This is a genomic window from Woeseia sp. D3-10 (genome assembly GCF_055809415.1).
The window spans coordinates 1,671,598-1,786,940 of the sequence record NZ_JBVVTW010000007.1; the positions used below are offsets into that span (position 1 = coordinate 1,671,598).

A 115,343-nucleotide genomic window follows, 5' to 3' on the forward strand; every position below is an offset into this window, starting at 1 on the left:
TCATCAATGAGCACGCCGACGGCTCAGAGGCTGGCATCTGGGAATCCACGCCGGGAACCTGGACTCGTCAGGTGATGGACGCAGAGATCGCTACATTTCTCAGCGGCCACGCCCTGTTCCACCCGGAAGCGGGCGAGACCATCGACATCAAGGCAGGCGATGCCGTGTATTTCGATAAGAACAGTAAAGGCACGTGGGAAATCCTGGAGACCACCCGCAAGACCTACCTGACGTTCAAACGTGAGTAGCTGATTCTGACTGGCGGCGATTCAATCGGCACCAACCGTTTCGCCCTTCAGTGTTTCGATGTCACTCAGCAGATGATTCACGGACGTCGTGCTCAGACCGTTGTAGATGCCCCTGATATGCCGTTCCCGGTCGATCAGCAAGAGGTTTTCGGTGTGCAGAAAGTCACTCGACTTGTCTGCATTGCCCAGGTCCTCGTTGGCGAAGTAGGCGCCCTTCGCAAGCGCGTAGATCGACTCTTTATCCCCGGTTAGCAAATGCCATTTGCCGCTTTCAACGCCGTACGTTGCCGCGTAGGCTTGCAGAATTTCCATCGTGTCTGTCGTAGGGCGGATAGAGTGCGACAGTATGTAGACGGAGTCGTCATCGGCGAACGCCTCCTGCACCTTGACGAGTCGTGAACGAACCGTAGGACAAATCCCCGGGCAAGTCGTGAAGAAAAAATTGGCAACGTAGATTTTATTCTCGACGTCGCGCTCGCTGATCACCCGGCCATCCTGATTGGTGAAACTGAACTCGGGAATTCGATGAAAATCTCGCAGCTCCGGGCTGCCCCGTTCTATCCAGTGGGGAGTGAAGTCGGCGGTATTGTAATAGGGCAACGCTTCCTCAGCCTCTGCAACAGCAAACATCAGCGAAAAAAATATCACGCCGAACGCAGGCAATACTTTTGCGAAGCCGGTATGCAAACTCATGTGCTTAGTCAAAAACAAAACTTTCGTCCTCGAGTTCGACACAGAGATTCGCGTTCCGCAGCCCGTAGGTTCTTCCATTTCTGTACTCAAAATTGCTGAATAGCTTGCCATTGGTTCTCCATCCCTGCTGCAGGCCAACGGGTTCGCCTGCAACGTAGTTGTATCGTTTGAATTTTTCCCCACCGCGGTACCACGACCACGCAACCCCGTTCGGTTTGTCGTCAAGGTACTCAGTCCGGGTACGCATATTGCCGTTGCTCCACCAGCTTGTTGTTGAACCTTCGCGCCGACCTGCTCTGTAGTTCGATTCGAACGCTGGCTGACTGTTCTCGTGCCACATCCTCAGGTAGCCGTGACGACGACCAGCAACGTACTGCTCAGCGCGCTCCAGCTTGCCATCCGCAAAGTAGCTCCGTGCTTCTCCGGTGAAAGGCTTGTTGTCGTACTCGCGGTCGCCAGTACGGCTGTTGATTGTGAGCCCGGAAATATCCACAACCATCGCAACCTGCGAGATAGCTGAGACGCTGTAGCGTTCCGGGGTCAGCAGGAACAGTATGCAAACCATGGTCAGGGCGAAGCCCGCTGTGATGCTGACTTTATTCATGGTGACCCGGCGCCCTTTAGTTGCTGATTGAACTTGGCGTGCCCTGATAATCCTCAGGAAACAGCAGGTAATAAGCGCCGAGGTAGAACTCGTTCATGATGTGATAGTGATACTCCGCCTCGCCTTGCGAATGCTGAGTAATACTGGTGTGACCACCGGAAGCATCGAGGTCTGTCGGGTAGGTGCCGGGTGTTGAGTAGCACTGCCTGCCGTACAGGAAGAAGCCGTCGGCAATCACACCGACCAACGCCTCGTCGTCGTTACTGATGGCTTTTGGTTCGAGGTGATAGTGGTACGTCTGCGGTCCGGTGTGGGCGCCGTTATTGTCGAACCCTTGAATCACACCGATCTCGAGATTGATATTCGGGCCTTCCTGGTCATTGAAGATGGGTGCTCCACTGACCGCAATGCCGACCGGCCCAAGACTGGTAGCGGACGAACTCGTCGCTCGACTCGGACTGGCTGGCGCTCTGAGGGTGAACAGATTGTTGTACTCCTCGATATAGCCAGGGGACATGTGCGACTCGGTCGTTACGTTTGGATCCGGCGCCACGTACAGGCCGCTGGCATTGTTGGGGTTCCAGTACGGCGAGGTGTGATCTGGACGGCCGGTGGCTTCTATAACGACCGTGTTGCCATCGAGTGCAACGGTGACGTTGGCGCCGAACCACTGATAGGCACCGTGCAGCGTGCCGGACACCTCGTCGGTATCCGTATCGCTCTCGTCAGTCGCCATATCGGTGTCCGTGGAACTGCCGGACCCGCAAGCGCTCAAGGCGAGGCTGCCGACTGCAACCAGGGTAAGCCAGGTGCGCGGAGAGACATGGGCCGGTACTTGAGTCCGGCGAGTGTAAGGTTGCTTCATGACCTTGGGTCCTTGTGATTTGCTGTAGCGGCTTCGGTGCTCACGCTTTCAGGTCGGTCTATTGGCTACGCGGCTTCATGTCCGGCCGGCCACCTTCCACGCGACAGGCCAGCGGCTTGTCGTCCGGTGCATCGCAGCTACCTTCCAGGGTTTCACCATTGCGGCCTTCAAAACTGCAAGGGTCGCCCTGCACGGCTGTCGAACAGGCTTCCAGCGCTACTTTGGGGGGACCGCGACGCTCACGTTCAGAGTTGTCGTTCTCGGCATGGGCGCAGCTCGCGAGCAACAGCGAGGCTAGTACCAGAGCAGTACGTTGTTTCATTTTCAGGCTCCCGGAGGGTTTCCGTATGGGTGAGCCTGCAGTCTGGAAGGCAACTGCGCAGAGACTGCGGAGGAATTGTGCAGAATTAGCGGAGATTGCTGCTCTTATTCGAGCTTGTAACCCACCCCGTAGATCGAGCGAATGATGTCCTCAGACCCGGCGGCGCGATGCACTTTCTGACGCAGATTTTTTATGTGCGAATCGATAGTGCGATCGCTCACGATGCGACCGTCATCGTAGATGTTGTTCATCAGCTGGTCGCGGGAGAAGACCCGGCCAGGTTGGCCAGCCAGCATCGTCAGCAGGCGAAATTCAACGGGTGTCAAATCAACAATCTGGCCGTTGACTGTTGCGCAGAATTTTTCCTTATCAATATGCAGCCTGCCCGTAACCGTCGGCTGCATCGGCACAACCTGCGCCCGTCGCAGTAACGCTTTTACCCGGGCAACAACCTCTCGCGGACTGAACGGTTTGCAGACGTAGTCATCCGCTCCCAACTCCAGACCCAACAAGCGATCGATCTCGTCGACGCGGGCCGTAATCATGATGACCGGCACTGGCGTAAACTCGCGCAGCTCCCGGCAAACGGCCAGGCCGTCTTTGCCGGGCAGCATCAGGTCAAGAAGAATGATATCCGGAGTGTGATTACGCACCCAATCAGCAACCGTATCGCCGCGGTCGAGACAGTGCACGCCGTAGTTGGCTTGCTGCAAATAATCGCGCAGCAGCGCGGCGATCTTCGGTTCATCCTCGACGACAAGGACAGTAGCTTCAACGGTCACGAGACGGCTCCGGAATCAGCAGGACCAACCACAGGCAATTGAATTCGCACCGTCAGACCTCCCTGCGTGGAGTGCAGCGCATCAATGCGTCCTCCATGCGCATCGACTATGGCTTTGCCGATTGACAAGCCCAGACCGGAACCGCCGGTCGCCCGGCTACGTGACGAATCCACGCGAAACAGGCGATCAAACAATCGTGGCAGCGCGGATTCCGGGACGCCCGGAGCAGAATCAGCAAACTCGATACTGACGAATTCCCGATTCAGCGTGCAACTTACTGTCAGCGTGCCCGGCGTATCGGTGTAGCGCAGCGTGTTTTCGATCAGGTTGGAAAACAACTGTTCGAGCTTCATCGCGTCCGCGGAGACGGTGATGCGCTTCGTCGGTATGTTCTGCGTTAGTTGAATACCGTTGTCGAGCAGCCGCGCATGCGCACTGTTCAGCATGCCGCGCAGCACAGCGACAATGTCAGTGACTTCGTGCTGATCATCCAGCCCTCGCTCGTCAAGCATCGACAGATTATGCAGCTGTCCCACCAAGCGGATCAGTCGGGACACCTCAGCTTTCAGTGACTCCTGAGTGGCAGGATCGAAGGTTCTCACGCCGTCTTCAATCGCACTTAGTTCACCGTGCAACACCGACAACGGTGTACGTAGCTCGTGCGCGATATCCGCCACCCATTGCTGCCGGCTTGTGCGATCGCGCTCCAGATACTCTGCAAGTTGATTGAAGTCCCGGGCCAGATCGCCGAGTTCGTCATCTCGTTGTACGGCGATTCGCGTTTCGTACTCCCCTGCCGCCACAGCATTGGTACCTTTGGCCAGCGCACGAACGGGCCGCGTCAGTTGCTGCGCGAGTAATGCCGCCATAATCGCAGCCACAATCAGGCCCGCGCCGGCAATGACCAGAATCGAACGCCCCTGTTCACGAGCGAAGCGTTCGTCAAGATCATCCATAAGAGCCACGCCCGGCGTGAGGACCACATACCCGACTGCAACTCCGTCGACCGTGATGGCAGTGGAGGTCGTGTTACCCGTGCTTGGCGGCTCTCCGACAATAGGTACGCCGGCGGTGTCGGTAAGTGCGATGCGCCGCCCCAGCTCAAGCGGGTCGCGTGGCGGTCCCGGTCGACCAGGTCCCGGCCCAGGTCGCGCGCCAGGCCTCAAGCCGGGACCGCGCTCCCCGCCCGCTGACCGCCCGGAGTTCTGGCGTAGCAAATCGTTCCACCGGCGCTGATCGCCGATCAGTGATTCCAGACTTCCCTCAACGCGATAGAGCTCTTCAAGCTCGGCTGCCACGCTCCTGATTGTGGCTCCTTCCTGCTCGCCCACGTACTCAAGAAAGCCTTGCTCAAATGTCCAGCGGGTCGCGATAGCGCTCGACGCAAGGATCACAAACGTGACCAGCGTAAGAGCAAGAAAAATTCGCGTGGCGATAGTGATGCGCATACGCCAAGAGTAACAAGCCGGGCGGGAAATCGGCGAGACTCCACAATTTCTTCACAGTTTCAGGGGCATCGCAGACACGCTTGCAAGCGATACGAGATGTCGAACCCCGGTAGAGTACGCTCTTCTGCCAACCCCGCTCTTTCAGCCGCGGATTCATGCATGCGATAAATCTCGAGAACCTCTGGCGTGGCAGAAACCACGGGGTTTCAGAAACGCGAAGAGTGCATCGCAGGTAATCGGGCGGCTGCCGTAGCACGCTGCTTAGAGCCCTATTGCAGGTTCAATGTGTGTTCAGACCTGGGTGAATACAGCAGCAAGCACAGCCTCTAGCGGTCTGTGCCTGCCGCATTACAAGGATAGACTGAGGCTATCGCTCAGTTGCCGTCCTGAAACAGGCTGACAAAACGACGGATGCGAGCCGCATTGGCGCCGACGTCACTGCGACCGACACGCGACTTGGAGCGAATGTCCAGGCGACTGCCATTGCCGCTTGCTTCGATACGAATCACTACATCGTCTTTGAAACCGAACCAGAACGTCGTGGCGGTCGCTTCAATACGGCCCTCGTTGGCTACTGCAGCGACGACTTCAAGACCCATATCTTCAACCGCAGCAAGCGCCCGCTGATAGGTTTCGGCAGGTGACGCAGCCACCTCGAGCGTTTTGATATCCGGATAGCTTTCGCGCTGTTGTTTGGCAATCTCCTCGCCTACATACTCAGGCGGATTGCGTGCATCAGCGCGCAGCGGAATGATCGCAACGAACGGCGGCGGATTGACCATGTCAGTTGTAATGTCATGTATGGCCGGCACCGATCGCGCAGTTCGGTACTGACTGTAGGGCATCCAGGCCACACCCAGACCAATCAACAATGCAATGGCCAGCGCCCCGGCGCCGCCCGCACGTGTCTTCGGAATAAGCAGTAAAACTACCGACACAACGGCGACCGCCAGGCCGGTAAACAGCGCAATGCGCAGCAACAAGAAGCCGGTGCCGAATGACCACAAACCGAAACGGGCCCCGGGTCCTGCAACGAGCAGAGTTAATGCCGCAATTATCGCGATGACCAAAGCTGTTTTTGAGAGTTTCATGTGCGCACCCTGAATTCCTGTTGTGTGCGCAGCATATTCTTTTGTTGTTTGAAGTTCGACTTATCCTGCGGCGCTGGCCACCGCAGCCGGCATCGCAACAGCCGTTTTGCGGTATCGATGCAGTGTTATTAGTGCGGAAACATCAAGGCAGCAGCGTTGGCCCAGTCTGCAGAGTGATGCTCTCTATGGTCAGATCAAACTCGGAGGCCGTGTCATCACCGTCTACAGAGACCCACAAGCCCAGTGCTTCCACCGGCTCAGCAAACGTCTTGGACAGGAGAAACGGCCCCGGCCTGGCGAGATGCACTACCCGCTCTTCATAGAGCAAATCGCTCAACGGATGTACGCGCTCACTGCCCAGCAAGGCCTGTTGCTGGGTCGTGGACAGAAAACTGATGCGCTCCACCCCACCGCTTTTCGGCGCCAGCTTGAATAGCTGTTTGATCCAGTCGGCAGCGATACTGCGCTGAAACCAGTTCAGGCGACGGTCACCCGCTTCAACAATACCCAGCTTCAGAACAAAATCGTCAGCACCTTCCTCACCCTGAACAGCACCAGCCGGAATCCGCAGTTCGCCACTCCAGCTGGCTGCTACGCTAATACCAGCCAGACTGACTGGCTCATCGAAATGGAATATCAGTGGGCTTGCCGAGTTTCGAACGCGAATCTGCAGCTTGCCATCAACAACGCTTACCTCGTTCGCCGTGATCTTGCTGAACGACAGCACGGTCCATCGATCAAGTTCGTCAACTGGCACAGTCTGCGCGGCAATCATGGATGACCACGACAACAGACCCATCAGAATCAATCTCCGCATTTTCGTGCCTCTTTTGACTCGCAGTGCCAAACAGGACCGGTTCAGGCCGGTAAATATCACAGTGATCGCAGGTATAGCCTGCAAGTTGATTGCGTTCTGTAACATATGCGCGCCTGATCCGGTCTATCGATGTCGAAGCCTGCCACGAAAACAGACACACTCATTTGAGGAAGTTACCTGCGATGTACCACCGCCGTACGCCCGCCCCGTCCGTAACAAGAACAGCTGTAACTCTATGTTTGCTGTTTCTATCGTCCCTCGCCGCCGCATCGAATGTCGACGTAGCTGTGCTGAGCGGTGACGGCAGCCCGGCAACCGGCGCCAGCGTGATACTGAAGAATTCACTAACCGGTTACGAAACCACCAGCATCAGCAACTCAAGCGGGCGCGCGCGGTTTTCAGCCGTACCGGCTGGCCCCGGTTACTCGGTGTTGGTCGAAAACATAGAACTCGCGGCAGACATCCGCTTGCGCAGCAATGAATCGCGTGCGGTTTCAGTTCGCATGATCGAGAACATCACGGTTACCGGGCGAGCAGGAAGTATTGCGATTAACTCGCTTGATGCGGAGGTCAGTGCAAGCCTGAACCGGCGCGAGCTTGAAGCGCTGCCGGTCGAGGCGCGCGATTTGTCGCGCGCGCTCATTCGCCTGCCCAACGTGGTCCCTGCGACCGGGTTTTTCCCGGAATCGCCGTCGGTGTCGATTAACGGCGCTAACGGTTTGTTCACGCAGTACCTGATAGACGGCATGGACAACAACGAGAACTTTCTGGGTGGTCCGAAGTTTCCGATTTCGACCGGTGCCGCCTCGGACGTCACTGTGCTGGCGTCATCGTATTCGGTTGAATACGGCCGCACCGGCAATGGCGTGGTCAACGTCACCTCGCGCTCCGGCAGCAATGAGTGGTACAGCGAACTCTTCTATCTGGTACGTCCCGGCGCTTCGGTTGATGCGTCATCGCCGTATGCCGGCCGTGACCTGTCAGGTAACGCCGTACGTGACGGCTTCCGGCGGGACCAGTACGGTTTCGCCCTTGGTGGACCCATCGCTGAAGATCGCACGTTTTTCTTTGCCAACGTCGAATACACCCGCGACGACAAAGACAACGCGCTCGTTTCACCTGCCCTCGGCATTGCCGATACGGTCCCCGGCCGAAACGAATCGCTGCTGGCATCGTTGAAAATCGACCATCGCCTCAACGACAACTGGCAATTGTCGTTCCGCGCCAACGTCGGCGACATCGACATTGAACGCCAGGGCGGCGGTCTGGACGGCGGCGTGACCTTTCCATCGGCAGGCTCGGTGCAACAACGGGAGTCTTTGCTTACGGCCGTCTCCGCCATTTACGACACAGGCGATTTCACGTCCGAAACCCGCCTGTTGTACAGCGCGTTTGACTGGGGCTACGCCACGCCATACGCCAGCAGCGCTCCGCAGGTTGTCGTTGAATCCCCGGCCGGTCTGACGGCCGCCATCCTTGGACACCCCGGTTTCGCGTTCGACGAAAGCGAGGATTCACTGCAGCTGCGCCAAAACTTCACGTGGTACAGGGATTCACATGCCTTCAAGTTTGGCATTGACGTGCTGCGCTCGGACTTCAGCCTCGGCGGTGGCAGCAATCCACAGGGCAATTACCGGGTACGTTTGACACCGGCAGAACTCGCCGAAGTGCAGGCATTGAACCGAGGCGCCGCACTGAACGTCAACGATATCCCGGCAAGCGCCGAAGTGATCGACTATGCGGTCGAGCTGCGTCCTGCGCGTTTCGGCGATGAGCAAAATCAGGTATCGCTATACTTCGAGGATCAGGTCAGTTTATCGCAGGACCTGACCCTGACCGCCGGTCTGCGCTGGGACTACGACAGTGTAACGAAAGCCGGCTCTGGCTCCGCTGATCAGAATAACTTTGCGCCGCGGCTCGCGCTGAATTACCGCGCCAGCGAACGTTTATCGTTTCGGGGTGGCGCCGGCCTGTTCTACGAACGTATTCCTTACACGATTCTGTCGGACGCGTTGCAGCAGAACACGAGTTCGGCCGCCTTTCGCGAGCAGTTGAATGAGCTGGCCGCCGCAGGACGGTTGCCCGCCGACACAGATCCGCTGGCCATCACCTTTGATGGCAATCTCACCGTCAACCCCGCCTGCCCGGATGGCTATCTGCAATGCCCGACACCGGCTGATGTAGCAGACTTGCGTGACACGGCCATCTCCAACGAGCGGCGTGTATTCAGTCCCGACGGCCTCGACAGCCCTTACACCGTGCAGCTTTCTGCCGGTGTGCAATGGCATTTCAATGATCGCTGGCTGGGCTACGCTGATCTGCTGTACTACCGCGGACACAATCAGCTGCGTTTGCGTGACCTGAACGCGGCGACGCCGTTCTCGGCGAATATCGCGAACCTGACCGATGCCAATATCGCGACGCTGCGCGCATTGCCGAGCGATGCTGAACGGCGCGTACTGGCCGAGTCGTTGGGATTGATTCGCAGTCAGGCTGCCGCTGATGCAACACGTCCCGTCGCGCCGGTTGCCGGTGGCGCCCGGCAGATTGTCGTGACCGAAACCGCGGGCGCATCACGCTACAAAGCCCTGAACCTGACCCTCGAGCGACCGGGCGATGGTGACCTGTGGGGCTTCCTGATGACCTATACTTTGTCCGAACTCACGAACAACACGGACGACATCAATTTCCGTTCTGCCAATTCCAACAGCTTCGATGACGAATGGGGCCCGTCGGTCAACGACCGGCGTCACGTGATCTCCTCGGTCGTCTACTGGTACCCGCTCGATTCGGTTACCGTGTCCGTCGCTGGCCAGTTCGAGTCCGGCCAGCCGATTAACCTGATACCCGACACCGGCATCTACGGCACCACCGACCTGAACGGCGATGGCGCCTCCTTCACCGATGCATACCTTGGCAATTCAGACCGGGCGCCAGGCGTTTCCCGCAATGCAGACCGTCTGCCATGGTCGGCGACTATAGACCTCGGCCTGCGTTATGCACCGCAACTTGGTGACGGTCGACTGGAATTGTCTGCTGACGTATTCAATCTGCTGAACCGGGAGAACCTGTCCGGTTTCGCTAACTCGGCAACGCAATCGAATCAGATACAGATATACGGGCAACCGTTTGTACGTCGTAACGCTGGTGCGCCGCGACAGTTCCAGTTCGGCGTGCGCTACCTGTTCTGATGCATCGCCGCTGCCGTGCATGGGGATGGGTTGCGCTGCTGACCGCGATACTGTGGATGCCGCTGAGCCATGCAGAAGACTGGGATGCGATTGTCGCAGAAGCGGCAGGGCAAACCGTTTACTTCAATGCCTGGGGCGGTGATCTCGCGATCAATCGCTATATCGAATGGGCCGCGGAACAAGTACGCGAAGAATACTCCGTCGAACTGAAACACGTTCGTGTGACGGACATTGCCGAATCGGTAACACGGATCATGGCCGAGCGCAGTGCGGGGCGAAACTTTGGCGGCTCCGTCGATTTGTTGTGGATCAACGGTGAGAATTTTGCAGCGCTGAAACGCGCGGGACTGCTGTACGGCCCGTGGGCCACACAAGTGCCGAGCGCCACGAGCATCGACTGGCTGAACAACCCAACCACCCTGACTGACGGCTCGCTGGCAACGGATGGCTTTGAACTCCCGTGGGGCACAGCGGCGCTCACGTTTTTCTTCGATAAGGAACGAGTGCACACGCCACCGCTCACACCGGCCGCGTTGCTGGCCTGGATAGAGGAGCACCCCGGGCGCTTTAGCTATCCGCAACCGCCATCATTCATTGGCAGCGCGTTTCTGAAACAGATGCTGCTGGCGCTGAGCGACAATCCGGAACGGCTGAGTTCGCCTGTGGGTAGTGACTTCGATGAACTAACCGCGCCATTGTGGCACTGGCTTGACCGTGCCCACGCCAGCATGTGGCGCAGCGGTCGCCTGTTTCCGCAAAGCGGCCCAGCACAACGCGATCTGCTCGCGGTTGGCGAACTGGACTGGATGCTGTCGTACAACCCGGCTGAAGCGAGTCGCGCAATTCGCCAAGGCGAAATGCACGCGAACATTGGTGCGCTGTACCTTGAGGCGGGGGCGCTGGCGAACAGTCATTTCCTTGCTATCCCCTATAACTCCGCTGCGTCTGCTGGCGCACGCGTTGTTGCAAACTTTCTGACGACAGCGGCAGCGCAGGCACGCAAAGCCGATGAACGTTACTGGGGCGACCCGACGATTCTGGACCTGAACGCACTGGCAGCTTACGAGCGCGCGTTCTTCGACCACCTTGATACCGGGCCGGCGACACCGCCAGCCGCCGGACGGTATTTACTGGAACCGCATCCCGAATGGGCAACCCGCATCGAGCAGGCATGGCTCGAACGATACGTGCGCTGAACAATGCCGCGTTCGCTCATCGCCCACCCTGCTGTAGCACTGCTACTTGCGATATCTCTCGTACCAACGTCGGCGGGTCTCGGTGCTGCACTGTTGCTCGGGCTGGATACCGAAGCATTGGCACGCGTGTTCGCCACACCGGGTGTCGGTCTGTCGATCGCGTCCTCTGTATGGACGGGCGGCATTGCAACCGCAATAGCACTGTTGCTCGCGCACGTTGCCGTTGCACTGGCGGCAAGTGGCAACTGGCGAAATCGGTTGACGACGCTGGTGCTGCCGCTGCTCGCTATGCCACACCTTGCGATCGGCATTGGCCTTGCCCTGGTGCTCGCCCCATCCGGTGTATTGCTACGTATATTTTCGCCATGGGCTACCGGCTTCGAACTGCCGCCTGACTGGTTGATCGTCAATGACCCGGCCGGTATTTCGTTGATCATCGGCCTCGTGCTCAAAGAGACCTGCTTCCTCATTATGGCGCTCGGCGCCGCGCTCGGGCAGGTGCCGTCGACGCGTTTGCAGGCACAGGCCGCAACCCTCGGTTACGGACCCATGAAGAGCTGGTTGACGACCGTAGCGCCCGCTTTGCAGCAGCAAATCCGTTTGCCGCTTGCGGCAGTACTCGTGTTTGGCGTCAGTAACGTTGAGATGGCGATCCCGGTAGGACCGGCCTTGCCACCGACATTCCCGGTCTTGTTATGGCGCTGGTTCACAGACCCTGACCCGGCGATACACGCTCAGGCCTATGCGGGCACGCTGGTATTGCTGGCAGTCAGCATCGCGGTTATTGCGGGGGCACACCTGCTGGGTCGCTATGCCCGAGCCGCACTGATTCGTTCGGCAAGCAACGGCCAACGCCGTAGCCGTGAAGCCGGAATACGGAAAAGTTTCGCCGGCGTTTTGGCCATCGGCTGGGCACTGGGCTTTTTCGCAATCATTGCCATCGGCCTGCGTGCCGTGTCCGGACCGTGGCGTTTCCCTGCGCTGATTCCGACGAACGTCTCACTCTCCACACTGCAGGACCTGGTCTCATTAACAAGCGGCGTCGGCATGACGACGCTCGCGCTGGCAGCCGCAACTGCCGTCATCGGTATCGCATTGGTGCTGCCAGCGGCGGAACGCTGCCGACGGTCGGCCACAACGCGACGCCAGTTAAGCTCGCTGTTGTTTCTGCCCTTGCTGTTGCCGCAAATGACCTTTCTATTCGGCGTGCAGGTTCTGCTGGTGCGACTCAATATCGACGGCACCTTTATCGCGGTGCTGTGGAGCCACCTGGTGCTTGCATTGCCGTACGTGTGGGGAATACTCGCGCCAGCCCGCGCTGCGATTGATCCTCGTTACGAGCAAGTAGCGGCAACGCTGGGCGTGTCTGCAACACGAAGCTGGCTGACGGTCACCGCCCCATTGCTCACGCGCGCCTCACTGATCGCACTGGCGCTCGCATTCTCGGTTAGTGTCGCACTGTATTTGCCAACCTTGTTTGCCGGTGCGGGTCGTATTGCAACGGCTACGACAGAGGCTGCTGCCGCCGCAGGTTCCGGGAATCTGCGGCTGGCGACAGCGCATGCGATACTGCTCGCCGTGATTCCGCTGACTGCATTTGCTCTCGCCTACCTCGGTGCCGCCCTGTTGTTTCGGCAACGTCGTGGCGTGCCGCGATGAATACGCTGGTGCTCGATGAAGTACGGTTGCGCATCGCTGGCCGGGAATTGTTTCCGCCTCTGAACGCGCGCGTAGAACCGGGTACAGTTACCTCGATTGTCGGCGCCAGCGGTTCAGGCAAATCCAGTTTGTTGAAGTTTCTCTGTGGCATATTGCCCGCCGAGATCGAAGGCAACGGCAGCGTCCGTCTGAACGACAACGATATTTCAAGCTTGTCGCCACAAGCTCGGCGACTGGGTCTGCTGTTTCAGGAGCCGTTGCTGTTTCCGCACCTCGACGTTGCCGGCAATGTTCTGTTTGGGCTAAGAACACGCGGCACAAGCAAAGAACGGCAGCAACAGGTGAGCGAGGCACTCGCCTCGGTCGGGCTTGCCGGACTGGATAAGCGCGATCCCGCAACGTTGTCCGGCGGTCAACAGGCACGAGTGGCCTTGTTGCGCGTGCTGCTTGCTGATCCCCGCGCGCTGTTGCTGGATGAACCCTTTCGGTCGCTCGATGAAGACAATCGCGTCCAGGTCCGCGAACTGGTTTTTAGCGAAGCACGACGGCGTGGTTTACCCACGCTGCTGGTTACGCACGATGAGAGCGACGTTGTTGCCGCCGGCGGGCCTGTAGTGCGACTTCAGGGCACTCCGCATGCTTGATACAGTGGTGCGCCCACTGATTAATCAACCGCTGGATTTCGCCGGTCGGGCACTTGCCGAGCGCGGTGTAAGCGCCAACAGCGTCACATTTGCCGGCCTGCTTGTTGGCCTGCTGGCCGCGGTGGCTATCTCCGTCAGCTTACTCAAACTCGGTTTCGTGCTTATTGTTTGCAACCGGATGCTGGATGGGCTTGATGGAGCTGTCGCTCGGGCAAGCCGCACCACCGACAGCGGCGGCTATCTCGATATTGTGGTTGATTATGTTTTCTACGGCAGTGTACCGCTGGCGTTCGCTATCGCCGATCCGACACAAAATGCTGTTCCGGCCGCCGCGTTGCTCGCCTCTTTTTGTTTAACGGCATCGAGTTTTCTCGCACTCGCGACGATTGCGGCCAAGCGCGGCATCGAAACGGCGGCGCACGGCAGAAAGTCGTTCTTCTATTCCACTGGCATTGTGGAAGGCACTGAGACCATCGCCTGCTTCTTGCTAATGGCCGCGATACCGGCGTGGTTTGAGTTACTCGCGTGGGGATTCAGCGTACTGTGCGTCTTGACAGCCATTCAGCGGACTGCATTGGTTTTCAAACTGTTCGGCGATGACACGACCGATCAATGACACACCGGCCTGACGAAGGCGAGGGTAATATTTGCCCGGCTCCCCCGGTCCATTGAAGCACAGCATTCGAACATCACGTAACGGAGCACCTTGTGTCACGAAATCTTGGCAGACTATTTCTTGTAGTGGTCATCGCGGCCGTTATTGGTGCTTACTTCGCTTTTGATTTGCAGCAGTACCTGTCACTGACAGAACTGAAACAACAACGCGATGCACTTGCTGAGTACGCCGCGTCCCGCCCGTTACTTTCCATCGGCGGATTTTTCCTCGTCTATGTTGTAGTCGCTGCACTTTCCTTACCGGGTGCCGCCATCCTGACCATTGCGGGCGGCGCGGTATTCGGGCTGGGCACTGGTACTCTCGTTGTTTCGTTCGCCAGCAGCATAGGCGCGACACTGGCTTTCTTCGCGGCGCGCTTTCTTCTGCAGGACACGGTACGCAGTAAGTTCAAGGAACGCCTGAAACGCATCGACGAAGGTATCGAAAAGGACGGCGGGTTTTATTTGTTTTCCATGCGGCTCGTACCGGTGTTTCCCTTTTTTGTAATCAATCTTGTCGCCGGGCTCACTGCACTGAAACCGTGGACATTCTATTGGGTTAGTCAGCTTGGCATGTTGCCCGGTACGCTGGTATTCGTGAATGCAGGCACTCAGCTCGGGCAGATCTCTTCTGCCGGTGACATCCTGTCGCCATCGTTACTCGGCGCGTTCGTGTTGCTGGCTCTTTTGCCGTTCATCGGGCGCGGCGTTCTGGCCTGGGTTAAGGAGAGCCGTGTGCGGAAGAAGTTCAATCGACCAAAAAACTTCGATTACAACCTGATTGTCATTGGCGGCGGATCGGCGGGTCTCGTGACCTCCTACATCGCGGCGACCATCAATGCCAAAGTTGCGTTGATTGAGCGCGACAAGATGGGCGGCGAATGCCTCAATACCGGTTGTGTGCCGAGTAAGGCATTGCTGAAGAGTGCCGGTCTGCTGGCGGCTGCACGCGACAGCAAGAAACTCGGTATCAACAAAATGGAAGCAGACTTTGATTTCGCAGACGTCATGCAGCGGGTACACGATGTGATTGGAGAGATTGCGCCGCATGACTCGGTTGAGCGTTATACCAAACTGGGCGTTGATTGCATCGCCGGCGAGGCGAAGGTGATTTCGCCGTGGGAAGTGGAAGTGGGAGACCGTCGACTATCGGCCCGTTCTATTGTTGTTGCGACCGGTTCGCGACCGGTTGTGCCGCCTATTGACGGCTTCGACAAGATCGATTTTGTCACCAGCGACACGTTATGGGATATCCGGAAACAACCTCGCAAGATGGTGGTACTCGGCGGCGGCCCGATTGGCTGCGAATTGACTCAGGCGTTCCAGCGACTGGGTACCGACGTCACTCTGGTGGAAATGGCGGCGCAATTGCTGGGACGGGAGGATGGCGACGCCGCGAGCGCCGTGCTGGAATCTCTGCGTGATCATGACGGCGTCAACGTGGCATTGTCCACGAAGGCAGTACGGGCTGAAGGCGAAGGTGCGAGCGGCACCCTTGTGTGTGAACAGGATGGCAAAGAAGTGCGATTCGAGTTTGACTTGCTTCTTTTGGCTCTCGGCCGAAAGGCAAACGCCAATACCGCCGGGATTGCCGACATTGGCGTCGAGATTGCAAAAAATGGCACGGTCGCTACGGACCCGTTCCTGCGCACGAATTACCCCAGCATCTCCGTGTGCGGCGATGTTGCCGGACCCTATCAATTCACCCACGTAGCCGCTCATCAAGCCTGGTTTGCCGCAGTGAACTCGCTTATTCGCCCGCTGTGGTCTTTCCGCGCGGATTACAGCGTCATACCGTGGTCGACATTTACGAGCCCGGAAGTCGCGCGGGTCGGCCTGAACGAAACCGAGGCCAGTGAACAGGGTATCGAAGTTGAAGTGACGCGCTACGGGATCGACGATCTTGATCGTGCAATTACTGAGAGCGAAGCGCACGGTTTCGTCAAGGTACTCACAGCTCCCGGCAGCGACAAGATTCTGGGTGCAACGATTGTCGGTGCGCATGCCGGCGAGCTGATCGCTGAGTTTGTACTGGCGATGAAACACGGACTTGGACTCAACAAGATCTTGGGCACTATCCATATTTACCCAACGCTGATGGAAGCGAATAAGTACGTGGCTGGCGAATGGAAGCGGGCGAACAAACCTGAAAAGCTGCTGCGTTACGTCGGACGCTATTTTGCATGGCGACGCGGACGTGCGGGCAACAGCGAGGACGTTGATCAGTGAGCGAGTGGCTGCTGGGCAATGAACCGCAAGTCCGGCTCGTCGTGTTTCTCTCAGTGTTCGCGCTGCTGCTGGCAGCACAACACTGGGCGCCGCGCCGGGACATGCACCTGGGCTGGCGCCGCCTCCTCAGCAATATTTCGCTGGTCGTAGCAGGCACGTTGTTGTTGCGGATTGCCTTTCCGGTGCTTGCGGTTGGTCTCGCGTTACGTTTGGAGGCCGACGGCGGTGGCCTGGCAACCTTATTCCCGTACTGGCTCGCGATTATGGTTGGCGTTGTACTGCTGGATTGCGCCATCTACTGGCAACACCGTTTGCTGCATAAAATTCCGCTGCTGTGGCGACTGCACCGGGTCCATCACGCAGATGTGGGCTTTGACGTCACAACGGCCCTGCGCTTCCACCCGATTGAGTTTGCTTTGTCGATGGCAATCAAACTCGGCTTGATTGCATTGTTCGGCATTCCTGCGCTTGCCGTCCTTATATTTGAGATACTTCTGAACGCTGGCGCGCTCTTCACTCACGCCAATATTAGGCTGCCAGCAATGTTCGAGCGGCGACTACGCTGGCTATTGGTTACGCCGGAAATGCATCGCATTCATCATTCGGTGCACAAGGATGAAACCAACAGCAACTTCAGTTTTCACCTGTCGTTGTGGGATCGCCTGTTTGGCAGCTACCGGGATCAACCCCGCGATGGTCAGACATCGATGAAGATTGGCCTGCATGAATTTCGCGAGTCTCGTGAACAGACGATCTGGGCATTGATCCTCAATCCGTTTCGGAAGAATTGACGGCCCCGGCCAACACTGACGGTAGGCCAACAGGCTGCTGTTAACGCCACGCTAGCAGATTCCAGCTAAACCGCCGACCAGCCGTTCTCTGGTCCACCGATTTTTTGTGACTCCGCCAGCGATACCCGCTCAGAGCGGCAGATCCCGCTGCCAGTCTGAATTCTCTCATCTGAAAGCTTTGACTTGACCGTTAATACAAATGAGAATCGTTCGCAAATAGTAACGCGGTAGCGGGAATACCTTGCTCATGAAGCTTCGACCCATACTCTTCTGGTCACATCTTGCGGTCGGCATCACCGCCGGTTTCGTCATTCTGATGATGTCCGTCACCGGCGTCCTGCTGACCTACGAACGGCAGTTCATCGAATGGGCCGATCAACAGTATGCGACGTCGCCGGTAACCGGCGTGTCCGCATTAAGTGCCGATGAGTTGCTGAACATCGGTCGCGCGGCAGAGCCCGGTGCGGACAGCTTCGAACTGAAATTCGTCAACAAGCCTGGCTCACCGGTCACGGTTACGGCTGACCGGGAGCGGACACTGCTCGTCGACCCATACAGCGGGGATATTCTTCGCGACGGCCGCGGTACTACAGCAGAATTCTTTCGCGTCGTTACCCGTGTACATCGATGGTTTGCGGCGTCCGACGAGAACTTCGACTTGGCAAGAGCGACGACGGCCTACAGCAATCTGCTTTTTGTTTTTCTGATTGTGTCCGGTGTCTACCTGTGGCTGCCGCGGGTCTGGCATTGGTCAATACTCAAAACCAAACTGTTCTTCAATCCCAGGACGACCAACTCGAAAGCGCGCGACTACAACTGGCATCACGTGTTCAGCGTGTGGGCTCTCGTGCCACTGTTTCTGATCGCAAGCTCCGGCTCGGTCTTTTACTTTTCGTGGGCCAGCTCTGCAATTTATGCGGCTTTTGGCGAAGAGCCGCCGGTTCGTGGTCGCGGAAGTGAGTCGGCTGTTGGCGAGGCATTACCTGTGGAGACAATGCCGCAGCAAGGACTGTTGAATGCAGCACAACAGCATGCGCTTGCCAATGAAGCTGCGGACTGGCACTCGATCAAGCTACGGACAAGCGCCGTACCGAAGCCGTCGACAACCTTTGTCATCGATCGCAGCATCGGTCGACGTCCGGATTTCGCCTACGAGCTAAAGCTGGACAGTAGCAACGCTTCGGTAATTGAGGTCAAACGCAACGACGACAAGACACCGGGAGCCAAGGCGAGAACTTTCGTACGCTTCTTGCACACCGGCGAAGTGTTCGGCTTTCTTGGCCAAACGCTCGCCGGGCTTGCCTCTTTGGCGGCCTGCTTACTCGCCTACACGGGAATGGCACTGGCATGGCGGCGATTGATTTCACCGTTGTTCAGGAGAACCGCCTGAACGACGGCATTACCGCGACAATTCACGGCGAACAATACATGGCCATTTGACTATCCATGTGGGTCCACCGATAGATCCCAGTAGGGGGTCGTGGAAATTTTGCCCGCCATGAAATCAACGAAGGCGCGGACTTTTGGCAGCAGGTGGCGCCTCTCCGGGTAAACCAGATAAATGGAAACCTCGAGTGTTGAGTAGTTCGTCAGCAGCGGTATCAATCTACCGTCCTGTATATCCTTGCCGACGATAAACGTCGGCGCGCGCATTATTCCGCTCCCCGCGAGCACCGCCTCACGCAACGCCAGGCTGTTGTTCATTTGCAGTGCGCCGCTGACCGACACGGATACTGGTTTGTTGTCCGAGGCAAGAAAATGCCAGACTCGGGCAGAGGCTTGGTAGCTGAACGAAAACACATTGTGCTTGGTGAGATCAGCAGGAGTTCGCGGAGTCCCGTGATTGTCCAGGTAAGACTGAGTAGCGACGATCGCGTGACGGCACGGCGCCATGCGGCGCGCAATCAACGACGAGTCCGGCATGTCCGCAATGCGGACTGACACATCGAAACCCTCTTCGATAAGATCGACCTTGCGATCATCAAGTTTCATGTCCACGGTCAGCTCAGGGTAGCGTTGCAGAAACTCCGGCAATGACGGGGCGATATGCAAAATGCCAAACGACATCGGCGAGTTTATTCGCAGCACGCCGCTCGGAGTTTCCCGCAGCCGCGAAATCTCGGCTTCCGCATCTTCGATATCGCGTAAGCCGCGTTGGCTGCGTTCGTGAAAAATTCGACCGGCTTCAGTCAGACTCAGCCGCCGGGTTGTACGGTTCAACAGCCGCACACCGAGCCGCTCCTCCAGCCGTGTAACGTACTTGCTGACCACCGGCCGCGACAATTTCAGCCGCTCAGCCGCTTTCGTGAAGCTGCCCTCGTCCACAACGGCCACGAATACCGCGATGTCGGTCAGTGAATCCATGATCGCTCTGATTAGGTCATATTTGTGAATAGTGTAGTGAATTTTTGCGGGATTATTATCTAACGGTAACGCTTTAGTGTTCAAGACCTACCCGGACACGGCAGTTGCCCATCATGCGCCCCCTGAAATCAAATTCGACCGAACTCAATGCGCATGCGGGCCTGGTCGTTGCCGCCCTGATCGTGGGCCTCTCTTTTCCCGCCGTCGGTTTGATCAGCGAAGGCCTGCCGCCGTTGCTGCTGACGGCCATCCGTTTTGCGATTGCAGCACTGGTCGTCTGGCCGTTGACGCGGAGGCACGGGAGCCACTGGCCGAGCGTGGCAGGACTCGCGTTGTACTGCCTGCTCGGAACGGCGTTGGCGGCGTTCTTCGGCACGATGTTCTGGGCTGCGCATCACGACAGTGCCGTTTCGATGGCGACGATCTATGTCAGCGTTCCACTAACGGCTTACGCCCTCGGCCGCGCGTTCAGTGTTGAACAAGCATCGGCGAGATTGCTGGTAATACTGGCGATAGGCGCGAGCGGCGCACTCGCGCTGATCTGGGCGCATACGGCAGCACAAACCGGCAGGTTCTCGTTTGGCATTGGCGAAACAGCGTTTCTCGCCGCCAGCATTGGCCCTGCACTGCACCCGGTGCTGACGAAGCTCGGCCTGCAACAAGGATGGCTCTCGCCGCACGCTGAACAACGAACATTTTGGAATTTGCTGGCTGGCAGCTTCGTTACCGCAGTCACCGCATTGCTCGTGGAATCACCGGCGGACCTCGCGACCGCTGTGACTCGCGACGCGGCCATCGTCATCTATCTCGCTGTTTTTTCGAGTGCCGTGACGTTCTGGTTGTCGCAGCGCGCCGCCGCCGTACTTAGCCCCGGCACGGTTACGGCTTACAGCTACACGACTCCGTTCGTCGCCATGTTGTTGCTGTTCATAAGCGAACCACAAACGATCGGCTGGCGCTGGCTACCCGGCACCTTGCTCGTGATCACCGCGATTGCGTTACTCATTCGCGAAGCCGAGCCGAAGGATCAGGCAGGCGACCCCGAACTCTAGAACAACTGAAACAGGAGACAGTGCGATGACTATTCTTAAACTCACGAAGCAGCTGGTTGCTATCGCGTTGGTGCTGGCCTTGGTGTCGGTGACATTTGCCAGCAATCGGGCTGTGGGTGTAAGCCCCTGGGGGGCGGACGATGAAATCGGTCGGCTAAATCTGATGAACGATCAATCACGTCATGCCATTCTCGCGCAGATCAGTGGCGGAAAAACCTACGACTTGTCGGTCGAATATTTCATCGGCATGCCGAGCTGGCAGGCGGCGGGCGATCCTCACTACCGGCTGTGGATGACACACACACCGCAGGGCACAGTGATCGATGATCCGCTCGGCCTCGGCAAAGAGATGAATGAGCACGTCAGTTACACGGGTGCGGCAATCTCGATGTACACGCACATGGGCACTCATATTGACGGCCTGAGTCACTTCGGTCTGGACGGCAAAATCTGGAACGGTTTCAGCGCCCGCGAACACCTGGGCGACCGCGGCTGGCAGGTCGGCGGCGTGGAGAACCTGCCGCCGATCGTCGCGCGCGGCGTCATGATTGACGTAGCGGCTGCAAAGAAGGTGGCCATGCTGCCGGACGGGTATCGAATTACCCGGTCCGACCTCGTGCACGCACTGCACACCCAGAGCGTTGAACTCCGCAAGGGCGACGTCGTGTTGGTGCGAACCGGTCGCATGCAGTCCTATGCAGACACGGCGGCCTACATGGCCAACCCGCCCGGACTTGGTTTGGCAGCAGCACGTTTCCTTGTTGAAGAATCAGGCGCAATGATTGTCGGCGCGGACAATCTGAGCTTCGAAACTTTCCCGTCGGAACTGGAAGATGACTACGTCCCGTTGCACACCTACCTGCTGGCGGAACAAGGCACCCCGATCATCGAACTCGCGTGGCTTGAAGACCTGTCGCGCGACAAGGTGTACGAGTTCGCGTTCATCGCTGGCTCGTTGAAACTGCGTGGCGCTGACGCCGCACCGCTACGACCTATCGCAATCCCGGTGAAGTAACGGCAACCCCTGCGCTCGCCGAGGATATGCAGTAGGCTGCGGCAACACTTGAAAGAAGGTCGTCCGATGATTCCCCGAGTTCTGCTAGGCACTGCATTGATTCCTGACACTGACAAGGAACTGCAGCTTTATCAATCGGGCGACCTGTTCTCGATCAAGATTCCCGGTCGGGGCGATCTGATGAACAGCCGCGTACACGGCTCGGAGAAAGCGTTAGCCGACCTTGCCATCGAGCAACTTGGCGCCAACAAGACACCACGTCTCCTCGTTGGCGGCCTTGGTATGGGCTTTACGCTGGCCGCCGCTCTCCAGGCTGTTGGCCCTGACGCAGAAGTTGTTGTTGCCGAATTGGTGCCGGAAGTCGTGACATGGAACGAGACGTTGATGGGTGAGCCCGCCGGGCACCCGTTGGCCGACCCACGCAGTCGCGTCTACGTCGGTGACGTTGCCGACCTGATTCGGCAGGAGCCTGCCGGGTTTGATGCCATCCTGATGGACGTCGACAATGGACCCGAAGCACTCGTACGCCGCGAGAATGACTGGCTTTACAGCCCTGCCGGTCTGCGCGCGACTCGCAGCGCGTTGCGGCCGAAAGGAGTGCTGGCCGTCTGGTCTTCCAGCCCGGACCGGGCATTCAGCAAACGCCTGCAACAAGCGAATTTCAAGGTGCGCGAGCACGTCGTCAGGCCGCACCGCGTCGGCAAAGGTCCACGGCATCACATTTGGGTCGCGACCTGAACCCACCCTGCCCGGCCCATCTATACAAAGGCATTGGCGACTGATTAAATCGGCGCGTTCACCCTGGGGTAGCGCCCGTCCATGTCTCTGTATTCCGAGTTCAGCAAAAGGAACGTGTTCCGGGTCGGCGCGGCCTACCTGGTCGCCGCGTGGCTGTTTACGCAGGTAGCCGAAACGCTGTTTCCCCTATTCGGTTTTGGCGATACGCCCGCACGCATTGTCGTGATCATGCTGGCCATCGGTTTCATTCCTGCACTGATTTTGGCCTGGGCCTTCCGGATGACCCCGGACGGCATGCGCAAAGAATCCGAGCTGGACATCGCGCTGTCGCCGCAGGCCAGCCGGCGGCTCGACCGCATGATCATGGTGGCACTGACCATTGCCCTGTGCGTCATGGCATTGGATCGCTTTGTATTTTCGGCGATGCGGGAAACTGCCCGGCAGGCGTCAATCGCCAGCCAGCTTGCGGAAGCCCGGCAACAGGCGAAGAACGAAGCGCTGCAGACGACCTCCAGTGATAAATCTATCGTTGTCCTGCCCTTCGTCAATATGAGCGACGATGCGCAGAACGAATTCTTCTCTGATGGAATCTCCGAGGAATTGCTGAACCTGCTGGCAAAGATCCCCGATCTGCGGGTGATCTCCCGCACCTCGGCGTTTTCTTACAAAGGTAAGAACGTGACAATGGCGCAGGTCGTCGGTGATTTGAACGTCAGTCACGTCCTCGAAGGTTCCGTGCGTAAAGCAGGTGACCGGGTACGCATAACCGCTCAGTTGATCGATGCGCATAGCGATACACACGTCTGGTCAGAAACGTTTGATCGCCAGCTTGGAGACATATTCGCCATTCAGGAGGAGATAGCGGCGACCGTTTCTGATCGTCTTACCCTGAGCTTGCTCGGCGATACACCGCGACCCCGCAGCACCAACCCGCAAGCCTACGCGTTGTATTTGCAGGCACGGTTCCTCGGAATTCAGGGCAGTGCGGACGGCTACGCCCAGGCAGTGACGTTGTTGCAGCAGGTGCTTGCCATAGATCCTGATTACGCCAATGCCTGGGATGCGCTGGCGGGAAACTATTTGAATCAGGCTGGTAAAGGGTTGCGGCCGTGGAACGAGGGATTCGAGTTGGCACGCGATGCGGCGGAACGTGCACTGACGATCGATCCGCTGTACGCGCCGGCCTATGCCCGGCTCGGCTGGGTTGCGTTATTGCGCGACAACAATCTTGAGTCGGCAGCACATCACTATCAACGCGCGCTGGAACTCGGGCCAACCAATGTACGCACTATCGGTGATGCCGCCTCCGTGCTTAAGAGTCTCGGACGCATCGACGAATGCATCGCGCTGGATGAATTCGTGGTCGAGCGCGACCCGGTGAATGCAATCGGTCACTTCAATCTGGGCGGCAGCTATTTGTACGCCGGGCGCTATGCGGATGCGATTGCTACTTTGCGTACCGCCTTACAACTCAGCCCGAACCGCATCGGCGGCTACTACCAGCTCGGTATCGCGCAACTGCTTGCTGGCAACGCGGCCGACTCGATGGCGTCCATGCAACACGAACCGCTCGAGGTGCTGCAACTGCTTGGCAAAGTTATGGCCAGCCATGCACTCGGCGAGTTTGAAATCGCGAATCAACTGCAAACTGAGTTGATAGATCAGCACGAGCAGGAAGCCGCCTACAACATCGCCTACGTGCTGGCTTACCGCGGCCAGACCGATTCAGCGTTCGAGTTCCTGGCGCAGGCCGTGAACAACGAAGACCCGGGACTCACGGATATCGTTGCAGAGCCTCTGTTTGCAAATCTGCACGCGGACCCGCGCTGGTTACCTTTCCTGAAGTCCATCGGAAAAGCACCGGCGCAGCTGGAAACCATAGTTTTTAAGATTCCACTGCCGCTGTCCTAAAACGTAAGCAGCCGACCTGAAGATTGTCGCCGCAAGTCGCACGAAACCAGACGATGGTTGCCGTTCAACGCTGAGGCAGGAAATTTTGTTTCCCTGGAATCAATAGGACACGGCTGCCAACCGGAAACGTGACTTCCTGTTTACCAATCGCAAACTTTTGTGTCAGACGATAGTTGCTCGTTCAAACGGCAATAGGATAGCCATTGAGCATTTCCTTGAGGAGCAACCGATGGATCTTGTCAACAAATACCTGCCGCTGTTTCAGGAGGGTGCCGTGACCTACGGTTTGCTGTTCTTGAAAGCGCTGGCCATTTTCGTTGTTGGTCGCTGGATAGCAAAGGTTATCGTCAAGATTGTGCACGGGGTACTGCGACGCGGCGGTATGGATGACATGCTCGTCAAGTTCATCAAGAACATCGTCTATGCGCTATTGTTGACGTTCGTCGTCATCGCCGCAATCAGCGCACTTGGTATTCAAACTGCATCATTGGTCGCAGTCATCGGTGCTGCCGGGCTCGCTATTGGCCTGGCATTGCAAGGCTCACTTGCGAACTTCGCAGCTGGGGTTCTCATGATTATTTTCCGGCCTTACAAGCTTGGTGATCTGGTTTCGGTAGCGGGCTCCGAAGGCTTCGTTGAAGAGGTTGATGTCTTCACGACAACGCTCCGAACTCCTGACAAGACACAGATCATTATCCCGAATGGCCAGATCATGGAAGGCCAGATCACTAATTTCACCGACGCCGAAAAGCGCAGGCTCGACCTGCTTGTCGGCATCGGTTACGGCGACGACATTGATAAAGCACGAAACGTGCTGCTCGATGCAATAAAGGCCAGCGATTTTGTGCTTGAGGATCCTGAGCCTGCAGTCACTGTTGCAGAACTCGGCGATAGCTCTGTGAACCTGGCGGTTCGTCCATGGGTGTATTCGGCAACCTACGCGCCAGCTTCGCACGAGGTTACTGAACGCATTAAAAAAGCACTTGATGCGGCTGGGATCAGTATTCCGTTCCCACAGCGCGACGTGCATATGTATGAGCACAAGAACTAAGATACAAATCCAGCCCGCTTGCTACAAAAGCCGGGCAGGCATGGTGTTATCAGCCTGCTCGGCAAGTGCGTAGGCAACAATCGGTTTAACAGTCGATCTGACAGGGTGTCGCACCCGGCCCCAGCGACCATCTGGCCGTATCAACCGCCTCAAGTTTCAGCACTTTGATACCTTGCCCTCAAAGCACGAAGCCTGCACGTGGCTATTGATAGCCACCGCTTGGTCTGGCCGCGGTATTACTGCTTACATACCGATCAATCCCACTGCGGAGCGATTTCTGGATTGGCAATCCGTTCATTGCGATCAAGCGCATCGATCCGCGCAATCTCGTCGGCTGAAAGGACCAGTGATGCGCCCTTTAGGTTGGCTTCCAGGTTCTGTCGCTTAGTGGAGGAAGGAATAGTTGCCATGCCATGGGCAAGCACCCAGGCGACGACGACTTCCGCGCTGCTGACGCCATGCGCTTCGGCAATTCTCACAATCACAGGGTCGTTGAGCACCTTGCCCACCGCAAACGGCATGTAGGCTGTGATATGTATGTCGTGCGAATCGCAGAATGATCGCAACTTCGTGTTGGTCAGGTACGGATGAACTTCAACCTGATTGGTGAATAATCGCCCATCGGGCATCAGCGCCATAGCTTCTTTCAGCAGCGCAATGTTGAAATTGGAAACTCCTGCCTGTCGGGTCAGACCCTGCTCTTGAGCTTCCAACAACTCCCCAATGTACTCGCTCACCGGTTCGTTGTTGGCTGGCGCAGGCCAGTGAATAAGCAGCAGGTCGACGTAGTCCAGCTGGAGCCGTTTCAGGCTTTCCTCGACACCGTTTCGAAAAGCCGTCTCGTTCAAGGTATTGTTCCAGGCCTTGGTGGTCACGAACAATTCTTCACGCTTGAGACCGAAGTCCCTGATAGCTCTGCCTACTTCTTCTTCGTTGGCATAGATCTGAGCAGTGTCAATGTGGCGGTAACCAAGTTCCAATCCCATCGTTACTGAGTCATACGCTACCGCTCCTTTCAGGCGGAAGGTCCCCAAGCCGAGCTGTGGCATGCTGTTTTTAGCCAATTCCATTGCTTTTCCTGTATTCGTTTTGTCGGAATATTCGCATCCGTTTGCCAGCATCATGACAAACAGACAAGCCGACCCGCAGGCGCCGACCGGCTTCGTGTCGGCCTGTGTGCCCACAGCCGTGCGGAACTGCATTCATTTCAGGATTGCCCGTGTCGGGAGTTCGCCTTGTCGATGGCGACCGCTGCAAGTATGACCAGGCCTTTAACGACCTGCTGCCAGAAGGGTGACACATTGAGCAGGAACAAGCCGTTGTTGAGTACACCAATAATCAGGCAACCAAGCACAGTACCCATGATCGAACCACGGCCGCCCGACAACGAGGTACCACCGATGACCACAGCCGCGATGGAGTCGAGTTCGTAGCCAAGACCTGCGTTCGGCTGTGCAGAGTCGAGGCGTGCAGTCAGAAGCAGACTTGCGACTCCGGCCAGAGCACCGCCCAAGGCGTAGACCCAGACCTTCACCCGGTTCACCCGCAGGCCTGTAAGGAGTGCAGCCCTTTCATTGCCACCTACCGCATACAAGTAACGACCGAAGCGGGTCTTGCGGGTGAGCATCACAAATATCGCGACCAGTGAAGCACAAATCCAGACCGGCATTGGGACACCGAGAAACAACCCGGTACCCAGAAAGCCAAAGCTGTCGCCGAGCCCTGTAACCGGAAAGCCACCGGTCCAGAGCATAGTCAGTCCGCGTGCAATGCTGAACATGCCAAGTGTCGCTACAAACGGCGGTATTTTGAATCGGGTGATAACCATGCCGTTGAACCAGCCCAACAACAAGCCAACCAGCACCGCGGTTACGATAGCTCCCGGTACCGTGACCTGAATTAGGATATCGAGCGCTGGAATCGCGATACCGTTCCTGAGTACACCAGCCGCTACGGCTCCCGACAACGCCAGTATTGCCCCGACAGAAAGGTCAATTCCGCCGGAAAGTATGATCATGGTCATGCCAATAGACAGGCAGAGATTCACCGAGATCTGCCGCAAAATATTCCAGCCATTGTCAGGCGTGAGGAAGGAATCAGACATCAGCGACATCCCGATCACCATCAAGAGGAGCGCGATCATGGGTTGGGATTTTGACAACAGATCCCTGGCAAACGCCTGATTCGTTTTCATCAAACCGATACCGCCAACGGCAAAGCTGCCTTCATCATGATTTCCTCAGTTGCTTCCGAACGACTGAATTCCGCAGTCTTGCGGCCCTCGCACATCACCATGATGCGGTCGGCCAGCGAGAGAATTTCCGGTAGCTCCGATGAAACGACGATGACGGCGAGACCGGCCTTGCTGAGCTCGTGGATGAGCGTGTAAATTTCCTCTTTTGCATTTACATCTATGCCGCGAGTAGGCTCATCCAGCAGTAACACAAGAGGATTTGTTGCCAGCCACTTGGCGAGAATCACCTTCTGCTGATTGCCACCGCTTAAGTTGCGAATTAGCTGCTTTACCGAAGGTGTCTTTACCCGAAACTGAGCAATGGACTCCTCGACCATTCTGAGTTCTGCTGTTTCGTTCAGGACGCCTGCCCGTTCGAATTTCGACAAGCAAGCCAGGCTGGTATTGTCGAGGACCGACATGCTCATCACGAGGCCTTCACTTTTGCGATCTTCCGGAGCAAGTGCCAAGCCCTGCGCGATAGCCTCAACCGGTGAATCGATACTTGCCGGCTCACCGTTGACAAAGATTGCAGCGGTCGAGTCTCGGGAGTGCAGACCAAAGAGGGTCTCCAGTAGTTCGGTACGCCCGGCGCCCATGAGCCCGAAGATTCCCAGTACCTCACCGCGATAGGCTGTGAGGCTTACCTTGCGCAACAAGAAATCACCGGGTCGGTCCGGGTGACGCAATGACAGGTCTTCAACACGCAACGCCTCACTTCCCACCGTCGGCTCCGCCCGAACCACTTTGCCGGTTCGTTCGCGGCCGACCATCATCTGCACAATGGCATCACGGCTCATATCCTGCAGGGGTGCGGCATGAATCAGCTTGCCGTCGCGCATTACCACCGCATCGTCGCCAATTCGGCTCAGTTCTTCGAGCTTGTGAGTGATGTAGGCAATAGCCACGCCCTGCTTTTTCAACTGCTTAATGATGCCGAACAGCACTTCAATTTCGTGCTCGGTAATCGCGGATGTTGGCTCATCCATAATCAGCACGCGAGCGCTGCTTGAAATTGCCTTGGCAATTTCAACAAGCTGCTGCTGCCCCACCCGCAATCGGCCCAGCGGTGTGGACGGTTTGACGTCAAGGTCAAGCTGCTCGAGCAAAGTGGTCGCTTCCCGATTCATGGCTTCACCGTCGATGAAGCCGAACCTGTTCAGTGGTTCGCGGCCCAGAAAAATGTTCTCGGCAACAGTCAGGTTGGAAACCAGATTTAGCTCCTGAAAGATCATGGAGATACCGGCAGCGCGGGCAGCGCGTGGGTTTCTAAAACTGACTGACTCTCCTGCCAGACGCACCTCGCCTTTATCAGGCAACAACACGCCGGCGATGATATTCATCAACGTGGACTTGCCAGCCCCGTTCTCACCAAGCAGTGCAGTCAATCGGCCACTTCGGAGAGTGAAACTGACATCATCAAGCGCGAGTACGCCAGGGAAGGATTTGGTGATCCCTGTGGCCTCGAGAACAATCTCGCCGGGCGTCATCATGGAAAGCTGACTTCTACCGGGACCAGAAGCAGTTCGGCCGGTGCTTCGTTCGAGTCAGCCACCTGAACTCCGCCGACGAAACGTACTACTTTGCCTACCTCTGCATTGGATACCAGATTCGGTAGGACCTGAGTTTCCACCCTGCGGTTGATCTCCGCAGAAAGTGCGTTGAACTCCTGTGAGTTGCCGAACTCGCTGACATCAAAAACTCCGGATCCATCACGGATTGCGTTGCCGAACACCGGACCTGTATCGATGACTAGTGAAACGCTTTCGTCCGTTTGCAACGCGATCGTAATTGAATCGCTGTCAATGACCGTAATCCGACCTTGTCCAGACACCATGAAGTAGGAACTGCCGCTGAGCCCGAGCCGGTGACCGTAGCTCGCCGCTGTAGCGGTGAAATCGGTGCGTAGACCGGCCAGCAATTCCCCCGCGTCCACCGCACTACGAATAGCGTCCGGCAACTGGAGTCGCCAGAACTCCTCGGCGCGAGTGGCTGCATTGAACTTGCCTTGAGCAGTCTGTTGCCGCGTTACTTCAAGCGGTACAACGTGCAACAAGGGAACGAAATACAGAAACACGCTTGCAACGGCGATGCCGAAGACCCAGCGGAAGAGACCAGCCATACGCTTCGTCGCCGCGCGAGCCAATCGATCAGTCCTGTTTGCGGCCGTAGTCGCCAAACGAGTCAACCGTCTCGCTGGTAACAAGCTCCACGGCTACCGGAATTTTCTGCGGGAAGTTTCGTTCCCCATTGATGTAGCTGTGGGCACTATCGGCAGCAGTGCGCGCCATAACTTTTGGGAACTGCATGCCTGTTGCCACTATCTTGCCTTCCGCGATCAGTTTGACCACATCGTCAGCGCCATCGAAGCCAAATACTTTGACTTGATCAGCCTTACCGGCGGCGAGCAGTGCCTGGTACGCGCCCATTGCCATAGGATCGTTTCCCGCGAAGACAGCATCGATGTCCGGATTGGCCTGCAGCATAGCCTCCATGACTTCCATGCCTTTAGCCCGATCGAAGTCTGCACTCAACTGGGCGACCATCTGCAATTCGGGATAGCGATCCACAACGCTGTGAAACCCCTTCGATCGATTCCACGTGTTGTTGTCACCGACCAGACCAAGTAACTCTACGTATTTTCCGGGCCGCGGGACCTGTTTCACAAAAGTCTGGGCGATCTCGACCGCTCCCGCGTAGTTGTCCGAAATGATTTGAGAAACAGCGGCGTCGGTCGCGTTGATTTCGCGGTCTATGCAAAACACGGGAATACCGGCTGACTTCGCCTTGCGCACGTTGGCTATGGATCCATCAGCATCCGTTGGATTGAACAGGATAGCCTGATACCCAGAAGCGACAATGTTGTCATAGTGCTCCGACTCTTTTGCCGGATCGTTCTGTGAGTCGAAAATTGTTGCCTCATAACCTAATTCGACTGCCCGATCACGGGCAGTTTCGGCTAACACGACGAACCACGGGTTGTTCAAAGTTGAAACAACAACGGCTATGCGATTGTCAGACGATTGCGGCGTTGCATCGGAGCCGGTCTGCGAACAGCCCAAGAGGATAGTCAGTACAAAGAGTACTAATGCAGGAAGATTCAAATATCGTTTGAACATCATTTCTTGGGCCCCGCAGCAGCGTTTGGCTGCCCGACGCCAGCCAACACCTGTTTTACGGCTCGATGCCAGCCGGAATTAAGCACATCGACATCCCCGGCGGCCATCATTGGTGTAAAGGTCTCGCCATTACCACCAGTTGCCGCGATTGCTTCGAGCGAGGAGTGTACGCCGGTGCCAAGCAACCCCATCAGCGCCGCACCCATCGCGGAACAATCCGGTGTCGTCGCAACGGTAATTTCAGTTTGGGTAATGTCGGCCGTGAATTGCATTAATAGCTGATTTGCAGTTGGCCCCCCGTCGGCCTTCAGTGCTTTCAAGGCCACGCCGCTTTCCTCCTGCATTGCGTCCAGTGCATCACGCAACTGGAAGGCCATTGACTCCAGTGCTGCCCGCGCAACGTGGCGGCGATCACTGTGTCCCGACAGGCCTACAATTGCCGCCCGCGCCTCAGGCGCCCAATACGGCAATCCCAAACCGGCGAAAGCGGGAACAAGGTAGACGCCGCCCGAGTCTGGCAATTCGCTGGCCAGACTCTCAAACTCGGCCACATTGCGCACCAGTTCGAGTTGGTTCTGTATCCAGTTCAGGGTTGCCGCCGAGTTGATGATTATGCCTTCGAAAGCATAGACCGGGTCTCCCCTACGCACCCAAGCGAGTGCAGTAACTACACCATTCTCGGACAGCCTGAAGTCGGGTCCGATATTCAGTAGTACCGAGGAGCCTGTGCCGAAAGTCACTTTGGCGGAGCCTGGTTTGAAACAGTGCTGTGCAAACAACGATGCTTGCGAATCACCCATCACGCCTACAATTGGGCAAGGTTGTTCCAACGCGCCGCACAATGTCGTGTCGCCGAAGTGGGCATCACTTTCTCGCACTTCCGGCAGTGCGTTCACCGGGACCTGCCATAGATCGCAAAGATCCGGATCCCAGCACAGCTCGCTAATGTTGTATAGCAATGTTCGACTGGCATTGGTGGCGTCAGTGGCGTACACCTTACCTTTGGTAAGACGGTAGATCAGGTAGGTATCGATCGTCCCAAAGAGCGCCTCGCCACTAGCGAGCTTCGCAGCCAATCCGGGACGTTCCTGAATCAGCCACTGCAGCTTGGACGCCGAAAAGTAGGCATCGACGCGTAATCCCGTTCGTTCGTGAATGATCTTGTCGTCACCGGCCTCATTGCGGGCCGCACACAGCGCATCGCTACGCCGGCATTGCCAGACGATGGCCGGGTACAGAGGCTTGCCAGTTTCTTTATCAAAGACAACTACTGTTTCTCTCTGATTGGTAATACTGATGCACGCCAGGTCCGTCATGCGTTGCGCATTTCTGGCAATAAGGGTACTGGTGACTTCAAGGACGTTGCACCAGATTTCCTCGGCGTCGTGCTCTACCCAACCAGGTTGCGGGTAGTACTGCCGATGTTCTTTCGAATAGCGATCCAGGCAATGACCGGATTCGTCGAATAACAGCGATTTCGTCGCCGAAGTACTCTGGTCAATAGCAAGCACTATGGGCATGGCAGTTAGTCGGTCAACAACGTTTGCATGATGGCAGCCAATCCTTCCATGGACAGGCCATAGTGACGAAAAATATCTGCCTGGCTGCCGGTCACGGTGTACTCATCCGAAATTCCGACTACTCTGAAACGCGGGTGTATACCGGATTGCAGGAACAACGCGGCACATGCTTCGCCAAGACCGCCATTTATCATGTGTTCCTCGACTGTAACAACAGCATCGCACTCATTGGCTATAGCAAGGATGGCGTCTGTATCGAATGGCTTTATCGTCGGCACGCTTACGACCCGGCATTGTAGTCCTGACGTTTCTTCAAGATGCGCTGCGGCTAACAATGCATGAATGACTGTTTCGCCGGTCGCGATGAATGCTGCGTCATCGCCGCTTCTAATTTCACGGACCGCACCGGGTTCGAATGCTTGCTTCGTAGGCAGGTCGTATAGCGCTGCCTTGCCGAAACGCAGATAGACGGGTGCCGGCATCAGCGCCGCCGCTCTAACTGCTTCGCGTGCTTCGTAGTTGTCAGCTGGCACAATAATTGTAATGTTGTTTATCGCCCGCAGCGCCGCAAGATCGTGCAACGAATGATGAGTCGTTCCGAGAGCGCCGTAACTTACACCGGCGCTGATCCCAACCAATGTCACAGGATTATCGGAATAGGCAACATCGTTTTTGATCTGCTCCAACGAACGCGCAGTAAGGAAACACGCAGGTGAAACTGCGAAAGCCGTCTTGCCAACTGAGGCAAGACCAGCTGCGATACCCACCAGGTTTTGCTCCGCGATACCAACCTCTATGATCTGCTCAGGCAATTCCTGACCGTAGGGGCCAAGCTTGCCGGACCCTCGCGAATCGCTGGTGATCGTGACAACATTACGATCTTCCTTGGCCATCTCAAGGAGGGTATTGGCGAATACTTCAAGATTCGGCCGTCCAAACGTCAGACCGAGTTGTGATGCCATAGCCTTTGCTGCATCGGAATACATGGAAGGGGCCGGCGCGCTCATGCCGCTGTTTCCGGAATAGCAGCTAGTGCTGAGTCCAGTTCTTTAATTGCCTTTACGTATTCGGCATCAGTAGGCACGCCATGGTGCCACTTGCCGACGTCTTCCATGAAGCTGACGCCCTTGCCTTTGGTCGTGTTCGCAATGATCACACCAGGTTTTCCAGTTTCGAGTGGCGCTTCCAGCGCTTCCGTAAGTTCAGCGTAGTCATGACCGTTCACAGTTCGCACCGCCCAGCCGAAGGCGGCAAACTTCTCGGCAAGCGGCTCACTCGACATGACATCGCGTGTTCGACCGGTGATCTGCAGGGTATTGCAGTCGATAATTGCAGTCAGGTTGTCGAGTTTGTAGTGAGCTGCCGCCATCGCTGCTTCCCAGTTTGATCCTTCGGCTAATTCGCCATCACCAAGTAAGGTAAATACACGGTAGTCCGCTGCATCCATCTTGCCGCCAATGGCCATACCAACACAGATAGGCAGGCCATGCCCCAAAGCACCGGTATTTTGCTCGATGCCCGGCACTTTACGGGTTGGGTGGCCTACGAAATGGGATTGATAACCGCAAAGCGTGGCCAGTCTTGAGGCTGGATAGAAACCCTGGTCCGCCAGCACCACGAACAAGGCCTCCACCGAATGGCCCTTGCTTTGAACATAACGATCCCGGCTCGCTGAGGAAAATGTCTGCGGGGAGACACGCAGGATGCGGTTGTACAGGACATTGAGAATGTCGGTGCACGAAAGACTGCCGCCGGTGTGGCCGGCGCCAGCGTGTTTGATCCAGCGCAGAGTATCGCGACGGTATTGCAGTGATTTACGCGCAAGCTGTTGGTCGGTGAGCATGGTGATATCGGCTGAGGGCGAAGCCTTTTGACTTCAACATGCTTCGTTTATTACCGCAAAAAGGAATAATTCGCAAGTTTATAGATTTCGTTTTTTTGCGTTTTCGCATAAAACAGGCCTTTTCAGTCACTATCCCGACAATAGGTAAGGGGCGGCCAGCATGGGTCTCCCGCGAAGCTGAGCAGGACCCATGACAGTTCGGAGCAACGTCCGGCCTTACCCAGCGGCCAGTGTTACGCGACACATAGCGCTGACCGTTTACCCGCAGCACCCGCACGGCGCCTTTCCCACAGTCTGGCGGCAAAATGTCTCTTGCCCCCCCCACATGGCGAAAAGATCCGCAGGCCTGGTATTTCCATTGCTGGGGCCGATTCGATGGGCCTCGACGTCCGTGCTCAAGGAGTTTGTTGCCCTCGTTGCCAGCAGGACGAGATACAGGCCGTGCTTCCTGGCCGCCGCAACCAACCCTGTAGAACAGATCAGAAAATGGCAAAGCGAGGCCAGCATCTTTTGCTTCATGCACGTGTCCTTGTGCAATCCAGTCTTGATTCAGCCCGCGCGCGAATCTCCGAAGCAGTGATCGAGTAGGCGAATGGCAGTCATCGCGAATTCCGTGATCGACCGGTCCTGCCGCGCTCATCACCGCTGCTACTCAATTTCCGAGTATTGCGCGCTCCAGCGAACGCTCACAGATATCGCAAGTAATCGACTTTCGTTTTTTTCTGCTTTAGGCTTCCGGTAGACTTCGCGGACTTAAAGCTATGGCGGGAGATACAGCAGGATGGTGAGAACCGATACAAACAACCGCAAGTCGAGCAAACGGCTACTGGGCGAGACACGCCGAAGTCGGATTCTGGAATGGCTGCGCGAAGAAGGCAGTGCTCGGGTCAGCGTGTTGGCCGAGGCGTTCGCTGTTTCCGAGGTCACCGTTCGCCAGGATCTCGAAAAGCTGGAAGCGGAAGGTCAGGTGGTACGCGAACACGGCGGCGCTTTTCTCAAGTCAGTGCCGCAGCAAGTTCGCGCAATGGCGTTGCACCACCAGGAAAACAGCGAGCGGAAACAACTGATTGGCCGGGCTGCAGCGAAATTAGTGAATGATGGCGAAACCATCATCATTGACTGCGGCTCGACGACAACCGAGGTTGCAGCCAATCTGTTTGGCCGTCATGACATGACGGTCATCACCAATGGCCTGAATATCGCCCTGATGCTCGGAGCAGAGCCGGGTTTCGACGTCCATATGACCGGCGGTCACTTCAAAGCGCCGACCCTTTCCCTGAGCGGCGAAAAATCGGCGGACTACTTTAATGGCCTATACGCACAGAAATTGTTTCTGGCTACGGCGGCCGTCGATATGGAAAACGGTCTGACTTATCCGGCGTTATCCGACATTGCTGTAAAACGCGCAATGATCAATTCGGCCGAGAGCGTCTACCTCGTCGCTGACTCCACAAAAATCGGTACGCGCTCATTTTGCGTACTTGGCGGGATAGAACAAGTAAACGTACTGATCACCGACGAAGGCATTAGCGACGCGCAACGCAAGGGCTTCGAGGCGGCCGGCGTGAAAGTTGTCATTGCCAACTAGCTAGTGGCTCCGGCGACGACCAACAAACAATCACAACAAATCAAAGACACTACAGCCCTTACAGGAATACCCACATTATGAGCGGCAAGCAAAAGTTCGGAGCAGGCATTTGGCACTTTGCGACATACGTTGATCGATACGCCACGGACGGCTACGGTCCACCGCGCAGCTTGGTCGAAATGATCGATCTGGCAGGACAGGTCGATGATCTCACCGTTGTCGATATCAATTACCCGTTTGCTGATCCGGAGCTCTCGCTCGATACCGTCGAAGCCGCATTGCAGCGCAATAATTTATCGGTGATCGGCATTACACCGGAAATCTACACGAGACAATTTGCAAAAGGCGCATTCACCAACCCCGACCCGGGTATTCGCCGGCTCGCCAACGAAATGATCAATGATGCGGCCAACGTGGTCAGACGATTTGGCGCCAGCTATGTCAAGCTCTGGCCGGGCCAGGATGGCTGGGATTACCCTTTCCAGGTTGACCACGGTGCGCTCTGGAAAGCCAGCATGGACGGTGTCGGTGAACTCGCAAGCGAGAACCCAGACCTCAAGTTCGTCATCGAGTACAAACCGCGTGAACCGCGGGCGCATATGAGCTATGACAGTGTCGCCCGCACCTTGCTTGGGATAGAAAAGATCGGCTTGCCGAACGTCGGTATCCTGCTCGACTTTGGGCATTCACTCTATGGCGGCGAATCCCCAGCGGACGCCGCACAACTTGCCATCGACTACGGTCGCTTGTTCGGCATGGACGTGAACGACAATTTCCGCGGCTGGGACGACGATCTGATGGCGGGCTCGGTACACCCGATAGAACTCTTCGAGTTCTTCTACACCCTCAGGAAAAACAACTGGGAAGGTGTATGGCAGCTCGACCAATTCCCATTCCGCGAAGATTCGGTCGCCGTTGCCAACGGTGCCATTAGTTTTCTCAAGACTATAGAACGCGCGCTCGACAAACTGGATTTCGCAGCGATGCAGGCCGCCCAGGATCGACACGATGCGGTAACTGCACTGAAATTGGCGCAAGAGGCACTCTACACATCGTATTGAGTTCAGATTACAGCCGTCAAAGTCGACCAGCATCTGCAAGGACAACAACGGTCAGTCGGACCCAAGACGACTGTCGGCACGTTCCTGATTTGTTCGTTACTTCCGGCGTCAGCTCTCCTTGCTGATGAAGATGAAGTCGCAAACGGGTTTGTCGATCTGCCGCGTGACTAACAGCCGCTAGCATACTGACAATGGATAAACCGCAACGTAGCCGAAACCGGTACACGTCGTGATCTTGAATGAATACACCGCATCGGCATGGGCGGTGTGTTCATACTCGATTTTGCATTCGGCTTGCCGCCAATCCCGCAATACATAACGGAACTCGTCGAGTACCGAACTGCCTCCTGGCTAAGCGCAGTTCGGGTCGACGCTGAAACTTCGCACAATCTCGTTCGGAACTTCGATACACAATCGAGTGACGGCTGAATCCGCAGACGGGCCGCGGGCACTGAGAAACAGTCTTGCAACAACCGCCACTACTACTTTGCTGGACACGTTTATAGAATTGAGTCCATTTAATGTGCAGGGCAATTTATCTCAGATCAGGCCCTGTGTTCCTGCCCAGGACAGGAACAAGTCCGGCCATGCTCCGACTGGCTTATCGAAAATCTGACGAAGACCGAAACCATGACCGCCGTCCGCAAACAAATGAGTTTCCACCGGTATGCCGCGTGCCTCGAGCGCCGCGCGATACTCGAGTGTATTCGCAACGGGCACAACGAAATCGTCCTCAGCGTGAATAAGAAAATGCGGTGGCGCATCGTCGGGTATGTTGTATTGCGGCGAGTGCGTTTGCTCCAGCAGTGGATCGGCGTTGGCGCCTATTAGTAATTCGCGCGAACCGGCGTGTGCGACCGGTGCGGTCATGGAGATTACGGGATAGATCGGCGCAGCGACGGTCGGTCGTGCTGACAACGTATCCGCTGCATCGATAGCCGAGTATGTGTTGACGGCAAATCGCGTGGCCAGGTCGGCACACAAGTGCCCGCCCGCTGAGAACCCCATAGCGGCGACACGCGCGGCATCGATACCGTATTCACTGGCCGTGGAACGAATGAGACGCATCGCGCGCTGCGCGTCTGAGAGGCAGACATTGGGTCCGGCAGCCCAACCGTCTCCGGGCAAGCGATAGAAAAGTACGAAAACCGTTATACCGCGGGCCGAAAACCAATGACCCAATTCGTATCCTTCTTTGTCGATCATCATCCGCCGATAACCTCCACCGGGCGCAATCAGCATCGCTGCGCCATTGGGCGTTCGGGGTCTTAAAACCACCAGGCGCGGTTGCGAAACACCGTCCACCGCGCGGTCCGTTAATGCGACGTCGGTACTGAGTTCAGTAACGGTCTCCTGCGGTACCTTCGCTGGCATTCCCGGCGCGCCGTCGGGCCAAAGGTCAATTGTCTCTACTGGTTGTGGCAACCCGACTGGCAGGAAACCGCCGTCGACCGGCGGCGGTGTTTGGGCACGATCAGGTTGGCCCGGTCGAGATGCCATGGCACCCTGCAATACTCTACGTCTATTCATGAATGTTTCCGGTTGTCGTGAATCGTGAGCTTCGCACCCTCAGGCTCTTGGTTGCAGGTACAGGACTGATTCAAATAGCTTGCGACCGGCGCCGCGCGGAGCAACCTCAAATTGCAGCATACCCGTAGCTTTTTGTTCCATGGAGTTACCTGCTTTCGTGCTGTCTGCACGCGGCTGACCGCATGCTGTTGCCATGATAGGGCAGGCGATCCTGTTCGGGACCATCAATATTAACGAAGTAACAAGAACTCTCGAAATCGCCACTATTGTGATGTTCGAAAACATCATATCGCACTGCCCTTCCCTGCCCCGAACGCTCGAGCGCCAGACCCGCAAACTAGCGCACGAAGGAGAAACTTGCTCAGTCCCGCCTTTTGCTCAGAAGCTCGCGATAACACCAATACTCATCGTGCGTTCGGCGCCGTACAGACGCTGGCCGACCGGAATATCGGAACCGCCGGCACGATTAATACCCACGAGGTGATCCTGATAGGTTTCGTTTAGCAAGTTATCCATTCGCGCCTCGAAACGCAGCGACTCGCTCGGCTCCCAGAAAAACGCGAGGTTGACGATCTCATAACCGGGCGTGGCTTGTTCACTGTTGTAGAGTGAAACGCGATCCTGCTTCGCGTAGATCACAACCTCCGGCTTCACACGCCAGGAATCGGTGGTATAGCTAAGCCCGATACTGCCATTCAGTGGTGCGAGGCGGTACAGCTTGTCGTTGAGATCCGTGCGTTCGCCGCGCACGTAGCTGACGATTCCGTCGAGCGACCAACGCTCAGCGAGCGAGTACTGCCAGGCCATATCACCACCCCATAACTTCGCATCCACATTGGCGAACATCAGCGGCACGCTGCCACTCATCATCGTGGAAACCATGTTGGCCTGCATATTCGTGGACGGAACGCCCTGGATGTAGTTGCTCACGTCTCGGTAGAACAGTTGCGGTGAAACACTAAAACGTCCGGCATCGTGACTGAACCCGACCACAGCTTCGTTAGCGCGTTCAGGAACCAGATTGATATCACCAATGTAGTTTCGCCCATCCGCGAGACCTCCTGTTGCTTCCAGAGGGAGCCACAGGTACAGCTCCTGGTAGGAAGGCGCGCGGGTCTTGGAACCCGCCTCGAATGTCCATTCGGTGCGCTCCGAACTACGGTAGCGATACTTGAACACGGCATCCATGCGGCCGTAGTCCTGCGACCTGTCCGAACTGTTGAAACTGTCGGCGAGCGCCGTGACGTTGGTCAGCATGGGTTCCGGCATACCCATCGCGCCAACTGTTCCGGCATTCAACGAAATCGATTTGTAGCTAAGACCGAACTCCAGCTCCGAGTTACTGCGCTGAGCACTGACTTCGACGTAGGCGCCGAGCACGTCACGTTCGACTGCATTGAAATTGCTAACCCGAAACATCGCCATATTCGGGTTCGTGATAACCGCATCGTGATCAGCCAATACACCATCAACGCCAACCCGGAGATCGAAGAGGTTCAGCTTGTACAATAAGGCGACGCTAAACTGCGTGCCTTTGCCTTCGGCGAGATTTTGCCGCTGCTGCATCGCCGGCGGCGCCTGACGCAGACCGAAATTGTCCATCAGATGCTCTACATCGTTGTAGGCGAATCGCGTCTCCAACGACATCGTCTCGCTTAGCGAGCGTGACCATTGCAAGCCAAAGAGGTCTGTCTTGATGTAACGGATATCCATTGGCAATGCCGGGGTGCCGGCGTCTTCGGTATCCAGTCGACCCGCATACAGCAGAAACTCAGAATCTGTTGACGAATAGCCGTAGCTGAGATCGTAGCGTTCCCGCTGCAACTCGCTCGGACGCATCTCGCCCTCTGGCGTATCAATGGAATTGCCATTATCGAATTCGGCCAACAGAGATACGCGATGACTCGCGTTCGCAAAAGTCAGTCGTCCAACCGAGGTGCTGACATCGCCGTTATTCGAATATCGGGTGCCCAAAGTACCAGCGATCCCAAACTCGTTCTCGGCAAAATCGCCACGGGCCAACCGCGTGCCGATATAGCCACCGATAGATTCCGGCGCTCGGGACACGCTCGCGATCCCACGATCGACGACCAGCTCCTCGGTCAGCATGGGTGACAAATACGACAAAGGTGTATCCATCGCATTTGGTCCACCGCTGACAATGCCGGACTCGTCAATATCGACGGCGATACGGTCGCCGTACATCCCCCGGTATTGGGCGATGCCGGTAATCAACCCGTTAGAGTTCAGGTTGGCGCCGGGAATGTCCTTAAGAACGCGCGCGGTATCAACCAGCATTTCCCGGTCTACCTCCACGCGTGTGGATGTAGTCGTTACGGCCCGGCCCAGCACAACGATTTCTTCGGCAGTGGCCGGGTCGTCGGCGGATATGTTCTGTGCCGCGGATATCGCCGGCAATAGGGTGCATGCAGCAGCGGCTGCAAGGTGCAGTGTTTTCAATGTCTTGCTCCTGAAACGGAATCACACCGCCGCGAACAAGTCGCAGCAGTAAGGGAAGTTAAAGCTGATTCGTTTCAGGCAGGGGGCGCGCGGCTTTGGTACTGCGGTTGATAGGATAAGCGCAGCGATTTGGCGCTGGGCAGAAAGTACAGTAGCGGCGTAAGGTTAAGAGTGGCATCGCTGTTCTGATCAATCGCTGCAGCAGAGGACAGCAAGTGTCCGAACGGACACTCGTGCTCATCATGAGCGCTGTGACTCTGCGGATCGAGGAGCTCCAGGTGTTCCGCGTGCCCCACATGGCTGGAAGGTTCCTCAGCAGCACCGTTCAGTGCCGTCAAGAATCCAGCGGGGACGTGTTCGGGACAAAGCTCGAACCACAGGCCGCTTCCACCGGCTGCCGGCATATAGCCCGTTGGGATAACAACGCGCAGCAACACCGATGTACACAACAACAGTGTAAAAAGCAGCCGGGTTGCAGGTGATCGCGTCATGAGAGCCAATCAGTATAGTGGAAGTGCGCGTGGCTTCACACGTGTGAAAATGTTGCTGTCAGGTTTATTTGTCAGCGGCACTGAATAATAAACCTGACGCCCATTCCGAGTGATTAACGCAGGCCATGCTCAATCATGGCATCAGCCACACGACGAAAACCTGCGATGTTTGCGCCCGCGACAAGATTGCCCGGCATGCCAAACTCCACTGCGGTATCACGCGATTGCAGATAAATACCGGCCATCACTTCGCGTAAGCGGTCTTCAACTTTCGCTTTGCTCCATTGGGTCAGGCCCGCGTTCTGCTGCATTTCCAGTTGGCTGGTTGCCACACCGCCGGCATTGGCAGCTTTACCGGGACCGAAGGCAACACCGGCCTCGATAAAGTATTTCACGGCATCGGTTGTAGAGGGCATGTTCGCACCCTCGCTGACACATTGAATGCCATTCGCAACCAGTGCTTGTGCGTCGGCCAGGGTCAGTTCGTTCTGTGTGGCGCACGGAAAAGCAGCTTCGCCCGGGTAGCGCCAGACGGCATGACCACCGCCGGGGTAATCCTCGCGTGCGGTGAATTCGGCGTCTTTGTGTACATCCGCATAGGCACGCAACGATTTTCGGTCCTGCTCTTTTAGTTTTTTCAGCGTCTCAAGGTCGATACCGGACGCGTGGTAGATTGAACCCGTCGAGTCCGAACAGGACACGGGAATTGCGCCAAGCTGAATCAGTTTCTCAATGGTGTAGATCGCGACATTGCCGGCACCGGAGACGATGCAGGTTGTACCCTGCAGGCTGGTGCCCAGATCGTTCAGCATGTGCTCCGCAAAGTAGACGCAACCGTAGCCGGTCGCTTCCTTGCGCCCCAGCGAACCACCCCAGTTCATTCCCTTCCCTGTCAATGCGCCTTCATAGCGCCCGGCCAAGCGCTGGTACTGACCGTAGAGATAACCGATCTCGCGCGCACCCACACCAATATCGCCGGCGGGCACATCGACAGCCGGCCCTATGTGGCGATGCAACTCGGTCATGAATGCCTGGCAGAAGCGCATCACCTCCGTATCGCTACGGCCCTTGGGGTCAAAGTCGGATCCGCCTTTCGCGCCACCGATAGCGAGGCCCGTCAGCGCATTCTTGAATATTTGCTCGAAGCCGAGAAACTTGATCACTCCGGCATTGACGCTCGGATGGAAACGCAATCCACCTTTGTACGGACCCAGTGCGGAATTGAACTGCACCCGGTAGCCTTTGTTGACATGCACTTTGCCGCTGTCATCCATCCAGGTAACGCGAAACAATATTTGGCGTTCGGGTTCGACCATGCGCTCGACGATACTTTGGTCGACATATCGTGGATCGGAATCAAGCAAAAGCTGCAGCGACGAAAACACTTCTTCCGCAGCCTGATAAAACTCACTTTGCGCAGGACTGCTGCGTCGCAGGTTCGTAAGAACATCATCGAGATAGTGCATAGTTTCCTTGGGTCTGGTACTGACTTATCGGTGGCCTGGTCGCGGCCTGCAATAGTCCGGACTCCGACTTTACTCGGCGCCCAGGCAGGCGTGAATGAATTCCCGGTTCACGAGCGTACAAATCGCTACCAGGTAACGAAGCCCGATTCTTGTTAGTCGAGGCAGTGTGTATGTCCTCACACCTGCGCGAATAGCAAAGGCAACAGCCAAGGTCGGGCAAAAAACCTTGCTCGTTACAGAGTTCGCAGAACCTCTGCGAGCCGGCGCACGCCTTCCGCGAGGCGCTCGGGACTGTTGAGCGTAAAGTTCACACGAATCGCACGCCGGTATTCGAGCTCCGGATCGAAAACGCTGCTCGGTGAGACGGTGACGCCCGCCTTTAACGCTATCTCGGACAGCCGGTCGGTATCGAGCTCTGGATCGCGGCTAACCGCCCAGACGAACATACCACCTACCGGTACTTCCCATTCGAACCACTCGGAGAGGTGTTCGGCCATGGCCGCGCACAGCGCATCGCGGCGTTCACGGTACAAAGCCAGGATCGTCGGTCGCGAACGCTCGATAATGCCTTGTCGCATCGTGGCCAGTGCAATGTGCTGAGTTACACCGCTTGTGCACATATCGCTGCCTTGCTTGGCGATCGTCATGGCCTCGATCACCTCGGGGGCCGCGATCACCCAGCCAACGCGCAGTCCGGGAGCAATTTCTTTTGAGAGTGTGCCGAGATAGATCACCGGCCCGTCGTAGATACTGCTTGCGGGGTCCGTTGCTGACAGTTCGAGCAAACTCGGCAATGGTTCATCATCGTAGTACAGAGAACCGTAAGGGTCGTCTTCGACCAGCCAGGTGCCGGTTTGCTCGGCCGCTGCAACCAGAGCCTTACGCATCTGCAATCCAACCAGCTTGCCGCTCGGGTTTGAAAAGTTGGGAACCGTGTAAGCAAACTGCGCACCGGCGAGCCCGGCTACCGGATCGAAATCAACGTCATTGAACATCAGCCTGCGGTATACCGGTTCCCGCGGCCGCCAGGCGTCGATGGCGCCTAGGTAAGTTGGGAACTGCCCGGCCACGAGATCGCCGCGTTCCAGCAGGATCTTGCCGACCAAATCCAACCCCTGCATTCCCGAGGTAGTCACCAGTACGTTTTCGCGCGACAACCGTAGCGACGGCGTGCTGAAACGCCGCGCCAGTTCGTCACGGAACGCAGGCAGACCATCAATCGGCCCGTAACCGAGCGTTTCTGCAGGAAACTCTGTCACCACGCGTTTCGCGATCTCGGCTACTTCGCCGGCCGGAAAAGTCTCGGGGGCAGGCAAACCGCCCGCCAAGTTAATGAGCCCCGGGATCGAACCGGCCGCAAGGAAGCCACGGGTTATTTCATTGGTGGACTCGAGCCAGTGTGCAAATTCCGGTCGCGTACCGGCGGTATCACACTGCGTAGTGCTGGCAACGTTCTTGAGGATTGGTTTTTCCATGGTGTAGCTGCTTATCCGTTCGAACCAGTAATAGTTAACATGGGCCTGATACTACAACACCGAACAGCAGGCCAACGTCGGTGTTTGTTTTGCGTTCGCTACTGACAACGTGACATGCACTATTTCACTACGCTGCGGCAGCCGTCGTTTCCTCTCGTGGTCGCTTCAGTTGGGGCCGGCGCTCTTCTCCACCGCCTCCAGCACATCCGTCGGCGGCACCTTTGATACCGGCGCACCGGCGACGATGCGATCTCTCCCGGCCAACAGGCCAGCAACGCCTTGTACCAGCGTCGCGACAAGCAACAAACCGATCGAGGCATGCCACCCGCCGGTCAGGTCATACAGGGCACCAACGAGAATCGGGCCCAGCGTTGCCAGCAGGTAGCCACCAGTCTGGGCCATGCTCGATAGCTGCGCGGCCTGCTGCCCATCGCGGCTACGCAATACAATCAGGACCATCGAGACACTGAATGCCGAGCCGATACCAATGCCGATCATCGAGGTCCACAGCAATGTCGCTGTCCCTGGCGCGACAAGTAGCCCGGCAATGCCCGCTGCCGTAAGCAGAGACACGCCGAGAGCGAGCAAGCGCTGGTTCGGCATGCGCATCGCCAAAACCGGCACCAGCAAGGCGGTGGGAATACCCAGCAGAGTGAGTACCGATAATTGACCGCCTGCAGCGGCGCGGCTCAAGCCTGCATCGACCAGCACGGTTGGTAGCCATGCGGTCATTGAGTAGAAGCCCACGGACTGCAGCCCCATGAACACCGTCACTTGCCAGGCGAGCGGGTTTCGCCACAAGGTGCCGTACGGCGTGACCGGCGCTTGTTGCCCGCGCCCGCGACGCAGGTGCATCGACCAGGCAACGGCGCCGAGCAGCGCTGGCAATGCCCACATCATTGCCGGTACCCGCCAACTGTCCGTGGCAATCGTCAGCGGCACAGCAACCACGGCGGCGAGCGTTGCACCGCCAGCCATGGCAACCAGGTAGAGCCCGGTCATCAGGCCGATCTTTTCCGGAAAATGCCGTTTGACGAATGCCGGCAGCAGCACATTGGCGACGGCGATGCCGCAGCCGAGCGCTACAGTACCGAGCATCAGCGCCGGCAGGGCAGGCACAACGCGCAGTAATGTGCCAATACCAATCAGCAACGCACAGACGAGCAACACGGGCTCGGAGTGGAAGCGCTGGCTAAAGCGAGGCGCGATCGGCGCTAACAACGCGAAGCACAGTACGGGCACCGCGATCAGCAAGGACGCACGTGACGCAGACAGTCCGAATTCCGCCTGGATATCGCTGACCAATGGTGCGATCACCACCAGCACTGAACGCATGCAGAAGGCGAGCAATAACATCGCCAGCGCGAGCCATACCGATCGCGCCGGGTTTGAAGCGGGAACTTGCATGTAATTTCTATCCGGAAAAGTGCGCGGCTACTCGTAGCCCGTATGCTGCCCACAGTGCCGTGGCAACACTGGCGCGAACCGCGCAGTTTGATCGTTTTGCCGCCGAAAATCGAATTATTCCCAGAGAATCCCGCTTTTCCTGAAAGGTGTCAGTTTTTTTGCCCGAAATGAACCCGACACCTTTTGGAAACTGGCTCAATGAATACGCCGGTTGCTAAACTGACGATCCCAATAATAAGAAACGGGGAATACTCATGGTTCGGATCATCAAGTCTGCGCTCGCCGCATTTGTTGCACTGTTTTGCCTGATGTACGCCCTGCAGAACATCGTCAACCTGAATGCCGCCTACGGCTTCGTTGCTGCTGTGTTAACGATGAGCGATCACGCTGTGTACTCCTCGCACTTCGGACCGGCGATTACTTCTCCCGCTTTGATCTGGGCCGCGTTGATCGTAATCATCGCTCTCGAAATTATCGCCGGGCTCCTTGCGGCCAAAGGCGCTCTGGACTTGTGGCTGGCCCGCCGCAGTGATGCAGCGGCGTTCAACGGCGCCAAGACCTTCGCCATCGCCGGTTGCGGCGTTGCACTGATTGTCTGGTTTGGATTGTTTAACGTCGTCGGCGGCGCCTATTTTCAGATGTGGCAAACGCAACTCGGTGCAGCATCTTTAGCTGGCGCTTTTCAGTACTCGGTATTGAACGGTCTTGTGCTGCTAATTATTCAATCAGCCGACGAGTAGGTGGCCGCCATACTTTTCGCAAGACATCCGCGATAGCCCAGCCGACCTATCCGGTACCTTCTTTGTTTTCGCTTTAGCAGGACACCCACGATAGTAACTCGCAGAGATGCTAAGGCCATCAACTTGCAACTCTTGCGGTTCTGAATCGAGTTGCAGTGAAGTTTGTTCGAAAAAGCGGAGATGGTGGGCGATTTAGTGATTAGAAAGGCACCGCACAACAGTGCAACTGATCAACCAGCGAGTCCTTTCAGCCGCTGCTGTCCAAGATGATCACGGAAGTGCATTAGCGAGCTACGCTTGCCAATTGCCCGAAAGTACCGTCGCGTCAGGTGCCGCATATCCTGCAACCAGCCATGGCTGACCTGACCGGCCAGGCGCTCAATGATCGGCGGCAAGGCCGCGTCAATCGCACCTTGCTTGTTGTCACGCAGGGCACGGCCGGTCCAGTCGACCACCGACAGGTATTCCGGCAGCGTCAGCGGCAGGTGAAAACCGCTTGCCGGTTGATGGCGCATGGGGGCCAATGCGCCTGGACGATCCTCTATACGAGCCTGCGCCGAGGTGTGGATGGAGTCCTCAGGGGTTTCGGCCATCTGCGCCCGCACCGGGTTCAGATCGACATAGGCTGGTTACTTTAACAGGACACCCACGATAGTAACTCGCAGAAATTCTAAGGCCATCAACCTGCAGATCTTGCGGTTCTGAATTGAGTTGCAGAGAAGTTCGTTCGAAAAAGCGGAGATGGTGGGCGATTTATCGGTTCGAAAGACACCACACAGCAACGCAATTGATCAACCAGCGAGTCCTTTCAGCCGCTGCTGTCCAAGATGATCACGGAAGTGCATTAGCGAGCTACGCTTGCCAATTGCCCGAAAGTACCGTCGCGTGAGGTGTCGCATATCCTGCAACCAGCCATGGCTCGCCTGACCGGCCAGGCGCTCAATGATCGGCGGCAAGGCCGCGTCAATCGCACCTCGCTTGTTGTCACGCAGGGCACGGCCGGTCCAGTCGACCACCGACAGGTATTCCGGCAGCGTCAGTGGCAGGCGAAAACCGCTTGCCGGTTGATGGCGCATGGGGGCCAATGCGCCTGGACGATCCTCTATACGAGCCTGCACCGAGGTGTGGATGGAGTCCTCAGGGGTTTCGGCCATCTGCGCCCGCACCGGGTTCAGATCGACATAGGCCATGCACTTGATGACCGCTTCTTCGTCCAGCAATGCCTGCGAGCGGAACCGTCCTTCCCAGAATCGGCCCTTGCAGCCATCCTCCTTGTTGGCCAGCCGGGCCAGCGGCTCGTTGATGCACTTCATGAACCAACTGATGCTGCCAAGGCGCTCGCGCCAGAGCTCTACCGTCGAAGCGACCCGGAACTCATCAGCCGTTGGCAGCCACTCCGGCAACCGATGCAGGTGTGACCAACGCTCAATGACGTCTTCCCTGCTCCAGCTACGCTGCTTTTCGTTCAAGTGCAGGACCACGTGGAAGTGGTTGCTCATGACGGCGTACGCGCAAAGATCCAGCGCGAAAATATCAGCCAGTTCGTGCAGGCGGCTTTCGATCCAGGCCCGCCGGTGCTCGAAGTCATAGCCGGTTAGCGGATCGTGGCCGCAAAGAAACGCGCGGCGCACGCAGCGACTGACGCAGTGGTAATACGGCGTGCAGTTGGTATCGATCAGGACTCGGCGGGGCAGCGTCATGGCGACAGGGTAAGTGCCGCTGTGCCAGATCAGCTAGCGATGAATCTCACCATTTTGCGAGGTTATTGTGGGTGTCCCAGTAGTCGGCCAGTAGTCGCTGAATAGCAATCAGGGGCAGAACTCTGTCAGTCCAATAGCAACGAATATGCCGCCACGTAATTCTTCCAGAAACCGGGGAAATACGCGATCCTGTTGATAGGATCGTAGCCAAGATCGGCGGCGCTGATTTCCTGCTCCCGGCCATCAAGTAGCAATGTTGTGTCGCCGTTGCGCGTGACGTAGTACACGGTACCCTGCCAGCAGGACACCAGCCAGGCATCGTCATTCACGCGCTCGACGCCATCGACCCGCCCTTCCATTCCGGTAGCAATAGTTTGGAACGCGCCTGCATCATTGGCCACGTGCAGCCCACCATCCGCAACGAACAAGAGTTCACCCTGACTATGGAGCACACCATTCAACGCGGTCAATCCATCAAGCAGCAGCGTAAACTCGCCGCCCACATACGAAAAAATGCGACCGAACTTCGAATCCGTAATATAGATAGTGCCGTCGTCAGCAACGCTCAGATCGTTAATCGTACCTTCACTCGGCACAACCACACGATCGACAATGGCAGCTTTGTTGATATCAATCGTGACGATATCGTCGATATCTGTAACGTACAGATAAGTGCCATCACTGCCCATACCCTTCGGACCGTTCAAACCGCCGACCCACTCTGCGTCGACGATGCTGCCATCCAGTGCAACCTTTGCGATGGAGCCCTGACCATCATTGGCCCACGGCTCAGTACCGTCAATATTGGACACGTAAAGTACGCTGCGTGTGGAATCGTAGAGGACAGACTCTGGCACCTTCAGCGTGGCGTCCGTTTGCCACAACTTCTCCAGCCGGGCTTCGCCAGCCATTGTCGAGCCCGACAGGATGATTGCAAAAGCAGCAGTAGCGAATCTGTTCATGTTGCGTTGCCTTCAGTCACGGTGCGCAGGGACGAGTACGGGAAACGGTATCCAATTTTGGCGTAAGGTGCCAGCGCCGTTCGTCGGCTACGACGTCAATGAGGCATACCAAGGGCCGGGTCTGTGAGGCCGTTAGTTCAGCGGGGTGATGCAGCTTTCCAGATAGCGCTCGAAATTGGCTTCCGGTATTCGCCCGTAGACCGTTTCGAAATCCCGGTCCGCTTCAATGTCGGTGATCATGCCCGACACAACGGCGGAAGGTTCCTGCTTGACGATATTGGTCGCTATACAGTTACAGGCCTGCGTCGGACCCTCTTTGGAAAAGGCGAACGCCATCGTGAGGATGCTGGATTCACACACCGATGCGATCTGTCGAATCTTGCCATCCTCCAGGCCTTTAGCCGCGCCCAACAGTATTCTGGCGGCAATTTCAGCATTGCTCATGGTCTTGCTGTTGGAGCTATTACTGGTGCTCGGCGCGCTCGCAGAGGGTGTTGCTGACGTCGCGGGCCACGGCATCAGCAAGTCCGAACCGCGGGCAGTCAGGTTGTAGGTCGGCCAGTTGCCGTTCGCGATCACGCCGAACGACATCTTGAACTCCGCGAAGCCATCCTCGCAGGGCGGTGAGTAGCGATCGACCATAACGCCGTGGGTATTGTCATCGTCCAGCCGGTCGTTGGTTGGCACACACAGGACAGCAGGCGCCCACTCCGTGCTCCCTATCCGGGTCGCATCTTCGAGTACGTAGACCGGGTTGCCACGCACGCCTCTGTCGTTAATCTGTAAGAAACCGAGAGCGATGGTCTCGTAGTCCGAGAACGCAACGTCTTCACAGTCACCCGGCTCAACCTTGTGCCAGGCTGAAATTTTTGCCGTGTAGCCACCGAAGAACGAGTTGTTCGTGCCGAATGCGACGTAGTGCAGGTCGATATCACCCTTGTTGCAAACGTCCACCGAGCTGCCGTGGTCGAAATCCTGCGCAAATCCGGGGATTGGGGCGGCGGCGGCAAGCAACACCAGAATTAATAATTGTACGGCCCTATTCGGCATGCGGCGTTTCCTTATCCGTCGTTGTTTCGTTCAATTGATCGTCAATGACCGGGCGCTCCTCCAGCCGCCGCTTCTTCTTCGCCGCGTTCTTTATTTCGGAGTTGTAGCTGCGATGATCCATGGATCGATGTCCAAGTTTTCCACCACTGCCGGCCTCGGTCGGTCCTTTGTGTTTGCTCATTATTATTCACTCAGGAAGTTCAGGCAGTATCGCGGAACGAATGTGAAAGCTACCTGAACAGCAAGCCGAATCCGACAATGATCAGCCATTTTTCCGACCATCAGACGAAATCTACCCCGAAAACCGCATTTGCAGCGCGCCGCGACGCGGGTCTCCCGGCGAACAATGTACGGATAGCGTCGGACGCAATCGTCAGAAAATCTCTATGACTATGCGCCGCGCGCAAGCACCTCAAGGAAGTGTTCGATCAGACTAATCATTTCCTGTTTCATGAGTTTGTCATTGAACACCTCACTGACGACCACTTCAATCGAGTCATCCAGCTGTTCAAGATCGATCAATGCGTTGTCGAGCAAGCCGACCAGTTCACAACGGCCCAGCGTGTCGGCCTGCTTGAGCACATCCTCGGGATGAAAGCTGAACGCCTCAATTCGACAACATTCCGGTACACAGTGCTGCAGACCGTGAAAGAACGGTTTCAGCGGCCGCAGAATCTCATCGATATTTTTTGACTTACGCCCATTGTGGTCAACGTTGCGAGGAATCCACTGCGTCTTGCTGACCGGGATACCAATTACGGAATGCTGGACGCGCCATGAGAACTGTTTGTAAGTCGGGTTGGATCTGATCTTCGACTTCAGCGCCTCGAACCACTCGGCCACGGTGGCGCTGGACCACAAACTCCGGTCGGTGGTGACGAAGCCTTCCCAGGAATCAGTGACCAATGACTCTGATAGCGCATCGTATTCTTGCTCCGATATCTGAAACGGCTCCCAGCTGTACGATTTTCCCGCCTGGCCACAGCTGAACAACTCGTTCAGCAGATGGCGGGGTGGGATCACCCCAAACTGACCGATGGCATTACTCAGCGTCTCGATAATCGACGACCCGACGAATTCGTTCAGTGGCTGAGACGTGACGGTGACATTGGGTGTCTCCAACGTCCCGTCGTAGCTGTACCAGCTGGAACAGGTAACCGTTACCGATCGCATCGGCCATCTCCGTCGGCGAACCCTACTGCCCGGGCTAGTTCTTGTGCCACCCGGCCAGCCGCCAGCAACCCATGTCGTCTGTTATTCATCGTACTCTGCCATTAGCATTCCAGTTCAAACACACTGATTCGATCGGGCGAACAAGAAACCAGCAGCTTGCTCGAGTCGTGCGAAAACCGGATCAGCCCGAGGTCATCAGCATCGCGCTCGCCGCCGTCCACTACTACTGTATCAGTCAGACAACCCCGGACCAGATCCGTGATGTGCACCTCGCCAGAGCGCACACAAAGACTGGCCAGATAGCGTGAATCAGGAGAAACGGCAATATGATCAACGCCGCATTCGTGCACCTGCAGTGAGCTGCCCGCATGAGATTGCGATCTAAACAGCTCGCGACCGTCAGTCGCATCGAGGCAACGAACAAACGGTTCGCGCAGGGTATTCCGCTCGGTCACCACCAGTATCCGGGTGCCGTCGGCCGTTACTGCTGGCAGAAGGGCTGAGCGACTGTCCGTTTCCAGCGCGAACAGAGGTTCGCCCGTCTCGAAATCCCAGACCAGGCCGTTGCACGTATCGTTTGCCACTCCCCAACTCTCTTGCTTGCTGGCGGTGAGCAGACGCGGCGACTGCCCCGGCAAGAAGAGCGCAGAACTTATCGCGTCCTGATGACCGACCAGCGTCCGGGCCGCAGAGTATTCGAGGCGCGACTTTCGACTTTGATCGGCCACATCCCACACTGAAACTTCGTTGGCACGGAAAGGGACTTCAACGTTGTGCTCTCGCCACGCTTGCCACGATGCTGCATGCCGCGCGTCCGGCGACAAGCAAAACCGGGCATGCCCGTGTGGCAGGAAATCCAGCGGGTACAGATATCCCTCGTTGAGATCGTACAAGTGGCTATGACCCGACTGCTCAATGTCCGCAATATCAATGCCAGTCGGAACGGTGTTTGTTTGAGCCTTGATCAATACCCCTGGCACGTCACAGAACCAGCAAAGCCCATAATTCACGGTCAACAGCTGGTGATTGCTCAGATCAAAAACACGACTGAAAACACCCCGATGATCAGTCGCTGGCAATAACGCCAGGTAGTAGCGACCGCAAGCGGACAATGTACCGCGCGCCCTTGCCCTGTCCCATTGCCAAGCCGGCGAGACATAGCCGCTGCTCTCCGGATTCAGCCACGGGTTGATATGGGCTTCTTCGAATCCCTTGTAGATGTCCCGACGCCGTGCAATCAGATCGTCATGAACCGTCCACACTGAATTTCCGTCTGCACAGAAACTCGCAGACTGCATTGGGCTCACAAGGCGGTGGTTGAGAATAGTCGTCGTGATCATTTTTATTATTCGACGAGAACCCGCGGCGCGTTCAACGTCGGTCTGACTTTACAGAGTGCACTGTACTCTATACACGATCGCGGTTGAAATTCGCCCGAATCATCTGCCAGGAAGTGTGCCGAGCGAAATTAGACGCTGCTCATACCGCTGCCCGGAACGCCGCTATGCATTGCAATGCGACATCACGCTGGAAGCCCCAGTCTAGTCAGCCCGTTCGCTTACGGCGTTTTCTTCTGCGATCGCGAGCATTGCGTGATCTTCTCGCAAGCCCTTGAACAGACCGGCACACATCAACAACAGCACAACGCAAAATGGCAGGCCTATCGAAACCGTCAAAGCTTGCAGCGACGCCATGCCGCCACCAACCAGCAACGCGATCGCTACCAGCCCCGCCAACAGGCACCAGAACACCCGTTGCTGGACCGGCGCATCGAGCTTGCCGCCGGCCGTGATCGTATCCATAACCAGCGATCCGGAATCCGCAGAGGTAACGAAGAAAATCGTAATCAGAAAGACGCTGAGTGTCGAAACGATCTGCGGAAACGGCAGCCCCTCCAACATCTTGAACAGCGCAAGTTCGGGCACCGCATTCGCAACGCCGGTATAGCCATCGGCAAAATACTGATGCAGTGCCGTGCCACCAAACGTCGACATCCATACGATCCCGATGATAGTTGGAATAATCAGCACCCAGGTGATGAACTCGCGCACGGTACGGCCGCGGCTGACGCGGGCGATGAACATACCGACGAACGGTGACCACGAAATCCACCACGCCCAATAAAACGTCGTCCAGCCGTGCAGGAAGGCATCATCTTCTCGGCCGACCCAGTTACTGAGCCCCGGCAAATATTTCAGGTAATCGACAACCGAACTGCCGATCGTTGCAAAGATGACGGCAGTAGGACCGGCAATCATCACGAATAACAACAGCAGGCCGGCAAGCCCCATGTTGATCTCACTGAGTCGTTTCACGCCTTTGTCGAGACCGGCAACTACCGAAACCAGCGCGATGCTGATGATGATGAGAATCAACACAATTTTCGTCGTCGTTCCCGCAGGCACGTCGAACAAGTAGTTCAGACCTGCCGTGATTTGTTCCGCACCGTAGCCCAGCGATACGGACAGACCGAACAAGGTCGCGAGGACCGCGACGATATCAATGAAATGCCCCAGCCGACCCCACACTGCCTCGCCGAAAAGGGGAAAGAACGCCGATCGCAGGGTCAGCGGCATACCCCGGTTAAAACAGAAAAACGCGAGTGACAAACCGACGATCGCGTAGATTGCCCAAGCATGCAGCCCCCAGTGCAGGATCGCTGCGGACATACCGATGGCGCGTGCAGTCTCCGTGTCCGCGGGGTCAACGCCGAGCGGCGGATTGAGCGTATGTGTAACCGGCTCCAGTACGCCAAAGAACATCAGACCGATGCCCACGCCAGCGGCAAACAGCATGGCCAGCCAACCGGAGTAGCCATACTCCGGGGTCGCATCCGGACCACCGAGACGAATTCGACCGAGCGGAGACGCCGTAATCAGAACGCAGAACAGCACAAACACGTTGGCACTGATAATAAAGAACCAGTCGAATGTGGACGTTACCCAAACGCGCAGATCGGCGAAGACGGCCGTCGCTTGTTCCGTGAACGTCAGAGTGAGGACAACCAGCAACACCGCAAGCGCCGCTGAAATCACGAACACCGGGTTGTGAATATCGAGTCCCATGACCTCGATATTGTGTTCGCCGATTTCGTGGCCGATATCTATGTCATCTGGGTCGTTCACTGTGAATACTGCCTTGTTAGTATGTTGTAGTCGCTGGCTTGTTGCCCGGTCGGTGCAATACGTCTCATTACTTATGCCACGCCGTAACGACCACGGACTGCGGGACCCAAAGCATCTTTCAACGGGTCGAGCCAGGGCTCGTAGTTGCGCCAGTACGCAAGGCCCGACTGGAAAATCGGCTGCCTTACCTGCTCGGAGCTCGGCGTTCTGACCGAACGCGTGTTGCGGTGAAAGTCCACGCAATCCGACTCGAAGTCGAGACCGCAGTAGTCAAGAATTCGCCGCACCTGGGTCTCCAGATCAGCGACAACGTCTTCGTAGTTGACCCGCAAGACCTTGTCGGGAAGTACCGCATCCCAGTGGTCCATGAGTTCAACATAGTCGCGGTAGTACTGGCCCATGTCTGCGAGGTCGTAGGTAAATTCCTGACCTTCCGCAAACAGTTGCTTGTAGCCACTGAAACAACAAGCCATCGGCTCGCGACGCGCATCGATGATTCGCGCATTGGGCAGGATCAGGTGGATTAGCCCAATGTGCCGAAAGTTGTTTGGCATTTTATCGATGAAGAATGGCGCAGACTGCCGATGAATACGGGTGTCTTCGATGTACTGCTGTCCAAATTTCGCGAACTCTTCCGCTGGTAATTCAGTTAGCAGACCCGGATAGCCCGATACGGAACCCTCCCGCCCTCGCCGGCGCAGCGATTGCGACAATGACAGGATGTTCGGTAACTCAAGCGTACCGTCTACTTTCGAGTGTGAAGCGAGAATCTGTTCGAGGAGCGTCGAGCCTGCGCGGGGCAAACCCAGTATGAAAATTGGATCGGGCGCATCATGGCCGCTTATCGGCTGTTGGTCGAAGAACTCTCGAGTGCATACCGCTCGCTGCGCTGCCAGATCTTCGCTCATACGATCAGCGTCGTAGCGGCTCTGGGCCTTCTTAAGCCGATTGCCCTGCGCGTAATGGCGAAAAGACGCTTCGAAGTCGCCCTTGTCTTCGCTCGCCTTGCCGAGGGCGAAGTTCAGGTGAACTCGATCCATATGCCCGAGGTTGGCGCTCGCTTCCTGCTCACGCATGGCAGCGATCTCGTCTTCGGCAAACTCGTAAACCTTGAGATTTGCCAGTGAGTAGTAAGCCTCACCGTGTTGCGGCGCCGCACTGATTGCCGCGCGATAAGACGCCACCGCTGCAGCGTATTCGCCGCGAGTCTTGTACGCATGCCCTTTTGAGGTCAGCGTGATCGGGTCGTTGGGTATCGCGTCCAGCACTTTGTCGAAAAGCTGTAGTGCTTCGTCGTAGTTGCCGGTCTGCATGCACTCAATGGCGTAGATCGATTGAAACTGCGGATTGTCGGGTGACGACGCAAGCAGCTCTCTGGCCTCACTGAGCGCTTGTTCGAATTTTTGCCGTTTACGCAGGGCCTGGATGTAGTCGATGCGTATCCGCAGATTATCCGGTGCCAGCTTGCAGGCGCTTGCCAGCAAGAACTCGGCGTCGTCGAGTACGCCAAGTCGTAGTCCGATGTCGGCCAGCAAACGCATAGCCTCGGTGTCATGCGGAATTTTCCGGAGGTACTGACGACAAAGGCTCTCAGCCTTCAGCAAAGCACCCTGTGCAATCAGATCGATTACGCCGATCAGCGGTCGAGCCAGCCCTTCAATATAATTCAGCTGTACCGCAACCTGTTGCGCGTCGGTCTCACGACCGCTCGCGCTCAGAATTCGATGCTGCTGTTTCCAGCTTGCGGTTAACGCGGGGTTGAAACGGGTCGCACGGCGATAAGCCGTCAACGCATCAGCGTCATTACCCATGTCCCGTAAGGTATGTCCCTCCTCCTGATGCCCCCGACCGTGCTCAGGCGCGGCGGCCCTGAGGTGGCGAAGCGTCGCAAGCGCATCGTCGTAGCGGCGTGACAAACGCTGGCAAACGACTCGCAGGTAAAGGAGTTCAGGATCGTCTCCGAGCGTGATTGACAGACTATCCAGGTCGACCAGTGCGTCGTCGTACTGCCTGGCGACGATTTTGTTCTGCACTGATTGAAGAGACGGAGTGGAAGCCGCTGCTTGCATGCTCTTTACCTGGGGTGGAACACGGCGCCCTGCAGGGCGCCGTTTCTCATTTGGCTTTTGACCGCCGCATTCAGAAATGGAAGTTCGCCCGTATGCCTATGGTCCGAGGTTGCACGTAAGTAACCTGAGTCCGATCGAAGACAAAGTTCCTTGCCACCTCTGCACGCTCGTCGGTCAGATTACTGATGAACAGCTCCGCACCCCAGGACTCGTTCCGTACTCCGGCGGACACTGATGCCATCGCCCAGCTATCAATCTCATCGCGATTGATCGTGACGATATCGCTGTACGATCGCGACGACATACTGATGCTCGGCATGACATGCGCCGTCAGTGTTGAGCCCACGGGCCACTCATAACGCGCCCGCAGTGTGCCCTGGAATTTCGGTGCAAAGGCGAGCTCATCGCCTTTGACCACATCGTTCGTCGGTGTGAGCACTTCCGTAATCTCGGTATCGAGCAACGAGAACGCCGCCGTCACCGTCAAACGATCCGAGAATTCCGGCAACCAGACAACATCGCCTTCAATGCCCAGCACTTCTGCATTCGCGGCATTGTCCGAGAAAAACAGGTTGGTAATACTCGGGTCGAAGATCGTTGTCTGCAGTCGTTCGATATCGACAAAAAACGCCGCCGCGTTTAACTGCAGGGTTCCATCAAGGAAGGTCGATTTGGCGCCAATCTCAAAGTTGGTCACGTCATCGGTGTCGAGCGCATATGGCACGGTAAACGTGCCGGCTGAGTTCTGCGCTCCGCCCGGTCGGTTAAGCAAACCAGCGCGGAAGCCTTCAGAGATCGTTCCGTAGAGCATGTGATCGTTATTCGGCCGCCAGGTGCCCGTCAACTTGAAGATCGTGCCATCAGTCGCTGCTTTGTCGGGTGCGCCTACCGTATTGTTCGGCGCGAACTGAGCCGAGATATTGGTACCGAATGCCTGTGCATCCTCGGTCGCACCAAAGTTAAAGAACGACGAATTGGCACTGCCCTCGAGATCCACCTCTATGTCGTAGAAACGCGCACCAAGGGTAACCGAAAACTGCTCGGTAAAGTCATAGGTCATCTCACCGAAGATGCCCATTTGCTTGTCGGTTCTGAGGACATCGTTGCGGAAGATCACACCGGCGGGAAAGGGACCCGCATCGGAGTAGTAGCCCGGTGACGCATTGCCAACTTCGCCGGTCACCGTGGTATTGGTCAGCGGATAATTCGGACCGAAGCCGGTTGTGACGCCGTCAAACGAAATCGCATTGACCGAATTCAGGTAGGTGAAATCGTTCAGCTCGGTCAGTTCCATGTCCTGATAGAAGCCACCGACCGTGAATCGAAGCGCTTTCGACTGGTCAGTCGTTAAGCGCAGTTCGTGGGTAATCGACTCGACCCTGGTCTGACTGTCAACGAGCAGGTTTGGTGCCTGACAGGTTCCCGTCGGACCGCCGGCACCCGGATAGCTAACGCTACCGTCGCAGATGTAATACGGAAGGTACTGGCCGACAAAGAGGTAGTCGGTGTAGTCGACGACCTGATCGGTATCGCGGTCAGTGAATGCACCGGTATACAGAACCTCAAGCTCGCCGAACAACGCGGTTGCTGTCCATGCCGTGTTCGTAAAAGAATCGTCGATGGTATCCGGGCTGAAGCGTTCGACTTCCAGATCGCCGAGGCCGGGATCAGAAAAGAACACCCCATCGGAGTCAAGATCCTGCGAGGTGTGCGCAAGATCGAAACGCCAGCGATCATTGGGCGCCCAGCGCAAGCTGATCCGACCGCCGGTGTAGGTGGATTCGTTAAAATCCTCTTCAACGAGGTTGTCATTGTTTGCATCAAGAAACGTGACATTGCTGAGATCAGCAGTCGACTGAAATCCGGCGCGATCCGCTGAGACAGTCTCGCCATTTGCGCGCACCGTACCGGCAGGCCTGAAGCGCGCGCTGTCGGCGGCCGTTCGGGTACCGGCAACATTGTCGATCCAGCCACCCTTCGAATCCGTGTAGAACACACCGCGAACTGCGACGGTGTCGCTGAGCGGCAGGTTGAGCATCGCCTCGATGTTGCTCGAATCACCGCCGTCCTGAATGAAGCCGGCACCAACTGAAATGCTGCCGTAGGTATCACCGAATTCCGGCTTGTTAGTAATGAGGCGCACGTTGCCGGCCTGCGAACTGCCACCAAACAGCGTGCCTTGCGGTCCGGACAATACTTCAATGCGTTGCAGATCCGCCGCGTACACGTCGAGGTTGCGGCCAGGCTGTGCGAGCGGCTGCTCATCAAGGTAAAAGGCGACATTCGGTGACAGCCCGGCAACTCCGGCGGTCGTCAGGTTCGGCGTGGTCGATGCGACGCCCCGAATGTAGATGGTGTTTTGGCCGGGACCACTGCCGCCAGCCGTAACGCTGGGCAGTTGCATGACATAGTCTGAAAAGTTGGTGATGCCCAGCTGCTGAAGGTCCTCACCGCCCAGTGCGGAGACCGCAATTGGCACGTCCTGCAACGACTCTTCGACCTTGGTCGCGGTTACTGTGATCTCTTCAATTTTCCGTTTGGGTTTCTGATCTTGCGCTACCGCCGGGGCGGTGCTGAGTGCGGCTGCGATGGCAACTGACACCAATGTACGTCTTGGGTCTAAGCCTAAAGGCATGCGGTGGGCCCTCTCATTGGGGTGTATTCGTGGTCGGTAAGGGCGACAGACCATAACACATCGAGAAATGTTGTTGCCCACGCACCACAAATTTCGCGGAAGATGGGGCCTCAACAAGCCTAAACAGGGCCCTATGTGGCTTGAGTGCCACAAATTATTGGGGGATTACCCAATACTGGCTGTCGCCCGTCATTTCAGGCGATCGCCGGGATAAATCACGGGTTCCGCCTGGCGCCGGCTGCCAGACGCCAGCCGGGGTGTCTGCGGAGGCCACAAGGTCCTGCGCTAGCAGCCCTCAACGCCGGTGGCTTATGCACGGGGACACAGCAAGCTCCGGGACGACATCACCCCACTGGGTAAGCAGCGAGGTGATGCCTTTGCCCGTGGGCAGCCTATGCTCAGTGCTTGCGACGACTGTCGAGAGACAGTGAGTCATCGTCCTGAAATGCCTGCAAGACCAGCGCTGCGGCGAGAACAATCAATGACGGATAGAACAGAACGTTGGTGCCCTCGAGAAACCAGCCCCAGGGATCAATGATCGACTTCCAGACGCCCAGCGCAGTAGCGGCCGCAATGAAGGTTTGTGCGGGATAAGCTATCCGCCGGAACAAACCAATGATCAACAGCACACCCAGCAATACCTGCAGCCCACCGAACACTGTCTGTACTGTCGCATTCGCGCCAATACCCAGATAGAACGCCTCGGACACACGCACACCGTGCTCGACGTTGACCAGTTTATCGATGCCCCAGAGCACCTGTAACCAGCCCATCGAGACGCGCAGAAAAAGAACGGATATTGCTTTCATAATCACTCCATCGGATCGTTTGAGCTGAATCGCACCGTGTCGACAGGAAGATGCCGGCGCAGGATGACCGTCATGAGATCCGTTTCAGCAGTACGCGAGATTAATCAGACCCGACACCTCACGACATTATTACGCAACAAGGGCGTCCGATACGCGAACGCCCTTTGAATAAGCCGATCGGGGCTAGCACCCGGTCATCATGTGCGAGGCCATGGGCTTACGCAGTCCAGCCGGGCCCATCCACTCACTCGCCGATGCGTCCTCTCTCATTCTTCTTCGCTTTCTTCGCCGCCTTTTTCTCTTTTGCCGTCAAGGCCGGCTGCTTTTTGTTCTCTTTGTTGCTCTTCTGTTCTCTGCTCATGACCTTTTCCTCGCGTTAAGCGGAAGACTGCATACCCGCCTCGACGGACAGGCGGTCGTCGCTACATTACAGGAGAACGCGAGGTCCTATACTAATTGCTTTGCGGTTTGCCCAAGGTGTGTTCGCTCGCTCTGCGCAGGCCATCACCGTTCACTGAGTTGCAACGGCACCGCTAACCGGAAACCCGGTCTCAACAACCTCAGCACCGGTCTGCAGATCCGTCAAGGTGACAGCGGTCAGGTCCAGCGTATAGGTAACAGTGCTCGGCGGTGGGGGTGGCGTCACACCACCACCGCCGCCGCCACCCCCACCTCCGCAGGCGGAAAGTACGGCGGCAGAGAAGCCAAGACTCAGGATCAAAAGTGATCGGTTCATGCGTTGGTAAGACATTGTGTTGCCCTCAATTCAAAAGTCGTAACTGACGATGAAGTCGGTCATACCGGCATCCAGTCGATAAGGACTCGCCATGGTGATGGTCAGACTGCCGTCGTTGGCGGAGTAAGTACCGCTGCCAAGCAGGGTGTCAGCCGCGCCGATCGCTCCGTTGCTGTCGGTATCGACCCACAATTTCACGGCCGTAATACCGGTCGCGTCATTGCCGGTGCCTCTTGCCGATAGAGTCAGATCGTCGAGTGTTACGTCCGAGGTATTGCTGTTGAGCTGAAAGCGCAACATGACAACATCCAGCTGCCCGCGGGTTACGTTCTTATCGGGCACGTTCAGTGAGTCAGCAGCCACCGCTGCTGCAACGGCGACCATCGCCGCACCCCCCGGATCGCGGATCACCCTGTTGGCCACTCCGTCAGCGTCATTCGGGCCACCGTCCTGCAGTGTGAGCTGCACACAATAGTCGCCCGCATTCAAACCGGGGACGTAGTCCGCGCTGCCGGGTGCGGGACAAATACCCAGCGCACCCGGAGCAGATGCCACCTGGTTGAACCCATCCGTTACGAAGTCTGTCCAGCCCTCTGCCGCCACGTACTTGCGATAGCTGGCGTCCGCCGGCAGTGCTGCGTTCTGCGGCACCACGACCTGCACCGTGTGACCGGCAGTCGGTAGCCCACTCACTTCGAAGTCGAACAGCCCGGCCGGGTACATGTAGGGGTCATCCGTGCCGTTACCCGCCGCCGCGCCGTCGTTCCCGAAGGCGGCGATGTCCATCATCGACACAACCGCATCCCCGCCGCTGGCAATGGCCACCCGACCAAGAGATAACGTATAACCCGCCGCGGTTTGCAGCAGAGCATTACTGCCCGTGCGCGCCGCCACCTGGTGACTCACGAACACCGGATCGAGATAGTCATCAACCCCGTTGTCGTTGCTGTCACGCAGGCCTTCGTCGACGTCATCCATCCCATCGCCGTCGCTATCGACACCGGCTGTAAGAACCGGCTGCGTCGCCACTACGCGCAGGTAACGATATTGACTCGCAGTCGCCTCCGGATTGGCGTTATCGCTGACAGCGACTTCAACACGGTAGATACCTTCCGTTACTCCGGCCGGGTTGAACGTGAAGGTATCCTGATCGAAGCCTTGTTGCGGAACCAAAGCAGCATCGCTGGCCGTCCAGTCGTAGCTATGGCTGTCAGCCGCGTTCGGATCAGCCGGATCGACACTGACCATCACAGCAGCGCCGTCACGGGTCACGGTTGTAACGCGTTGACCGTTTTGCTCGATAGCAATGGTCGGCATCGGTGGCAAATTGCCATCACGTACGCGAACTTCAAAGCGACCGTTGCCACCGACTATCGCATTGCTCGCCGTACCCAGCGAAAGAACAATGGTCTCTTCACTTTCGTCAATGGCATCTGTCAACGTATTCAGCGCGATCGCCGCAACATCCGCGTTGTCTATCTCAATGTCACCGGACGACAACGTGAAGTCGCTGCCTTCAGTGGCGGTGCCCGTAACCGTGTAGGGCACCACTACCGGGTAGGTCACTGCACTGCCATTCAATGCCAGCAGTATGCTGGCCGTACCGCCTTCGGCCATTAACAGCGTGTCACCCACGAAGTCCACCTGCGGAATGACGTCGACGGTCTGCGTCGCGCTGCCAGTGTTGCCAGCAGCATCCGTAGCGCTCCAGGTGACAACATTTCGGCCCGGACGGAAAGGACTTTGTCGATCCGCGGAGGCCGCTACCGCACCATCAAGTACATCGACAGCCAAAGCGCTGCCCAGGCTCACCGGAGTCCACGGCCCGATCGAATTGACCGTGATCGAGGCAGGTGCGGTGATCTCCGGAGAAACATCGTCGGCGGCTATGTCAGTACCCGCCTCGAACTCGTCGCGGTTGTTGCGTCCATCACCGTCAAGGTCGGCCAGACCGTCACTGCTGTCGTTCGGGTCCAGTCCATTGTCAGTTTCGAAAGCGTCGGCTATGCCATCGCCGTCCGAGTCAGCGGTGTAAAGCGGATTCAGAGGAAATGCATCATCGACATCGGGAACCGCGTCGTTATCGTCATCCGCATCACACAGGTCGCCGTCAAGATCACCGTCGGTGTCGGTGAGGTCCGTTGAGTTTATGGTCGGGCAGTTATCTGCCGCATTGGCAAGACCGTCACCGTCGATGTCGTCATCGCAACTGTCGCCTGTGCCGTCACCGTCAATGTCGCTCTGATCAGTATTGGCATTCAACGGGCAGTTATCGAAGGCGAGGCCCACGCCGTCATCGTCCTCGTCGTCCGTCGGGTCGAGGCTTTCAAACGCGTGGTAATAAGGTTGCACGTAACCACCATCGGGAGAGGGGTTCTGTGCGGTCACTACATCACTGGCGGCACCGGCAACGTCATCAACACCATCACCGTCAATATCGCCGGCGATGATGATCTTGTGTCCCAGCAGATCGTAGGATGTTGTGCCGTTCTCCAGCTGCTCGTTGACGAAACCCGCTGGACTGCCGCGCAGGATACGTACTTGCCCTTCATCCAGCGGTCCGGCGCGGTTGGCACCTATGGCTATGTCGGCGTAATTGTCGCGATCGAGGTGTGCCACGGCGAGCGAGACACCCAACTGGTCGCCATGCGTGCCGTTCCCCGGTGCTGAGACCGGGTCTCCCTCGATCGTTTGGATCGGTGCGGTGTTGCTGTCTGTCAGGTACGCAGTCGCGCTGCCGTATAGATTCACAAAGCCACCACCGGTATAGGCACCGACAACCAGGTCATCGATACCGTCACCCGTCACATCGCCAGTCGCAATCGCGTTACCGAAGCGTCCCTGCCCTGCAGGCGGGTTCAAGGTAAACGACGGCACAAGCCCGGTGGCCGCCAGCCAGTTATTGTCCGCGGCAAGATAGCCTGTGAGCGTGTTGTTGGCAGAGTCGGCCAGAACAAGATCGGTATCGTCATCGCCGTCCAGATCACCGAACGTTAGTCCGCTGAAATTGCCACTACCTGCCGAAAGAATCTCGGGAGCTGAATCGAGCCCGCCATTGCTCGACGGGTAGTAATCGATTTGCGTATCACCGGAATCAAGAGAGTTGATGATCAGATCATCCAGACCATCATTATCGAGATCTCCGTTGCTGAGACTGATTCGCGTCGTTGTCGCCGAAAATTGCAGCGCCAGGTCGGCAAGCTCAAGAATCTCTCCGTTGTTCCAATGGATATAGACAGTGGTATTCGCCGCGATAGCGACATCCGGCAGTCCGTTGGCATCCCAGTCGCCAACGGCCACTGACCGGCCGAACGGTGTATCCACGTTCGGCGCACGCAATTGTTGCAGAGCCGGACTGGCGCCGTTTGCCGTACCCCAGGCAATGAACACAGCACCCTCGCCTTCCAGATCAGCTGGCTGGTAACTGCTGGCACCGATCAGCAGATCGGCGAAGCCGTCATCGTTAAGATCACCGCCCGCCATAGCCAGTCCGAAGTTGTCCACGCCGTCGTAGTTCTCAATCTCCAGACGGTTACCCGCTGATGAAAACTCGCGATCGGCACGGTTGGGGAAACTGCCGTTGATGAACTCTTGCAGGAGTGTGAACCCGTCGCCGTCGACATCGGCATTCACATCATCGGCCTGCATGGGGTCATAGCCGAAGTCGGATTCCCACTGATCGGCAAGTCCATCGCCATCGGTATCGGTGTCGTAGCGCGGGTCATCGACGAAAGCATCGAGCGCATCGATAGTCCCGTCACCGTCCGTATCGGCAACAGAAACACTCAGGCTTGCGCTGTTCTCACTGTAAAGTTTGGGGCCGTTGTCGACGATGTCGACGAGCAGGCTGTAACTGGCCTGTTGTGCTGCCGCAGCCAGAGGTATTTGCCCGCCCAGCACCACGTCGGTCGCCGTACCGGGCGCCATATCCCCAAGGTTGCAGATGATGCGTGAGCTGCCGGTACAGCGAACATCGGTCACAGCTATCGACAAGCCTTCCGGCACATCGAATGCTATGGAAACGTCGCCGGCCGTCAGACCGGCCCAACTGGATGGCTCCAGATTCTCCACCCGGAACACGAGTGGGAACGGCAGGTCCGGCGACACATCCGTCGCAGGCTCGCTCAAGGCAATACCGACGGCGGTGACGTCAACGACATCCACCGTTGCAGAGTACTGAATTGGCAACAGGTTTTCTGCCGGGTCGTGATTCATTACCACGGTGACCGTATGCGCGCCGCGTGTATCGTAGTCATGACTGCCCAGCAGCAAACCGCTGCCACGGCCATAGTCGATCTGCGGTCTGATCTCGCGACCATTGAGATCTTCCTGCCCGGAGTTGACCCAATTGCCGGCCTCGGTTGCGATAACACCGTCGCCCCAGTCGAGACTGACGATGCTCGCCTGCTGGTCCGGCAGATTATCCGGATCGGAGACGTCGGCTTTAAGTATCGACGGAAAGCCGCGCGCTGCGCGTGGATCCTCGTCGAATTCAACGACTACCGGGTCAGCAACGGCTGTAACCGTGAGATCAACCAGCGCGTCGTTAGCGGAATAATCGGCACCGTCGTAGACGCGAAAACTAAAGCTGTCGTCGCCATTGAAATCCTGTGCTGGCGTGTACAGCAACACTGTTGAGTTGTCCTGCACCAGGGCGGGATCCGCGACGACCTGAGTGCCATTCTGCACATCGTCGATTATCTCGAAAGTGTGTGTGTCCAAACCGTTTTGGACGTCGCTGACAAAACCGTCGGGATCTGTCGCGCTCAGGCGAATGTAGATCGAGGTATCTTCATCCAGAACACAAGGCACCTGGGTATCAAGGTCGGCGGTTGCAAAGCACTGTGAACGCAGATTCTCAGGGGGCCGATATGCTCGCGACACGGTGACATCGACGGATGCCGGCTCACTTTCATCAATGCCATCGTCAACGCTGTAGGTGAAGCTGTCGTTGCCCTGAAAGTTGACGTCTGAAACGTAGCGCACCGATACGCTGCTGTCCGTTACATCGCGAAACGGAACAGTCTTGAAAACGTGAACGAAGTAGTCGCCGTTGGCCGCTTCCGGCTCCATGACGAAGAACGAACTTGAGTTAACAGAAAGCCACTGTGGCTCACCCATGTTGCCGAGCACAAAGCCGGGGTCCTCACCCTGGTTGATACCGGTGCCCGTCGAGTTGGCTACTCCGGCGAAAGTACCGTCCTGGCCGAATCGCTGAACGCGCGAGTTGCCGGTATCGGCCACGTAGAGAATATTTTTCGGATCGATCTCGATACTGACCGGCGCATCGAACTGGCCGAGTCCGCTACCCGCTGTGTTGGCGGCACGAACACACTTTGCATCGGCGCAGGAGTAACCGCGGGAAGTCCCAGTGTCCACATCGCAGGCATTGTAGGGGACGCCGTTTGGCGTGCCGTCGATTGTCTTGTTGGCGGTACAACTGCCCATCCAGCCGACGTACTCGCCGAAGTTCCAGCCGCCAGCATCGTTTGCGATTGTCGGCTGCCATTTGTGAATCAGATTTTTTCTGATGTCCAACACGTAGACATTGCCTTCGCGATCGATAGCAATGTCATCGCCTATGGATCTGGACATCTGACCAAAGGGGCCGCCTGGCAATTCATCGATCTGGCTGACGTCCAGTTGCCCCACGGGGGCTACGTTGTTACCAAGCTCGATCAGCTGACCCTTGTCACGCACATTTATCGCATCGCGTATCACTTCAAACAGCAGGTTTGTATTACTGTCAGAACCGATATCACGCAGGCCCTCGTCCATGATCGCTTCGGTTTCGTTGTAACTGACTGTGCCGTGGTACTGGACGTCCTCGAGATTGCTGTCGTAACTGTAGTGAATCGCGGTGCGGCCGAAGAAGCTCAGTATCGGCGACCACTCAACCCACAGGCGATCGTCGTGATCAACCGAAAACCGCTGGCTCGCCGGCCAAAGGTTATCGTTGAGATGAGCATCATTATCTGCAGGGTCGTCGGTGACATAGAGCGGAGTTGTTGCTACCAGCTCGCCGGCTTCCGTCCACTTCGAGAGTCGTGGAATTGGATACAGAGCACCGTGAACATCGCCGTTTCTCTTGGGCGTTTCTCCACAGACGTAGTACTTGTCACTTATGTAGTAGTTACCGTCGTCATCGACGTGCACATAGCCTGGCTCGTACACCATATTGACCGGGATAACGCCGCCGAATTCGGTGTCCTCCAGCGAACCCGGCGCCGCGTTGCAAATGTTGTCGTTCAGAAACGTACCGTGTGTCGAAGGATCCGCGAGACGAAACGCATCCGCCAGATGCCGGAGCGGGCTAACCCGGGTGAGATTATCGCCCTCTTCGCGCTCACCAACCGGTGTCAGCCGAAAGTCCTCGATAAAGTAGGGGTACAGCGGCGCCTCAAACTGGCCATTCGGGGGCTGGTTTTCAATTTTGAATTTCAGCGGATCAACGCGACCGTCAATCAGGTCGGTATCGACACCTTGCAGGACAATATCAACGGGCTGGGCCGTCAACGTGCTGGCTGACGAGGGTGAAGCTGACGGTGCAGTATTAGTGCCGGGTCGCTTGAGAGTAATGGTTTGCACAAACTTCGACTGGTCATTCGCATTCGCAAACGCCGAATTGCCGCTCGCGTCAGTCGCATCCCAGGTAACGTCATAGCGAACACCATCGGCATCTGCTGGCGGGCCGGGCAGAAAAGCGGGGGCATCGTTAGTAACCGTCGGGCTGGGATCGGCCAGATCAACAACGCGCGGCCGGCCCAGCGGAAACGTGCCGACAGTGAGATCAATGCCATCCTCGTCATAGCGTGCAAAGCCCTCAGGGGCCACGAGGATCGGTGACTGGGTATCCTCCACGCGAATGTTCTGGATAAGGCGCGTCACCAAACTGTCACCCTCAAGTTCCTGGTTCGCGGCAATCGCCTGTTCAGCACGGTACGGGCCGCCATCAACTTCGCGAATTTCCCATTGCAGCTCTTCCGGCCCGCCAATGGGAAAGAGGCGCGCCGAGGTCGACAACGGCAAAGCCTCGAACTGTTCGCCGCACGCATCAACCGGTGCAAAATAGCTGCGCAACTCCTCCTCAACGCGGCCAAGTCGAACACCACCGAAGTCAGTTGCCTCCAGTACAATATCCTGAGACTGAATGAATCCTGCGCCGGTTACGGTATCCCGCAAATACGGGACGCTGGTATCCCAGACAACTAGCGACTGCTCAGCGCGATTCGACGCCGTATCAAAACTCGTTGCTTCGTACCACGCCGCGCCTTGCGCAACACCGCTGACATCCACCGCGATCAAGCCCAAGTCGGCGGCATACAGAGCACCTTTGGCGGCGTACACAGAAAATGGCTTGGCGGTCCCTTTGGCTGCCGCGGCGACCGCCTTCTTGGAAGCGTAGTGTTCGGCGGCAATGCCGGCCAGGATAAGCGCGCTGGGTACGCCAACATCGAGCACCGCGTTCATCTGTGTCGTCGCTTCCCAGCTGACCGTGTGTCGCCCCGCTGGAAACTCCGGGCGTTGTTGCAGATTTTTTTGTTCGTCGTTGGTGTAGTCCCGGTAACCCGCAGCACCAAGGTAAGGATTGCTTGCGCGAACCCGTACATCCGCACCGGTGTGATAGACCGCCGGATGACCAAGATCAGCGAACACCTTGTCCAGCGGATCGAACGGCACAAAGAAAAGGCTCGCGAAACCATCTTCGATACCGCGAGCATAGTCATCGTCGAGAATATTCTGACCCGGGCGCACGGTCTTGCTGAACTGGAATACACAAGCAGCGCCGGACAGGTCACCCGTTCGGGCTGAATTCGGCGAACGCTCGAGTGCACTGGGTATCACGAAGATCGGCGGCGTGTTTTTGAGTCCGACATCGGTCGCCAGGGCCGCAACTTCAAAGCCAGTACCAAACCAGCCGGGTGCGGCGATACCCGCAATCATGCTGCCGATGTGTGCGCCCATCAGGGCGCCCTGCGTGGCGGCGATGGCGTTGTTGTTGTCAGGCGTCGCATCGAACGGCGAAGCCAGGACCGGGTGGCCCGCAAGCAGGCAACAGAGCAGCCCGGCAGAGGTCGCCTTCAGTCGGTTTGCGTTCGAATGAACCGGGTACGGTACCTTGTTGTCGGGATTGTTCATCGGCCTGCCTCTTGTTCTGGCTATTCGCAGCCACAGCAACTCTGCGAATTTGTGGTTTCTTACCCAGACAAGCGACACACAGGCGGTATTTTCCAGAAAAATCCTAACTATCTGATAGCAATAACCTTTCTATCTGTCGATAGCCTCTGCGGCAGCACGGGAACCCGCCTCTTTTGCCCTCCACACGGCTTCGTCGGCCTCGTTGCCGCGGGCTTTGAACAGCTCGGCAAGGTTGAATGCCGCCAACGCCACTCCGGCATGGCTTTCGCCGTGCGCTTCAAGAAACGAGGTATACGCATCCAGCAGGGATTGCTCCGCTTCGTCGAATTCGCCGAGGCCTGTCAACGCGGCACCGAGGATGTTCTTTGTTTCCGAAATCAGTCGATGTGTTTCGTCAAAGTGCTCGCGCCGCAATTCCAGTGTTTGGCGTGCCAGATCAGCACTTTCGGTATAGCGGCCCATCGCCAGATAGGTGTTGGCCATACCACCTAAGGGAAAGCTGCGGTTCGGGTGCCGTGCGGGCAGCTCGGCGGCGTCCTGCATATCGAGGGACAACTGATAGTATTCCAGCGCTTCCTCGAACTTGTCCTGTTGCTTCAGGGTTACCGCGAAATTGTTGTACAGCGCGCCGAAGCTCGGGTGCGGACCGTTGTGCAATTTCTCAAGGAGATCAAGAGACTTCCGATAAGCGTCCAGTGCGCGATCATGTTCGCCCATGGAATCGAGCAACTGCGCATAGCTGTTCCAGGTGTGCGCGACCTCCGCGTGATTCTCGCCGAGCATACGAACACGCTCGGCAATCACCTCCTTGTACAACCGTTCCGCTTCCTCAAATCGACGCGTGTCTCGGTACAAACCCGCCAACTGTCGCTTTGTGTCCGACATTTCCGGGTGTGCAGCACCGTAAACCCGTTGTTGCATGCTCAACGCATCAGCCAGCAGCGGCTCGGCTTCATCGGTACGTCCGAGGATGCGATAGAAACCACCGAGCTTGGTCATCATTTCCGCAACAGCTGCATCATCTCCATGGAAAATCTCTCGAGCCAGATCCAGCGCATCAGCGTGCAACTCTTCAGCGGCCTCAAAATTGCCGCGACTTTCTTCCATGAAGGCCTGCATACTAATCGCTTCGACTACATCGAAATTCTGGCGTCCGTACAGCCTCTCACGAATTTCACGTCCCTCAATTAACAGCGCCGCCGACTCGTCGAACTGACCCAGATCCTGGGCGACCAGGCCGAGAGTCAGCTTCGACGTCGCGACCTCCGGATGCTCCGTGCCGTACAAGGCCTCGGCACGCTGCAAAGTTGCGTTGGCATGTTTGGATGCGTTCTCCCAGTCGCCCAGGCTGTAGTAAACGTTTGCCAATACCCTCATCATCGTAATCTGGGTTTCGGGCTGATCAGCCAGATCAAACTCAACTCGACGTGCACCTTCTTCCAGAAGATCACGAGCACTGACGGCCTCGCCGAGAGACTCTTCAGGATCAGATACTTCAAATATCTGTTGCATGAAACCGCTGACCGCTTCGGCCTTTTGCCGTTCGGCTTCGGCAAGGTCGCGTTCCTCGGCGATCCGGCTGAACGACAGCGCCGTTGCCGTTATCGCGACGGCTACAGCGACCGTCGCTGCGGTAACCGTGACTCGATTACGGCGCATGAATTTCGATCCGCGATAAAACACGCTGTCTGGCCGAGCCATCACCGGCCGGTGCTGCAGGTACAGGCGGATGTCTTCAGCAAACTCGCGGATCGTCACGTAACGGCGTTCCGGCTCCTTCTGCATGGCCTTTAATACAATGGTGTCCAGATCGCCGCCGATCTGACGGACCAGCTCGGCAACGCGCAAGCGGCGCGCTTCGGCAATGGTGTTCGGATCGATACCGTCGGTGGATTGTGTCAGGCGTGTGCTCGGCCGCGACGGGTCCGTATCGCAGATGACGCGTTCAATCTCGGCGGCACTGGCAGTATTGACCTCATAGGGAAACACGCCGCTCAGCAGTTCGTAGAGCAAGGTGCCAAGACTGTAGATATCCGTCGCCGTTGTAACGTTGTCACCACGTACCTGTTCAGGACTGGCGTGACGCGGCGTCATCAATCGCGCGCTCGCCACCGTCATGACCATGGTTTGCTTTAGCAGATCAGCGTCGAGCAACTTGGCAATACCAAAATCCAGCAGTTTCGGCTCGCCATCTTTGCCGACCAGAATATTGTTGGGCTTGATATCTCGATGCACGATCAGGTTGCGGTGCGCGTGTTGTACGGCCGCACAGACTTTGAGGAACAGCTTGAGTCGCTCCGCAATGCCCAGCCTTTGTTGATCGCAGTATTCGGTTATCGAGACCCCATCGACGTACTCCATAACCAGATAAGGCGCACCGGCCGACGTCTCACCGCCGTCAATCAACCGGGCAATATTGGGGTGTTCCAGGCTTGCGAGTATTTGTCGTTCCGCGCGAAACCGACGAACCAGCTCATCGCTGGGACGGCGGCCACCGACTACTTTGATCGCAACTTTCTGTTCGAATGCACCATCAGACCGATGCGCCAGGAAGACATCGCCCATGCCGCCTTCACCGATCAGGGCCTCGATTTCGTAGTGGTCAATGTGGGTATTTCGCACACCGTCGGACAGGTCAGCGGCCGCAGCACCAATGACATCAGCAACCACTCCCTGCGTATCAACAGCGTCAAGCAGACTTTGCACGGCAGTGCGCAACGTGCTGTCGTCAGCAGAAACACGTTCGAGATAGGCCGCTCTTTCCACCGGTGGTTGCTGCATCACTTCCGCAAACAGCGATTTAACCAGCGACCAGTCCGCTTGTTGGTTATTTTTGTCCACCTGCGGTTTCCTTGCTGCAAAAACGTACGCTGAAATCTCGTATGCTAACCGCAGTATGCCGCAAAACGTGACGCGCGCATGGTGCGCCACGGTACCTTGCTTTATTCTGCAGACATAATGCATGCCCCTGACGAATTTATCGGCCTGCTTCAGGCTTCAAGTGATGGCGATGAGCAAGCGCTCGATCGCCTGTCACCATTTGTCTACCAGGAGTTACGGCGCCTGGCCCAGAAATACATGTCCGGTGAAAATGCCCGGCACACCCTGCAAGCGACGGCACTCGTCAACGAAGCTTTGATTCGGCTTGTTGATGGCAATATAGATATCAAGAACCGTAAACATTTCTTTGTAGTATCAGCACGCATGATGCGCCGGGTACTGGTCGATCATGCACGTGGCAAGAACCGTGAAAAACGTGGCCGTGGTGCGCTGGCAATTACGTTCGTTGACGATGTGCAAGCTGCAAACGACAGCGAACTTCCGATTCTGATGCTTGATGAAGCGCTATCGAAACTCGCAAAGAATGACGAACGCATGGCGCACGCAGTGGAGCTGATTTACTTCGGCGGCATGTCGATGGACGATGCTGCCGAGGTGCTTGGGGTGTCGTCAAGCACGGTCTATGAAGAAATTCGGTTTGCGCGGGCCTGGTTGAAACAGGCAATAACTTGAAAAATTCTGAGAAAATCTGCAGGAATCAAGCGTTGTTGGCAGTAGCCTTAAAACCAGACTTCAGTGCGAAGAACGGTATATTGGGTGGCAGCTCGCATCACGAACAGCACGAATCGGCCGATATCGGGTCAGAACACAGATTGCGCGGGGCCGATTGGCGGCCAAGCAGTACGTAACCGTACAACAACAAGGGGGGGGACACCTTGAACTGGCCACTGGCAGGCAGGCGCGCGTGCGCATGCATTGACAGTCCAGATCAGGGCAGCTGAACATGCACCGAATCGTACGATCCGCTGTTTCATTTTTAGTTGTTTTGGGCGCCGGTAACGCATCGTTTGCAGATCAGGCAGCCGAGAACGATCCGATACCTTCCCCGGAATCCTTCCGCACGGCTAACGTTTCACTGCAGTTTGTCGAAGAATCCGCTGCGAACATCGTCATTGACGGTCGGCTTGATGAGGCGGCGTGGTCCGTCGCGCCCGTCAACAAACCCTTGCAAGTCACTGAGCCAGATACGCTTGCGCCATCAGAGTGGTCGACCGACTTCCGCATTTTCTACACGATGCGTGGCGTCTATGTGTCATTCGACATGGTGCAGCCTGAGGACACGCTCGTCGAACGGATTACTGCTCGCGACAACGTCAACGAGGTTCGTGATCGAGTAACCGTCAATTTCGATATGTCGGGCAGCGGACTTTACGGCTACTGGATGAGTATCGCCCTGGGTGACAACCTCATGGACGGCACACTTCTCCCGGAACGCCAGTACAGCCGCGAGTGGGATGGAGCATGGTATGGCGCCAGCCAACGCACTGATAAAGGTTGGAGTGCAGAGGCGTTTGTTCCATGGTCACAAATGAGCATGCCAGCCGCTACCGGCGAGCGAAGAATCGGTTTGCAGATTTCTCGCAGGGTCGGCTCACGGAACGAAACCTGGTCCTGGCCCGCGTTGCCCAGTTCGCGCGCAAGTTTCATTAGTGAGTTTCCCAAGGTAACACTTCAGGGCGTCAATCCCCGCAGCCAGTGGAGCCTGTTTCCGTATGCATCGACGACCTATGACCGCGTCGATCACGATGCGCGGTTCAAGGCCGGCGCCGATCTGTTCTGGAGGCCATCGACTAACCTGCAACTGACGGCAACGTTGAATCCGGACTTTGGTTCCGTTGAATCGGATGATGTAACGGTAAACCTGACAGCCGACGAAACCTTTTTCCCGGAGAAGCGACTATTCTTCCTTGAAGGCCAGAACATCTTTAATACAACCTCGCGCGCGACTTCCGGCTCGCAGCGTTTCACGGTCGTCAACACACGGCGAATCGGCGGTCGTGCCCGCAGGCCGGCGCTGCCACCCGGAACCCGACTGCCATTGCGCCAGGCGGTTCAGCACAGTGACTTGCTCGGTGCAGCAAAGGTAACCGGTCAACGGGGACCGTTGCGCTTTGGCCTGCTCGGCGCGTTTGAAGATGACAGCGCGTTCAATGTGGACGGCACTGAGTACCTGCAGGACGGACGTAACTTTGCTGCACTGCGCATACTCTACGAAAACAGCGAAGGCGACACGTACCGCGGGCTCGGAATGATCTCAACGATAGTCGCCCATCCGGATTCTGACGCACTCGTTCATGCGGCAGATTTCAAATACCTGGGTCGTGAAGGCCGCTGGGGTGTGGACGGTCAGGTGCTGACTTCAGACCGCGACGAAAGCGGGCGCGGCTATGGTGCCTACGCGGACATTACTTACAACCCGCGACAAGGACTGACACACAAACTGGAACTGACGGCTTTCGATGACTCGCTGAATGTTAATGACTTAGGTTTCCAGCGGCGCAATGATGTTCGTGAAGCCTGGTACAGCCTGGAGTGGGTCAAGTCCGGCTTTAAACGAATACGTGATTTCACAATCTCGCCGTTTATCCGCTATGAAGTGAACGGCGATGGCTATCGCACCAACAACGCATTGGCATCCAGCTTCAATTTCAAGTTGAACAGTCTGGATGAGATCGAAATTTTCGGCGCCTATTTCCCGCAGCGTTACGATGACCGCAACAGCTTCGGCAATGGCGTGTTCGATGTGTCAACTCGCAAGAACCTCAGCTTTCTGTATCGCACCAACACCGCCAAACCGGTTAGCGTGTACGGCAAGGTCAATCTGCAGCAAGAATTTGTTGGCGACACAACTTATGAAGCGCAGGCGGGCATCGTCTGGCAGCCGTACAGCAACTTCAAAATCGACCTGAAATCCGTCTGGTTTGATCGCAACGGTTGGTTGTTGCATCAACAAGGCCGCGACTTCACCGCATTTGAAGCGCGGCAGTGGCAACCGTCACTGAGCGTCGACTATTTCCCGACGGCGCGCCAGCACCTGAGTGCGGGACTGCAATGGGTTGGTATTCGCGCTCGGGAAAGCAAATTTTATGAACTCGACACAAACAGCACCGCACTGACTGCAGTGCCGAAGCCGCCAGGGCCGGCAGACGATTTCAGTTTATCGCAGCTCAGTTTTCAGCTGCGTTACCGCTGGCAGATCGCGCCGTTGTCCGACCTGTATATTGTGTATACGAAGGGCGACTCACGTCGCCGCGACTTGCTGCCCTATTCCGACCTGTTCCGCGATTCCTGGGACGAGCCACTTGAAGACCAGTTGGTGATCAAGCTGCGTTACCGGCTGGGGTCATGAAGAGCAGGGAACGGTAGACGCAGGGACAACATCAACCGCCAAACGGTGCCACCCCGATCCACGCCTTGTGCAACCAGGTCACCATCAGCACGTACGCACCGACGCCGATCACGATCAGCAGCGCATCATTCATAGCAGTCGGCGGTGCGCCGGGGACGGGCCGCGTTGAACGACGCTTCATTGAGATTCGATCAGCAACGGCCCAGGCGAGGATCGAGCCGAACAGGACGACGTCGGCCAACATTCCGTTAACCAGCAAATGTGCCAGCGCCCAGAGTTTCACGGCAATCAGCTGTGGGTGGCGCGTTGCAGTCTTGATTCGACCGGGTAAGTAAGGCGCGAAAAACAGAATAAACACTGGCAGCAACAACAGTGCCGCGACATGCCGCAGCCAAAGAGGTGGCATGTAAAGGACAACCGGCTCCATCCGCGCCGCGGCATAACCCGTCGCGATGAAATAGAATCCTGCAATTGCCACCACACTGTAGAAGGCTTTCCAGCCGTGTGCGCTGCGCGCGGCCAGGCGATCACGGAAGCCGCCGGCCACGATCGACACAGAGTGAATCCCGAGGAACAGAAACAGACCGAGAACCAGGGTTGTCATAGAGGTCTTCCAGCAGCGGCAAAGTGCGCAGTCTACCGGTTTCCGTTGCCCAAGGTGATGTGCACGACTCGATGCTGCTTTCTAAGGCGTGGCGGATATGATTCTCAGTACCTGCACCCGAGTGCTATGACACCGTGCCGGAGAATACTCCCGCAACTGCAATAGCGAGACGTCAGGTTTGTCGGGGGCAACAAATCTGACACCGCAAGCTATAACCTGACACCGGCAATGATGAATACCGTATTGTGGGCGTCTCTAAGCCCGCTGCTTACTGCCCGGCACATAGGCGCGGTATACGAACCACACGAAAGCAGCCACGCCGACACTGAACACGATGTCGCCCGGCACCCGCGCCCATACCAATGCTTCCATAATCGGACTGTGAATCAGTTCTGCCGAGCGGGCGAAATAGTAGCCCTTGTCGATACTGATGTAAGTCTGAATTACGCCCTGCGGTAACAGCGACAGGAAGGTCATCATCGCGAGACCAATGTTCAGCGACCAGAACGATATTTTGATCAGCTTCTCGTTCCACAGCGCGGTGTTGGTAAGGCCGCGCATACAGTAGAGCGTCAATCCCAGCCCAAGCATTCCGTAGACACCGAACAACGCGGCATGACCGTGATTCGCCGTCAGGTTCAGGCCCTGCATGTAATAGAGAGCTATCGGTGGATTGATCAGGAAGCCAAACAAGCCCGCTCCCACCAAATTCCAGAACAGGACGGACGCGAAGAACATAAACGGCCAGTGGTAGTTCCGTTCCCATACCGCCTCGTGTTCAACTTTGTACCGGGTATAGGCTTCGAAACCGACCACCAGCAGCGGCACGACTTCGAGTGCGGAGATCATTGCACCAACCGCAATCACCGATGTTGGCGTGCCACTGAAATACAAGTGATGGAATGTGCCGAGCACGCCGCCGAACAGGAAGATGATCGTTGCGAACAGCACCATCACGGTTGCTGTTGACGTGCGCAGGATGCCCATGCGCACGAACAGCAGCGAGATGATTGCCGTGGCGAAGACTTCGAAGATGCCTTCAACCCACAGGTGGACAACCCACCAGCGCCAGTATTCCATGATCGCGATATGGGTGTTCTGACCCCACATCAGACCCGCCGCATACAGCAGGCCAATCGCAATGGCTGATACGAGCACGAGATAGATCAGCGACTTGCCGCCTTTCTGATGCAAGGCCGGCCACATGCCTCGGACCACCAGGGCAACCCAAAGGAACAAGCCAATGGTCAGAAAAATCTGCCAGAACCGACCAAGGTCGACGTACTCGTAACCCTGATGCCCGAACCAGAAGTTCATCGTGAGATCGTCAAAGAAGCGATGCACGGCCGCCCATTGACCGGCGAATGAACCAATCACGATGATCAGCAAGCTGATAAAGAGGAAGTTCACACCGAAGCGCTGAAACTTCGGATCGCGGCCACCGAGCATCGGTGCGACATACAGACCCGTTGCGAGCCAGGCGGTCGCAATCCACAGCACCGCGAGCTGCGTATGCCAGGTCCGCGTCACGGAGTACGGCAGGTATTCGGCAAACGGCAGGCCATAAAGCCCCTGCCCTTCGACGGCGTAGTGGGCAGTGATGATGCCGAGCAGAATCTGGCACAGAAACATCGCGCAGACGACCCAAAAATATTTCGACGTCGCCCGCATCGACGGCGTGATAACCGCGCTATCCAGTATGTCGAACTGAGCGATGCCGTCTTCGGGAATAATTTCCTGCTGCCAGACATCAAACTGTTTTGCATAGTAAGCAACCAGCGCACCCGCTGCAGCAAGCAGCAGGATTACTGACGCGATACTCCACATCAGAATTTCAGTGGTCGGTTTGTTTCCAACCAACGGCTCGTGCGGCCAGTTGCTGGTGTAGGTGATATCCATGCCGGGACGATTGGTGGTCGCACCCCAGGCTGTCCAGAAATAGAAGGCAGACAACTGCTTTGCTTCTGTATTCGTCAGCAGACCGTGAACCGGGAACGCATAGTCGCGTCGCAACGCCAGCGACTCGGCATCGCTGCCCTGATACAGCCTTGCGTAGTGTTCCTCAACTTGCCTGATAGCACGGGCGCGCATGTCGCTGACCGTGATCGTGCCTGTTGCGGCGTCGTAGCTGTTGGCACGCATTTCTTCTTGCAATGCGGCTCTGTGCAACGCCTCGCTCTCCGCCGGGGAAAGACCGGTATGCGAATTTTCCAGTCGCAGTGCGAGCAGCGTTTCAGCTTCGCGATGCAGCCAGTCCGCACTCCAGTCGGGCGCCACATAACTGCCATGTCCCCAGATCGAGCCTTGCTCCATTCCGCCAATCGACTGCCAGACATTTTGTCCGGTCTCAATATCGTCACGGGTGTAGAGGACTTCGCCGGATGCGGATTTGACCGCTTCCGGGATAGGCGGTGCCTTCTGGTAAATCTCCGCCCCGAGAAAGAGCAGAATACTGAACATGACGACCATTCCGACCGTCAGGATTATCCATAGCCGTTTAATGCTGAAGGTCTGCTTATAGGTTTCCATGATTTCGATTTCTATCCGTAAAGTTGGCCCATGGCACCACGAATATCGCTGGAAATTGAGAGTGCACCACGCGGCGGTGGAAACTACTGTTCGCTTTTTCTTGTTGGTAACAGCTTTCGGTCGTGTCCTTCTTTTGGCCCTACGCGCCAGTCATCGCCATACAAAAGCGATCTAGCGGTCCTGACACCGTGCTCTTACCGGCACTTTAGGCGGCAAACAGAATCCGTGGAAGTTGTGGAAACTACCTAGTGCTACTGCCGTATACTGCCGCCTTCCCGACGACTGGAGCGACGATGTTTCAGAACCCTGACATTCCGCTGGAAGAGTTGCCCGGTACAGATGAGGTCAACTGGGAACCACTGCACCCCCGCTATACGCGCGCCATTCGCGTAGCGTCGGCGGCTATTCTCGTGATAGTGGCTATTGCGACAGCAGTACTAAGCTTTGCGCTGCATATTCCTCTGATACCGGTCATGGTTCTGTACCTGATCCTTTTAATTGCCGCAGGCATCGCAATGGTCTGGCCGGGCATAGCCGTTCAACGGCGCGGCTATGTACTTCGTGACAAGGACATCCTGTTTCGCAAAGGCGTGATCTGGCATTCGGTTACAGCCATTCCCTTCAACAGGATTCAGCACGTTGAAACCAGCAGCACACCGCTTGAACGCCGTTTCGGGCTTGGTACCTTGCAGCTGTTCACGGCGGGTGGCTCGGGTGGCGATTTGAAAATTGGCGGCCTCGGCAATGACGTTGCCGAGAAACTGCGCGTATTTGTTCTCAACAAGGCAGGCAGTGCTATTGAGCACAGCTGATTCAGCCACGTGGCGGCGCACGTCGCCATTTGCGATTCTGTTCTTCCTTGGCAGGATTTTCCGTCTCATTGCAAAGAATGCCTGGCAATCGTTGGCGCCCCTGATAGCCCTGCTCGTCGCCTACGAAGGTGACATCGTCAGCAAACTGATGCTTGCCGGCATCGGTTTCAGTGTGTTCATTACCGTAGCGGCTGTACTCAGTTACTGGTTTTTTCGCTTTCAGATCCGTGCTGATTCGGTTCTGATCCGTCATGGCGTATTCAAGAAGACGCAACTGGACATCAAGTTCGAGCGTATTCAGGGGATCAATACCGAACAGGGCGTGATCTATCGCTTGCTCGGTCTGGTAACCGTCAGCTTCGACACTGCTGGAACCTCCGGCAAAGAAGGCAATCTGCCCGCCGTTACGCAATACTTTGCGGATTCCCTGCGGGAACGTCTCGGGACACCCCCGCCGACCAGTACCGCCGCTGAGGGCGCTGACGGCAACGAAACAGAAACCGATTCCGAATCCAAATCCGAAACCAATACTGATGCACTCGTACACCTGGACTGGCGAGACATGATTCGTATCGGTCTGGCTGATCGTCGTGCATTGATTGTGTTTGCATTCATCGGTCCATTCATCGATCGCATCGATGACAGCCTTGACCGCTACTTAGCGGAATTTGTTCAGATTGCTGCGACCAATGGCTTCAAGTTTGATGCTATCGGCGGCGTATCCATTGCCATCACGATTTTCGTCGCCGTCGTTTTCCTGTTTGTTGTCGTGTCCATCGCAGCGGCATTTCTGCGCTATAGCAATTTTCAACTTTTCCTCCACGGACAATCACTGCGTTCACATGCCGGCTTGCTGACAGCACACGAACATTCAATGGAACTGGGCAAGATTCAAACCCTGCGGCTGGAACAGGGCATCGTGCTGCGACTAATGAAGCGCTATCGATTGACCGCGCGTCAGGCCATCAGTGGGCGAAAGGGACGGGGCAAGGTCTTCCTGGTGCCTGTCGTAACCGCGGAACTTGCCGACTCATTGCGCAGCAAGTTCCTGATGCCGGAAGGGGGGCGTTTGTCGCAGAACCCTGCCAGCACAGGATTCACTGCAATTTCGCCCTATAGCATGCGCTCCAAAATACTGTTCGGTGGCTTGCTCCCAGCCGTGCTCGCAACCGGGGTGTTGATGAAGCCGTTGGGTGCTCCGTCTCTGTTGTGCCTGTTATGGCTGCCGGTCGTTGCCGCAGCGGCGTACCAGAACTGGAAGCGTGCCGGTTACGCTCACGATGACGAGGAAATCATTCGGCGCTCCGGGCTGCTTGGCTACACGACGGCAGGCCTGCTCTTTCGCAAGGTGCAACGCGTCACCGTAAGCCAGTCTCGTTATCAACGGCACAGAGAACTCGCAACATTGCGCATGTACCTGGCGTCGGGCAGCGTGACGGTACCGTACATCGAACACGCTAAAGCGAAACAACTTCGCGACTACATTCTGTTCAAGGTCGAATCAAGCGAGAAAACCTGGCACTAGTGCTTAGAGCAACTCCGCTCGCACTCTCTGCAGGACGTCGTACGATGCCGACAGATACCTGCCGACAGGCCAACCTCGAACTCACCAATCCGTATCTGTATGACCAGGTGCCGGTCCTCACCCACCGCAGGTAGTCAGGCATCGCTGACATTCCACCAATGGAATGACCTCCGACCTGTTCGAGCTAACCTTCCACGGTCACCTAGCGGCCGCGCACTTCTTTGCGGTTCAGTACCAGACCCGGCAACGCGCCTGTTGGCCGACCTTGATCGAAAGTAAACTTGCCATTGACGATCACGTTCTCGATACCTCGGCTTGCGCCGGTCGGATTCTCAACGGTGGCGGTATCTGCGATCTGCTCGTAGTCAAAAATCACGATATCGGCTTTCTGCCCTGCCCGGATATAGCCTCGATCGGGAAGGCCGATGATCTGTGCTGGCAATGACGTCGACGCACGAATGGCAAACGGCAAGCTGATTACACCTTCGTCGCGCGCGAAGTGCCCGATCTTGCGAGGAAACGCACCAAAATAACGGGGATGCTGTCCAGGCCGTGGCGTCAAGGATATTCCAGCATCCGTCGACGTCGCCGTGTACTCCTGCTGCATGTAATTCACCACATCAGAATCATCGCCTGCGAGGGGGCGGAAGAGAACGCCAGACGGTGAGATGGTGTCCGCCGCAAGCGCAAAGTCGAGCAGCTGCTGTACAACCGAGCTCTCGTTGGTTGCAGCAACCGCGGCCAGTGTCTTGCCCACCAATGACGGATCCTCCGCGGCCACAATGATGTGCCGACGCGCACCGCCCTGCATCGCCATTGTGTATTCCGTATCGGCAATGATCTTTTCTCTGGTTGCGGGGTCTGCAAGGTTCTTTTGCAGGTTTGCTTTGGCTTCCGCAGGATCAATATCGAGACGATGTCCGACCAGGCTCATCGGATTTGTGCCCGGTGGCGCGTAGGCCCAGTCGGGCAGAACGTCGTTCGGACCGCCACCAAATGTATTGTAGGGGTACTGGTCGAGAAACACCTGGACTCCTTCGGCCCGGGCGCGATCTATCATATTGATGTCTACTGCCGAGTGTCCCCAGGTGTCTTCCCCCTTGGCCTTGATGTGCGTGCCGACCACCCGAATTCCGGACTCGCGTCCGATGCGAATAGTCTCCATCATGCCGTCTGTGCCGGTTAAAGACTTGCCTTGGGCCATTGCCGGCAAGTCACTTTCATTCATGCTGGGGAGTTGCCATAGCGGAATCGGCGACTGGCTCCGCTGATGCGAGAAATAAAATCCGTCGTAGGGTGCGACAACTTTTGCCAGCGCTATCAACTCCTCCGTGTTGCTGAACAGCCCCGGCGAGTATTCCGGCCCGGCTCCGATTCCCCACGCGCCGTCGTTCATACCGGCCTGCACCAGTCGCTCCATCTGAGCTACTTCCTGTGGTGTCGCAACCCGCCGGAAATCGTCCTTCATCACGATCGAACGCACCGTGCCATGACCAACCATAGGGACGAAGTTCATCGGAATTCCAGGGTCTCGCAATGCGGCGATCTCCTCGGAGATAGGCCAGCCGCTGCGACCGTCGGCACCGCCGACGACTGTCGTAATGCCCTGCGCGACCAGGTTGGGCGCACGCCGAAGATTGATGTCATCCGCCTTCAAACCCCGGTCGGAGTGTGAATGGATATCGATGAACCCGGGCACAACGTACTTGCCACGAGCTTCGATGGTGCGTTTTGAGTCGGTACCACGCAGTCGGCCGACGGCCACGATCTCATCGCCCCGTATGCCAACATCAGCGCGAACTTTAGGGTTGCCACCACCGTCGACTACCCAGCCATCGAGTATCAGGATATCGAGCGAGGTGGATTGCGCCAATGTGGTTGACGACGACGCCAGAATGGCCGCACCGGCAACGGCTCTGGCAACTCTTGCGATTGTATTGAGAAACCTGTTCATCGGAGCTCTCCTTGCATACTGGACCGTTCAAACTGATTTCGCGTCAATCAATCCTCGTACGAGGCCAACTAAGTCTTGTGGCTCAAGATGGCACTGGAAATTGCCGGCTGTGCTGGACTAGCACAGCCGGCCGTTCTTACCACCTGAACCGAACGCCCAGCTTGAACGCACGACCGCGGGTGTCGTAAAGGGCTTCATTGGTGTATGGCTCGACCTGACTACTGTCGGATGGACCATTGACCACGATTGGCGGATCCCGGTCGAACAGGTTTGTTACCTTGAAGAACAACTGGGTTTCAGTATCTCCGTTCATCATTGTGTGCGACATGTAGAGGTCTGTATAGAACGCCCCGTCAATCTGATTGTTGTTTACAGTACGATTTACAGATGTCGACGCGGGGCAACCCGTCAGGCATTCGATATTGGAGTTATTGTAAACACCATCGCTGACACCTCGTCCGGTCAGGCCAACAGTAAACTGGTCTGTGTTGTACGTAGCGGAGACACGGTACAACCAGTCGGGCGGACCGCTGCCAGCGTTCTCGCCGGCATCATCGGTCGCCGGGTTGATGCCGTCGTCGGTCTTGTACTCGAGATAATGTGTCGCCAGTGCCGACAGCGTGACGTCACCTGGCAGCCCTGTCATTGGGAACAAGTAGCTCATCTCCAGATCGATGCCCTCAGCGGTTTCCGTAACGAAGTTGAACGGTCCGTTACGCAACTCGGTAATAACTGTCGACCCGGTGTTGCCCACGCCAAAGTCAATTGCCTGACAGTAGACGTCGTCACCCTCGAAGCAGCGGTCAACAATCTGCTGCGCACCCAGCTCACCGATCGCGTCATTGATGTCAATCTGGTAGTAGTCCACCGACAAGCCCAGACCTTCAACAAATGACGGACGCCAGACAAGCCCGAGACCCAGACTGTCGGCCTCCTCCGGCTGCAGGTTCGGGTTACCGGTTACATTTTCAGTAAACTGAACATTGGTTGGGTTACCAGGGTCTGCCGGGTTAGGTACCTGGAGTGTATTGGTACGCCGACGGCCCGCCTCGAAGAGTTCAGAGAGGCCTGGGGCACGAATATCGCGTGACTTGGTGAGACGCAAGCGCACGTCATCGGTAACGGACCAGTTGAAACCCACCTTCCACGTTGTCACTGAACCCGACGTACTGTAATCCGTAGCTCGCACAGCGGTGCTGAGTTCGAGATTGGCAGGCAGCGGTACCAGCGCTTCGACATACCCCTCAAACACATCATACTCACCAAAGGTTGGCAGGTAATTGCCGACCCGCCAACCGGACTGGTACTGCTCCTCAACCGAACCCGAGATTTCTTCGGTTCGGTATTCAAGACCAAAGGCGAGCCCGATCGGGTCCACCCAACCTTTGACGTCCGTCGTGAAGTTGAGTGCCAGCACTTCCTGATCAAAGCGCTGCAAGCGTGTCGGCCAGCCGGTCACGTAGTCAACAGCCTCCGGCGTATTCACGCCGATACCCATACGATTGAACGGAATACAGCCGTTGCCAGGATCCGTAAGCGTCGAACGGCAAACGATGTCGCCGGTACCTGGATCAAGTACAGCGTCCGTAGCCATGCCGAGGTTCGCCAGATTGGTCGCGAGAACACTCTCGCGTGCTTCAGTAAAGCCCTTTTGATAATACGTATCCCAACTCCAGTCTCGACCGAGAGCACTGAACGACCCGTTCAGGCCCACGACATAGCGAGTCACTTCACGTTCCATATCATTGAAACGATTCGGCAAGTCACCGTTGCTGGTACCAAGAGTAAACTCGGTAATACCAAGATCGACCATGCGTTGCTGAACGGTTTCGGGGATAAACGCATTGTCGCCCTGAATCCGGACGTTGCCCTTGTCGTAGAAAGAACCACCCCAGCCGTAGGCATGACTCTTGTTGTACGAAGCTTCGGCAAAGGCCTCAATGCTGTCTGTAATGTTATAGGTGAGGTGCGCGAATACGCCGTCACGGTCATCTTCCGGAATTAGCGACACCGTATTGTTCGACTGACCTAACTGCCAATCCCCACCAATAGTCCATGGATCCCGGGTATTCCCGTACGCGAACTGATTTACAGTACTGTTAACGCCGAAGTAGGTTCCACGCAGCGCGGTATTCGTAATTATCCCGCCTGGCGTCATTACGCTTTGTCCGGCATTACCAACAACCAGTCGCTCAGGCAACCCGTTGCCTGGTACATAGTCCGGGTTGTTGACGAGGTACCAGCCCTCGTTGTTCCAGTCGCGTGGCACACCGTATATGCCTTCGCGGCGGGTTACTTCGCCATTCAGAAGCAGATGGCCGCGGTCATTGGCAAACGAGGTGCCATAACCAATGGTTGCACTCTGCGTTTCGTCATCACCGCGTGACGTCTCGCCTGCGTTAAAATCGACTTTCAGGCCGGTGTAGTCATGATCGAGAATGAAGTTCACAACACCTGACACCGCGTCCGAACCGTATGTCGCCGATGCACCACCTGTGACCACTTCAACACTTTTGACTAAAGCCTGCGGAAATGTGTTGATATCGACCGTACCGTTGGAGAGTGACCCAACCGACCGTCTCCCATCCAGCAACACCAGCGTACGCGTATTTCCAAGCGCACGCAGATTGACGGAGTTGACGCCAGCAGTTCCGCTACTCTGACTGCGGTTCGACGTTGACGGCATGCTGCTTCCAACAACGCCTGGAAGTTCGTTCACAAAATCAGCGAGATTGGTCGGCGCTGCTGACTCAATGGTTTCCTGATTGATTACTGTTACCGGTGTTTGCGTTTCATAGCCGCTGCGCGCTACGCGCGAGCCTGTGACCATGATCTCTTCCATTCTGGCGTCTGAATCTGAGCTGTCCGATGTCTCCTGCGCATGGACAGCGCCCGTACCCGCAGTCAATACGAGCCCCAGCCAACCTATTGAATAGCCGCAGCATCTACGACTATTAGCCCCTGAACAGGCGGCGCTCTTACGAATTCTCTTGTTAAACACTCCAGTCTCCCTGCGTTTTCTACTCCCCCACGATCTGCAACCGACCTTACTCGGCAAGAACGACAACCAACAATGAAAAGGTAGTGGGGGTGCATAACGTGGCGTTATGCCGGCTTGGAGAAACGCAGCCGATATCTATTGTCGAGACATATGGTTGAGATAACACATCAATTCGCAGCCCACGTTGTATCGATGCGACAAGTACAAGCCGACTGCTTGGCTCGCAGGTTCACCAACGTCTCATGTCGTTGTTTTTCTACGGTTGATGGGCCCGGCCGCTGTAATAACGACAAGCTACGCGATCAAGTAACAGCTCGCTGCAAGACACAGAAGCCGCTTCGCCATTCAATAATGGAATAGTTTGCTTGCGGAATAGCATTGGCTTCGACGTCTGGGAGAGCTATATGCTTAGTGACAAATTGCGATTGCGCATGTGCTTGTTCGTACGGAGTCCATGCGATAGCTTTTCCAGAAGGAGCGGCGAATCTTTAGTAGTGAGAACAAGCGCTGCGTGAACGGACTGTTTCATCAACTCTTGCATACTGCGCGAGATGCCTTGCGTCTGCGCGCAACGTGCATCGACACGATGTTCTCCCGCCGTACCCGGCAATACAGGCTGCTGTCCTGTCTTGCCAGCCTGCTACTCCCAAGCCTGGCCTGCGCGCAAGCCGGTATCGCATCCATTCTCGAGCTGACGGTTGACCAACGTCGTATCGCTGGCGAACTGTCTGTCGAGCTCACGAATCTTAATAACCCGCTGCAGCTCGATATCGACCTGGATGGTGAGGTTACCTGGAATGAGATACGAAACAGGCGCCCTGACATCGAGAATCACCTGCGCAATCATGTGATCATTTTTGCCAACAGTAGCAAGGCCGATCTGCAATTCGACAAGTTGGCCTACGGCTCGTTCAACGGCATGCCTTCAATTCTTTCGCACTTTAGTGCAACGGCGGCACAGGATGTGCAGCACATCGGCATCAACAACACGCTAAGGGGCGACAGTTACCGTCTGCGACTTCGGTTCGCTGGTGCTGCGGCCCTGGACACCGTGCTTCCGGCGGGCGGCGGCACCGCGTCTTTCAGCCGAGCCGAAGCAGAACGCAGCGAGCTTGGCAGATCCATCGTGAATGGAATGCTGCATATCTGGCAAGGCTATGACCACATTCTTTTTCTGCTGGTGCTCCTGATTCCTGCCGTGTTTCACCGAACCGACGCCGGCAGGGAGAGTGTGTCGAATTTCGGGCGTTTGCTGAAACAAGTCGTGATCGTCGTTTCCGCATTTACAATCACCCACTCGCTGACGCTGTCACTTGCGGCAATGAAACTCGTCAGCTTGCCATTCCGGTTGGTTGAGATTGCAATAGCAGTATCTGTACTGCTTGCGGCCCTGCACAATTTCTTGCCAAGAACGACCGGGGTCCGCAATGCATGGCTCGCTAGTGGTTTCGGCTTGTTGCATGGTTTCGGTTTCGCGAATTTTCTGGGTGAATCGATCGCTGGAGCGGCCCCGATAGTGCGCACTCTGGTCGGGTTCAATATCGGCGTGGAGCTGGGTCAGTTGGCCATTGTTGCTGTGTTCCTGCCGTTTGCTTACTGGCTCCGCGACACCCGTTTTTATCGCTTTGGATTACTGTACGGCGGTTCCGGTGCTGTTTGCATCGTAGCGTTGTTCTGGATCTGGGGACGTGCATTTTGAGTGAGGTCGCTGCCTGATGGATTGGGGTCATCCATGGATACTCCTCGGCTTGATTCTGCCGCTTGCGGCAGCATTACGCGTGCGACAAGCTCGCAGCCAACAGGCCACCGGTGGTTGGCCTGGTCTACTGCACGTCACTATTGCCGGCCGAAGCGTACGTTACGCCCGACCGTCACGCGTACACTCAACGACGCTCGTTCTGGTGGCAGTCTCTCTTGCGATAGTGGCAGCGAGCCGCCCACAGTGGGGCGAACACCCCGAACAATCCTTCAAACAGACCCGCGAAGTCATGATCGCGCTGGACTTGTCGCGGAGCATGCTCACCGAGGACGTTGCGCCGTCCCGGCTTGAATTGGCCAAACGTATCACCGGACAGTTACTCGACAATCTGCGCGGTGAAAACGTCGGATTGATCGTTTTCTCTGGTACGGCATTCGTTCAGGTGCCTCTGAGCCCCGATTATCAGATCATTGAACAGTTCATACCCAGCCTCAATCCGGACTACATGCCGCAAGGCGGATCGAATTATGCGGGGATGCTCGATGCTGCACTTGACGGTTTCAGCGATGTCGCTGATCAGGACCGGTACCTGTTGGTACTGAGCGACGGCGAGAGCAGCACAACCGGGTGGGAATCCCGCCTCCCTGATCTGGCAGAGCGTCGCATTCATGTGTTGGCTATTGGTATGGGTTCGGACGACGGTGGATTTATTCCTGACGAATGGGGCGGCTACCTCATTGATCTTGACGGCAACCCGGTCCACTCCCGGCTAATGCCCGACAACCTTCAGGCGCTGGCAAAGCGTACGCGCGGCCTCTATCGCAACGGGAATGCTCTGGGACAGGTCGAAGACCTGCAATTTCTGCTAGCAGAAACAGTCATTGCCGGCAACCCGGGAGGCACCGCCACCGGCCAGGGCATTGTGCTTGTTGAACGCTTCCAGTGGTTTCTCTTTCCCGCACTCTTGCTTGGTTTGCTTAGTTTGTGGAAACAATTCAGTTCACGTCCGACTTCGCGGCAGGTTCGCCCCAAGTCTGACAGCAAGACTCACCAACGCAGTACCTCACCACTGCGGAAGTATCAGTCCGAAGCAACGATAATGGTCGCGGTGTTGCTGCTCGCAACCGCGAACGAGCCGCGGGCCCATTTTGATTCAGAAGCTAACTTCGACGTTCGTGCCGTGTTCGACAGTAATCCGGTCGAACGGGTTCGGGTAATTGCCGAGCACCTTGCTGAGTTTGATTACGATGCATTCGACCTCCGGCTCCTGGTAGAAGAGTCAATTCGCTATGGTCAGGATACTCAGCGCACCGGCGAAACTATCGAGGCTGGTGCTATTCGCGATGCCATCGAAGCGACGGTAATTGGTGAAAGCATTGATACCAGCATAGCGGATTGGCCTTATTACCGGTCGCAGCTTAACAGCATGCTGGCTGTTGTCGAGGAAGCGGCCGCGGAAGAAAGCGCGAAGAGGGAACGCGATGAGAACGTGGACGAGGAAGACGAGACGCCGGTAGTCACCGGGCAGAGCAGCCAGCAAACTGCCGAAGATTCATTTGGCAGGGGCGCTGCAGCCAAGACCGACGCGGCACTCGGTGACCTGTCAGCCGACAATGCGCCAACCGGAGAACGTGGAAAACGGCCCGCTCCGCAGAGTACCCGCACCGCCACTCTTAGAGAGTCCGCGAATGGGCGCAACGACAACGATCCCATTCTCGCCTTTTCGCGTAAGCGCCTCGAGGAAATTGCCCGCAAGGATTCGCCCGGTCGCGTGCACCAGTTATTGACGGATGGAACCGTCCTTGAAAACCAGAATAAATTCGACTGGTAATGACTCTGCAGCGCACCATACGGTACCGTTTTCCGGATTGCCTGACTCGCAGGAGAGTCAACTCAATGTGTCGACGACTCGGTGTAGTGCTGGCTGTGTTGGCAACACCAAATACCTTCGCAGCAGCCGCAACACCGACGCTTCTTCCTGTCGGCACGAACGCAGTGCTGCCCTGGTCATTTCACCCGGCCTGGTTGGTGTTGCTGCCCTTGCTGTTGACGGGTGTTGTATGGGCTGGCTGCGCCTGGAAACGTGTACTCTGCGAAGACCCTGACCGTCTCCGTCGGGCTGGCCTCAGAGAACTAAAGCACTTACTGGCGAGTGTGCGGCGAAGCCGGACAGGGCTAGCGCCCGCACATCTGCATGCCTGGTTGCGAGCGGCGGCCCGTACATGGAACGTTAGTGACGCGGCTCCGACCTGCGACCAGCTTGCTGATGCTCTTCGAGCCCGCAACACGGATACGGGCCTCACCCAACAGTGGTGTGACCTCTGGTGTACGACCGAGCGGTCCGTCTTCGCTGCCGAACAGCGCACTCCCTCGAACTGGATCGATCGCGCAACGCTGGCAGCTGCCGCGGTCCGATTACCGCCACGGACTCATTGGTACCCGAACCGCATCAGTCACTGGCTGCCGGTTACCTTGGTAGCTGTGATTTTCATTGTCTCTGTGCCAGCGCTTTCGCTTGCCGGATCTGCAGAAGGGTCAACCGACAACAGCGTACCTACGAAAGCAACGCCTGCTGTCAACCGGGAAACCACAGCTTACGCCGCACAACAAGCGCTGACTTCGGCGTGGAACGACTGGGCTGCCCATTACAATATCGCTATCGCTGCAATGCAGGCAGGTGATCCGGGCAATGCGCTCGGGCACGCAACGGCCGCGTTTGTCCAGCAGCCGGGATCGCGCGTAGTTCGAAACAATCTGCGAAATATCTTGCTGCAAGTTGAAACAGCAGACCCGGTACTGCACCGCTTGCTGTCAGGGTCCAGTGTCCAGCGCTTGCCGGTGTTGGCATCGCCCGCGGTATGGCAACGTGTCGCATTGCTGGCCAGTCTCCTGCTTGCGGCCGGACTCAGCCTTGTAGTCATTACATTGTACCGCCCGACCCGTAGACGCCAGATACGGCTGGCGGGTTGCGGCATCGGTATGACTGGAGTTGTAATTCTTGGCGTTGCAGTCATGAGCTGGAAAGCTTATGGCAGCCTGAATAAGCCGACTGCAGCTATCGCTGTTCAGTCTTTGAACCTCAGTCCTGCTCCAACTGACCTTGTTCCCGAGGAAGAAACAATCCCTGTTCAACCAGGTAACGTCGTCATTCGAACAGGCCGTCATTTTCTAGGCTGGCAACAAGTACAGCACGGTCGAGATCAGGGTTGGGTTCGACACAGTGCATTGCTACCGTTGTACGCCAGCGACGGCTCCTGACCGGAAGAGCATGGGAACACCGTGGCACACCAGACTGTGCACCACGGCAGTGCCCTCAGATTATGGGTAGGTAACGTCCTCGCCGAACGGGTAGAACTGATCAAGTTTGAGATGCTCGTACTCGAGTGCCTCAAGACGAATTGTTCCGAGGAACGGTTGGTCAGGCTCGACGAGAAGTATGGTTTTTGCGTAGCCATTGTCATCAAAGCCGCGGCGAAAATGCACTCGCGACTTGATCGCTATGACACTGAAGTCATCCGGGTTGAGGCCGATATCCAGAAACGATTCCGGATTCGTAACCTGATGGAGGTACGGACTGATCACGAGTACGTTGCCATCGCCGAATTTCACACTGACCCACAACTGCGCTCCTGCTGCTCCTGTTCGACCGTTACGCGACCCGATACCCCCGCTTACGGTATGCACCGTACCGACAACCCGAACAGGATCTCCCGCTGAGACATCCAGTTTGCCACCAACCATCATGTCGAACGGATCGCCGGGTTTCACGCCGCGTTTGCGCAACGTCTCTATGGTTTCCTCGTCGGCCACTGTACCGATGAGCGTGTTACTCAGCTTCTGCTTTATCACCTGGTCCAACAGCCAGATCGCCGCACCCGAACGGTCGCTGTGATCAGCCAGGACGACTGGCACTGCACCCGCGGTGATCGCTTCTTTGGCCATGCCGACACCGTCTGCGATGCTGTGCACCTCTGTGCCGTAATAGAGCTCCTCGCGTAATCGCCAGGCAGTTTGCGCCATGTCATCGGCAATGTGATTGGCCAGCTCTGGATCACCGTTGGTCATAACCTGGAAGGTCATGCCTGCGTCCACAACGTCGGCAAAGGCGAAACCGTAGTAGAAATTCACGTACACGTCGGTTTCGCGGGCTTCCCAGACCAGCGCCCGTTGTACCAGGTCCATCCACGGCGAGTTTCCTGTCCATTGCAGTACTGACGGCGTAATGATCGGCGGTTTTCGCGTTGCGGTCGTTGGTACGTAGTCGCCACGGATGCTGCGGATTAAGGTGCGCGCGGCACGCTCGCCTTGCAGGTAGCCGTCATAATGCGGGTAGTATTTGATGGTAAAAGCAAGATTCGCATACCGCAGGAACTCTTCATCCTCATTACCATGAGGGTCAAACGTGCCGACGATAAACGCATCCGGGCCGATGGCTTCACGAATTCTGCGAGCAATAATTGACTCGGGCTTAGGTATGCCACGAACACCCATAGCGCCATGCAGTGACAAATAGGCGCCATCAAAAGGTGCCTGCGCCTTCAGGTCGGCAACCATTCTGTCCAGAAAATGCTCGAAAGCTTCTTTGGTAATCCAACCTGATCCGGATCCGCGCTTGGAGCCAAGTGGTGACTCAATACCAACGAGCTCAACGTTCGCGTGCTCTCTCGCCACTGTCACGAACCCGCCCATATAGCCACGAGGCGAGGAAGACAGCAGTGCTTCACCACGCGCAGGTGAGCCTTCGTAAATGAAGTCATCCGTTGTTGTGTCGTAGGGCAGGAACGTCACTGTTTCATGTGAGAAGCGCATACAAGCGATGCGTACCGGCCGGGTCGCCATACTTTTTCCTGACGAAGATAACTGTGCTCTGCCCGTCAGCGGCAGTGCAGCGGCTGCGGCACCCATCCCTATTAACGCTTTGCGTCTTGCTATCTTCATTGCTTACTCCTCATTTTATCTCGTGAATGCAGCAGGTCAGGCCCGCTCGCCGACTTGTGTGTGAATACCCGCGCCATATGCGGCAGCCGCGAAAGTTGTCGTCCCGACTAGCGCGAACAGGACGAACAGTTCGTGACTCACCAGCGGGGGAGTCGCATCGAAGGTGGTTTTCTCAGCCTGATCGATGCTTTCGAAGGCCTCCTTGATGGCGTTCTCATCGGTCGCGCGAAAGAACAATCCGCCGGTCGACGATGCAATATCGTCCAGTAACAATGTGTCGATTCGGGATTCGCGCTGTTCTGTACCTATGCGATTGCCGGCATAGTCGAATATCGGTGTCGTTACCATGCCTTCGGCACCGGCACCAATGGTATAGATCGCGACCGAATCCGCGGCGGCCAGTCCGGCGGCCTGTCGTGGATCGATCGACCCCTTGTTGCTTGATCCATCCGTGAGCAGCACGATAAACGAACCTTCCCGCAGTTCGTCGTCATCCTTCCAGCCCTCCCGAAGCCGGGTTAGCGAGACAGCAATTGCATCGCCGATGGCTGTGCCATCCTCGATCAGACCGATCGATAGTCTGGCCGTTTGTTTTCGTAGCCAGTCGTGATCGAATGTGAGCGGCGCGAAAGTGTACGCACGGCCTGCAAACACAACGACACCGATACGATCGCTGGGACGCTCGTTTATGAAGGCCGATATGATCGGCTTCACAGCCTGCAATCGATTGGTAACGGTGGCGCCCCGTTGAAAGTCTTCCGCATACATGCTGGTCGACAGATCGATCGCGATGATGAAGTCATAGCCGCGCATGTTCTGATCGTCTGGCAACGTGAGCACCTGCGGCCGCGCCAGTCCGACGATCAGCATTGTCAGTCCCAGATAGGCACAGGCAATTGGCCACCATGGCATTGGTGCCACCTTCGCCACGTGCCAGTCCTGCGCTTCCGGCACTACGATCGCCGGAACACCTTTTCGCCGTCGGAGCAAGGTGATCAATGGCAGCAAAATCAGCAACGCGAGCCAGGCAGGATCGTCGAACCTCCAACCGGCGATATCGGTCATGAACCCAACGCTCAGGTGTAAACGCCACGGCGACCGTGGCGACGAAAGTAGGTGATGAGTGCCTGCAGCGGATCGTCGGTCCCGCAGATTGTCAGGCGCTCATCGAAACGGGGAAACAGACGGGTAAAATGCGCGTCTCTCCTCTCTCGCCAGCGGGCATGAGCAGCCCTTTCGGAGGCTGAGGAGGTATTGATCGATACCAGCCGACCGGCAAGCGGGTCATACGCCGAGAGCCGGCCGGCTACGGGCAGTTCAGTATCCCAGGGATCGTCCGCTCGCACGCCGACGGTCTGGTAACGCTGTTGCAACTCTTGCCACGGCTCAGGCACCGGTGATTGTGCAAACGGCCCCAGCCACAGTAATACACTACCGCGTGCTGCAGCTTTGCGTACAAGTGTCCAGGGCAACGTGCAGACGGCGGGCCCATCCAGCGGTGGTGCCTCCTGGCCCAGCAACTGCGCGACCAACCGCAGGATGCCACGACGGCCCGGCAGTGCCCGCTGAATCCAATAGCCTTCAGGAGACCCGTACAGCAACATCACCCGATCACGGTTTACGGAACTCAGCATCATCAGCAGCGCTGCTGCTTCCAACAGCGTATCGCGGCGAGTGCGCCCCGCAGAACCAAACTGCAATGCAGGAGAATCTTCAAAAATCAGCACCACCGAAAGGTCGCGCTCTTCAACAAATTTCTTGCAATACGGCTCGCCGAGTCTTGCTGTGACTTTCCAATCGATATCGCGAAGATCGTCGCCCCACTGATACTTGACGACCTGATCGAATTCCATGCCGCGTCCTTTGAACGCGGACCGGTAGTTGCCACTGAGACTCGTGTTCACCGCATGCCGCGCCCTCCATTCGAGCCGACGAATAAGCGCTGTTGGCGCCGCTGGTAGCGGCTTGCCGTCCCGCGAGATCGTTCCGTTCATTTGCCGACTTCCGCCTTTACCTGAGGCTGCCGGCAGCGGAGCGCTCAGGCAGCGGCGTTTCCTTGACGATACCTTCCAGAATCTGGTCCGGTGTAAGACCAAGAGACTCGGCTTCATACGTCAATCCAATGCGGTGGCGCATTACATCGGCAAATACCTCCTGCACCAGAGCTGGCGTTACGTAATCGTGATCTCTCAACCAGGCCAGCGCCTTACTGGCCTGATACAAACCGAGACAAGCGCGCGGCGAACCACCGTAGGCCAGGGGCTTGTGCGACATGCTGCTATCCACAGCATCGCCGGCCGCCAACTCACGCGTTGCCCGTACAAGCTCGACCAGGTAAGCCTGTACAGTGTCCGCCATGTGGACTGCATCGACAGTCTTGCGCAACTGAATCAACTCGGAGCCAGAGACTACCGTCGACACCTTGGGTGTCGACGTCACCTGACCCCAGCGTTCCAGCATCTGCAGTTCCTCATCAGCCGTTGGATAATCCAACAGCAGCTTGAACAGGAATCGGTCCAACTGCGCCTCGGGCAATGGATAAGTTCCTTCTTGCTCCAGCGGATTCTGCGTGGCCATGACAAGGAATGGCTCAGGCAACGGATACGTCGTGCCACCGATTGTTACCTGACGCTCCTGCATCGCTTCCAACAGCGCACTCTGCACTTTGGCAGGAGCCCGGTTTATCTCGTCAGCAAGAACCAGGTTGGCAAACACAGGGCCATGGTGCGGCAGAAAATGCCCCTCACCCGGCGAATAGACCATTGTGCCAACCACGTCACTCGGCAAGAGATCAGGAGTGAATTGAATACGTTCAAACGAAACACCTAACGCCTGCGCTAATGACTTCACTACTAGTGTCTTGGCCAGACCAGGCATTCCCTCAAGCAGAACGTGGCCTCCAGTGAGCAGAGCGACTTGCAGCCGCTCAATCACCAATAATTGGCCGAGTACTGCCTTGCCGATCTCTGCCGAAAGTCCTGCTGACCAGGCCGCACCACTTACTTCTGTCGATTCTGTATCGAGTACTCTGGATTTCATCAAACTGGTGCCAGCACGTTTTCTACAGTCATAACGCGCCGCTGGCAGATTGAACTGATTCCCAACACTATCGACTGTGACACGCGTCGCTCCCTCCTGAACAATGTGCTATCTGTAATGGCTGTCGATGATAGGTAGCGAGTTCATGCACAAACAATGAATAAATGGGGCGTGAGCATAACCTCAAGTTATTCCCTGCCGATCGGCTCTGAATGCGCTTTTCATCTCGACCGTGTTGTTGCAGGGACACTCTCCACTCGTGCAAACGAGACTGTGGCTCCCGCCGTAGGCAGGCAACGGAGCAATGCTCGCTTCCTTATAGAGCAATGGCATTTCAAGTACCGCCATCATCGCGCTTGACACTTCACTTGCGCATTCGAGAAAACGCTTCTGTACGGGATTCAACTCGCATTCGTCGCGATACACAGCATACAACGATACTGGAATTTCCGGCGCAGCCGGCCGGGCCTGAATCGTATCGTCGCCGTCACCAATCGCCGTAAAAGGGTCGACCAGTGCGAGGCCATGCCCTTTCGCCACAAGTGATCGTGCCATTTGATACGTCTGAACGAGAATCGAGACTGTCGGCTGCGGCGATAGATTGTCTATATGGGATTGCAACTGCCCACCCAGCCTATCGCCGGGAACAATGCCGACTATACGTCGCGCTGCAAGGTCCTCTATTGGAACCCGCTGACTGAGTTCGCAATCCGACCACCATCCGGACGGCGCAATGACCATCATGGAACCCCGGCACAGAACTTCGGAACGAATCCCGGGATGATCGGGTTTCTGCAACGTCAAGCCGATATCCGAAGCTCGAAGCAGAATCGACTCCAGCATTTCTTCAGAGTGCTGTGTACCAAGTTCGATACCAGCAGTCGGCATCACACGTTGCAGTCGAGTAACTGCCTTTGGAACTGCGGCTAGCGCCAGGCCTGGCGTACTAACGATCTTCAATCCACAGCTTTCGGAGGCCTTGAGATTGGACGCCAGCCGCTGAAGGTCGCGAACCTCTCCTGAAATCCTCTCAATCTGATCTTGCAGGACCTCACCTTTGGACGTCAGCTGCAGACCGCCCCTCACCCGGTTAAACAATGCGAAACCTAGTTGTTGCTCCGCCTGCTGCAGTCGCTTCGTGGCAGCTGGCTGCGAAATGTTGAGCATATTGGCGGCACCAGTAAGTGTACCCGCCTGCAATACTGCCTCGAATATTTCAACGTGTCGGAGACGCATGGTTGCCGCCGGATGTCTTGAACCGGAAGAATGTTGTCTGTTCACGTTTGTTGCCTCATTGGTAAACGCAGTATTGCCGGCGTATGCCGGCTTGCGATTTTCGTTAAGGAGACGTGCAAAGTATGTGCCAGCCCAACGGTCGACTTTTTCACGGGAAATTTTCGATAGTAGATACCGTCGCCGCATCGCTTGGGTGCGCTTTGCCATTCTGTCGCACGAGTTAGGTGCATCAGACTGTTGCTCAAACCACAATGTGGCGGTAGTAAGCTGGGAAGGCTGTCTCGACTTTTCTTTGTATCGATTCGTTTCGTTGCCATGCCGTCCTCGCAATTGAGACGCGGTACCAATCTTGTTCGAATCAAACTAGTTACAAAACCCGTTAGCTTCCAAAGCCGAATGTGCATCCGTGTATGCCTTTTGCGCATAACTCGCACTGGAAGGACAACAAGTTGGAGCGAGAAAACTACTGCGGTGCTAACAAGGTATGCGAAAGCCTCGTATGGATCGGATGATCGATAGCGGAATTGTACTGCCCAGCAGAGCGCTTTCGCTATGTGAATCACACATGCGTTAATCAGGCTTTCGCATTGGAGATAAACCGGCTCCTGCAGTACTTTTGCACGCTGCCGCAACAACGACCTTCAGGCCAGCAAATGTTTGAAACGCGCACGAGCAAATTACGTGTCGACTGAATTGCAGGACGACAGACTCGACTTCCACGGTGGAAGCCTCACAGCTCTGGTACCCATCCTCGTCCTGATCGGAGGACTGACCTGGATTTCACTGGCCGAAAAGGGCGGCACCGCTGAATTCTGGGTGTTCGCCTGGCTCGGAATTGTGGTTGGTCTTTTCTTTGCAAAGAACAAGACAAAGTATTGCAACTCCGCACTCAACGGCCTATCGGACAGGGGTGGTGTGACCATCATCATTGCCTGGTTGTTTGCAGGTGTACTTGGCAAGGTCATGGTTGCTGGCGGTTTGGTCGACGGCATACTGTGGCTCGGCACCACGTTCGAAGTCGGCTCTGCACTGTTTGTGGTGCTCGCATTTGTGGCTTCAATGGTCTTCGCGGTTGGCACCGGAACTTCGACAGGGACAGCACTGGCGCTGGCGCCGGTCTTGTATCCAGCGGGTGTATTTCTCGGTGCGGATCCTGTGGCACTCGCTCTGGCGATCCTAGCTGGTGGTGTCTTCGGCGACAATTTGGCGCCAATCTCTGACAGCACAATTGTCTCTGCTCTAACCCAAGGTGCAAGAATTGACGATGTGGTGCGCAGTCGGTTTCCGCTAGCAATGAGCGCAGCGGTCATCGCCGCAATTGCCTTGTACCTGATGGGGCAATCCGCTGGCGAAGCAGCCTCTCTAGGCGCTGACGTTGTGGCAGAACCTAAAGGGCTTATGATGCTCGCCGGCCTCGCAGTGGTCGTCATCAGTGCACTGAAAGGCCGCCACCTAGTCGAATCACTAATCTACGGCATTGGCGCATCCGTCCTGGCCGGTGTTCTTATCGGCAATCTGGCACTCACGCAACTGCTGCACATTCCGGAAGCGCGAGGACTGTCAACCGGCCTGATTCAAGATGGTTTGGGCGCAACGCAAAATGCCATTGTGTTTGTCCTCTTGCTACTGGCGTTGACTCAGGTCGTGGTAGACAGCGGCATAATGTCCCGATTTCTCGGTTTTCTGCAAAGATCAGTTGTTAAGACAGTCAGGCAAGCTGAGCTGGCAATAGTAGGCATTACCGTCGCAATTTCGATTCCTATTTGCTCGAATGCGCCGGCTCTGCTCATTGTCGGGCCCAGTATCGTCAAACCACTCGGGTCTCGCTTTCGTCTGTCAGCGGCGCGCAAAGCGAACCTGATGGACTGCGCAGTCTGTTCCGTCTTTTATATGCTGCCCTGGCACATTGCGGTAATGGTTTGGCACGCTGCAATTGTTGAGGCCGCCGAAAGCTATTCCATATTCGCCCCCGAAATTTCCATCGCACTGCTGAATCCTTACGCCTGGGCTATCTTGGCGGTTATTTTGTTCTCCGCACTTACTGGTTGGAATCGACGATTCGAACCGGACACAACAACTCCTGAAGTTCATTGAGGTACCTGTTTATGCGAACGACGTTACTGGCCGCAACTGCTGTTCTTGCTTTCTCCGGTGCCGCCATGGCGGCGGCAGACGTTGATCTTCTGATCGAGAATGCCCGTATCGTCGATGGTAGTGGCAATCCCTGGTATCGCGGGAGTGTGGCGATTGAGGACGGGGTCATTGTGCAAATCGGCCGGAACCTGGACGTCAATGCGCAACAAACGATCGATGCCGAATTCCGTGTACTGGCGCCGGGCTTTATCGATGTGCATACACACATCGAATCCGGTATTACCGATAATCCACGGGCTGACAATTTTATTCTGGATGGCGTAACAACCGTCGTCACCGGCAATTGCGGTAGCTCTACGGTTGATCTCCCGTCCTGGCGACAGTCGATTGTCGGTCCCGCAATCAATATTGCGACCCTGGTAGGACACAATTCCGTCCGGACGGCAGTGATGGGCCGTGAGAATCGCTCGCCCACACAGGCGGAGATGTTGGAGATGGAAAGCCTCGCAGAGCAGGCAATGATTGACGGCGCAGTCGGGCTGTCAACTGGTCTGCTGTATGTACCCGGCACTTTTGCGAGCACCGATGAAGTCATTAGTCTGGCGAAGGTTTCCTCAAAGTTCGGTGGTATCTACTCGACGCATATACGTGATCAAGGCCCGCGCTTGAACGAGTCAATCGAAGAAGCGGTGACAATCGGGCGTGAAGCCGACATTCCGGTGCAAATCTCGCACCTGAAGATCAAGGGCCCGATACGTTGGGGCAGGATCAACGAGACGATTGGCTTGATCGAAGAGTTTCGCGCCGACGGCATTGAAGTTACTGTCGACGCCTACCCTTATGAGCGGGCAAGCACGAGCCTCGCTGTGATGTTGCCATCCTGGGCCACCGCGGGTAGCGCTGACGACCTGCTCGCTAGGCTCAATGATTCGGAAACTTACCGACGCATACTTGAAGAGATGGAAGTAATGCGCACCGACAGCGGCTATCCCGACTTTTCGTTTGCCACGGTCGCCAACTACCCACCAAATCCGGCAACAAATGGCCTCACTATTAGCGAGATCAATGCAGATCTCGAGCGGCCGGCGACAGTAGCAAGCGAGATGGAGCTGATTCTGCAGATGATGGCCGATTCGGCCCAACTTGGTCACACAAACGGCGCGCAGATGGTTTATCACTTCATGAGTAAGGACGATGTCGACACTATTTTTCGTTACCCCAATACGGCTGTCGCCAGTGATGGGGGAGTAAGGGAGTTTGGGGAAGGCATACCGCATCCACGCTCTTACGGTACGAATGCGAGAGTGCTAGCTGAATTCGTCAGAGAGCGGAATGTACTGTCATTGCCGGACGCGATCCGCAGAATGACGTCGTTGCCTGCTCAGGCATTTCAGATGCAGGATCGCGGTCTGATTCGTACCGGCTTCGTTGCAGACCTGGTTCTGTTTGACCCGGACCAGGTACAGGATCTGGCAACCTACTCCGATCCGCATAATTTTAGCCGCGGCTTTGACTATGTACTGGTCAATGGCGTTGCTGTAGTCGAAGAAGGTCAGGTTACGAACTCGCGGCCTGGTCAGTTCGTTAACGGACCAGGCGCCCGGTAGCCGTGCGCTCGAGCTGGCCTGGTCTGCAAAGAGGCACGGCCAGGACACGAAAGTCGGTGATGAAGTTCCTGCAACAATTGCATGGCCTCACAGTCTCCCGTCGTTAACGGGATCGCCTGCGACGGCACGACAATCAATCCCTGTTGGAGCTGTAGCTATCGATTGTAAAGAGTATCCAGCTTGACGTTTGTTCGCTCTGAGAGAGCATCAGGTAGAGCTACTCGCACGTGGCACCGCAGCTCCACTATCGAAACGATGGACTGCGAACACCAAGTGAGTAATCAATCACTCCATCAACAAGGATGTCGCAGGGATTGAGTAACGGCACGCGCAGCATCTCGCTTGCCAAGACGTGCGGAATTTCAGCGCAACCCGCGATAACAACTTGCGCCCCAGCATCAACAAGCGATTGAGCCAGCATCTGAACCTGTTTAACCACGCTTGGTGAAACATCATCGGCTTTGATTTGTTCAAGCAGCAGTGTGAATAATTCTATCTCCGGTTCGCACCAGACGACGGCTTCAAAACCGACAGCTTCAAGTGCTGTCTGATACAGGCCCGCGTCCAGACAACCTCGCGCTGCCATCACGCCGACTCGGCGTCGGCTGGAAAAGCGATCTGCCAGGACGTCCATTACCTCGTCGACCATGCTAACGAACGGAATACTCGTCGCGTGTTCAATATCGCGTTGGTAGGCGTGGGCACTGCTACAGGTCAAGACCAGAAAATCCGCACCGCCTGATTCGAGATTCTGCGCCATTCGGGCCAGATGAGGTCCGGCACTCTCTCCTTTACCACTGATCGCATCGGTCCTGTCAGGAACGACCGGATTGTGATCAATGATCAAACGAAGGTGTTCCTGATCCGTGGCAGCATCCGTTTCACGTATCACCTTGGCCAGAAAATCTATCGTAGTCTTCGGACCCATTCCGCCAAGGATTCCAGGGACCAGGACCTGCGCAGTGTTACTCACGTTGACCCGAGACTCGCTCGGCCGATTCAGGTTCGTTCTTGGCACAGACGAAAAGCGCCATGCCATGCAACAGGTTTCTCACATCCCCCCCCCCACTATCTGGCTGTTGGCCACACCGACGACCAATCAAGACCTCTGGCAAAGTTGAGTGTAGTTATCCGGGTGATATCGAACTAATGCTTTTCCAGCATTAATTAATAGTCGGCGAACATGACATGACGGCAATGTTTTTCATGCGCTGCAGATTGCGCAGCATTTCCTCGACGTTGTCGATATTCTGTCAATGTCTCGCAGCATGGAGAGAGCAACAAAGCTCCAGTCAGAAGGCCCGTAGTCCTTGAGGCCTTGCTGCTTAGGCAGTTATCACTGCGTGTACGTATTTGTGAAAGTACGCAAAGGTCGGAAAACCTGAAGTCGATTGGTACCGCATTCTGCAACGTTTGCGCCAGTTCAGTACTCCAGGAGAATTGCTGCCACGATCAATCGGCTTCGAATATTGCCCTGTATCCGGACAGAGCCTGTGCACCACCTGTGTGCAGGAAGACCAGATTCTCTTGTCCGCTGAAGTGGCCCTTTCGAATCAAATCGATGAATCCGGCCATGCCTTTTCCGGAATAGACAGGGTCCAGCAGAATCGCTTCCGTCTGAGCTAACAGATTTACCGCTTCCAGCATGCTGTCGGTTGGCACACCGTATCCACCACCTACATATTCACAATTTGCCACCACATCTTCTCTTCGAACCACACCGGGAACTGATAACAGATCTGCAGTGCGCTCCGCCAGCTTGAATACGTTAGTTTCCTGCAGATCCTTTGGCGCGCGAACACCAATACCGAGGAGAGGAATGTGGCTGTTCGTTGCACGCAAACCGGTAATCAATCCTGCCTGAGTACCCGCGCTTCCGGTCGCATGCACCAGATGATCAATCCGCAGCCCCATGTTGTTGGCCTGAGTCAGCAATTCCAGGGCCGCATTAGCGTAGCCAAGCGCGCCGATTGGATTGGAGCCGCCGCCCGGAATGATGTACGGCTTCTTACCATCGTCACGTAATTGCTGGGCGATTTCCTCCATAGCCGCATTCATGTCGGTATCTGCCGGTACTATCGATACGCTGCAGCCAAGGATTCGATCAAGCAACACGTTGCCGTTGGAATTGTAGTCTTGCTCTTTGCTGCCGGTTCGGTCCTCAAGCAGCGCATGGCAGCTCAAGTTTAGTTTGGTGGCTATTGCAGCTGTTTGCCTCACATGGTTGGACTGGGTAGCACCCTGAGTAATGATGCAGTCAGCCCCCTGATTCAGCGCATCGGCCAACAAGAACTCAAGTTTTCGGGTCTTGTTTCCGCCACCAGCGAGGCCCGTGCAATCATCGCGCTTGATCCACAGATTTGGACCACCCAGCACTTTGCTGAGGTTGGGCATTGGTTCGAGTGGCGTCGGTAGGTGGGCAAAGTTGAGTCGCGGAAATCTCGCAAAGTGCATCTTGATATCCAGTCCATAATAGTAGTGTCACTATTATAGAGACCACGGACTGGGCAACTCTAATTCGAATTCGGCAGACCACGCTAAGTTTTGTGCATAACCGCAATGACGTCGCGGTCAATGCGCGATGTTAACAAAGTATTATCGAAACGAACGGAATTCTCAGAACTTGCTTGAACGGTCAATCTCGCTTTCTTGGCACAGCGGCGAGTCCTGAATCAAACTCCACGCGCGCTTTGTTAGTTCGCTGGCTCTTCGTGGGTTCATCAAGAGAACGACAGAAAGGTCTATTGCACCGAAGTGCTCGTCAAGCGAGGCCAGTGAGCCACTCTCGAGTTCGCTGGCAACTAGCGAACGAGGGATCCACGCGATCCCCATACCGGACATAACGAGCTTTTTCAAAGCCATGGTCAACGAAGAGTCGCAGACATTCTCAATCACGTAGTCCTGAAAACCTCCGGCAATCTGCCCTCGATTGACAACATTGCGCAGGAATGAACCGACGGGATAGTTCAGCATCTTCAGTGTTGTTTGTGTTTCGGGATCATGAACCCGGTTTCCCGCCGAATCTGTCGCAGTTACGGGAATCAATTGCTCGTCACCGAGATTCAGCTTGTCGAGATTGTCGCCGTACTGTGCGGAAAAGACAGACGATTCGTAGCACAGCAGGAATGCGACGTCGCCATTTTCCAACCAAGCAACACATTCAGGAAGATTTGCTGACCTGAGTCGGACTGTCACTGATTGCAGTTGGCCGTTGATGATAGATAACAGCTGCGGGAAAACACTGGTAGTCAGTGTGTGTTGCGTGGCGAACGTTACGCTCTTTGTCGCTGATTCAGCCCTCAATGAGTTTCTAATGTTATAGACGTCAACCACAGCATTGCTGACAGCAGGTATCAGGCGCTCCATGGCCGGAGTGAATTTTATGGGCTGTGAAGTTCGATCGATGATGTCCTGTCCGACCCATTGCTCGAACAACTGCACGCGCCTGGAGAAAGCAGGTTGCGTGATATGTCGCCGCTCAGCCGCTCGTGAGAAGTTTCTCTCTTCGTAAAGGACGAGGATATCCTCCAACCATTTTATATCCATTATTGATCCGATTATTCAGACTGGTCTGAGCGCGTTAAGAACGAAACGGTATGATATTCATTTCCATCCGAACTTTCAGGCGAGAATCAATCTACTTTCTGAAGCCTAAGGAAAATTCCCGCGTTTTCAGCGACGAGCAGGTCCGCTCCCGGAAATTCCGGCTGTACGGGAGTTGGTAGCGAATGGTGCTCCGCGAATCGCGGGCGAAGTCTTTTTGCGCAACCGCAAGGCTCGTTTGGTATTAGTCTGCGCGGAAGAGTTGGCGAATCGCAACAGGCAGAACTATGGTCCGGCGCCGATCAATATCTCGGCGCTGGCACCACTTTTGGTTACTGCCTGCAGATTTAAGGAAGTCTCTACCCCGGCTGGGCATGCTCTACTCGAACTCTCTGCAGCACGTCGTACGCCGACAACCGCTGCCCACCGATGGCCCAATCGCCACTCTCGTACTCATTGATCCGAACCCAGGTCACCGGGCGCAGGTTCTCACCCTGGACGTCCAGCACGGCGGTCGTGATCTTCGCGATCAACTGCTCTTTCTGATCCGGGGTCAATGCGTTCTTAAGGGCGTCAACAGTTACGAGCAGCATGCCGCGCTCCTTCAGCCTTTCAGTTTTGCTTCCAGGTGATTCATGAGCTCACCCATTTGGTCGCTCAGGCTGAACTCAATGGCTTCGTAGTCCTCATCAACCCGGCCGTGTGACCTGGCGGCCAGTAGTAGAGCTTCGCCGGCTCTTACCGTCTCTTCACTACCGTCTGCATAGGTGTGGATACGTATGCCATCTCACCACCTTGCTCCGAACACACCAGTACACGTCAGCGATCAGATCAGCAGGACGTCGACCGGATTAACCTATTGAAATAATTACGGTTAGCGAATTCTTGCACGGAGGATGAGCCGATCAGGCCGGCAATGGTGTTTAACCTGGTAGAGGGAGAAGTAAGAGGATCGAACTGTGCGATCAACCACTGCGAATCCGTGCTGCCTGATCTGGGCAATAACAACTGTCCTGCTCATGGAGTTCGCGTCCGCCAATGAAGGCGAAGACCCCCCTGTACCGCTGAGCGGAAGCATAACGATTGCTTCCGACTATGTGTTTCGGGGTATCTCGCAGACGCTGGGCAAACCTGCGTTTCAGGCATCGTTGGATTTGCAACTGGACAGCGGCTTCTACGCATACGCCTGGGCCAGCAACGTGGACTTTTTCCCTGCGAGCGAACCTGACGATGGAGCACGAACAGAGATAAATATCGCCGCCGGGTATGTATTCGACATAGGTGACCGCTGGACCGTTGATGTATCGCTGGTGCGTTACTTTTTTCCCGGCACAAGTGCCGGCACCGATTATGACTACAGCGAGCTGATCTCGGTGATCGGCTTCGACGAAAAACTCTGTGCAACCGTCGGCTACTCAAACTCAGTCGACGGTACAAAAGCCGACAGCTGGTACACCGAACTGGGCTACGCAGTCGCCTTGCCAGCAGAAGTCACTTTCGACGTCGCGTACGGGTATTACGATCTGTCGCGCGCCTACGGTTCTGCGTATGAGTACGCAAGCGCAGCGGTCTCAAAGACATTCGCGGGAGCCGACGTCAGCCTGTCGTACTACGACGCTTTCGGCGGGGCAGATGAAGTCTTTTTCACACAATCCCATGACTCCCGATTCGTCCTGTCAGTCCTGGTGGATTTTTGAACCGTGGAGGCAATATCCGAAAGCTGGTTGTTGCTAGCCTTGCTGGCAGCGGGCTTCTGGGCGCTGTCCTGCGTGGTCGACGTCTGCCTGGTAGGTGCCCGCGTACTCCGCAACCCCCTGGAAGCGGCCGTCACGATGGGACTGTTCAGTATTGTCCCACTGGTTTTTCTGATTCCGAACGCGACTGATTGGGACAGTGTCAGTCTGTTACCAATGAGTACAGCCGCATTGGCCGGCATTTGTTACTTCCTGCATATCTATTTCAACTTCTGTGCGCTGTTCACACTGAACGACAGTCTGAATACCGAAATTTTTAACAACCTCACAGTACTGTTCGTGCCAATTCTGGCTTTTCTGCTGCTCGGTGAACGCCTCGCTCCCAGCTACTATTTCGCGCTTGGTCTTGCACTTTGCGGCGTACTGACATTGCTGCGTGATCAGATAGCGGCAATCAACGGTCGTTTGCTGGTGTGCTTGCTTCAGTCGGTACTTTGCATGTCGCTTGCGATGGTCTTGCAGGCATCAGCGCTGGCAGGTATGGACTATTCCCATGCCGCGGTTGTCTTCGCTTCGGCGTGCCTGCTTTGTGCAGTCTTGCTGGTCGTACTGCGCCATCGCAGCACAGGCAGAATTGTGTCCCTTTGCAGGCGGTTCGGCTTCCTGTTCGCGGGAGTACAGCTCCTGGATATTGCAGCGGTGCTGATATCCCAGCGCTCAACCAGCCTGGCGCCGTCGGTCACGCTGGTAGCGATGGTTGAATGCACGTTGCCCGCGTTTGTCATGATTTTCAGCGGACTGTACCTCGCGTACTCCGGACTCTTCAGAGCGTCGTCGGAGCGGGTGCATGATTCGCTGGCCATTCAGACTGATCATTGGGGAAGTAAGATCGTCTCGATGACCCTGATTGCGGTAGCTATTGCGGTGGTGCAGTAAGGCCTGCGCGGACGATAAGCTCGGGACATCGTCGAGACTGCAAGAGCCGAGCCAATGCGAACGAGAATGGCGGATGCATTGTGGGAGCTGGAATTTTGGCCCTTGCGGCTCTCGGTCATTCCATTGTGTATTGGATAAGATTGCGCTTGACGCTTGTACTTTCAAGACCACCGTGGTGATGCATCAAGTTCGGTATTGGGCCGGCGGCTGCTATAACACTTGCGTGCGCACCGTTAAGTAATTACCTGTTCAAGCGGGTCTTGAGTTTCAGTTGCACTTGCCCCTCCTTCCGGCGGACTCTGATTTCATCAGGTACGACGTCAAGTTTTGAATTGAGCATGCATCAGGTAATCCTGAATTACGTATTGGTCAGGACGCTTTCAGATTGCCCGTCGTGTGGGAGGGGCGCAGGGTGATACGGCGAAGGCACTAATTCGTCACTTGGGTAAGGGGTACTCGTCAATAATGCGTGTCAATTCTTTGGCCGACTTCTCACAATGCTGGTAGTGCAGGTCTCGCGCATCTTGCCAATGGCCTTTCCGAATTGCTGCCAAGACCACATCGTGTTCGGTGTTATTTGCCTCCGGCTTTTTTCGCAGCCGCAATGTCAGCATGCGTGCGCGATGGCCCTGGTCGCGAACGGTATTTGCCATTTGCCGGATTCGACCGTTACCACACAAGTCGATCAACGAGCGATGAAAGCACTCGTCGGCTTTAGCCCAGGCTTCCAGGTCATCACGCTGAATAGCAGCGGCCATATCCACTGTCGACTGGGTGAGAGGCTCAAGCGTAGCTTCATCAGGATTCTGTCGTGCAAGAATTTGGGCTGCGGCGGATTCCAGCGCGGCCAGCACTTCATAGATTTCTCGCATATCGGAGGCAACTACCGGGACAACGCGCATGCCCTGACGGGGCACAATTTCGATCAATCCTTCGCTCTGCAAACGTATCAACGCTTCTCGAATTGGCGTCCGGCTAACCCGCAGGTGGTCGGCTATTTCGGTTTCCAGGGCTTTATAGCCGGGGTAGTAAACATTGTCGAGAATACGTTGCTTGATAGCATCGTAGGCTACTTCGACAAGTGACTTGCCGTGCTTGCGATCTCGATTGGAGTCTAGTGTTTGAGCCGCCATACTTTCGCTACCGTTTTCATTGGGCCGGCCGCAAATCTGGTGCCGGCACATTTGCGTTTGCCAGCGTATCCATGACGCATCCAACCAAGGCGACATTTTCGCCTGTTCGGGTGCTTGAACGCAATGTTTGGAATCGTTACCGAGTATTAGCCAGCGGACTTGTCTATGCCAGACCGACCTCCCACGTCACTCCAGATCAGCTGCTCTGTTTATGACAAGTAGCCCGAAAAGGGGCGCTGCAAGATAGCACTGTGTTTGCCATCGGTATCGACGCTACAGAAGTAAACGACGGGTAACAGTGAGAGTCTTTATATTGACGCCGTGTCTGCACAACGGGCAAACGGATTCAGTCCTTCGACAAGCCCAGGATTGATTGCGCGAAGTACCAGCTGAATATTCAGTTGGCAGTGGGCCGGGCATGACAGCCATCAGTGGGCTCAATAGCCGACAAGTGTCAGAGCAATTGTCTCTCGCGCAAGTTGCGCATGAGCGCTGTAACGCCGAATGTCCAGGGCGCTATTTGATCGCAGTATTCCACAGTGTTTTGCAGCGTACCGAGATGCCGGGACGAAATCCGGACCAGGTCGCCGGTCTTGTGAGTGAAGCCCATATTCTTTTTGTCACGGTCCTGGGTCGGGGCAAACAACGTCCCTGTGAACAATACCAGCCCGTCCGGGTATTGGTGCGACTCATTAATCGTCTGCGAAACCAGCTCCACGACATCGCGTGTAATTTCACTCATCAAACTTTGATCCTTAAGCTCAAAGCCTCCAGCACCGTGAACTTCCAGGCTGACTTTTTCCTGGCGGATGTCGTCCAGCGAAAACGTGTCATCAAAGAGTCTAATCAACGGGCCGATACTGCACGATGCGTTGTTGTCCTTCGCCTTGCCCAACAACAAGGCGCTACGACCTTCAACGTCACGCAGATTGACGTCGTTACCGAGCGTCGCGCCGATAATGTTTGCCCGTGGATCGACGATAAGCACTACTTCGGGTTCGGGGTTGTTCCAATGGGAGATCCGATTAATCCCCACGCTTGCACCCGGCCCGACCGCCGACAAGATCTGCGACTTGGTAAAGACCTCCGCATAGGGCCCAATACCCACCTCCCAATACTGCGACCACATACCTCGCCGGGTAAGCTCCTGCTTGAGTTTCTCCGCGTCATTCGAGCCCGGCACGACCTCCTTCAGTTGGGCACCAAGGTCCGCGGCCATTTCCTCGCGGATCTCAGCGGCCCTCTCCGGTGCACCACTCGCTTGCTCCTCGATCAAGCGCTCCAGCAAGCTGCAGGCGAAAGTCACACCGCAGGCTTTGATCGCCTGCAAGTCAATTGGCGCAAGCAAGCGTGGTAGCTGCGGATTCGATTCCCCAGATGTACTGTTTTGGAGCAGCGCCTCAACACTCGATATCCGTGGCAATGCCACTGCGCTGTGCAATCGATCAAGAGGAGTATCTGCAAGTAGTTCAGCCATCGTCGGCGCGATGCCACAGAGATCGTAAACGCCATCTTCGCGCAACCAGACTGGCGCTGGACCCGCGACAGAATTGGTAGCACTGGTCGGTAACCAGACCCTGCCTAGCAGTGTGCCTGCTAGTGCATCGTCCGGAAGAATGGTCGGGTATGCCGTCATGATAAGTTGCTCGAAACTCTAGCTGACCGTAATAACCACGCGGGCGTAACGGGTCAGTTTCGGACTACCGCCATCCGTTACTTCAAGGATGACATGAATTGTTTCGCCTGCTTTAGCATCGGCAGGAACGAAAACGGAAGGGTCTCGCTGGTCCGCGTTCAAAATCTTGATCGACCCCGCATACGTGTCGGCCTCTTCGTATTGCCACCATCGGTAGGTGAAAACATCACCGTCTGGGTCGTCGGTTCCGGCAGCGCTGAGTTTGATCTCGGTGCCGGGAGCAAGGTTTAAGTCCGTTTCGTGGGCCAGCGCAACGACTGGCGGATGATTTGCATCCTCATAGGACTTTATTGACCAATCCGCGCGCGCGGCGAAGTCATTTTGCTGTGCGATTGACCAGCGCCAGATTGGCTTGAAAAAGGTCAGCATATCCGGATTGGTGTCGATTGAGTCGCCGGCGTTCAATACTTTCCGACCCCAAACTGTCTCCCGGTAGTACCGACCCTCTGGGTACTCATAGCCCTCATGAGGCGGCGGGTCGTACCATGTATTGTCGCGAACACGCACGTATCGGCCGCCCCAGCCGCCCCAGTCCGGTGACTCCATACTGCGCAACCCGGTTGGAATAGTATGCATGAATGCCGGGGAATCACCCTCTGCGCGGAAATCCCCCACGTGATACGCCCGGTCTTCTCCATCGTGCGCCTTATAGAGTGAACACAACGGTCCGTGATTCTCGAGGATGTTTTCCTTCATCCAGGGGGCACTGAAGTAGGACTGGTTTTGCTCTGGTTGAATTCTTTTCCAACGATAGGCGAATGCTTCGAACTGGTCCGAAATAATTGTCGTGATTCCGTACTTTCCCCACACCGGTAGGATGTAAGTCTGGTACGTTTCATCTTGTTCGAAAATGAAATAGAAGCGAATTTTCTCAGCCACTTCAGCCATCCTTTCCGGATGGTCTTCTTCGATGGTTTTCAAGGCTCTGGAAATCGTATTGATTCCACCCCACGCCTGCAGCCAGATCGGGTTCGGATCCGAATCGTCCAGCAATGTCCTGACGATTAACTGCGACCCTTCGGTCGCTGCGTCCATTTCGCCTTCCGCGCTGATATTGCCCATCGCATAACGCTCACGCAGGTATGTCGGCGTCGGGTAATCCGGGTCATGCTTCAACAGATTTGGGTAGATCTTTTCGTATGCTTCTAAGTACGGATCAATCCAGTCGTCGCCTGCCCACTCATGGCCTTGCCAGTGATACTGGGAACTTGAAGTTACGATAGCCTCAATGTCCCACTCGTTGGCATAGAGCAGGAACCTGACCATCGAACACTCATCATCCACCTCTCCATCGGTGGTGACTATTACGCGCGGCTTGTTGGGGCGGAGTTGAGTGACCGCGGAACCGGTCTCTGAACCGTCACTGGCTGAAGAGGTTGTTTCTTCTCTGCCACAAGCTTGTGTCAACGCAAGAATTGCGATTGTAAGGGAGACAAGAGAGGCAGTGGTAATCGTAGAGTTTTTCATCTGGCTCATTTTGTTTTGGCAGGCAGTAGATTAGACGGTGTTTCGCCACGGAACTGCTTTTAGAACGGCTTGTATCCGGAATAAATAAGGAGCCGCCTGAATCCAGGCGGCTCCTTATCCCAGTTCATTCGGGATTTTAGAACTCGGCACGAATACCGAAGTAGTAAGAGCGACCAAATGCTACCAGCCGTTCATTGCGCTCTGGAACACCGAAGTATGTGAACTCTTGTTCGTCCGTGAGATTCAGTCCTTCGAAGGTCAATACGAATCTGTCGTCCAGCATTGGCAGAGTGTATGACGCGCTCATATCAACCTGCGCCACGTCTTGTCTGATGCGATCATCCAAGCCATCTGGGCGTTCGCCCGTCGGATTTACCGTTTGGATGAAGCTATCACGCCAGTTGTAGGAGGCACGAATCGCGAAACGATCATTCTCGTAATAGGCAATCAAATTGTAGAGATTTGGCGACAGCCCTGTCGTTGTCGTGTCATCACTTGAATTTGCCTTCACATGCGAGTAGTTCGCCGCTACGCCAAATCCCTGGATCGGCAGGAACTCGTCCAGCGGAAGCGTCGCTGACAGTTCAATACCCTGCACCTCCAGCACCTCACCCGAGTTCACCGACTCATTGATCTGGACATTGGTGTCATACGTAAGGTTGCCGTATGCACTTGGATCCAGAGTGCTTAGATCGATGCCAAGCTGGCTGAAAGGTCCAAGGCGTTCCGTGCGCGAGATGAAACCGGTAATGACTTTGTAGAAGCCGTTTACGGCGAGTATTGCTCCTCGGTCAAAATACCACTCGGCCGCGAGGTCAACCTGATCGGCCTGGAATGGATTCAGGAACGGGTTACCTCGATTGGCTATAAGATTGACATTGAAGTCTGTCGCAGCCCGAAGCTCGCTCATGTTTGGCCGCACCATTGTTCGCGCAGCCGCCAATCGCAGTACTACATCGTCATGGATGTCATAAGCGAGATTGAAGGAAGGCAAAATATTCACATAGTCGCGTTCAACGAGAATAGGAGAGTCGCCTGGCGTTCTGTTTCTTGACTCCTGATCGGATTTCACGATCCGGACACCAGCGTTGAATCTCATGTCCCGCCCGAACAACTCATGAACGCTGTTCGATTCAACGAAGAGCGCTAACTGTTGCTCAGTTACGAACGGCGAATCCTGTGGGCGGGCAAATGCAGAGAGAAGCATCTGCTCACTACCATTGGTGATTACCGCATCCAGTGCGTCAAAATCGGCCGCGACAAAATCGGTCACAGCGCCTGCTGGCAGATCGAACGATGCGCCGAAATCAGGTGCGAGTTCCGAGAACAACTGGGTCGCTGCTTCGTTAGTGATGAATGTATTATTAGTAAAGTCACTAAAGAAGACATCACCGTTGAAGTTGTTGTTTCGATTGACTTCCTGACGCTCGAAATCTTCATAGTGGAGACCGAAACGAAGATTGTTTTCCTGATCACCCCACGTCGCTTCAAGATGAATCGACATGTTTTCTTCGTCCGTTTGGCTATTCAGATTACGCACCGACGACACTGTAGGCAGATCAACAGCGCCAGGCGTGCCGGCCGGGACGACCATGCCGTTTAACACTGGTAATACTGTGCCATCATAATTCGCTGAGTCGCGAACATCCTGGTCGGAAATGATGCTGGGGATTACGGTGTTGTAATCGAAAGTAACCGTGCTATCGACGATCTCATAGAGATAAACCAAGCGCCGGAAGTTGTATCGGGACTTGTTCATAGCCACATGTGCATCGAACGTTAGGTTCTCTGAGGCGCGCCATTGACCACTAAGTGCGAACTGCTCGAACTTGTCGTCATAGTTGAAATGGACATTCTCAGAACGGCGGTCGGCGTTAAGAAAGGTGCCAGTCAACAGTGTGTTGTTCGCCGTTGTCGTAATATCTACGGGTACCATGTCATTCGAGTTTCGCATTTCTACGTCAAGCTCAACCCGATGCTGAAACTCGTCCAGTCTGGTACTGAAGTAGTCAAAGTTCAGATCAAGGTCTTCATTTGGCCGGAACTGGAGAGCCAGGACATAGCCGGTCCTTTCGCGGTTGCCGAGCGTCAGGTCCGGGCGCTCGAGACGCGGAAGAATCACGCTTTCGAGTTCACCCTGATTCTGAACATCGGCGTCGTAGTCCCGACAGTTCTCGCGACTACCGCCCTCGCTGACGAAACCCGGGGCGCCGCCAGCGGCGATTTGCGCATCAAACTGTGAACTCTGCAGACCTGATTGGTTATCAACGATTCCGTCCCCATCAACATCCTGGAAGTGGAACCCTTGAATTACGCAACCATAACCAACGCCACCCCAACCGATCGTCTCATAGGCATCCAACCGGTAATCACGGTCGGAATAGGAAACGCCGGCCAGGATACCGAATCGGCCGTCAGCCGAGGTTTTTGAGATTAACGCGGATCCCCGCGGGGTTGTCTCGTCGGAGATCGTATTGGTGCCCGCCTGGATCGTAGCGGAGAGCGTGAAGTCCTCATCAAAATCGAATGGCCGGGCGTTGCGCAGGTTGATCACGCCAGAGACACCACCTTCGACATGTGAAGCTCGAGCCGATTTATCCACTTCGATCTTCGTAAACAGCTCAGACGGGAAAATGTCGAAATCAACGCTGCGGCCTTCGCTGGCGGTTGATAGTGGGACCCCGTTCAGGAGGACACGGCTGAAATCATCGGGCAATCCGCGCAACTGAATACGATTTCCCTCACCGCCATCCCGCTGGATGGCTACGCCCGGAATACGCTGCAACGCTTCCGCAAGATTCAAATCCGGAAACTTGCCAATGTCCTCCGCATTGATTGTCTCCCGGAAAGTCGACGAATCACGGCGATCGTTAATGGATGACGCCAGAGATCCAGCGAATCCTTTGACTACAATTTCTTCCAGCCGCTCTTCCTGAGCATTTACAGCACCCGCTGCCAGCGTCAAAGCCGTAGCTGCAAATAGTGCTTTCTGTTTGTTCCTAGGTTGTTTCATGTCCGCCCCCAGATGAATTTTTATTACTTTCTTCGATCAACCTGTCCGTACCGCAGCGTATACACAAATGGATGATTAGCGTATACATAAAGCCAAAGCTAACCCGTAATGAATAAAATCGCAAGTAATCGACTTTCGAATTTCTTTGTTCTAAGCTCCGAAACCTGAATATGGCCGCTGCAAGCCGCTCCAGCTGGAGCCCGCAGACCTGCAAGGGGGCCATTGCAGGGTACTTGAATGACGGTGCGAAGAGCGTAGCGCGCGTGTTTGCGCGCAGGACAGGCGGGCCCCGACACGGTTCGGGGCACATTCAGCAGCCTTGGCGGGGTCGCCACATTAGAACTCGCGACGGTCTCGCTTCATTCGTCGCACCGGAACCGCGCTCGACAGGATTTTATAGGCATGACAAGACTGATCTCAAAAACGGTATTCGTTGTCGCTCAGGTTTTCTTGCTAACTGCTCGGGCTGAAGACGTAAGGCTGACCGAAGTCAACTGGCACGGCGTTGGCAGCTACAAGATCGAAATGCCGATGGGCACTGTTTACTTCGAAAAAGACAACGGGGTTTCAGGCTTCAAGAGCTTTATCGACTCCGAGGGCAATGACTGGATCGCCTCCTACCTGCCACCCGGACCCCACGGTGATTTCCGCGGCTTTCCCAACAGCGTAGGCAATTTCGGGCACGCGGGCCGCGACAGTGGGTCGGTTACTCACGTCGTTAACGGGATCACTGAGGGCGACGTTGTTGTTCTCGAATCGACCAACGGGACGTTCACATTTCAGTATTGGTTCTTCGCAGACCGTATAGCGGTAAAGGTGCTCAAGTCAGAAGGCGATTACAACTTCCTGCTCGAGGCCGTCCCGGGAGGCACGGCGGACGCTGAAGATTACTTCGTAACGGCAGACGGCCAGAAGCACATCCCAACTCAAAGCGGCGAGTTCGACGACTTCACTCCGGAATGGATTTACGTCGGCGACCCAAAAGCCGCCGATGTGCTGTTCTTCGCCAAGACGCCGAATGACGATGCCCCGAACGAAAATCACCGCCAGTTTCGACCAGGCAATGTCCACAACATGGACCTCTATAGCTTTGGCCGAACCGGGAAGGAACACGACTACAAGGTCTACGGCATGAACGGCAATGAGCACATCGCCGTGATCGGCTTTACCAAAGCGGACCAGCCTCACAACGATATCGCTGCGATGATCGAGACTTTTCTGACCGCACCTTTCACGCCGGGTGTCTCTGCACGACCGCAATGGGATAAAGACGTTCTCACACACGAGGCTGCGTGGTACGGATCGGATGAAGCCCGCGCACTTGCAGACACGGTAGTTCGCTACCAATCCTATCAAGGTGGCTGGCCCACGAGCACCGACCTCGCGCGCCCACCGCTGACACCCGGCGATATTCCCGAACCCGGTGATGGTCGGGCCAACAGTATCGACAATGATGCGACAACCTTGCCGTTGGAATTTCTGGCTCGGGTCAGCAGCGCGACCGGACAGTTCGAGTACAGTGGCTCGTTCATTCGCGGCATCGACTACCTGTTCGCTGCACAGTATCCCAACGGCGGGTGGCCGCAGTTCTGGCCTTTGCGAGGCGATGAATACCAGTCGCGCATCACCTATAAGAATGACGCGATGGTTCAGGTCTTGAGCCTTCTGCAAGGCGTCGCCAGCGGCGAGGCTCCCTACGGTTTTATGGACGACACGCGGCGCAAGCAAGCTGCAGCCGCAGTCAAACTCGGAATTGATTGCATTCTAAAGACGCAGGTCAAACAGAATGGTCGGCTCACCGCCTGGGCGGCGCAACACGACGAACATACTCTCGACCCAGCCTCGGCCCGCGCATACGAGCCAGCTTCGCTCTCGGGTAAAGAATCCGTAGAAATCATTCGTTTTCTGATGAGTATCGAGAATCCTTCTACGGCAGT

Annotated in this window: 83 protein-coding genes (2 of these 83 only partly in view); 29 read left to right on the forward strand and 54 right to left on the reverse strand. The window is 56.3% G+C overall.

Annotated elements, in window-relative coordinates:
• Positions 1-248, forward strand: partial view of a cupin domain-containing protein gene (locus AC0L8N_RS08100; protein WP_473667107.1) — the 3' portion only. Its footprint begins 112 nt before the window's first position; 248 of the gene's 360 nt are visible here — the last part of the coding sequence; its start codon lies beyond the left edge, outside the window; its stop codon occupies positions 246-248.
• 21 nt (positions 249-269) lie between these two features.
• Here AC0L8N_RS08100 and AC0L8N_RS08105 read toward each other — a convergent pair whose 3' ends face one another.
• The 8 genes from AC0L8N_RS08105 to AC0L8N_RS08140 all read right to left on the reverse strand — a co-directional run bounded on the left by AC0L8N_RS08105 (position 270) and on the right by AC0L8N_RS08140 (position 6,870).
• Positions 270-959, reverse strand: coding sequence for an SCO family protein (locus AC0L8N_RS08105; protein WP_473667108.1), 690 nt, complete (start codon positions 957-959; stop codon positions 270-272).
• Positions 946-1,545, reverse strand: a complete 600-nt coding sequence (locus AC0L8N_RS08110; RefSeq protein WP_473667109.1) for a toxin-antitoxin system YwqK family antitoxin — start codon at positions 1,543-1,545, stop codon at positions 946-948. Before AC0L8N_RS08110 ends, AC0L8N_RS08105 begins: the two co-directional genes overlap by 14 nt.
• Before the next feature lie 16 nt (positions 1,546-1,561).
• Entirely contained in the window at positions 1,562-2,410 is an 849-nt protein-coding gene (locus AC0L8N_RS08115; RefSeq protein ID WP_473667110.1) for a YHYH protein, read from the reverse strand.
• Positions 2,411-2,468: 58 nt separating this feature from the next.
• Positions 2,469-2,732 carry a hypothetical protein gene (locus AC0L8N_RS08120; protein WP_473667111.1) on the reverse strand — a complete coding sequence of 88 codons (264 nt, stop codon included), beginning with the start codon at positions 2,730-2,732 and terminating at the stop codon, positions 2,469-2,471.
• 104 nt (positions 2,733-2,836) lie between these two features.
• Positions 2,837-3,514 (reverse strand): response regulator, encoded by a 678-nt coding sequence (locus AC0L8N_RS08125; protein WP_473667112.1) that lies wholly within the window; start codon positions 3,512-3,514, stop codon positions 2,837-2,839.
• Positions 3,511-4,962 (reverse strand): ATP-binding protein, encoded by a 1,452-nt coding sequence (locus tag AC0L8N_RS08130; RefSeq protein WP_473667113.1) that lies wholly within the window; start codon positions 4,960-4,962, stop codon positions 3,511-3,513. Before AC0L8N_RS08130 ends, AC0L8N_RS08125 begins: the two co-directional genes overlap by 4 nt.
• Before the next feature lie 374 nt (positions 4,963-5,336).
• Positions 5,337-6,053, reverse strand: coding sequence for a DUF1499 domain-containing protein (locus AC0L8N_RS08135; RefSeq protein WP_473667114.1), 717 nt, complete (start codon positions 6,051-6,053; stop codon positions 5,337-5,339).
• 142 nt (positions 6,054-6,195) lie between these two features.
• Positions 6,196-6,870 (reverse strand): hypothetical protein, encoded by a 675-nt coding sequence (locus AC0L8N_RS08140; RefSeq protein WP_473667115.1) that lies wholly within the window; start codon positions 6,868-6,870, stop codon positions 6,196-6,198.
• 239 nt (positions 6,871-7,109) lie between these two features.
• Between AC0L8N_RS08140 and AC0L8N_RS08145 the strand changes: the two genes are divergently transcribed.
• The 8 genes from AC0L8N_RS08145 to AC0L8N_RS08180 all read left to right on the forward strand — a co-directional run bounded on the left by AC0L8N_RS08145 (position 7,110) and on the right by AC0L8N_RS08180 (position 18,624).
• Positions 7,110-10,061 (forward strand): TonB-dependent receptor, encoded by a 2,952-nt coding sequence (locus AC0L8N_RS08145; RefSeq protein ID WP_473667116.1) that lies wholly within the window; start codon positions 7,110-7,112, stop codon positions 10,059-10,061.
• Positions 10,061-11,257 (forward strand): ABC transporter substrate-binding protein, encoded by a 1,197-nt coding sequence (locus AC0L8N_RS08150; RefSeq protein WP_473667117.1) that lies wholly within the window; start codon positions 10,061-10,063, stop codon positions 11,255-11,257. Before AC0L8N_RS08145 ends, AC0L8N_RS08150 begins: the two co-directional genes overlap by 1 nt.
• A gap of 3 nt (positions 11,258-11,260) precedes the next feature.
• On the forward strand, positions 11,261-12,916 hold the full coding sequence (locus AC0L8N_RS08155; protein ID WP_473667118.1) for an ABC transporter permease: 1,656 nt from the start codon (positions 11,261-11,263) through the stop codon (positions 12,914-12,916).
• Positions 12,913-13,560, forward strand: a complete 648-nt coding sequence (locus AC0L8N_RS08160; RefSeq protein ID WP_473667119.1) for an ATP-binding cassette domain-containing protein — start codon at positions 12,913-12,915, stop codon at positions 13,558-13,560. The genes AC0L8N_RS08155 and AC0L8N_RS08160 overlap by 4 nt, the downstream gene beginning before the upstream one ends.
• Complete coding sequence (locus AC0L8N_RS08165; RefSeq protein ID WP_473667120.1) at positions 13,553-14,176, forward strand: CDP-alcohol phosphatidyltransferase family protein; 624 nt, start codon at positions 13,553-13,555, stop codon at positions 14,174-14,176. The genes AC0L8N_RS08160 and AC0L8N_RS08165 overlap by 8 nt, the downstream gene beginning before the upstream one ends.
• 92 nt (positions 14,177-14,268) lie before the next feature.
• Positions 14,269-16,443 carry an FAD-dependent oxidoreductase gene (locus tag AC0L8N_RS08170; RefSeq protein WP_473667121.1) on the forward strand — a complete coding sequence of 725 codons (2,175 nt, stop codon included), beginning with the start codon at positions 14,269-14,271 and terminating at the stop codon, positions 16,441-16,443.
• Positions 16,440-17,234 (forward strand): sterol desaturase family protein, encoded by a 795-nt coding sequence (locus AC0L8N_RS08175; protein WP_473667122.1) that lies wholly within the window; start codon positions 16,440-16,442, stop codon positions 17,232-17,234. The genes AC0L8N_RS08170 and AC0L8N_RS08175 overlap by 4 nt, the downstream gene beginning before the upstream one ends.
• Before the next feature lie 247 nt (positions 17,235-17,481).
• Complete coding sequence (locus tag AC0L8N_RS08180) at positions 17,482-18,624, forward strand: PepSY-associated TM helix domain-containing protein (protein WP_473667123.1); 1,143 nt, start codon at positions 17,482-17,484, stop codon at positions 18,622-18,624.
• A gap of 50 nt (positions 18,625-18,674) precedes the next feature.
• On the opposite strand, the gene AC0L8N_RS08185 is transcribed toward AC0L8N_RS08180, so the two are convergent.
• Positions 18,675-19,598, reverse strand: coding sequence for a LysR family transcriptional regulator (locus AC0L8N_RS08185; RefSeq protein WP_473667125.1), 924 nt, complete (start codon positions 19,596-19,598; stop codon positions 18,675-18,677).
• A gap of 113 nt (positions 19,599-19,711) precedes the next feature.
• Between AC0L8N_RS08185 and AC0L8N_RS08190 the strand changes: the two genes are divergently transcribed.
• From AC0L8N_RS08190 to AC0L8N_RS08210, 5 genes are all read left to right on the forward strand, one after another.
• Positions 19,712-20,650, forward strand: coding sequence for a DMT family transporter (locus tag AC0L8N_RS08190; RefSeq protein ID WP_473667127.1), 939 nt, complete (start codon positions 19,712-19,714; stop codon positions 20,648-20,650).
• Positions 20,651-20,675: 25 nt separating this feature from the next.
• Positions 20,676-21,665, forward strand: a complete 990-nt coding sequence (locus AC0L8N_RS08195; RefSeq protein ID WP_473667129.1) for a cyclase family protein — start codon at positions 20,676-20,678, stop codon at positions 21,663-21,665.
• Positions 21,666-21,731: 66 nt separating this feature from the next.
• The gene (locus AC0L8N_RS08200; protein WP_473667131.1) at positions 21,732-22,403 is read left to right on the forward strand and encodes a spermidine synthase; all 672 of its coding nucleotides are present in this window, start codon (positions 21,732-21,734) and stop codon (positions 22,401-22,403) included.
• An 81-nt stretch (positions 22,404-22,484) separates the two neighbouring features.
• Positions 22,485-24,314 carry a tetratricopeptide repeat protein gene (locus AC0L8N_RS08205; protein ID WP_473667133.1) on the forward strand — a complete coding sequence of 610 codons (1,830 nt, stop codon included), beginning with the start codon at positions 22,485-22,487 and terminating at the stop codon, positions 24,312-24,314.
• Between the two features lie 229 nt (positions 24,315-24,543).
• The gene (locus AC0L8N_RS08210; protein WP_473667135.1) at positions 24,544-25,365 is read left to right on the forward strand and encodes a mechanosensitive ion channel family protein; all 822 of its coding nucleotides are present in this window, start codon (positions 24,544-24,546) and stop codon (positions 25,363-25,365) included.
• 254 nt (positions 25,366-25,619) lie between these two features.
• Here AC0L8N_RS08210 and dkgB read toward each other — a convergent pair whose 3' ends face one another.
• The 8 genes from dkgB to AC0L8N_RS08250 all read right to left on the reverse strand — a co-directional run bounded on the left by dkgB (position 25,620) and on the right by AC0L8N_RS08250 (position 34,080).
• Complete coding sequence (gene dkgB / locus AC0L8N_RS08215) at positions 25,620-26,435, reverse strand: 2,5-didehydrogluconate reductase DkgB (protein ID WP_473670085.1); 816 nt, start codon at positions 26,433-26,435, stop codon at positions 25,620-25,622.
• A 137-nt stretch (positions 26,436-26,572) separates the two neighbouring features.
• Positions 26,573-27,559: an ABC transporter permease gene (locus AC0L8N_RS08220; protein WP_473667137.1), complete on the reverse strand. Its 987-nt coding sequence runs from the start codon at positions 27,557-27,559 to the stop codon at positions 26,573-26,575.
• Positions 27,559-29,091: a sugar ABC transporter ATP-binding protein gene (locus AC0L8N_RS08225; RefSeq protein ID WP_473667139.1), complete on the reverse strand. Its 1,533-nt coding sequence runs from the start codon at positions 29,089-29,091 to the stop codon at positions 27,559-27,561. The genes AC0L8N_RS08220 and AC0L8N_RS08225 overlap by 1 nt, the downstream gene beginning before the upstream one ends.
• Entirely contained in the window at positions 29,088-29,720 is a 633-nt protein-coding gene (locus tag AC0L8N_RS08230) for a DUF2291 family protein (RefSeq protein ID WP_473667140.1), read from the reverse strand. The genes AC0L8N_RS08225 and AC0L8N_RS08230 overlap by 4 nt, the downstream gene beginning before the upstream one ends.
• A 28-nt stretch (positions 29,721-29,748) precedes the next feature.
• On the reverse strand, positions 29,749-30,717 hold the full coding sequence (locus tag AC0L8N_RS08235; RefSeq protein WP_473670087.1) for a substrate-binding domain-containing protein: 969 nt from the start codon (positions 30,715-30,717) through the stop codon (positions 29,749-29,751).
• Entirely contained in the window at positions 30,717-32,237 is a 1,521-nt protein-coding gene (locus AC0L8N_RS08240; protein WP_473667142.1) for an FGGY-family carbohydrate kinase, read from the reverse strand. Before AC0L8N_RS08240 ends, AC0L8N_RS08235 begins: the two co-directional genes overlap by 1 nt.
• Before the next feature lie 5 nt (positions 32,238-32,242).
• Positions 32,243-33,223 carry a transketolase family protein gene (locus AC0L8N_RS08245; RefSeq protein ID WP_473670089.1) on the reverse strand — a complete coding sequence of 327 codons (981 nt, stop codon included), beginning with the start codon at positions 33,221-33,223 and terminating at the stop codon, positions 32,243-32,245.
• A gap of 17 nt (positions 33,224-33,240) precedes the next feature.
• Positions 33,241-34,080, reverse strand: coding sequence for a transketolase (locus AC0L8N_RS08250; RefSeq protein WP_473667144.1), 840 nt, complete (start codon positions 34,078-34,080; stop codon positions 33,241-33,243).
• Positions 34,081-34,861: 781 nt separating this feature from the next.
• Between AC0L8N_RS08250 and AC0L8N_RS08255 the strand changes: the two genes are divergently transcribed.
• Together AC0L8N_RS08255 and AC0L8N_RS08260 are read left to right on the forward strand one after the other, a co-directional pair.
• Positions 34,862-35,668, forward strand: a complete 807-nt coding sequence (locus AC0L8N_RS08255) for a DeoR/GlpR family DNA-binding transcription regulator (RefSeq protein WP_473667146.1) — start codon at positions 34,862-34,864, stop codon at positions 35,666-35,668.
• A 77-nt stretch (positions 35,669-35,745) separates the two neighbouring features.
• On the forward strand, positions 35,746-36,729 hold the full coding sequence (locus tag AC0L8N_RS08260) for a sugar phosphate isomerase/epimerase family protein (RefSeq protein ID WP_473667148.1): 984 nt from the start codon (positions 35,746-35,748) through the stop codon (positions 36,727-36,729).
• 540 nt (positions 36,730-37,269) lie between these two features.
• Here AC0L8N_RS08260 and AC0L8N_RS08265 read toward each other — a convergent pair.
• From AC0L8N_RS08265 to AC0L8N_RS08290, 6 genes are all read right to left on the reverse strand, one after another.
• Positions 37,270-38,259, reverse strand: a complete 990-nt coding sequence (locus AC0L8N_RS08265; protein WP_473667150.1) for an alpha/beta hydrolase — start codon at positions 38,257-38,259, stop codon at positions 37,270-37,272.
• Positions 38,260-38,637: 378 nt separating this feature from the next.
• Positions 38,638-40,719: a TonB-dependent receptor domain-containing protein gene (locus AC0L8N_RS08270; protein ID WP_473667152.1), complete on the reverse strand. Its 2,082-nt coding sequence runs from the start codon at positions 40,717-40,719 to the stop codon at positions 38,638-38,640.
• A gap of 74 nt (positions 40,720-40,793) precedes the next feature.
• Positions 40,794-41,210, reverse strand: a complete 417-nt coding sequence (locus AC0L8N_RS08275; RefSeq protein ID WP_473667154.1) for a hypothetical protein — start codon at positions 41,208-41,210, stop codon at positions 40,794-40,796.
• A 113-nt stretch (positions 41,211-41,323) separates the two neighbouring features.
• A complete protein-coding gene (gene gdhA / locus AC0L8N_RS08280; protein ID WP_473667156.1) occupies positions 41,324-42,676 on the reverse strand; it encodes an NADP-specific glutamate dehydrogenase in 1,353 nt (450 codons plus the stop codon).
• A gap of 233 nt (positions 42,677-42,909) precedes the next feature.
• Positions 42,910-44,151 (reverse strand): aminotransferase-like domain-containing protein, encoded by a 1,242-nt coding sequence (locus AC0L8N_RS08285; protein WP_473667158.1) that lies wholly within the window; start codon positions 44,149-44,151, stop codon positions 42,910-42,912.
• A gap of 165 nt (positions 44,152-44,316) precedes the next feature.
• Positions 44,317-45,558 carry a CynX/NimT family MFS transporter gene (locus AC0L8N_RS08290; RefSeq protein WP_473667159.1) on the reverse strand — a complete coding sequence of 414 codons (1,242 nt, stop codon included), beginning with the start codon at positions 45,556-45,558 and terminating at the stop codon, positions 44,317-44,319.
• Positions 45,559-45,812: 254 nt separating this feature from the next.
• Here AC0L8N_RS08290 and AC0L8N_RS08295 point away from each other — a divergent pair, with 254 nt between their 5' ends.
• Positions 45,813-46,298: a DUF2165 family protein gene (locus AC0L8N_RS08295; protein ID WP_473667160.1), complete on the forward strand. Its 486-nt coding sequence runs from the start codon at positions 45,813-45,815 to the stop codon at positions 46,296-46,298.
• A gap of 230 nt (positions 46,299-46,528) precedes the next feature.
• Here the strand turns inward: AC0L8N_RS08295 and AC0L8N_RS08300 are convergent, their stop codons facing one another.
• The 14 genes from AC0L8N_RS08300 to AC0L8N_RS08365 form a co-directional block, all read right to left on the reverse strand.
• Positions 46,529-46,891 carry a hypothetical protein gene (locus AC0L8N_RS08300; protein ID WP_473667161.1) on the reverse strand — a complete coding sequence of 121 codons (363 nt, stop codon included), beginning with the start codon at positions 46,889-46,891 and terminating at the stop codon, positions 46,529-46,531.
• Between the two features lie 198 nt (positions 46,892-47,089).
• Complete coding sequence (locus AC0L8N_RS08305) at positions 47,090-47,998, reverse strand: transposase (RefSeq protein ID WP_473667162.1); 909 nt, start codon at positions 47,996-47,998, stop codon at positions 47,090-47,092.
• Between the two features lie 125 nt (positions 47,999-48,123).
• Positions 48,124-48,960 carry an SMP-30/gluconolactonase/LRE family protein gene (locus AC0L8N_RS08310; protein WP_473667163.1) on the reverse strand — a complete coding sequence of 279 codons (837 nt, stop codon included), beginning with the start codon at positions 48,958-48,960 and terminating at the stop codon, positions 48,124-48,126.
• A gap of 132 nt (positions 48,961-49,092) precedes the next feature.
• Positions 49,093-50,010 carry a hypothetical protein gene (locus AC0L8N_RS08315; RefSeq protein ID WP_473667164.1) on the reverse strand — a complete coding sequence of 306 codons (918 nt, stop codon included), beginning with the start codon at positions 50,008-50,010 and terminating at the stop codon, positions 49,093-49,095.
• Positions 50,000-50,191 carry a hypothetical protein gene (locus AC0L8N_RS08320; RefSeq protein WP_473667166.1) on the reverse strand — a complete coding sequence of 64 codons (192 nt, stop codon included), beginning with the start codon at positions 50,189-50,191 and terminating at the stop codon, positions 50,000-50,002. The genes AC0L8N_RS08315 and AC0L8N_RS08320 overlap by 11 nt, the downstream gene beginning before the upstream one ends.
• A gap of 209 nt (positions 50,192-50,400) precedes the next feature.
• Positions 50,401-51,183, reverse strand: coding sequence for a DUF6331 family protein (locus tag AC0L8N_RS08325; RefSeq protein WP_473667168.1), 783 nt, complete (start codon positions 51,181-51,183; stop codon positions 50,401-50,403).
• Positions 51,184-51,284: 101 nt separating this feature from the next.
• Entirely contained in the window at positions 51,285-52,445 is a 1,161-nt protein-coding gene (locus tag AC0L8N_RS08330) for a WD40 repeat domain-containing protein (RefSeq protein ID WP_473667170.1), read from the reverse strand.
• 279 nt (positions 52,446-52,724) lie between these two features.
• Positions 52,725-54,248, reverse strand: a complete 1,524-nt coding sequence (locus AC0L8N_RS08335) for a BCCT family transporter (RefSeq protein WP_473670091.1) — start codon at positions 54,246-54,248, stop codon at positions 52,725-52,727.
• 131 nt (positions 54,249-54,379) lie between these two features.
• Complete coding sequence (locus tag AC0L8N_RS08340) at positions 54,380-56,377, reverse strand: tetratricopeptide repeat-containing sulfotransferase family protein (RefSeq protein WP_473667171.1); 1,998 nt, start codon at positions 56,375-56,377, stop codon at positions 54,380-54,382.
• Positions 56,378-56,447: 70 nt separating this feature from the next.
• Positions 56,448-59,012 (reverse strand): TonB-dependent receptor, encoded by a 2,565-nt coding sequence (locus AC0L8N_RS08345; protein ID WP_473667172.1) that lies wholly within the window; start codon positions 59,010-59,012, stop codon positions 56,448-56,450.
• A 398-nt stretch (positions 59,013-59,410) separates the two neighbouring features.
• Positions 59,411-59,821 carry a hypothetical protein gene (locus AC0L8N_RS08350; RefSeq protein ID WP_473667173.1) on the reverse strand — a complete coding sequence of 137 codons (411 nt, stop codon included), beginning with the start codon at positions 59,819-59,821 and terminating at the stop codon, positions 59,411-59,413.
• A 511-nt stretch (positions 59,822-60,332) separates the two neighbouring features.
• A complete protein-coding gene (locus AC0L8N_RS08355) occupies positions 60,333-60,572 on the reverse strand; it encodes a hypothetical protein (protein WP_473667174.1) in 240 nt (79 codons plus the stop codon).
• A gap of 15 nt (positions 60,573-60,587) precedes the next feature.
• Positions 60,588-68,696: a choice-of-anchor U domain-containing protein gene (locus AC0L8N_RS08360; RefSeq protein ID WP_473667175.1), complete on the reverse strand. Its 8,109-nt coding sequence runs from the start codon at positions 68,694-68,696 to the stop codon at positions 60,588-60,590.
• A 129-nt stretch (positions 68,697-68,825) separates the two neighbouring features.
• Positions 68,826-71,537 carry a tetratricopeptide repeat protein gene (locus AC0L8N_RS08365; protein ID WP_473667176.1) on the reverse strand — a complete coding sequence of 904 codons (2,712 nt, stop codon included), beginning with the start codon at positions 71,535-71,537 and terminating at the stop codon, positions 68,826-68,828.
• A 78-nt stretch (positions 71,538-71,615) separates the two neighbouring features.
• On the opposite strand from AC0L8N_RS08365, the gene AC0L8N_RS08370 reads away from it, so the two are divergent.
• Entirely contained in the window at positions 71,616-72,209 is a 594-nt protein-coding gene (locus tag AC0L8N_RS08370) for an ECF-type sigma factor (RefSeq protein ID WP_473667177.1), read from the forward strand.
• Between the two features lie 271 nt (positions 72,210-72,480).
• Positions 72,481-74,886 carry a DUF5916 domain-containing protein gene (locus AC0L8N_RS08375; protein WP_473667178.1) on the forward strand — a complete coding sequence of 802 codons (2,406 nt, stop codon included), beginning with the start codon at positions 72,481-72,483 and terminating at the stop codon, positions 74,884-74,886.
• Between the two features lie 31 nt (positions 74,887-74,917).
• Here AC0L8N_RS08375 and AC0L8N_RS08380 read toward each other — a convergent pair whose 3' ends face one another.
• Together AC0L8N_RS08380 and AC0L8N_RS08385 are read right to left on the reverse strand one after the other, a co-directional pair.
• Positions 74,918-75,490 (reverse strand): NnrU family protein, encoded by a 573-nt coding sequence (locus AC0L8N_RS08380; protein ID WP_473667179.1) that lies wholly within the window; start codon positions 75,488-75,490, stop codon positions 74,918-74,920.
• A gap of 255 nt (positions 75,491-75,745) precedes the next feature.
• Positions 75,746-78,019, reverse strand: coding sequence for a nitric-oxide reductase large subunit (locus AC0L8N_RS08385; RefSeq protein WP_473667180.1), 2,274 nt, complete (start codon positions 78,017-78,019; stop codon positions 75,746-75,748).
• A gap of 293 nt (positions 78,020-78,312) precedes the next feature.
• Here AC0L8N_RS08385 and AC0L8N_RS08390 point away from each other — a divergent pair, with 293 nt between their 5' ends.
• Together AC0L8N_RS08390 and AC0L8N_RS08395 are read left to right on the forward strand one after the other, a co-directional pair.
• Complete coding sequence (locus AC0L8N_RS08390; protein ID WP_473667181.1) at positions 78,313-78,831, forward strand: PH domain-containing protein; 519 nt, start codon at positions 78,313-78,315, stop codon at positions 78,829-78,831.
• Positions 78,818-80,356 (forward strand): PH domain-containing protein, encoded by a 1,539-nt coding sequence (locus AC0L8N_RS08395; RefSeq protein ID WP_473667182.1) that lies wholly within the window; start codon positions 78,818-78,820, stop codon positions 80,354-80,356. The genes AC0L8N_RS08390 and AC0L8N_RS08395 overlap by 14 nt, the downstream gene beginning before the upstream one ends.
• Before the next feature lie 202 nt (positions 80,357-80,558).
• Here the strand turns inward: AC0L8N_RS08395 and AC0L8N_RS08400 are convergent, their stop codons facing one another.
• Positions 80,559-82,310 carry an N-acyl-D-amino-acid deacylase family protein gene (locus AC0L8N_RS08400; RefSeq protein ID WP_473667183.1) on the reverse strand — a complete coding sequence of 584 codons (1,752 nt, stop codon included), beginning with the start codon at positions 82,308-82,310 and terminating at the stop codon, positions 80,559-80,561.
• Between the two features lie 136 nt (positions 82,311-82,446).
• Complete coding sequence (locus AC0L8N_RS08405; RefSeq protein ID WP_473667184.1) at positions 82,447-85,311, reverse strand: TonB-dependent receptor domain-containing protein; 2,865 nt, start codon at positions 85,309-85,311, stop codon at positions 82,447-82,449.
• 535 nt (positions 85,312-85,846) lie between these two features.
• Here AC0L8N_RS08405 and AC0L8N_RS08410 point away from each other — a divergent pair.
• The 3 genes from AC0L8N_RS08410 to AC0L8N_RS08420 all read left to right on the forward strand — a co-directional run bounded on the left by AC0L8N_RS08410 (position 85,847) and on the right by AC0L8N_RS08420 (position 90,268).
• Positions 85,847-87,010 carry a HupE/UreJ family protein gene (locus tag AC0L8N_RS08410; protein WP_473667185.1) on the forward strand — a complete coding sequence of 388 codons (1,164 nt, stop codon included), beginning with the start codon at positions 85,847-85,849 and terminating at the stop codon, positions 87,008-87,010.
• A 16-nt stretch (positions 87,011-87,026) separates the two neighbouring features.
• Complete coding sequence (locus AC0L8N_RS08415) at positions 87,027-88,841, forward strand: vWA domain-containing protein (RefSeq protein ID WP_473667186.1); 1,815 nt, start codon at positions 87,027-87,029, stop codon at positions 88,839-88,841.
• 65 nt (positions 88,842-88,906) lie between these two features.
• A complete protein-coding gene (locus AC0L8N_RS08420; protein ID WP_473667187.1) occupies positions 88,907-90,268 on the forward strand; it encodes a tetratricopeptide repeat protein in 1,362 nt (453 codons plus the stop codon).
• Positions 90,269-90,328: 60 nt separating this feature from the next.
• Here AC0L8N_RS08420 and AC0L8N_RS08425 read toward each other — a convergent pair whose 3' ends face one another.
• From AC0L8N_RS08425 to AC0L8N_RS08445, 5 genes are all read right to left on the reverse strand, one after another.
• Entirely contained in the window at positions 90,329-91,849 is a 1,521-nt protein-coding gene (locus AC0L8N_RS08425; RefSeq protein ID WP_473670093.1) for a M81 family metallopeptidase, read from the reverse strand.
• 135 nt (positions 91,850-91,984) lie between these two features.
• Positions 91,985-93,013, reverse strand: coding sequence for a VWA domain-containing protein (locus tag AC0L8N_RS08430; RefSeq protein ID WP_473667188.1), 1,029 nt, complete (start codon positions 93,011-93,013; stop codon positions 91,985-91,987).
• A gap of 11 nt (positions 93,014-93,024) precedes the next feature.
• Positions 93,025-93,942, reverse strand: coding sequence for a DUF58 domain-containing protein (locus AC0L8N_RS08435; protein ID WP_473667189.1), 918 nt, complete (start codon positions 93,940-93,942; stop codon positions 93,025-93,027).
• 16 nt (positions 93,943-93,958) lie between these two features.
• Positions 93,959-94,987 (reverse strand): AAA family ATPase, encoded by a 1,029-nt coding sequence (locus AC0L8N_RS08440; RefSeq protein ID WP_473667190.1) that lies wholly within the window; start codon positions 94,985-94,987, stop codon positions 93,959-93,961.
• 183 nt (positions 94,988-95,170) lie between these two features.
• Positions 95,171-96,268, reverse strand: coding sequence for a LysR family transcriptional regulator (locus tag AC0L8N_RS08445; RefSeq protein ID WP_473667191.1), 1,098 nt, complete (start codon positions 96,266-96,268; stop codon positions 95,171-95,173).
• Positions 96,269-96,904: 636 nt separating this feature from the next.
• Here AC0L8N_RS08445 and AC0L8N_RS08450 point away from each other — a divergent pair.
• The gene (locus tag AC0L8N_RS08450) at positions 96,905-98,317 is read left to right on the forward strand and encodes a Na+/H+ antiporter NhaC family protein (protein ID WP_473667192.1); all 1,413 of its coding nucleotides are present in this window, start codon (positions 96,905-96,907) and stop codon (positions 98,315-98,317) included.
• 11 nt (positions 98,318-98,328) lie between these two features.
• Positions 98,329-99,924 carry an N-acyl-D-amino-acid deacylase family protein gene (locus AC0L8N_RS08455; protein ID WP_473667193.1) on the forward strand — a complete coding sequence of 532 codons (1,596 nt, stop codon included), beginning with the start codon at positions 98,329-98,331 and terminating at the stop codon, positions 99,922-99,924.
• Positions 99,925-100,168: 244 nt separating this feature from the next.
• On the opposite strand, the gene cuyB is transcribed toward AC0L8N_RS08455, so the two are convergent.
• The 4 genes from cuyB to AC0L8N_RS08475 all read right to left on the reverse strand — a co-directional run bounded on the left by cuyB (position 100,169) and on the right by AC0L8N_RS08475 (position 104,060).
• Positions 100,169-100,963 (reverse strand): cysteate racemase, encoded by a 795-nt coding sequence (cuyB, locus tag AC0L8N_RS08460; RefSeq protein WP_473667194.1) that lies wholly within the window; start codon positions 100,961-100,963, stop codon positions 100,169-100,171.
• Positions 100,964-101,376: 413 nt separating this feature from the next.
• Positions 101,377-102,378: a D-cysteate sulfo-lyase gene (gene cuyA, locus AC0L8N_RS08465; RefSeq protein ID WP_473667195.1), complete on the reverse strand. Its 1,002-nt coding sequence runs from the start codon at positions 102,376-102,378 to the stop codon at positions 101,377-101,379.
• A gap of 162 nt (positions 102,379-102,540) precedes the next feature.
• Entirely contained in the window at positions 102,541-103,470 is a 930-nt protein-coding gene (locus tag AC0L8N_RS08470) for a LysR family transcriptional regulator (RefSeq protein WP_473667196.1), read from the reverse strand.
• A 356-nt stretch (positions 103,471-103,826) separates the two neighbouring features.
• The gene (locus tag AC0L8N_RS08475) at positions 103,827-104,060 is read right to left on the reverse strand and encodes a tautomerase family protein (RefSeq protein WP_473667197.1); all 234 of its coding nucleotides are present in this window, start codon (positions 104,058-104,060) and stop codon (positions 103,827-103,829) included.
• 366 nt (positions 104,061-104,426) lie between these two features.
• Here AC0L8N_RS08475 and AC0L8N_RS08480 point away from each other — a divergent pair, with 366 nt between their 5' ends.
• Positions 104,427-105,164, forward strand: coding sequence for a TorF family putative porin (locus tag AC0L8N_RS08480; protein WP_473667198.1), 738 nt, complete (start codon positions 104,427-104,429; stop codon positions 105,162-105,164).
• A 3-nt stretch (positions 105,165-105,167) separates the two neighbouring features.
• Complete coding sequence (locus AC0L8N_RS08485; protein ID WP_473667199.1) at positions 105,168-106,097, forward strand: hypothetical protein; 930 nt, start codon at positions 105,168-105,170, stop codon at positions 106,095-106,097.
• Positions 106,098-106,534: 437 nt separating this feature from the next.
• Here the strand turns inward: AC0L8N_RS08485 and AC0L8N_RS08490 are convergent, their stop codons facing one another.
• From AC0L8N_RS08490 to AC0L8N_RS08505, 4 genes are all read right to left on the reverse strand, one after another.
• On the reverse strand, positions 106,535-107,230 hold the full coding sequence (locus AC0L8N_RS08490; RefSeq protein ID WP_473667200.1) for a GntR family transcriptional regulator: 696 nt from the start codon (positions 107,228-107,230) through the stop codon (positions 106,535-106,537).
• A gap of 454 nt (positions 107,231-107,684) precedes the next feature.
• Positions 107,685-108,866 carry a fumarylacetoacetate hydrolase family protein gene (locus tag AC0L8N_RS08495; protein WP_473667201.1) on the reverse strand — a complete coding sequence of 394 codons (1,182 nt, stop codon included), beginning with the start codon at positions 108,864-108,866 and terminating at the stop codon, positions 107,685-107,687.
• Between the two features lie 18 nt (positions 108,867-108,884).
• A complete protein-coding gene (locus tag AC0L8N_RS08500) occupies positions 108,885-110,393 on the reverse strand; it encodes a DUF1593 domain-containing protein (protein ID WP_473667202.1) in 1,509 nt (502 codons plus the stop codon).
• Between the two features lie 136 nt (positions 110,394-110,529).
• Complete coding sequence (locus AC0L8N_RS08505) at positions 110,530-113,406, reverse strand: TonB-dependent receptor (RefSeq protein ID WP_473667203.1); 2,877 nt, start codon at positions 113,404-113,406, stop codon at positions 110,530-110,532.
• A gap of 402 nt (positions 113,407-113,808) precedes the next feature.
• On the opposite strand from AC0L8N_RS08505, the gene pelA reads away from it, so the two are divergent.
• Positions 113,809-115,343 carry the 5' portion of a pectate lyase gene (gene pelA, locus AC0L8N_RS08510; protein ID WP_473667204.1) on the forward strand. It continues 319 nt past the right edge of the window, so only the first 1,535 of its 1,854 coding nucleotides appear in the window; its start codon is at positions 113,809-113,811; its stop codon lies beyond the right edge, outside the window.

Excerpts from the sequence above, each read along its gene's own strand:
- AC0L8N_RS08110 (WP_473667109.1), bottom strand. The coding sequence starts at position 1,545 with ATGAATAAAGTCAGCATCACAGCGGGCTTCGCCCTGACCATGGTTTGC.
- AC0L8N_RS08115 (WP_473667110.1), bottom strand. The coding sequence starts at position 2,410 with ATGAAGCAACCTTACACTCGCCGGACTCAAGTACCGGCCCATGTCTCT.
- AC0L8N_RS08120 (WP_473667111.1), bottom strand. The coding sequence starts at position 2,732 with ATGAAACAACGTACTGCTCTGGTACTAGCCTCGCTGTTGCTCGCGAGC.
- AC0L8N_RS08130 (WP_473667113.1), bottom strand. The coding sequence starts at position 4,962 with ATGCGCATCACTATCGCCACGCGAATTTTTCTTGCTCTTACGCTGGTC.
- AC0L8N_RS08135 (WP_473667114.1), bottom strand. The coding sequence starts at position 6,053 with ATGAAACTCTCAAAAACAGCTTTGGTCATCGCGATAATTGCGGCATTA.
- AC0L8N_RS08140 (WP_473667115.1), bottom strand. The coding sequence starts at position 6,870 with ATGCGGAGATTGATTCTGATGGGTCTGTTGTCGTGGTCATCCATGATT.
- AC0L8N_RS08150 (WP_473667117.1), top strand. The coding sequence starts at position 10,061 with ATGCATCGCCGCTGCCGTGCATGGGGATGGGTTGCGCTGCTGACCGCG.
- AC0L8N_RS08155 (WP_473667118.1), top strand. The coding sequence starts at position 11,261 with ATGCCGCGTTCGCTCATCGCCCACCCTGCTGTAGCACTGCTACTTGCG.
- AC0L8N_RS08160 (WP_473667119.1), top strand. The coding sequence starts at position 12,913 with ATGAATACGCTGGTGCTCGATGAAGTACGGTTGCGCATCGCTGGCCGG.
- AC0L8N_RS08165 (WP_473667120.1), top strand. The coding sequence starts at position 13,553 with ATGCTTGATACAGTGGTGCGCCCACTGATTAATCAACCGCTGGATTTC.
- AC0L8N_RS08180 (WP_473667123.1), top strand. The coding sequence starts at position 17,482 with ATGAAGCTTCGACCCATACTCTTCTGGTCACATCTTGCGGTCGGCATC.
- AC0L8N_RS08185 (WP_473667125.1), bottom strand. The coding sequence starts at position 19,598 with ATGGATTCACTGACCGACATCGCGGTATTCGTGGCCGTTGTGGACGAG.
- AC0L8N_RS08190 (WP_473667127.1), top strand. The coding sequence starts at position 19,712 with ATGCGCCCCCTGAAATCAAATTCGACCGAACTCAATGCGCATGCGGGC.
- AC0L8N_RS08195 (WP_473667129.1), top strand. The coding sequence starts at position 20,676 with ATGACTATTCTTAAACTCACGAAGCAGCTGGTTGCTATCGCGTTGGTG.
- AC0L8N_RS08200 (WP_473667131.1), top strand. The coding sequence starts at position 21,732 with ATGATTCCCCGAGTTCTGCTAGGCACTGCATTGATTCCTGACACTGAC.
- AC0L8N_RS08205 (WP_473667133.1), top strand. The coding sequence starts at position 22,485 with ATGTCTCTGTATTCCGAGTTCAGCAAAAGGAACGTGTTCCGGGTCGGC.
- AC0L8N_RS08210 (WP_473667135.1), top strand. The coding sequence starts at position 24,544 with ATGGATCTTGTCAACAAATACCTGCCGCTGTTTCAGGAGGGTGCCGTG.
- dkgB (WP_473670085.1), bottom strand. The coding sequence starts at position 26,435 with ATGGAATTGGCTAAAAACAGCATGCCACAGCTCGGCTTGGGGACCTTC.
- AC0L8N_RS08220 (WP_473667137.1), bottom strand. The coding sequence starts at position 27,559 with ATGAAAACGAATCAGGCGTTTGCCAGGGATCTGTTGTCAAAATCCCAA.
- AC0L8N_RS08225 (WP_473667139.1), bottom strand. The coding sequence starts at position 29,091 with ATGATGACGCCCGGCGAGATTGTTCTCGAGGCCACAGGGATCACCAAA.
- AC0L8N_RS08230 (WP_473667140.1), bottom strand. The coding sequence starts at position 29,720 with ATGGCTGGTCTCTTCCGCTGGGTCTTCGGCATCGCCGTTGCAAGCGTG.
- AC0L8N_RS08235 (WP_473670087.1), bottom strand. The coding sequence starts at position 30,717 with ATGTTCAAACGATATTTGAATCTTCCTGCATTAGTACTCTTTGTACTG.
- AC0L8N_RS08240 (WP_473667142.1), bottom strand. The coding sequence starts at position 32,237 with ATGCCCATAGTGCTTGCTATTGACCAGAGTACTTCGGCGACGAAATCG.
- AC0L8N_RS08245 (WP_473670089.1), bottom strand. The coding sequence starts at position 33,223 with ATGTATTCCGATGCAGCAAAGGCTATGGCATCACAACTCGGTCTGACG.
- AC0L8N_RS08250 (WP_473667144.1), bottom strand. The coding sequence starts at position 34,080 with ATGCTCACCGACCAACAGCTTGCGCGTAAATCACTGCAATACCGTCGC.
- AC0L8N_RS08255 (WP_473667146.1), top strand. The coding sequence starts at position 34,862 with ATGGTGAGAACCGATACAAACAACCGCAAGTCGAGCAAACGGCTACTG.
- AC0L8N_RS08260 (WP_473667148.1), top strand. The coding sequence starts at position 35,746 with ATGAGCGGCAAGCAAAAGTTCGGAGCAGGCATTTGGCACTTTGCGACA.
- AC0L8N_RS08265 (WP_473667150.1), bottom strand. The coding sequence starts at position 38,259 with ATGAATAGACGTAGAGTATTGCAGGGTGCCATGGCATCTCGACCGGGC.
- AC0L8N_RS08275 (WP_473667154.1), bottom strand. The coding sequence starts at position 41,210 with ATGACGCGATCACCTGCAACCCGGCTGCTTTTTACACTGTTGTTGTGT.
- gdhA (WP_473667156.1), bottom strand. The coding sequence starts at position 42,676 with ATGCACTATCTCGATGATGTTCTTACGAACCTGCGACGCAGCAGTCCT.
- AC0L8N_RS08285 (WP_473667158.1), bottom strand. The coding sequence starts at position 44,151 with ATGGAAAAACCAATCCTCAAGAACGTTGCCAGCACTACGCAGTGTGAT.
- AC0L8N_RS08290 (WP_473667159.1), bottom strand. The coding sequence starts at position 45,558 with ATGCAAGTTCCCGCTTCAAACCCGGCGCGATCGGTATGGCTCGCGCTG.
- AC0L8N_RS08295 (WP_473667160.1), top strand. The coding sequence starts at position 45,813 with ATGGTTCGGATCATCAAGTCTGCGCTCGCCGCATTTGTTGCACTGTTT.
- AC0L8N_RS08300 (WP_473667161.1), bottom strand. The coding sequence starts at position 46,891 with ATGGCCGAAACCCCTGAGGACTCCATCCACACCTCGGCGCAGGCTCGT.
- AC0L8N_RS08305 (WP_473667162.1), bottom strand. The coding sequence starts at position 47,998 with ATGACGCTGCCCCGCCGAGTCCTGATCGATACCAACTGCACGCCGTAT.
- AC0L8N_RS08310 (WP_473667163.1), bottom strand. The coding sequence starts at position 48,960 with ATGAACAGATTCGCTACTGCTGCTTTTGCAATCATCCTGTCGGGCTCG.
- AC0L8N_RS08315 (WP_473667164.1), bottom strand. The coding sequence starts at position 50,010 with ATGCCGAATAGGGCCGTACAATTATTAATTCTGGTGTTGCTTGCCGCC.
- AC0L8N_RS08320 (WP_473667166.1), bottom strand. The coding sequence starts at position 50,191 with ATGAGCAAACACAAAGGACCGACCGAGGCCGGCAGTGGTGGAAAACTT.
- AC0L8N_RS08325 (WP_473667168.1), bottom strand. The coding sequence starts at position 51,183 with ATGCGATCGGTAACGGTTACCTGTTCCAGCTGGTACAGCTACGACGGG.
- AC0L8N_RS08335 (WP_473670091.1), bottom strand. The coding sequence starts at position 54,248 with ATGGGACTCGATATTCACAACCCGGTGTTCGTGATTTCAGCGGCGCTT.
- AC0L8N_RS08340 (WP_473667171.1), bottom strand. The coding sequence starts at position 56,377 with ATGCAAGCAGCGGCTTCCACTCCGTCTCTTCAATCAGTGCAGAACAAA.
- AC0L8N_RS08345 (WP_473667172.1), bottom strand. The coding sequence starts at position 59,012 with ATGCCTTTAGGCTTAGACCCAAGACGTACATTGGTGTCAGTTGCCATC.
- AC0L8N_RS08350 (WP_473667173.1), bottom strand. The coding sequence starts at position 59,821 with ATGAAAGCAATATCCGTTCTTTTTCTGCGCGTCTCGATGGGCTGGTTA.
- AC0L8N_RS08355 (WP_473667174.1), bottom strand. The coding sequence starts at position 60,572 with ATGTCTTACCAACGCATGAACCGATCACTTTTGATCCTGAGTCTTGGC.
- AC0L8N_RS08360 (WP_473667175.1), bottom strand. The coding sequence starts at position 68,696 with ATGAACAATCCCGACAACAAGGTACCGTACCCGGTTCATTCGAACGCA.
- AC0L8N_RS08370 (WP_473667177.1), top strand. The coding sequence starts at position 71,616 with ATGGTGCGCCACGGTACCTTGCTTTATTCTGCAGACATAATGCATGCC.
- AC0L8N_RS08375 (WP_473667178.1), top strand. The coding sequence starts at position 72,481 with ATGCACCGAATCGTACGATCCGCTGTTTCATTTTTAGTTGTTTTGGGC.
- AC0L8N_RS08380 (WP_473667179.1), bottom strand. The coding sequence starts at position 75,490 with ATGACAACCCTGGTTCTCGGTCTGTTTCTGTTCCTCGGGATTCACTCT.
- AC0L8N_RS08385 (WP_473667180.1), bottom strand. The coding sequence starts at position 78,019 with ATGGAAACCTATAAGCAGACCTTCAGCATTAAACGGCTATGGATAATC.
- AC0L8N_RS08390 (WP_473667181.1), top strand. The coding sequence starts at position 78,313 with ATGTTTCAGAACCCTGACATTCCGCTGGAAGAGTTGCCCGGTACAGAT.
- AC0L8N_RS08400 (WP_473667183.1), bottom strand. The coding sequence starts at position 82,310 with ATGAACAGGTTTCTCAATACAATCGCAAGAGTTGCCAGAGCCGTTGCC.
- AC0L8N_RS08415 (WP_473667186.1), top strand. The coding sequence starts at position 87,027 with ATGGATTGGGGTCATCCATGGATACTCCTCGGCTTGATTCTGCCGCTT.
- AC0L8N_RS08420 (WP_473667187.1), top strand. The coding sequence starts at position 88,907 with ATGTGTCGACGACTCGGTGTAGTGCTGGCTGTGTTGGCAACACCAAAT.
- AC0L8N_RS08425 (WP_473670093.1), bottom strand. The coding sequence starts at position 91,849 with ATGGCGACCCGGCCGGTACGCATCGCTTGTATGCGCTTCTCACATGAA.
- AC0L8N_RS08430 (WP_473667188.1), bottom strand. The coding sequence starts at position 93,013 with ATGACCGATATCGCCGGTTGGAGGTTCGACGATCCTGCCTGGCTCGCG.
- AC0L8N_RS08435 (WP_473667189.1), bottom strand. The coding sequence starts at position 93,942 with ATGAACGGAACGATCTCGCGGGACGGCAAGCCGCTACCAGCGGCGCCA.
- AC0L8N_RS08440 (WP_473667190.1), bottom strand. The coding sequence starts at position 94,987 with ATGAAATCCAGAGTACTCGATACAGAATCGACAGAAGTAAGTGGTGCG.
- AC0L8N_RS08455 (WP_473667193.1), top strand. The coding sequence starts at position 98,329 with ATGCGAACGACGTTACTGGCCGCAACTGCTGTTCTTGCTTTCTCCGGT.
- cuyB (WP_473667194.1), bottom strand. The coding sequence starts at position 100,963 with ATGGCATGGCGCTTTTCGTCTGTGCCAAGAACGAACCTGAATCGGCCG.
- cuyA (WP_473667195.1), bottom strand. The coding sequence starts at position 102,378 with ATGCACTTTGCGAGATTTCCGCGACTCAACTTTGCCCACCTACCGACG.
- AC0L8N_RS08470 (WP_473667196.1), bottom strand. The coding sequence starts at position 103,470 with ATGGATATAAAATGGTTGGAGGATATCCTCGTCCTTTACGAAGAGAGA.
- AC0L8N_RS08475 (WP_473667197.1), bottom strand. The coding sequence starts at position 104,060 with ATGCTGCTCGTAACTGTTGACGCCCTTAAGAACGCATTGACCCCGGAT.
- AC0L8N_RS08490 (WP_473667200.1), bottom strand. The coding sequence starts at position 107,230 with ATGGCGGCTCAAACACTAGACTCCAATCGAGATCGCAAGCACGGCAAG.
- AC0L8N_RS08495 (WP_473667201.1), bottom strand. The coding sequence starts at position 108,866 with ATGACGGCATACCCGACCATTCTTCCGGACGATGCACTAGCAGGCACA.
- AC0L8N_RS08500 (WP_473667202.1), bottom strand. The coding sequence starts at position 110,393 with ATGAAAAACTCTACGATTACCACTGCCTCTCTTGTCTCCCTTACAATC.
- AC0L8N_RS08505 (WP_473667203.1), bottom strand. The coding sequence starts at position 113,406 with ATGAAACAACCTAGGAACAAACAGAAAGCACTATTTGCAGCTACGGCT.